Annotated in this window: 106 protein-coding genes, 1 rRNA gene, 2 pseudogenes and 1 riboswitch (1 of these 110 running past the window's edge); of the genes and pseudogenes, 63 read left to right on the top strand and 46 right to left on the bottom strand. The window is 75.7% G+C overall.

The features are described 5' to 3' along the window. The 8 genes and pseudogenes from cobM to ACGFZ2_RS00510 all read right to left on the bottom strand — a co-directional run. On the bottom strand, positions 1-678 hold the 5' portion of the coding sequence (cobM, locus tag ACGFZ2_RS00545; protein WP_393448634.1) for a precorrin-4 C(11)-methyltransferase. The gene continues 204 nt to the left of window position 1, outside the view; only the first 678 of its 882 coding nucleotides appear in the window; the start codon lies at positions 676-678; its stop codon lies beyond the left edge, outside the window. Further along, the gene (gene cobI, locus ACGFZ2_RS00540; RefSeq protein WP_393266601.1) at positions 675-1,460 is read right to left on the bottom strand and encodes a precorrin-2 C(20)-methyltransferase; all 786 of its coding nucleotides are present in this window, start codon (positions 1,458-1,460) and stop codon (positions 675-677) included. The genes cobM and cobI overlap by 4 nt, the downstream gene beginning before the upstream one ends. A gap of 50 nt (positions 1,461-1,510) precedes the next feature. Then, positions 1,511-2,869 carry a cobyrinate a,c-diamide synthase gene (locus tag ACGFZ2_RS00535; protein WP_393448631.1) on the bottom strand — a complete coding sequence of 453 codons (1,359 nt, stop codon included), beginning with the start codon at positions 2,867-2,869 and terminating at the stop codon, positions 1,511-1,513. After that, entirely contained in the window at positions 2,866-3,477 is a 612-nt protein-coding gene (gene cobO, locus ACGFZ2_RS00530; protein ID WP_091095266.1) for a cob(I)yrinic acid a,c-diamide adenosyltransferase, read from the bottom strand. Before cobO ends, ACGFZ2_RS00535 begins: the two co-directional genes overlap by 4 nt. Before the next feature lie 176 nt (positions 3,478-3,653). Then, positions 3,654-5,918 (bottom strand): annotated as a pseudogene (locus tag ACGFZ2_RS00525) (VWA domain-containing protein); the annotation flags it as partial. After that, positions 5,915-9,583, bottom strand: coding sequence for a cobaltochelatase subunit CobN (cobN, locus tag ACGFZ2_RS00520; RefSeq protein ID WP_393448628.1), 3,669 nt, complete (start codon positions 9,581-9,583; stop codon positions 5,915-5,917). The pseudogene ACGFZ2_RS00525 and the gene cobN, both read right to left, overlap by 4 nt. A 366-nt stretch (positions 9,584-9,949) precedes the next feature. Further along, positions 9,950-10,079: riboswitch (cobalamin riboswitch) on the bottom strand. A 117-nt stretch (positions 10,080-10,196) separates the two neighbouring features. Further along, positions 10,197-10,853, bottom strand: a complete 657-nt coding sequence (locus ACGFZ2_RS00515) for a response regulator (protein WP_393448626.1) — start codon at positions 10,851-10,853, stop codon at positions 10,197-10,199. Then, entirely contained in the window at positions 10,846-11,997 is a 1,152-nt protein-coding gene (locus tag ACGFZ2_RS00510; RefSeq protein WP_393448623.1) for a sensor histidine kinase, read from the bottom strand. Before ACGFZ2_RS00510 ends, ACGFZ2_RS00515 begins: the two co-directional genes overlap by 8 nt. Before the next feature lie 108 nt (positions 11,998-12,105). Between ACGFZ2_RS00510 and ACGFZ2_RS00505 the strand changes: the two genes are divergently transcribed. Continuing rightward, complete coding sequence (locus ACGFZ2_RS00505; protein ID WP_393448620.1) at positions 12,106-13,554, top strand: serine hydrolase domain-containing protein; 1,449 nt, start codon at positions 12,106-12,108, stop codon at positions 13,552-13,554. 81 nt (positions 13,555-13,635) lie between these two features. Here ACGFZ2_RS00505 and ACGFZ2_RS00500 read toward each other — a convergent pair whose 3' ends face one another. After that, entirely contained in the window at positions 13,636-14,877 is a 1,242-nt protein-coding gene (locus ACGFZ2_RS00500; protein WP_393448617.1) for an MFS transporter, read from the bottom strand. Between the two features lie 177 nt (positions 14,878-15,054). Here ACGFZ2_RS00500 and ACGFZ2_RS00495 point away from each other — a divergent pair, with 177 nt between their 5' ends. Then, positions 15,055-15,774, top strand: a complete 720-nt coding sequence (locus tag ACGFZ2_RS00495; RefSeq protein WP_393448614.1) for an MBL fold metallo-hydrolase — start codon at positions 15,055-15,057, stop codon at positions 15,772-15,774. 16 nt (positions 15,775-15,790) lie between these two features. On the opposite strand, the gene ACGFZ2_RS00490 is transcribed toward ACGFZ2_RS00495, so the two are convergent. Then, on the bottom strand, positions 15,791-16,126 hold the full coding sequence (locus ACGFZ2_RS00490; RefSeq protein ID WP_357460044.1) for a hypothetical protein: 336 nt from the start codon (positions 16,124-16,126) through the stop codon (positions 15,791-15,793). Between the two features lie 94 nt (positions 16,127-16,220). Further along, positions 16,221-17,441, bottom strand: a complete 1,221-nt coding sequence (locus ACGFZ2_RS00485) for an MFS transporter (RefSeq protein ID WP_393266386.1) — start codon at positions 17,439-17,441, stop codon at positions 16,221-16,223. Between the two features lie 157 nt (positions 17,442-17,598). Between ACGFZ2_RS00485 and ACGFZ2_RS00480 the strand changes: the two genes are divergently transcribed. The 3 genes from ACGFZ2_RS00480 to ACGFZ2_RS00470 all read left to right on the top strand — a co-directional run bounded on the left by ACGFZ2_RS00480 (position 17,599) and on the right by ACGFZ2_RS00470 (position 20,465). Continuing rightward, entirely contained in the window at positions 17,599-18,585 is a 987-nt protein-coding gene (locus ACGFZ2_RS00480; RefSeq protein ID WP_393266388.1) for a LacI family DNA-binding transcriptional regulator, read from the top strand. A gap of 167 nt (positions 18,586-18,752) precedes the next feature. Then, positions 18,753-19,457 carry an alpha/beta hydrolase gene (locus ACGFZ2_RS00475; RefSeq protein WP_393448611.1) on the top strand — a complete coding sequence of 235 codons (705 nt, stop codon included), beginning with the start codon at positions 18,753-18,755 and terminating at the stop codon, positions 19,455-19,457. Between the two features lie 75 nt (positions 19,458-19,532). Next, positions 19,533-20,465, top strand: coding sequence for an AraC family transcriptional regulator (locus ACGFZ2_RS00470; RefSeq protein ID WP_393448608.1), 933 nt, complete (start codon positions 19,533-19,535; stop codon positions 20,463-20,465). 150 nt (positions 20,466-20,615) lie between these two features. On the opposite strand, the gene ACGFZ2_RS00465 is transcribed toward ACGFZ2_RS00470, so the two are convergent. Beyond that, on the bottom strand, positions 20,616-21,245 hold the full coding sequence (locus tag ACGFZ2_RS00465; RefSeq protein WP_393448605.1) for a TetR/AcrR family transcriptional regulator: 630 nt from the start codon (positions 21,243-21,245) through the stop codon (positions 20,616-20,618). Positions 21,246-21,314: 69 nt separating this feature from the next. Between ACGFZ2_RS00465 and ACGFZ2_RS00460 the strand changes: the two genes are divergently transcribed. From ACGFZ2_RS00460 to ACGFZ2_RS00370, 19 genes are all read left to right on the top strand, one after another. Beyond that, complete coding sequence (locus tag ACGFZ2_RS00460; RefSeq protein WP_393448602.1) at positions 21,315-22,277, top strand: FAD-dependent monooxygenase; 963 nt, start codon at positions 21,315-21,317, stop codon at positions 22,275-22,277. Next, positions 22,238-22,474, top strand: coding sequence for a hypothetical protein (locus ACGFZ2_RS00455; protein WP_393448599.1), 237 nt, complete (start codon positions 22,238-22,240; stop codon positions 22,472-22,474). The genes ACGFZ2_RS00460 and ACGFZ2_RS00455 overlap by 40 nt, the downstream gene beginning before the upstream one ends. A 311-nt stretch (positions 22,475-22,785) precedes the next feature. Further along, complete coding sequence (locus ACGFZ2_RS00450; protein WP_393448596.1) at positions 22,786-23,529, top strand: LppM family (lipo)protein; 744 nt, start codon at positions 22,786-22,788, stop codon at positions 23,527-23,529. A 128-nt stretch (positions 23,530-23,657) separates the two neighbouring features. Next, on the top strand, positions 23,658-24,002 hold the full coding sequence (locus ACGFZ2_RS00445) for a hypothetical protein (protein ID WP_393266402.1): 345 nt from the start codon (positions 23,658-23,660) through the stop codon (positions 24,000-24,002). Between the two features lie 11 nt (positions 24,003-24,013). Next, positions 24,014-24,622, top strand: coding sequence for a glycine zipper family protein (locus ACGFZ2_RS00440; RefSeq protein WP_393448593.1), 609 nt, complete (start codon positions 24,014-24,016; stop codon positions 24,620-24,622). Next, positions 24,619-25,314 (top strand): carboxypeptidase-like regulatory domain-containing protein, encoded by a 696-nt coding sequence (locus ACGFZ2_RS00435; RefSeq protein ID WP_393448590.1) that lies wholly within the window; start codon positions 24,619-24,621, stop codon positions 25,312-25,314. Before ACGFZ2_RS00440 ends, ACGFZ2_RS00435 begins: the two co-directional genes overlap by 4 nt. Before the next feature lie 55 nt (positions 25,315-25,369). Next, entirely contained in the window at positions 25,370-26,647 is a 1,278-nt protein-coding gene (locus ACGFZ2_RS00430; RefSeq protein ID WP_393266409.1) for a phage tail sheath family protein, read from the top strand. A 1-nt stretch (position 26,648) separates the two neighbouring features. Then, positions 26,649-27,131, top strand: a complete 483-nt coding sequence (locus ACGFZ2_RS00425; RefSeq protein ID WP_393448587.1) for a phage tail protein — start codon at positions 26,649-26,651, stop codon at positions 27,129-27,131. Between the two features lie 985 nt (positions 27,132-28,116). Beyond that, positions 28,117-28,761, top strand: a complete 645-nt coding sequence (locus ACGFZ2_RS00420) for a hypothetical protein (protein WP_393448584.1) — start codon at positions 28,117-28,119, stop codon at positions 28,759-28,761. Beyond that, complete coding sequence (locus ACGFZ2_RS00415) at positions 28,761-29,507, top strand: hypothetical protein (protein ID WP_393448581.1); 747 nt, start codon at positions 28,761-28,763, stop codon at positions 29,505-29,507. Before ACGFZ2_RS00420 ends, ACGFZ2_RS00415 begins: the two co-directional genes overlap by 1 nt. Next, on the top strand, positions 29,504-31,093 hold the full coding sequence (locus tag ACGFZ2_RS00410) for a contractile injection system protein, VgrG/Pvc8 family (RefSeq protein WP_393448578.1): 1,590 nt from the start codon (positions 29,504-29,506) through the stop codon (positions 31,091-31,093). The genes ACGFZ2_RS00415 and ACGFZ2_RS00410 overlap by 4 nt, the downstream gene beginning before the upstream one ends. Continuing rightward, on the top strand, positions 31,093-31,431 hold the full coding sequence (locus tag ACGFZ2_RS00405) for a hypothetical protein (protein ID WP_393448575.1): 339 nt from the start codon (positions 31,093-31,095) through the stop codon (positions 31,429-31,431). Before ACGFZ2_RS00410 ends, ACGFZ2_RS00405 begins: the two co-directional genes overlap by 1 nt. Beyond that, positions 31,428-31,928 (top strand): GPW/gp25 family protein, encoded by a 501-nt coding sequence (locus tag ACGFZ2_RS00400; protein ID WP_393448572.1) that lies wholly within the window; start codon positions 31,428-31,430, stop codon positions 31,926-31,928. Before ACGFZ2_RS00405 ends, ACGFZ2_RS00400 begins: the two co-directional genes overlap by 4 nt. Beyond that, a complete protein-coding gene (locus ACGFZ2_RS00395; protein ID WP_393448569.1) occupies positions 31,925-34,567 on the top strand; it encodes a putative baseplate assembly protein in 2,643 nt (880 codons plus the stop codon). Before ACGFZ2_RS00400 ends, ACGFZ2_RS00395 begins: the two co-directional genes overlap by 4 nt. Further along, positions 34,548-35,063, top strand: coding sequence for a phage tail protein (locus tag ACGFZ2_RS00390; protein WP_393448566.1), 516 nt, complete (start codon positions 34,548-34,550; stop codon positions 35,061-35,063). The genes ACGFZ2_RS00395 and ACGFZ2_RS00390 overlap by 20 nt, the downstream gene beginning before the upstream one ends. Continuing rightward, complete coding sequence (locus ACGFZ2_RS00385; RefSeq protein ID WP_393448564.1) at positions 35,060-35,989, top strand: hypothetical protein; 930 nt, start codon at positions 35,060-35,062, stop codon at positions 35,987-35,989. The genes ACGFZ2_RS00390 and ACGFZ2_RS00385 overlap by 4 nt, the downstream gene beginning before the upstream one ends. Then, positions 35,986-36,444: a hypothetical protein gene (locus tag ACGFZ2_RS00380; protein ID WP_393448561.1), complete on the top strand. Its 459-nt coding sequence runs from the start codon at positions 35,986-35,988 to the stop codon at positions 36,442-36,444. The genes ACGFZ2_RS00385 and ACGFZ2_RS00380 overlap by 4 nt, the downstream gene beginning before the upstream one ends. Before the next feature lie 16 nt (positions 36,445-36,460). After that, positions 36,461-37,231, top strand: a complete 771-nt coding sequence (locus ACGFZ2_RS00375) for a hypothetical protein (protein ID WP_393448558.1) — start codon at positions 36,461-36,463, stop codon at positions 37,229-37,231. Between the two features lie 90 nt (positions 37,232-37,321). Further along, a complete protein-coding gene (locus ACGFZ2_RS00370; RefSeq protein WP_393266435.1) occupies positions 37,322-38,050 on the top strand; it encodes an HD domain-containing protein in 729 nt (242 codons plus the stop codon). Positions 38,051-38,178: 128 nt separating this feature from the next. Here the strand turns inward: ACGFZ2_RS00370 and ACGFZ2_RS00365 are convergent, their stop codons facing one another. Continuing rightward, positions 38,179-39,186, bottom strand: coding sequence for a DUF559 domain-containing protein (locus tag ACGFZ2_RS00365; protein WP_393448555.1), 1,008 nt, complete (start codon positions 39,184-39,186; stop codon positions 38,179-38,181). A 578-nt stretch (positions 39,187-39,764) separates the two neighbouring features. On the opposite strand from ACGFZ2_RS00365, the gene ACGFZ2_RS00360 reads away from it, so the two are divergent. Next, the gene (locus tag ACGFZ2_RS00360; RefSeq protein ID WP_393266441.1) at positions 39,765-40,673 is read left to right on the top strand and encodes a hypothetical protein; all 909 of its coding nucleotides are present in this window, start codon (positions 39,765-39,767) and stop codon (positions 40,671-40,673) included. On the opposite strand, the gene ACGFZ2_RS00355 is transcribed toward ACGFZ2_RS00360, so the two are convergent. Further along, on the bottom strand, positions 40,639-40,878 hold the full coding sequence (locus ACGFZ2_RS00355; RefSeq protein WP_393448552.1) for a winged helix-turn-helix domain-containing protein: 240 nt from the start codon (positions 40,876-40,878) through the stop codon (positions 40,639-40,641). The genes ACGFZ2_RS00360 and ACGFZ2_RS00355 overlap by 35 nt on opposite strands. Positions 40,879-41,249: 371 nt before the next feature. Here ACGFZ2_RS00355 and ACGFZ2_RS00350 point away from each other — a divergent pair, with 371 nt between their 5' ends. Then, positions 41,250-41,486 carry a DivIVA domain-containing protein gene (locus tag ACGFZ2_RS00350; RefSeq protein WP_393266604.1) on the top strand — a complete coding sequence of 79 codons (237 nt, stop codon included), beginning with the start codon at positions 41,250-41,252 and terminating at the stop codon, positions 41,484-41,486. Continuing rightward, complete coding sequence (locus ACGFZ2_RS00345) at positions 41,483-41,800, top strand: hypothetical protein (RefSeq protein WP_393266447.1); 318 nt, start codon at positions 41,483-41,485, stop codon at positions 41,798-41,800. The genes ACGFZ2_RS00350 and ACGFZ2_RS00345 overlap by 4 nt, the downstream gene beginning before the upstream one ends. Positions 41,801-41,874: 74 nt before the next feature. On the opposite strand, the gene ACGFZ2_RS00340 is transcribed toward ACGFZ2_RS00345, so the two are convergent. Continuing rightward, on the bottom strand, positions 41,875-44,253 hold the full coding sequence (locus tag ACGFZ2_RS00340; protein WP_393266450.1) for a hypothetical protein: 2,379 nt from the start codon (positions 44,251-44,253) through the stop codon (positions 41,875-41,877). Positions 44,254-44,417: 164 nt separating this feature from the next. Between ACGFZ2_RS00340 and ACGFZ2_RS00335 the strand changes: the two genes are divergently transcribed. The 5 genes from ACGFZ2_RS00335 (at position 44,418) to ACGFZ2_RS00315 (ending at position 49,448) form a co-directional block, all read left to right on the top strand. Beyond that, on the top strand, positions 44,418-45,152 hold the full coding sequence (locus ACGFZ2_RS00335; protein WP_393266452.1) for a FadR/GntR family transcriptional regulator: 735 nt from the start codon (positions 44,418-44,420) through the stop codon (positions 45,150-45,152). Between the two features lie 77 nt (positions 45,153-45,229). Further along, positions 45,230-46,204: an NAD(P)-dependent oxidoreductase gene (locus ACGFZ2_RS00330; protein ID WP_393266454.1), complete on the top strand. Its 975-nt coding sequence runs from the start codon at positions 45,230-45,232 to the stop codon at positions 46,202-46,204. Positions 46,205-46,221: 17 nt separating this feature from the next. Beyond that, positions 46,222-47,544, top strand: a complete 1,323-nt coding sequence (locus tag ACGFZ2_RS00325) for an MFS transporter (RefSeq protein ID WP_393266456.1) — start codon at positions 46,222-46,224, stop codon at positions 47,542-47,544. A 9-nt stretch (positions 47,545-47,553) separates the two neighbouring features. Next, complete coding sequence (locus ACGFZ2_RS00320) at positions 47,554-48,456, top strand: transketolase (RefSeq protein ID WP_393448549.1); 903 nt, start codon at positions 47,554-47,556, stop codon at positions 48,454-48,456. Continuing rightward, on the top strand, positions 48,453-49,448 hold the full coding sequence (locus ACGFZ2_RS00315) for a transketolase family protein (protein ID WP_393448546.1): 996 nt from the start codon (positions 48,453-48,455) through the stop codon (positions 49,446-49,448). The genes ACGFZ2_RS00320 and ACGFZ2_RS00315 overlap by 4 nt, the downstream gene beginning before the upstream one ends. Positions 49,449-49,535: 87 nt before the next feature. On the opposite strand, the gene ACGFZ2_RS00310 is transcribed toward ACGFZ2_RS00315, so the two are convergent. Continuing rightward, positions 49,536-51,161: an ABC transporter permease gene (locus ACGFZ2_RS00310; RefSeq protein ID WP_393266463.1), complete on the bottom strand. Its 1,626-nt coding sequence runs from the start codon at positions 51,159-51,161 to the stop codon at positions 49,536-49,538. Further along, on the bottom strand, positions 51,158-52,099 hold the full coding sequence (locus ACGFZ2_RS00305; RefSeq protein WP_393448543.1) for an ATP-binding cassette domain-containing protein: 942 nt from the start codon (positions 52,097-52,099) through the stop codon (positions 51,158-51,160). Before ACGFZ2_RS00305 ends, ACGFZ2_RS00310 begins: the two co-directional genes overlap by 4 nt. 108 nt (positions 52,100-52,207) lie before the next feature. On the opposite strand from ACGFZ2_RS00305, the gene ACGFZ2_RS00300 reads away from it, so the two are divergent. Beyond that, entirely contained in the window at positions 52,208-52,963 is a 756-nt protein-coding gene (locus ACGFZ2_RS00300; protein ID WP_393448540.1) for a TetR family transcriptional regulator, read from the top strand. Between the two features lie 51 nt (positions 52,964-53,014). Here ACGFZ2_RS00300 and ACGFZ2_RS00295 read toward each other — a convergent pair whose 3' ends face one another. Next, entirely contained in the window at positions 53,015-56,107 is a 3,093-nt protein-coding gene (locus ACGFZ2_RS00295; RefSeq protein ID WP_393448537.1) for an NACHT domain-containing protein, read from the bottom strand. Between the two features lie 82 nt (positions 56,108-56,189). Continuing rightward, on the bottom strand, positions 56,190-57,983 hold the full coding sequence (locus ACGFZ2_RS00290) for an ABC transporter ATP-binding protein (RefSeq protein ID WP_393450173.1): 1,794 nt from the start codon (positions 57,981-57,983) through the stop codon (positions 56,190-56,192). Positions 57,984-58,061: 78 nt separating this feature from the next. Between ACGFZ2_RS00290 and ACGFZ2_RS00285 the strand changes: the two genes are divergently transcribed. Beyond that, positions 58,062-58,487 (top strand): MarR family winged helix-turn-helix transcriptional regulator, encoded by a 426-nt coding sequence (locus tag ACGFZ2_RS00285; RefSeq protein WP_393448534.1) that lies wholly within the window; start codon positions 58,062-58,064, stop codon positions 58,485-58,487. 202 nt (positions 58,488-58,689) lie between these two features. After that, positions 58,690-60,474 (top strand): N-acetylglutaminylglutamine amidotransferase, encoded by a 1,785-nt coding sequence (locus tag ACGFZ2_RS00280; RefSeq protein ID WP_393266476.1) that lies wholly within the window; start codon positions 58,690-58,692, stop codon positions 60,472-60,474. Positions 60,475-60,557: 83 nt separating this feature from the next. Here the strand turns inward: ACGFZ2_RS00280 and ACGFZ2_RS00275 are convergent, their stop codons facing one another. The 8 genes from ACGFZ2_RS00275 to ACGFZ2_RS00240 all read right to left on the bottom strand — a co-directional run bounded on the left by ACGFZ2_RS00275 (position 60,558) and on the right by ACGFZ2_RS00240 (position 71,279). Then, positions 60,558-61,694, bottom strand: coding sequence for a glutamate--cysteine ligase (locus tag ACGFZ2_RS00275; protein ID WP_393266479.1), 1,137 nt, complete (start codon positions 61,692-61,694; stop codon positions 60,558-60,560). 324 nt (positions 61,695-62,018) lie between these two features. Next, complete coding sequence (locus ACGFZ2_RS00270; protein ID WP_393266481.1) at positions 62,019-63,230, bottom strand: RNA polymerase sigma factor; 1,212 nt, start codon at positions 63,228-63,230, stop codon at positions 62,019-62,021. Between the two features lie 2 nt (positions 63,231-63,232). Further along, positions 63,233-63,583 carry a YciI family protein gene (locus tag ACGFZ2_RS00265; protein WP_393266484.1) on the bottom strand — a complete coding sequence of 117 codons (351 nt, stop codon included), beginning with the start codon at positions 63,581-63,583 and terminating at the stop codon, positions 63,233-63,235. Positions 63,584-63,773: 190 nt separating this feature from the next. After that, positions 63,774-66,605, bottom strand: a complete 2,832-nt coding sequence (locus ACGFZ2_RS00260) for a hypothetical protein (RefSeq protein ID WP_393266485.1) — start codon at positions 66,603-66,605, stop codon at positions 63,774-63,776. Beyond that, positions 66,602-67,714, bottom strand: a complete 1,113-nt coding sequence (locus tag ACGFZ2_RS00255; RefSeq protein WP_393266487.1) for an AAA family ATPase — start codon at positions 67,712-67,714, stop codon at positions 66,602-66,604. Before ACGFZ2_RS00255 ends, ACGFZ2_RS00260 begins: the two co-directional genes overlap by 4 nt. Before the next feature lie 15 nt (positions 67,715-67,729). Next, positions 67,730-69,370 carry a VWA domain-containing protein gene (locus ACGFZ2_RS00250; protein WP_393448531.1) on the bottom strand — a complete coding sequence of 547 codons (1,641 nt, stop codon included), beginning with the start codon at positions 69,368-69,370 and terminating at the stop codon, positions 67,730-67,732. Further along, complete coding sequence (locus ACGFZ2_RS00245; protein ID WP_393448528.1) at positions 69,367-70,773, bottom strand: hypothetical protein; 1,407 nt, start codon at positions 70,771-70,773, stop codon at positions 69,367-69,369. The genes ACGFZ2_RS00250 and ACGFZ2_RS00245 overlap by 4 nt, the downstream gene beginning before the upstream one ends. Beyond that, positions 70,773-71,279 (bottom strand): hypothetical protein, encoded by a 507-nt coding sequence (locus ACGFZ2_RS00240; protein ID WP_393448525.1) that lies wholly within the window; start codon positions 71,277-71,279, stop codon positions 70,773-70,775. Before ACGFZ2_RS00240 ends, ACGFZ2_RS00245 begins: the two co-directional genes overlap by 1 nt. 273 nt (positions 71,280-71,552) lie before the next feature. Here ACGFZ2_RS00240 and ACGFZ2_RS00235 point away from each other — a divergent pair, with 273 nt between their 5' ends. Genes ACGFZ2_RS00235 through ACGFZ2_RS00225 form a run of 3 tightly spaced genes read left to right on the top strand, consistent with a single transcriptional unit; the run spans position 71,553 to position 73,107 of the window. Beyond that, complete coding sequence (locus tag ACGFZ2_RS00235; protein WP_357461723.1) at positions 71,553-71,924, top strand: metalloregulator ArsR/SmtB family transcription factor; 372 nt, start codon at positions 71,553-71,555, stop codon at positions 71,922-71,924. A 56-nt stretch (positions 71,925-71,980) separates the two neighbouring features. Further along, positions 71,981-72,541: an NADAR family protein gene (locus tag ACGFZ2_RS00230; RefSeq protein ID WP_393448522.1), complete on the top strand. Its 561-nt coding sequence runs from the start codon at positions 71,981-71,983 to the stop codon at positions 72,539-72,541. A 53-nt stretch (positions 72,542-72,594) separates the two neighbouring features. After that, positions 72,595-73,107: an NUDIX domain-containing protein gene (locus ACGFZ2_RS00225; protein WP_393266500.1), complete on the top strand. Its 513-nt coding sequence runs from the start codon at positions 72,595-72,597 to the stop codon at positions 73,105-73,107. A 130-nt stretch (positions 73,108-73,237) separates the two neighbouring features. On the opposite strand, the gene ACGFZ2_RS00220 is transcribed toward ACGFZ2_RS00225, so the two are convergent. The 5 genes from ACGFZ2_RS00220 to ACGFZ2_RS00200 form a co-directional block, all read right to left on the bottom strand. Further along, a complete protein-coding gene (locus tag ACGFZ2_RS00220; protein ID WP_393266502.1) occupies positions 73,238-73,777 on the bottom strand; it encodes an RNA 2'-phosphotransferase in 540 nt (179 codons plus the stop codon). 61 nt (positions 73,778-73,838) lie between these two features. Next, positions 73,839-74,888, bottom strand: a complete 1,050-nt coding sequence (locus ACGFZ2_RS00215; protein WP_393266505.1) for an aldo/keto reductase — start codon at positions 74,886-74,888, stop codon at positions 73,839-73,841. Between the two features lie 184 nt (positions 74,889-75,072). Continuing rightward, positions 75,073-77,025 carry an ABC transporter ATP-binding protein gene (locus ACGFZ2_RS00210; protein WP_393450170.1) on the bottom strand — a complete coding sequence of 651 codons (1,953 nt, stop codon included), beginning with the start codon at positions 77,023-77,025 and terminating at the stop codon, positions 75,073-75,075. 287 nt (positions 77,026-77,312) lie between these two features. Beyond that, the gene (locus ACGFZ2_RS00205; protein ID WP_393448519.1) at positions 77,313-77,735 is read right to left on the bottom strand and encodes a RidA family protein; all 423 of its coding nucleotides are present in this window, start codon (positions 77,733-77,735) and stop codon (positions 77,313-77,315) included. After that, entirely contained in the window at positions 77,732-78,553 is an 822-nt protein-coding gene (locus tag ACGFZ2_RS00200) for an NAD(P)-dependent oxidoreductase (RefSeq protein WP_393266510.1), read from the bottom strand. Before ACGFZ2_RS00200 ends, ACGFZ2_RS00205 begins: the two co-directional genes overlap by 4 nt. Positions 78,554-78,647: 94 nt before the next feature. Between ACGFZ2_RS00200 and ACGFZ2_RS00195 the strand changes: the two genes are divergently transcribed. The 3 genes from ACGFZ2_RS00195 to ACGFZ2_RS00185 all read left to right on the top strand — a co-directional run bounded on the left by ACGFZ2_RS00195 (position 78,648) and on the right by ACGFZ2_RS00185 (position 80,647). Further along, positions 78,648-79,541 (top strand): LysR family transcriptional regulator, encoded by an 894-nt coding sequence (locus ACGFZ2_RS00195; protein ID WP_393448516.1) that lies wholly within the window; start codon positions 78,648-78,650, stop codon positions 79,539-79,541. A gap of 51 nt (positions 79,542-79,592) precedes the next feature. After that, entirely contained in the window at positions 79,593-80,087 is a 495-nt protein-coding gene (gene smpB / locus ACGFZ2_RS00190; protein WP_393448513.1) for an SsrA-binding protein SmpB, read from the top strand. A 167-nt stretch (positions 80,088-80,254) separates the two neighbouring features. Further along, the gene (locus tag ACGFZ2_RS00185; RefSeq protein WP_393266516.1) at positions 80,255-80,647 is read left to right on the top strand and encodes an SCO5389 family protein; all 393 of its coding nucleotides are present in this window, start codon (positions 80,255-80,257) and stop codon (positions 80,645-80,647) included. Positions 80,648-80,736: 89 nt separating this feature from the next. Here ACGFZ2_RS00185 and ACGFZ2_RS00180 read toward each other — a convergent pair whose 3' ends face one another. Together ACGFZ2_RS00180 and ACGFZ2_RS00175 are read right to left on the bottom strand one after the other, a co-directional pair. Further along, positions 80,737-81,843, bottom strand: coding sequence for a hypothetical protein (locus ACGFZ2_RS00180; RefSeq protein ID WP_393448510.1), 1,107 nt, complete (start codon positions 81,841-81,843; stop codon positions 80,737-80,739). Further along, positions 81,735-82,868: a transporter substrate-binding domain-containing protein gene (locus tag ACGFZ2_RS00175; protein WP_393448507.1), complete on the bottom strand. Its 1,134-nt coding sequence runs from the start codon at positions 82,866-82,868 to the stop codon at positions 81,735-81,737. The genes ACGFZ2_RS00180 and ACGFZ2_RS00175 overlap by 109 nt, the downstream gene beginning before the upstream one ends. A gap of 214 nt (positions 82,869-83,082) precedes the next feature. Here ACGFZ2_RS00175 and ACGFZ2_RS00170 point away from each other — a divergent pair, with 214 nt between their 5' ends. The 4 genes from ACGFZ2_RS00170 to ACGFZ2_RS00155 are packed head-to-tail and all read left to right on the top strand — an operon-like array spanning position 83,083 to position 86,193. Continuing rightward, positions 83,083-83,508: a molybdopterin-binding protein gene (locus tag ACGFZ2_RS00170; protein ID WP_393266523.1), complete on the top strand. Its 426-nt coding sequence runs from the start codon at positions 83,083-83,085 to the stop codon at positions 83,506-83,508. A gap of 44 nt (positions 83,509-83,552) precedes the next feature. Beyond that, positions 83,553-84,323 (top strand): molybdate ABC transporter substrate-binding protein, encoded by a 771-nt coding sequence (gene modA, locus ACGFZ2_RS00165; RefSeq protein WP_393450167.1) that lies wholly within the window; start codon positions 83,553-83,555, stop codon positions 84,321-84,323. Then, complete coding sequence (locus ACGFZ2_RS00160) at positions 84,320-85,132, top strand: ABC transporter permease (RefSeq protein ID WP_393266526.1); 813 nt, start codon at positions 84,320-84,322, stop codon at positions 85,130-85,132. Before modA ends, ACGFZ2_RS00160 begins: the two co-directional genes overlap by 4 nt. Further along, complete coding sequence (locus ACGFZ2_RS00155; RefSeq protein ID WP_393266527.1) at positions 85,129-86,193, top strand: ABC transporter ATP-binding protein; 1,065 nt, start codon at positions 85,129-85,131, stop codon at positions 86,191-86,193. Before ACGFZ2_RS00160 ends, ACGFZ2_RS00155 begins: the two co-directional genes overlap by 4 nt. A 115-nt stretch (positions 86,194-86,308) precedes the next feature. On the opposite strand, the gene ACGFZ2_RS00150 is transcribed toward ACGFZ2_RS00155, so the two are convergent. After that, entirely contained in the window at positions 86,309-86,734 is a 426-nt protein-coding gene (locus tag ACGFZ2_RS00150) for a type II toxin-antitoxin system Phd/YefM family antitoxin (RefSeq protein ID WP_357701938.1), read from the bottom strand. Between the two features lie 165 nt (positions 86,735-86,899). On the opposite strand from ACGFZ2_RS00150, the gene ACGFZ2_RS00145 reads away from it, so the two are divergent. Together ACGFZ2_RS00145 and ACGFZ2_RS00140 are read left to right on the top strand one after the other, a co-directional pair. Further along, positions 86,900-87,685 (top strand): RNA ligase family protein, encoded by a 786-nt coding sequence (locus ACGFZ2_RS00145; protein WP_393266530.1) that lies wholly within the window; start codon positions 86,900-86,902, stop codon positions 87,683-87,685. A gap of 310 nt (positions 87,686-87,995) precedes the next feature. Then, a complete protein-coding gene (locus ACGFZ2_RS00140) occupies positions 87,996-88,208 on the top strand; it encodes a hypothetical protein (RefSeq protein ID WP_393448504.1) in 213 nt (70 codons plus the stop codon). Here the strand turns inward: ACGFZ2_RS00140 and ACGFZ2_RS00135 are convergent. Beyond that, positions 88,179-88,754 (bottom strand): GNAT family N-acetyltransferase, encoded by a 576-nt coding sequence (locus tag ACGFZ2_RS00135; RefSeq protein WP_393448501.1) that lies wholly within the window; start codon positions 88,752-88,754, stop codon positions 88,179-88,181. The genes ACGFZ2_RS00140 and ACGFZ2_RS00135 overlap by 30 nt on opposite strands. Before the next feature lie 78 nt (positions 88,755-88,832). Between ACGFZ2_RS00135 and ACGFZ2_RS00130 the strand changes: the two genes are divergently transcribed. From ACGFZ2_RS00130 to ACGFZ2_RS00120, 3 genes are read left to right on the top strand one after another with little or no spacing between them, the layout of a single operon-like run. Next, positions 88,833-89,357, top strand: coding sequence for a PadR family transcriptional regulator (locus tag ACGFZ2_RS00130; protein WP_393266538.1), 525 nt, complete (start codon positions 88,833-88,835; stop codon positions 89,355-89,357). Continuing rightward, positions 89,354-90,034, top strand: coding sequence for an ABC transporter ATP-binding protein (locus ACGFZ2_RS00125; protein WP_393448498.1), 681 nt, complete (start codon positions 89,354-89,356; stop codon positions 90,032-90,034). The genes ACGFZ2_RS00130 and ACGFZ2_RS00125 overlap by 4 nt, the downstream gene beginning before the upstream one ends. Beyond that, positions 90,031-92,313, top strand: a complete 2,283-nt coding sequence (locus tag ACGFZ2_RS00120; protein ID WP_393448495.1) for an ABC transporter permease — start codon at positions 90,031-90,033, stop codon at positions 92,311-92,313. The genes ACGFZ2_RS00125 and ACGFZ2_RS00120 overlap by 4 nt, the downstream gene beginning before the upstream one ends. 26 nt (positions 92,314-92,339) lie before the next feature. On the opposite strand, the gene ACGFZ2_RS00115 is transcribed toward ACGFZ2_RS00120, so the two are convergent. The 3 genes from ACGFZ2_RS00115 to ACGFZ2_RS00105 form a co-directional block, all read right to left on the bottom strand. Continuing rightward, entirely contained in the window at positions 92,340-93,467 is a 1,128-nt protein-coding gene (locus tag ACGFZ2_RS00115; protein ID WP_393448492.1) for a (Fe-S)-binding protein, read from the bottom strand. Continuing rightward, on the bottom strand, positions 93,464-94,849 hold the full coding sequence (locus ACGFZ2_RS00110; protein WP_393266547.1) for an FAD-binding oxidoreductase: 1,386 nt from the start codon (positions 94,847-94,849) through the stop codon (positions 93,464-93,466). Before ACGFZ2_RS00110 ends, ACGFZ2_RS00115 begins: the two co-directional genes overlap by 4 nt. Before the next feature lie 126 nt (positions 94,850-94,975). Further along, entirely contained in the window at positions 94,976-96,235 is a 1,260-nt protein-coding gene (locus ACGFZ2_RS00105) for a hypothetical protein (protein ID WP_393266550.1), read from the bottom strand. A 230-nt stretch (positions 96,236-96,465) separates the two neighbouring features. Between ACGFZ2_RS00105 and ACGFZ2_RS00100 the strand changes: the two genes are divergently transcribed. From ACGFZ2_RS00100 to ACGFZ2_RS00075, 6 genes are all read left to right on the top strand, one after another. After that, on the top strand, positions 96,466-98,019 hold the full coding sequence (locus ACGFZ2_RS00100; protein WP_393448489.1) for an NAD(P)/FAD-dependent oxidoreductase: 1,554 nt from the start codon (positions 96,466-96,468) through the stop codon (positions 98,017-98,019). 109 nt (positions 98,020-98,128) lie between these two features. Continuing rightward, positions 98,129-98,323: a hypothetical protein gene (locus ACGFZ2_RS00095; RefSeq protein ID WP_393448486.1), complete on the top strand. Its 195-nt coding sequence runs from the start codon at positions 98,129-98,131 to the stop codon at positions 98,321-98,323. A 228-nt stretch (positions 98,324-98,551) separates the two neighbouring features. Further along, positions 98,552-98,887, top strand: a complete 336-nt coding sequence (locus ACGFZ2_RS00090; protein WP_393448483.1) for an ArsR/SmtB family transcription factor — start codon at positions 98,552-98,554, stop codon at positions 98,885-98,887. Next, positions 98,884-99,204 carry a hypothetical protein gene (locus ACGFZ2_RS00085; protein WP_357461682.1) on the top strand — a complete coding sequence of 107 codons (321 nt, stop codon included), beginning with the start codon at positions 98,884-98,886 and terminating at the stop codon, positions 99,202-99,204. The genes ACGFZ2_RS00090 and ACGFZ2_RS00085 overlap by 4 nt, the downstream gene beginning before the upstream one ends. Positions 99,205-99,233: 29 nt before the next feature. Further along, on the top strand, positions 99,234-101,090 hold the full coding sequence (locus ACGFZ2_RS00080; protein WP_393448480.1) for a serine hydrolase domain-containing protein: 1,857 nt from the start codon (positions 99,234-99,236) through the stop codon (positions 101,088-101,090). Between the two features lie 9 nt (positions 101,091-101,099). Continuing rightward, positions 101,100-101,585, top strand: coding sequence for a GNAT family N-acetyltransferase (locus tag ACGFZ2_RS00075; RefSeq protein ID WP_393266561.1), 486 nt, complete (start codon positions 101,100-101,102; stop codon positions 101,583-101,585). A 59-nt stretch (positions 101,586-101,644) separates the two neighbouring features. Here the strand turns inward: ACGFZ2_RS00075 and ACGFZ2_RS00070 are convergent, their stop codons facing one another. Both ACGFZ2_RS00070 and ACGFZ2_RS00065 read right to left on the bottom strand, forming a co-directional pair. Continuing rightward, positions 101,645-102,490: a siderophore-interacting protein gene (locus ACGFZ2_RS00070; protein ID WP_393448477.1), complete on the bottom strand. Its 846-nt coding sequence runs from the start codon at positions 102,488-102,490 to the stop codon at positions 101,645-101,647. Beyond that, positions 102,487-103,521 carry an ABC transporter substrate-binding protein gene (locus ACGFZ2_RS00065; RefSeq protein ID WP_393448474.1) on the bottom strand — a complete coding sequence of 345 codons (1,035 nt, stop codon included), beginning with the start codon at positions 103,519-103,521 and terminating at the stop codon, positions 102,487-102,489. The genes ACGFZ2_RS00070 and ACGFZ2_RS00065 overlap by 4 nt, the downstream gene beginning before the upstream one ends. 67 nt (positions 103,522-103,588) lie before the next feature. On the opposite strand from ACGFZ2_RS00065, the gene ACGFZ2_RS00060 reads away from it, so the two are divergent. From ACGFZ2_RS00060 to ACGFZ2_RS00045, 4 genes are read left to right on the top strand one after another with little or no spacing between them, the layout of a single operon-like run. Then, positions 103,589-104,689 carry a FecCD family ABC transporter permease gene (locus ACGFZ2_RS00060; protein WP_393450164.1) on the top strand — a complete coding sequence of 367 codons (1,101 nt, stop codon included), beginning with the start codon at positions 103,589-103,591 and terminating at the stop codon, positions 104,687-104,689. Beyond that, complete coding sequence (locus tag ACGFZ2_RS00055) at positions 104,686-105,714, top strand: FecCD family ABC transporter permease (protein WP_393266568.1); 1,029 nt, start codon at positions 104,686-104,688, stop codon at positions 105,712-105,714. Before ACGFZ2_RS00060 ends, ACGFZ2_RS00055 begins: the two co-directional genes overlap by 4 nt. A gap of 47 nt (positions 105,715-105,761) precedes the next feature. Beyond that, a complete protein-coding gene (locus tag ACGFZ2_RS00050) occupies positions 105,762-106,673 on the top strand; it encodes an ABC transporter ATP-binding protein (RefSeq protein WP_393266570.1) in 912 nt (303 codons plus the stop codon). After that, positions 106,666-107,229, top strand: a complete 564-nt coding sequence (locus ACGFZ2_RS00045) for a GNAT family N-acetyltransferase (protein WP_393266573.1) — start codon at positions 106,666-106,668, stop codon at positions 107,227-107,229. The genes ACGFZ2_RS00050 and ACGFZ2_RS00045 overlap by 8 nt, the downstream gene beginning before the upstream one ends. Positions 107,230-107,328: 99 nt before the next feature. Here the strand turns inward: ACGFZ2_RS00045 and ACGFZ2_RS00040 are convergent. The 4 genes and pseudogenes from ACGFZ2_RS00040 to ACGFZ2_RS00025 all read right to left on the bottom strand — a co-directional run. Next, positions 107,329-107,463: pseudogene (locus ACGFZ2_RS00040) on the bottom strand (dihydrofolate reductase family protein); the annotation flags it as partial. A gap of 52 nt (positions 107,464-107,515) precedes the next feature. Then, positions 107,516-108,118 carry a GerMN domain-containing protein gene (locus ACGFZ2_RS00035; RefSeq protein ID WP_393266576.1) on the bottom strand — a complete coding sequence of 201 codons (603 nt, stop codon included), beginning with the start codon at positions 108,116-108,118 and terminating at the stop codon, positions 107,516-107,518. After that, on the bottom strand, positions 108,115-109,470 hold the full coding sequence (locus ACGFZ2_RS00030) for a sensor histidine kinase (RefSeq protein WP_393448471.1): 1,356 nt from the start codon (positions 109,468-109,470) through the stop codon (positions 108,115-108,117). The genes ACGFZ2_RS00035 and ACGFZ2_RS00030 overlap by 4 nt, the downstream gene beginning before the upstream one ends. Then, positions 109,467-110,141, bottom strand: a complete 675-nt coding sequence (locus ACGFZ2_RS00025; protein WP_350686351.1) for a response regulator transcription factor — start codon at positions 110,139-110,141, stop codon at positions 109,467-109,469. Before ACGFZ2_RS00025 ends, ACGFZ2_RS00030 begins: the two co-directional genes overlap by 4 nt. 212 nt (positions 110,142-110,353) lie before the next feature. Between ACGFZ2_RS00025 and ACGFZ2_RS00020 the strand changes: the two genes are divergently transcribed. From ACGFZ2_RS00020 to ACGFZ2_RS00010, 3 genes are read left to right on the top strand one after another with little or no spacing between them, the layout of a single operon-like run. Continuing rightward, positions 110,354-110,725 carry a GlsB/YeaQ/YmgE family stress response membrane protein gene (locus ACGFZ2_RS00020; protein ID WP_393448469.1) on the top strand — a complete coding sequence of 124 codons (372 nt, stop codon included), beginning with the start codon at positions 110,354-110,356 and terminating at the stop codon, positions 110,723-110,725. Further along, positions 110,722-111,378 carry an STAS domain-containing protein gene (locus tag ACGFZ2_RS00015; protein ID WP_393448466.1) on the top strand — a complete coding sequence of 219 codons (657 nt, stop codon included), beginning with the start codon at positions 110,722-110,724 and terminating at the stop codon, positions 111,376-111,378. The genes ACGFZ2_RS00020 and ACGFZ2_RS00015 overlap by 4 nt, the downstream gene beginning before the upstream one ends. A 47-nt stretch (positions 111,379-111,425) precedes the next feature. Beyond that, the gene (locus ACGFZ2_RS00010; protein WP_393448463.1) at positions 111,426-111,725 is read left to right on the top strand and encodes a BON domain-containing protein; all 300 of its coding nucleotides are present in this window, start codon (positions 111,426-111,428) and stop codon (positions 111,723-111,725) included. 65 nt (positions 111,726-111,790) lie between these two features. On the opposite strand, the gene rrf is transcribed toward ACGFZ2_RS00010, so the two are convergent. Continuing rightward, a 5S ribosomal RNA gene (gene rrf / locus ACGFZ2_RS00005) occupies positions 111,791-111,907 on the bottom strand. Between the last annotated feature and the right edge of the window lie 127 nt (positions 111,908-112,034).

The following is a 112,034-nucleotide window of genomic DNA, read 5'->3' as shown; positions in this document are numbered from 1 at the left end:
GTCGCCGAGGGCGCACCGCACCACCAGTTCGTCCGGCCAGGTCGCCTGGTACGCCACCACGACCGGGGTGTCGGGCGGGTAGCCGCCGGCCAGCAGCTCGGCCTGCGCCTGCCCGGAGCGGGCGGCGGAGAGGAACAGTGCCATGGTGGTGCCGTGCCGGGCGAACTCGCGGACCCGCTCGCCCGGCGGCATCGGGGTCTTGCCGCCCTCCAGCCGGGTCAGGATCACCGACTGGGCGACCTCGGGGATGGTGAGTTCCCGGCCGACGATCGCCGCGACGGCGGTGAACGACGAGACGCCCGGGACGATCTCGACGGCCAGCCCGAGCGCCCGGCACAGGTCGAGCTGCTCCTGCACCGCGCCCCACAGCGCCGGGTCGCCGGAGTGGATCCGCGCCACGGTCAGCCCCTCGGCGGCGGCCCGCCGGTAGAGCGGCAGCACCCCCTCGATCGGCAGCCGCGACGAGTCGACGATCTCCGCGTCGGGGCGGGCGTGGGCGAGCACGTCGGCGTGCACCAGGCTGGCCGCCCAGACCACCACGTCGGCCGCGCCGATCACCCGGGCGGCGCGCAGGGTCAGCAGGTCGGCCGCGCCGGGGCCGGCCCCGACGAACCACACCTTGCCCGTGCTGGTCGGCCCGCCGTCGTCGGCGCGGGCCGCGGTCGGCGCGGTGGTCACAGCTTTCCTCCTCTACGGTCCCGGCGGGCCGGGACCAGCAGCGTCGACAGGTACGGCAGGTCGTCGGCGGCGTCGGCGACGGGGCCGATCCGCTCGTCGGGCAGCCCGAGGCCCCGGCCCAGCACCGCGTCGCCGAGGCGGCCCTGCCGGCGCAGCTCGGCGACCAGATCGGCGTGCCGCCGCCAGCCCTTGTAGGCCACGACGGTGCCGGGGCCGGCGAGCGCGTCGGCGAAGAGCGCCAGCCCGGCGGTGGCCGGCAACAGGGTCAGCGGCTCCCGGCCCTCGCAGAGCGGGACGCCGCTGCGCGCCGCCAGGTCCTGCATGGCGGTGATCCCGGGGACCGTGCGCACCTCGACCGCCGGGCGGCGGGCGCGGACGGTCTGCGCCAGGTAGCCGAAGGTGGAGTAGACGTTCGGGTCGCCGATGGTGGCGAAGGCGACGGCGCGGGCGCCGCCGTCGACCGCGTCCACCACGGCCCGCGCGGCGTCGTCCCAAGCCCGTTCCCGGCGCGCGGTCACCCCGCCCCGGTCGTCCAGGGCGAACGGCAGCCGGCGCAGCCGGTCCGGCGCGACGTGCGCGGCCACGGTGGTCTCGGCCCGCCCGGGCGGCGCGTCGCCGTCCGCGGCGAGGCGGTCCAGCACCGGTACGAACACGAGGTCGGCCTCGGCCAGCACCCGGACCGCCCGGAGGGTGAGCAGTTCCGGGTCGCCGGGACCGACCCCCACCCCGGTCAGCGTGGCGGTGGGGGCGTCCCCGCCCGGCGTCCCGCCGCGCGCGCTCACCGGCTCGCCGCCGTCGTGCCCGGCCACCCGCTCGCCGTGCTCCTGCGCGCTCACCGGCTCGCCGCCTCGACCAGGCGGCGGGCGGCGTGCGGGTGCCCGGCCCAGTGGGTGTGCAGGTAGGAGGCGTGCACCCGGCCGGCGACGAAGCCGTGGTCGGCGCCGTCCCAGCGCCACGCCGGCCGGTCACCGTGCCCCGGGTCGGTGGCGGTGCGGTGGAACTCGTGGCCGCGTACCGGGTCGCCGGGGCGGTGCAGCGGGGAGCCGGTGACGGCGACGGCGTCCCGGTAGCCGAGGGTGAGCCGGTCGGTCATCCGGGCGGTGAGGTCGAGCCGGCCGCACATGGGTACGCCGTCGAGGGACCGGCCGAGGTAGAGCAGCCCGGCGCACTCGGCGACGACCGGGCCGTCGAAGCCGGCCAGCTCGGCGCGGAGCGTGGCGTTGTCGGCGAGCTGCGGCGCGTACGCCTCGGGGAAGCCGCCGCCGACGACCACCGCGCGGGTGCCGGCGGGCAGGCCGGCGTCGCGCAGCGGGTCGAAGGGGACGACGGTGGAGCCGGCGGCGGCGAGCAGTTCGGCGGTCTCGGCGTAGGAGAAGGTGAAGGCGGGCCCGCCGGCGACCGCGACCACCGGGCGCTCGCCGCCGGCGGGGCCGCCGACGGCGGCGGCCGGGTCCCAGGCGGGCGCGGTCAGCGGCCCGGCGGTGCGGGCCAGATCGAGCACCGCGTCGAGGTCCACGGTGGACGCCACGAGGTCGGCGAGGGCGGCCACGATGGCCAGCGACTCCGGCGCCCGCTCGGCGACGGGCACCAGCCCGAGGTGACGAGCCGGGGCGGCGACCTCGGCGGCGCGGCTGACCGCCCCGAGCACCGGCACGTCCACCTCGGCGAGGGCGTCGCGCAGCAGGGACTCGTGCCGGGGCGAGCCGACCCGGTTGAGGATCACCCCGCCGATCCGCACGCCGGGGTCGAACGCGGCCATGCCCAGGGCGAGCGCGGCGGCGGAACGGCCCTGCGCGGTGGTGTCCAGCACCAGCAGCACCGGCGCGTCGACGAGCCGGGCGACGTGCGCGGTGGAGGCGTACCCGCGGCGGCCGACCGCGCCGTCGTGCAGCCCCATCACCCCCTCGACCACGGCGATGTCGGCCGGCGTCGGGGTGGCGGCGCCGTGCCGCAGCAGCGGCGCGATCCGCTCCTCGCCGACCAGCCACGGGTCGAGGTTGCGGCCGGGGCGACCGGCGGCGAGCGCGTGGTAGCCGGGGTCGATGTAGTCCGGGCCGACCTTGTGCGGGCTGACGGCCAGGCCACGGCGGCGCAGCGCGGCGAGCAGCCCGGTGGCGACGGTGGTCTTGCCGTGCCCGCTGGCGGGTGCGGCGACCACCACCCGGGGCAGCGCCCACGGCTCGACCGTCACCACTCGATGCCCTTCTGGCCCTTCTGGCCGGCGTCCATCGGGTGCTTGACCTTCGTCAGCTCGGCGACCAGGTCGGCGGCGTCGACCAGGCGCGGGTCGGCGTCGCGGCCGGTGATCACGACATGCTGGAACCCGGGGCGGTTCGCGAGGGTGTCGACCACCTCGTCGACGTCCACCCAGCCCCACTTCATCGGATAGGTGAACTCGTCGAGCACGTACAGGCCGTAGCGCTCGGCGGCCAGGTCGCGCTGGATCTGCCGCCAGCCCTCCAGCGCGTCGGCGGCGTGGTCGGCCTCGCCGCCGCGCTGGATCCAGGACCAGCCCTCGCCCATCTTGTGCCAGGCCACCGGGGCGCCCTGCCCGGTGCGCTCGTGCACCTCGCCGAGGGCGCGGAAGGCGTTCTCCTCGCCCACCCGCCACTTGGCGCTCTTGACGAACTGGAACACCCCGATCGGCAGCCCGGCGGTCCAGGCGCGCAGCGCCAGCCCGAACGCGGCGGTCGACTTCCCCTTCATCTGCCCGGTGTGAACGACGAGCAGCGGCCGGTTGCGCCGCTGCCGCGTCGTCAACCCGTCGGCGGGCACGTGGGACGGCTTCCCCTGCGGCATCAGGCAACACTCCTGTTCTGCGCCACGGCGACGGCGATGGTGGCGGCGTTGACGGCGGTGGAGGCGGCGGCAGTGACGATCTTGGAAGGGGAGGGCCCCTCGGGGGGCCGCTTCCTGCCAAGATCTGCGGCGGACCGCCCGCGAGGGGACTCCGGCGCGGGTGTCGGTCGGCCGGCCGCGAGGGTGGTGAGGGGGGCGGTGGCGACCTCGTCGAGCCGGTGGTGGTCGGCGCCGAGTTGGGCGGCGAGGCGGCGGGCCAGGCCGAGGCGGACGGGGCCGCTCTCGCAGTCCACGACGACGCAGGGGGCGCCGGTGGCGGCGAGCACGGCCGCCGCGCGGGCCGACCGGTCGAGCGGGCGCCCCCCGGCGGTGGCCCGGCCGTCGGTGACGACCAGCACCAGGGGGCGGCGCTTCGGGTCGCGCAGCCGCTCCACCCGCAGCAGGTCGGCGGCGGCGAGCAGCCCCTCGGCCAGCGGCGTGCGCCCGCCGGTGGGCAGCTCGGCCAGCCGCGTCGAGGCCGCGAGCACCGAGGAGGTGGCCGGCAGCAGGGTCTGCGCGGCGGCTCCCCGGAAGGCGACCACCGCGACCTTGTCCCGGCGCTGGTAGGCGTCGGTGAGCAGGGCGAGCACGGCACCCTTGACGGCGGCCATCCGCGCCTGGGCACCCATCGAGCCGCTGGCGTCGACCACGAAGAGCACCAGGTTGCCCTCGCGTCCCTCACGGACGGCCTCGCGGACGTCGTCGGGACGCAACCGCAGCGGCCCGGCGACGCGCCCCCGGGCGCCCTGGTGCGGGGCGGCGGCCCGCAGGGTCGCCGGCAGGTGCAGCACCCCGGCCCGGCCGGCCGGCACCCGCGCCCCGGTGGTGCGGCCCCGCCCGGTGCGGGCACGGGAGCGTCGGCCGGGCACCCCGTCGCCGATCCCGGGCGCGGTGAGCAGCCGCGCCCTGAGCCCCTGCCGGGGTACGGCCACCGGCTGTTCGCCCGGGCCGGGCCGGCTGGGCGCCGGTGCGGGCCGGCCGGTCCCGCCGTCGACACCGGCGTCACCGGCCTCGGCCGGGCCGGCCGCCACGTCGTCGGCCCGGCCGGGTGCCTGGCCACCGTCGGACCGGTCGGGCCAGCTGCCGTCCCGCCGGTCGGGCCAGCTGCCGTCGGGCCCGTTCCCGTCAACCCGGTCCCGGTCGGCGTCGCCGTCGCGCCGGGAACCCGGCCCGTTCGTGTCGCCCGCCGCGGCCGGTCCGGGGCCGCCGTCGTCCCGGGAGCCGCCGCCGTCGGGAGCGTTGCCGGCACCACCGGGACCGCCGTGCGGGCCGGGGCCGCGCGGGCCGTCGCCGGGACCGCCGGGACCACCCGGGTCGTCGTCGGGGTCGTCGTCGCCGGCCCGGTCCAGGGCCTCGTCGAGGCGCTTCTCGTCCAGTCCGGGCGTGTCGAACGGATCCCGGCGGCGGCGGTGCGGCAGCGCCAGCCGGGCGGCGACGCGGACGTCCTCCACCGTGACCACGTCCCGGCCGTGCCAGGCGGCGTGCGCCAGCGCGGTGCGGGCGGTGACGATGTCGGCGCGCATGCCGTCCACGTCGAACGCCGCGCACACCTCGGCGATCCGGCGCAGCGCGGCGTCGGGCAGCAGCACCCGCTCCAGCCGCTGCCGGGCGGCCGCGACCCGGCGGGCGACCTGCGCGTCGGCGTCGGCCCAGCGGGCGGCGAAGCCGGCCGGGTCGGCGTCGGCGGCGAGCCGCCGGCGGACCACCTCGACGCGTACGGCGGGGTCGCGGCTGGCCCCGACCTCCACGGTCAGCCCGAACCGGTCCAGCAGCTGTGGGCGCAGCTCCCCCTCCTCCGGGTTCATCGTGCCGACCAGCAGGAACCGGGACGCGTGGCTGACCGAGACGCCCTCCCGCTCCACGTGGCAACGGCCCATCGCCGCGGCGTCGAGGAGCAGGTCGACCAGGTGGTCGTGGAGCAGGTTGACCTCGTCGACGTAGAGCACGCCGCGGTGGGCGGCGGCGAGCAGGCCCGGCTCGAAGGCGCGGACGCCCTCGCCGAGCGCCTTCTCCAAGTCGAGCGAGCCGACCACCCGGTCCTCGGCCGCGCCGACCGGCAGCTCCACCAGCCGGGCGGGACGCCGCTCGGCCGCCGGCGCGTCGGGGTGCGGGCCGTCCGGGCAGGACGGGTCGGGGGCGGCCGGGTCGCAGGCGAAGCGGCAGCCGGCCACCCGCTCCACGGGCGGCAGCAGCGCGGCCAGGGCCCGCACGGCCGTCGACTTGGCGGTGCCCTTCTCGCCGCGGACGAGCACCCCGCCGATCGCCGGGGAAACCGCGTTGAGCAGCAGGGCGAGCCGCATGTCGTCCATGCCCAGCACCGCGCTGAACGGGTAGGTGGTCACTGTGTCGTTTTCCGTTCGCGACTGCGGGGCTCGCAGGACCGGCTCACTCCTCGCGCTCACTGCCGGTCCTCCAGGTCGCCCTCGCTGGCCAGGTACGTCTCGCGGAGCCGGTCCAGGGTGGTCGGCTCGGGCTCGGCCCACAGGCCCCGGTCGGCCGCCTCGAGCAGCCGCTCGGTGATGCCGCGCAGCGCCCACGGGTTCGACTGCTCCAGGAACTCCCGGGTGGTCTCGTCGAAGACGTACGCGGCGGCCAGGTGCTCGTACATCCAGTCGTCGACGACGCCGGCGGTGGCGTCGTAGCCGAACAGGTAGTCCACGGTGGCGGCCAGCTCGAACGCGCCCTTGTAGCCGTGCCGGCGCATCGCGGCGATCCACTTCGGGTTGACCACCCGGGCCCGGAACACCCGCCGGGTCTCCTCGCCGAGGGTGCGGGTACGCACGTCGTGCGGCATCGCCGAGTCGCCCACGTACGCGGCCGGGGCGGCGCCGGTGAGGTGACGGACCATCGCCACCATCCCGCCGTGGTACTGGAAGTAGTCGTCGGAGTCGACGATGTCGTGCTCGCGGGTGTCCTGGTTCTTCACCGCCACCGCGATCCGGGCGAAGGAGCGTTCCATGTCGGCGCGCGCCTCCCGCCCGTCCAGCCCCCGGCCGTAGGCGTAGCCGCCCCAGACGGCGTACACCTCGGCGAGGTCGGCGTCGCTGCGCCAGTTGCGGGAGTCGATCAGCGGCAGCAGCCCGGCCCCGTACGCGCCCGGCTTGGAGCCGAAGACGCGGGCGGTGGCCCGCCGCTCGTCGCCGTGCTCGGCGAGGTCGGCGGCGACGTGCGCGCGGACGAAGTTCTGCTCGGCGGGCTCCTCCAGGGCGGCGACCAACCGCACCGCGTCGTCGATGAGCGCGACCACGTGCGGGAAGGCGTCCCGGAAGAAGCCGGAGATCCGCACGGTGACGTCGACGCGGGGGCGGCCCAGCTCGGCCGGCGGCACCACCTCCACGCCGGTGACCCGGCGGGAGCGGTCGTCCCAGGTGGGACGGCAGCCGAGCAGCGCGAGCACCTCGGCGACGTCGTCGCCCTGGGTGCGCATGGCGCTGGTGCCCCAGACGGTCAGGCCGACGGAGCGCGGGTACTCGCCGGTGTCGGCGAGGTGCCGGGCGAGCAGCGAGTCGGCCAGGGCCACCCCGACATCCCAGGCGTTGCGGCTGGGGATCGCCTTGGGGTCGACGGAGTAGAAGTTCCGGCCGGTGGGGAGCACGTTGACCAGGCCCCGGGTGGGCGAGCCGGACGGGCCGGGCGGCACGAACCGCCCGTCGAGCGCACCCACCACCCGGTCGATCTCGTCGGTCGTACGGTCCAGCCGGGGCACCAGCTCGGTGGCGGCGAAGCGGAGCACGGCGGCGGCGTCCGGGACGGCCCGGCCGGTGACCTCCTCGACCACGGCGTCGACCTTGTCGGCGTCCCAGCCGAGGGTCTCCATGCCGACGACCAGCCGGCGCGCGAGGGCCTCGATCAGGTCGACGGCGTCGGCGGCGGTGCCGGCCGGCCCGTCGACGGTGTCGGTCAGCGCCTCGGGCACGGCCAGCCGCTCCCCCGGCGCGGCGAGCAGCGCCTGCTCGTCGAGCCCGTACGCGGCGGCGAGGGCCTGGCGCAGGCCGGGCAGGGCGCGGGCGCCGCCCCAGACCTGCGGGGCGCGCAGCACGGCGAGGACGAGGTTGACCCGGGGCTCGCCGGTGGGCGCGGCGGCGAGGATGTGCAGGCCGTCGCGGATCTGCACGTCCTTGACCTCGCAGAGGTACCCATCGAGGTGCAGCACGAAGTCGTCGAAGTCCTCGGCGGCCGGCATGTCCTCGGCGTGCAGGTCGTGGTGCAGCTCCGCGGCGCGCACCAGGGCCCAGATCTGCGCCTGCACGGTGGGCACCTTGGCGGGGTCGAGCGCCTGCACGGTGGCGTACTCGTCGAGGAGTTGCTCCAGCTTCGCCAGGTCGCCGTACGTCTCGGCGCGGGCCATCGGCGGCACCAGGTGGTCGACGACGACGGCGTGCGCGCGGCGCTTGGCCTGGGTGCCCTCGCCGGGGTCGTTGACGATGAACGGGTAGACCAGCGGCAGGTCGCCGAGGACGGCGTCGGGGGCGCAGTCGGCGGCCAGCCCGAGGCCCTTGCCGGGCAGCCACTCCAGGGTGCCGTGCTTGCCCAGGTGCACCACCGCGTCCGCGCCGAAGCCGCCGTCGGTGGCGGGCGCGGCCAGCCAGCGGTACGCGGCCAGGTAGTGGTGGCTCGGCGGCAGGTCCGGGTCGTGGTAGATGGCGATCGGGTTCTCGCCGAAGCCGCGCGGCGGCTGGATCAGCAGCACCACGTTGCCGAAGCGCAGCCCGGCCAGCACGATGTCCCCGCCGTCGGTGTAGAGCCCGCCGGGCGGCTCCCCCCAGTGGGCGAGCATCCGCTCCCGCAGCTCCGCCGGCGCCTGGTCGAACCAGCGCCGGTACGTCGCCCCGGGCACCCGCGCCTCGGCGGCGGCGAGCTGTTCCGGGGTGAGCCACTCGACGTCGTGCCCCCCGGCGGCGATGAGGGCGTGGATGAGCGCGTCCCCGTCGTCGGGCACGGGGGCGTCGCCGAGGTGGTAGCCGGCCTCGGCGAGGGCGGCGAGCAGCCGGACCGCCGAGGCCGGGGTGTCCAGGCCGACGGCGTTGCCGACCCGGGAGTGCTTCGTCGGGTAGGAGCTGAGCACGACCGCGAGCCGCTTGTCGGCGTTGGGCACGTGCCGCAGCCGGGCGTGCCGCACGGCGATGCCGGCCACCCGGGCGGCCCGCTCCGGATCGGCGACGTAGCTGGAGAGCCCGTCGGCGTCGATCCGCTTGAACGAGAACGGCACGGTGACGATCCGGCCGTCGAACTCGGGGACGGCCACCTGCATCGCGGCGTCCAGCGGGGACAGTCCGGCGTCGCTGCCGGCCCACTGCTCGCGGGTGCTGGTGAGGCAGAGCGCCTGGATCACCGGCACGTCGAGGGCGGCGAGCGCGCCCACGTCCCAGGCGTCCTCGTCGCCGCCGCCGGAGGCGTCGGCGGCGACCGTGCCGCCGGCGGCCAGCACGGTGACCAGCAGGGCGTCGCAGCCGGCGAAGAGGCCCAGCGGGCCCGCGCCGGCGGTGAGGCCGCGCAGCGAGCCGCAGAAGATCGGCAGCGGGTTGCCGCCGGCCGCGTCGACGGCGTCGGCGAGGGTGTCGACGAAGCCGGTGTTGCCGGCGAGGGAGTGCGCCCGGTAGAAGACGATCCCCACGGTCGGCCGGTCGGGCCGCGCGGGACGGTCGCCGTGGACGCCGTACGTCGGGGTCGACGCGGGCGGGGCGAACCCCTCGCCGGTGAGCAGCACCGTGTCGGAGAGGAAGCGGGCGAGCTGGGCGAGGTTCTCCGGGCCGCCCTCGACCAGGTAGGCCAGCGCCTGGGTGGCCACGCCGGCGGGGACGGTGGAGGCCGCCATCAGGTCCGCGTCCGGCGCGGCCTCGCCGCTGAGCACGACCGTGGGCACGCCGGAGGCCAGCACCGTGGCGAGCCCGTCCGGCCACGCCTGCCGGCCGCCGAGCAGGCGTACGACCGCGAGGTCCACGCCGTCGAGCAGCGCGGGCACGGCGTCGGCGGCGACCCGGGCGGGGTTGGCGAGTCGGTAGTCGGCGCCGCTGGCGCGGGCGGCGAGCAGGTCGGTGTCGGCGGTGGACAGCAGCAGGATGCGCACGGACGGCTCCGGAGAGTGACGCCCGGATCGACGCGAGGACGATCGGGCGGTACGAGGGGTGGGCGCGGTTCAGCGGGTACGGCGGGCCGGGAAGCGGCTCACCGGCGGGCCGACGGGGTCGGGCGGCGCGGTGCGGGCGTCAGGGACGGGCGACGCGCCCGACCGCTGCGGGACGACCGGGGGCGGGCACACCACGGTCGGCCGGACGCGCGCCGCGGCGGCCGGACGGGGCTGCGGAAATACGGCTGCTCGCCGGCGCGCTGTGGCGGCCGGGCACGATGCGACGATGATCGTCGATGGCGGAGACGCGGTGCGTCATCGGGTCCTCCTCGGGTGTCCACGCCCTGGGGTCACTCCCGACGGCCGAAGTATCCTGGCTCCCGGATCGACGCTCACCCCCGGTCTTCCAACCGCGCACGCACGGCCGTGACTCACGAGGGGGGATCGCTCCCCGGTGACAGTGGCGGGACCGCGCCGGAATCACACCGGCTTCCTTCACTGCCGTCAGGCCGCGAATGCTGCCACACCCCCGGTCCCCAGGTCAACGCGACGGGATCGGACGCCGGCCCCGCCGGGCCGGCGCGGCGCGGCGCTCACGACGGTCGACCGAACCTCACCGGTCGGCGAGCCCCGACTCGTAGCCCGCGATCACCAGTTGCGCCCGGTCGCGGACGCCCAGCTTCGTCAGCAACCGGCCGATGTGCGTCTTGACGGTGCCCCGGCTGAGGTGCAGGTGCTGCTCGATCTCGGTGTTGGACATCCCACGGGTGATCAACGTCAACACCTCCCGCTCCCGTGGGGTCACCCCGTCGAGCCGTCCCGGCACCCGTCGGGCCGCCGGCATCCGGGTGAACTCGGCGATGAGCCGACGGGTGACGCTGGGGGCCAGCAGCGCCTCGCCCGCGGCGACCACCCTGATCGCGTCGAGCAGCCGTACGGGGGACGTGTCCTTGAGCAGGAAGCCGCTCGCCCCGGCCCGCAGCGCCCGGTACACGTAGTCGTCGAGGCCGAAGGTGGTGAGGACGAGCACCCGGGGCGCGTCCCGGCCGGCGGTGACCTGCTCGGTGGCGGTGATGCCGTCCATCTCGGGCATCCGGACGTCCATCAGCACCACCTCGGGCGAGTGCGTCCTCGCGAGTTCGACGGCCGCCCGCCCGGTGCCCGCCTCGGCCACCACGGTCATTCCCGGGGTGGCATCGACCAGCAGCCGGAGGGTGCCGCGCAGCAGCACGTCGTCGTCGGCCAGGAGCACGCGTACGGGCTCACCCATCGTCCGGCACCGCCGGGGTGAACGGCAGCCGGGCGCGCACGGCGAAGCCGCCGCCGGGCTCGACGCCGGCCGCCAGGGTGCCGCCGTGCATCACGGCCCGCTCGCGCATGCCCCGCAGCCCATGGCCGGGCGGCCCGACGGCGCGCCCCGACCCCCCGTCGTCGACGACGGCGACGGCCAGCGCCCCGGGCTCGACCGCCACGGCGAGCCGACAGCGGGTCGGGCCGGCGTGGCGCAGCACGTTGGTGAGTGCCTCCTGCACGATGCGGTACGCCGAGGCCTGCACGGCCGCGGGCACCCGGGTCAGGTCGGTCGCCCGGTCGACGTCGACGGTGACACCGGCGGACCGGACGGCCTCGACCAGCCGGTCGAGTTCGGCGAAGCTCGGCGCGGTGTCGGCCGGGTCGCGCAGCGCGCCGAGCACGACCCGGATGTCGTCGAGCGCGCTCCGGCTGACCCGCTCGATCGTGCCCAGGGCGGCCCGGCCCTGCTCGGGATGGCTGTCCGCCAGGTGGTTGGCGACGGCCGCCTTCATGGCGATCAGGCTGAGGCTGTGCCCGACCACGTCGTGGATGTCCCGGGCGATGCGCAACCGTTCCTCGGCCACCGCCTGGTCGGCACGCGACGCGGCGAGTTGGGCGACGTGACGTCGACGGGCGCGCACCGCGCGGGCGAGCGCCCACGAAGCGGCGACGACGGTCGCGGCGTAGAGCAGGACCGGGACCGGCGTGGCGGCGAACGACTCCTCCCCCGCCCGGGTCGGGACGATCGGCAGCCCGGGGACCGTGCCGCCCGCCAGCCCCGCGCCCGTGAGGGCGGCCAGCACCACGACGAGCGCCGACACGCCCTCCCGGGTGGAGGTGACCAGCGCGACCGGGTAGAGCGCGAACGCGACCGCGAACACCACCGCGTCGCCGGCCGCCCCGACGGCGACCGCCACCGCCCCCGCCGGCACCACGACGGCGAGCACCGGCGCCGGCCAGCGCCGGCGGACGGCGAGCGGAGCCCCGAACAGCACCGCCAGGCCACCGGCGAGCGCCGGGGCGCCGGGCGTCCGGAACACCGTGAGGAGCACGAGGGCGACGCCCACCAGCGCGTCGAACGCCATCAACTGCCGCAGCCCGAGCCGCCCCGAGGTGACCACCGGATCACCGTATCCACCGGCCGGCCGCCGGGCGTCGGACCACGGTCCGATCCCGGGTTCGGACCACGATCCGATGTGCGGGGTCCGCGACCGGCCGAGACTCCGACCATGATCACGCGACTCCTCGTCCTGGCCGGTACGGTGGCGCTCGCCGGGTCGCCCGCCCCGGCAGCCCCGGCCGCGCCCCCGGTCGGGATCGACGCCGCCGCCGTCGACGCCGCCGTCCGCCAGTACCGCGACGCCACCGGGCTGCCCGGCGTCGCGGTGGCCGTCACCCGGGGGACCGCGGTGGTGCACGCCGCCGGGTACGGCCACACCCCCGCCGGCGACCCGATCACGGCGCGCACCCCGATGGCCGTGGCGTCGGTGAGCAAGTCGTTCACCGCCCTCGCCGTGATGCAGCTGATCGAGGCGGGCCGGGTGGAACTCGACGGCCCGGTCCACCGGCACCTGCCGGAGTTCACGATGGACGACCCCCGGGCGGCCCGGATCACCGTGCGGCAGCTGCTCGACCAGACCTCCGGGATGTCGGACACGACGTTCCCCGCGTTCAGCAGGCGGCAGCCGGGTTCGCTGCGGGAGGCCGTCGCGGGGATGCGTACGGCCCGGTTGGCCGCCGCCCCCGGCACGAGGTGGGAGTACCACAACCCGAACTTCCAGGTGGCCGCGCGACTGGTCGAGGTGGTCAGCGGGCTGCCGTTCGACGAGTACCTGCGGACGCGGGTCTTCGCCCCGCTCGGCATGACCGACAGTCGCACCCTCGACGTGGCCGCCGACCTGCCGTCGAGCGCGCGCGGCCACCTCATGGTCCTCGGCAGACCGGTCGCCCTGCCCGAGCCGCCGGCCTTCGGCAACGGCTCCGGCGGGGTGCTCAGCTCGGCGCACGACATGGCGGCGTGGCTGATCGCGCAGGGCAACCAGGGCCGCGGTCCGGAGGGCACGGCGGTCGTCTCCCCGGCGGGCCTCGCCACGCTGCACCACCCGTCCGCGGTCTCCACCTCCTACGCCCTCGGCTGGTTCGTGGAGAAGACCGGGTCGGGGGCGCCGATGATCGCGCACAGCGGTGACCTGTTCACCTCGACGGCGTACCAGGCGCTGCTGCCCGCGTCCGGCTACGGGGTCGCGGTCATGGCGAACACCGGACTGGCGTACGGCCACGCGTCGGCCCTCGCCGAGCGGCTCATCGCGCTGGTCGAGGGAACGTCGGCGCCCTCGGCGGGCACGCCGCTCGTGGTCGTCGACGCCGTGCTGCTGGTGCTGGCGGTCGCCTCCGCCGCACTCGCCGGCCGGGGCGTGCTCCGGTCACGCCGCTGGGCCGCCGGCCGGACGGTACGCCCCTGGGCGCTGGTGCGGTTGCTTCCGCTGCTCGCGCCGCTGCCGCTGCTCGCCTCGATCCACCGGGTGGTCGGTTGGCTCTACCGGGGTCGCGACGTCGCCTGGATCCAGGTGGCGTACATCTATCCGACGTTCATGGTGCTGCTGGTCACCGCGACGCTCGGCTGCGCCGCCGTCCTCGTGGCCCGGCTCGTCGGACTCGGACGTCGCGGGCGCGGCTGACGACAGGCACGGCCCTGCTGGTGAGCCGACCGTTCGCGCCCGCCGGCCGGGTCGCCGGGGCGGTGGGGGACAACGCCTCCGTCAGGCCGGGTCGGCCGGCGCGGAGGGCCGGGACGCGACGCTCCAGGCGACGGTCGCTGCCACCGCGACGGCGCCGCTGAGCAGGAACGGCGCGTCCAGGCCCAGGCCGGCGGCCAGCGCGCCGCCGGCGAGTGCCCCCAGCGCGGTGCAACCGTAGGTGAGGACCCGGGAGGCGGCGACCACCCGGCCGAGCAGGTCGCCGGGCACGAGGCGCTGCCGGAGCGACAGCGCGGCCACGTTGAGGACGGCGAACGCCGCGCTGGTGCTGACGACGACGGCCACGGCGGCGACCCGGTGCGGCGCGACGACCAGGAGCGCCGGCGCGCCGGCGGTGACCGCCATCGACCACGTCAGCACGTGCCGGTGCCGGAAGCGGGCGATCAGCCGGTCGGCGACGAGGGAGCCGGCGAGGCCGCCGCCCGCGCCGGTGGCCAGCAGCAGGCCGAAGCCGAGCGCGCCGAGGCCGAGGCTGTCCCGCGCGTACAACACGAAGATCGCGAACCAGGCGCTGTCCGCGGCGGCGACGGCCGCGCCGACGAGCACGAGCGTACGGAGCACGGACTGCCGGGCCAGCCACCGCAGCCCGGCGAGCGCCCCGTCCCGCGCGGGGGCGGCCGCGCCGCCGGACGGCTCGCCGGCGGCGGCTCCCGGGGCCGGGCGGGCGAGGGTCAGCGGCAGGGACAGCACGAGCATGACGGCCAACGCGAGGGAGGCGCCGTTGACGGCGAACGGCAGTGCCGCCCCCGCGATGAACAGAAGCGCGCCGACCGGCGGGCCGACGAACTCGTTGCCCACGATCTCGCCCGCCACGAGACGACCGTTGGCCTTCTCCAGCTGCGCGTCGTCCACCAGTCGGGGAACGGCGGTCTGGGCGGCGGTGTCGCGCAGGGTCTCGCCGACGCCGAGCAGGAACGCGGCGACGACAACGAGGCCGATCGGCGCCCTGCCCACCGCGACGGCCAGGGCCAACGTCGACAGGACCAGGACCCGGCCCACGTCGGCGGCGGCGATGATCTCCCGGGCTCCCCTGCGGTCCGCGAGCGCTCCGGCGAACAGGCCGGTGACCAACCAGGGCAGGAACTGCGCCGCGGCCACGGCGGCCACCGCCACCGGGTCGTCGCTCAGCGCGGCGGCGAGGAGCGGGAACGCCGCCACGCGGATGCCGTCGCCCAGGTTGGCCAGGGCGGCGGCGGTCCAGAATGTCCAGAAGGGACGGCCCAGGGCCGACGACCGGTCAGCCATGCCGGACACCCTACCGCCCGCCCCGTCCCCGGGGCGGCCGACGCTCCGCCAACCGCCGGCGCCCGGGGCCCGGGGCCCCACCGTCGCCTGCATCCAGGCGCCGCACCGCTGCCCGAGAGCACTACGATCGGGCGGCAGTCCGACGCGTTGTCCGGAATCCGGGGGAGGGTGTGCGCCATGGCCGCCGTGACGTTCCAGCACCTCGCCGGTCGGGTCTGGCTCTGCCCGGGTGATCCGGACCCGGAGGCCGTCCAGGCCGGCGTCGCCCTGGTCGCCGACGACCGGGGCAGCGTGCTGGTCGACGCGGGGCAGAGCCCCACGCACGCCCGGGAGATCCGGTCCGCGCTGGCTGCCGCCGGGTTGCCCCCGCCCCGCTGGCTGGTCTACACGCACCACCACTGGGACCACGTGTGGGGCGCCTGCGCCTGGCCCGGCGTGGAGATCGTCGGCCACGTCGCCGGCGAGCGGCTGCTGCGTGCGGAGGCGGACCGGCCGTGGAGCCACCGATACCTGCGGGAGCAGGTGCGGGCGAACCCGCGACTCGGCCCGAGTTTCCGGGCCCGGGCGCTGGCGGTCGACTCGTGGGACGGCTTCGCGGTGCTGCCGCCGACCCGGACCTTCACCGACGAGTTGGAACTGCCGGTCGGCGTACGGGTGCGGCACGTCGGGGGCGCCCACGCGCCGGACTCGACGGTGGTGGCGGTGCCGGACTCGGGCGTGCTGCTGCTCGGCGACTGCTTCTACCCGCCGCCGGCGCACCTGCGCACCCCCGAGGACCAGCCCGACCTCGCCCTGGTACGCCGGCTGCTGGCCGACGACGTCCACTGGTACGTCGCGAGCCACCAGCCGCCGATGACGCTGGACGAGGCACGCGCGGCGGTCGCCGCCGGGCGGTGACGCCGCGGCGCCACGTTCAGCGGACGCGGCGCTCCGGGTGGGCCCGGTTCCAGGCCCGCATCCGCTCCGGGTAGCCGGTGCGGGCGGCCTCGTACAGCGGCACCGCGTGCTTGCGGGCGATCGACCCGGCGGCGCGCGGCGAGCCGGTGCGGCGGCGGATCCACTCGCCGTCGTGGGCGATCGCCACCACGGTGGTGTCGGTCGCCGTGGTCTCCGGCTCCAGGTAGAACTCCACGCCCCGGCGGCTGGTGACGAACGCCTCCAGCGCGGCCAGGTCCTCGCGGGTCGCCTCGCGGTCGAGCTTCGTGGGGGCCGCGTCGGTGCCGCGCGACCGTCGACTGAACCAGCCCATCCCCCCGCTCCTCTCCTCGGCGTCCTCCCAGTGCAGCACCGTTTCCTGGGAGGCGGCTGCGAGCCGGGTGTGAGTGCCCTGCGGATGTGCCGCGTCAGCGGGCCGGCGGGCGGGTGGCCGGCACCAGGGCCAGGGTGGGCAGCAGCAGCACCGGCACCACGAGCAGGGCGGGCAGCGTGCCGACCCGGTCGCCGAGCAGGCCGAGCAGCGGCGGGCCGGCGAGGAACGCCGTGTAGCCGATCACGGCGACCACGCTGACCCGGGCCGGCGCCTGCCGCTCGTCGTCGGCCGCCGCGCTCATCCCCACCGGGAAGCCCAGCGACGCGCCGAGCCCCCAGAGCGCGACGCCGGCGACCGCCACCGGCCCGGAGCCGGCGAGCACCGCCACGCCCGCGCCGACGGTGGCGAGCAGGATCGTGGCCGACAGGACGGGCACCCGGCCCCACCGGTCCAGCGCGACGGTGCCCGCCGTGCGGCCCAGGGTCATGCCGACGACGAAGACGCCGAAGACCGCCGCGCCGGCCGCCTCGCTGAGGCCGTGGCCGTCGATGAAGGCGACGGCGAGCCAGTCGTTGGCGCTGCCCTCGGCGAACGCCGACACCAGCACCAGCAGGCCGATGAGCAGCGTGCGCGGCTCCCGCCAGGCGGCGAGCAGGTCGCGGCGGCGCTCGGCCGGGGCGGCCGACGCGGCGGCGGTGCCGCTCTCGGCCGCCGGCAGGAACGACCGGACGGCCAGCAGCGTGCCGCAGAACACCGCCGCCGCCAGCGCGGCGAGGTGCGCGGCGACCGGCAGGCCGAGGCGGGCGGCCCCCGCGCCGAGCCCGGCGCCCGCCACGGAGCCGAGGCTCCACGCGGCGTGGAAGCGGGGCATGATCGTGCGTCCGAGCCGCCGCTCGACCGCCGCGCCCTCGACGTTCATGGCGACGTCGCAGATGCCGGAGCCGTAGCCGAACGCGCACAACCCGACCGCGACCCCGACCAGGGAACCGGCCGGGGCGGCGACCCCGGCCACGGTCAGCCCGGCCGCGACGAGCAGGCAGCCGAGGGCCACCGTGCGGGCCGCCCCGAGCCGCTGGGCCACCAGGCCGGCGGTGGGCATCGCGAGCAGCGAACCGGCGGACATCGCGAGCAGGAGCAGCCCGAGCCGGCCCGCGCTGAGCCCCAGCGCGTCCCGGACGGCGGGCACCCGGGAGAACCAGGTGGCGACGGCCAGGCCGTTGAGCGCGAACACGACCGCCACGCCGGTACGGGCGGCCAGCACCGCCCGGGGTACGGCCGGGGTCGGCGCGGCGGGCGCGGCGGTGGTGCGGCTCACGGTGGCGTCCTCTCGCCTCGGGCGGTCTGCCGCACGATCCCACACCTGAGAGCGCTGCCAGGACAACGCCTTCCCACCCTTACCGGCGCCGGCCCGCGAGGGAGATGATGCGCATCGACCGTCCGCGCCGGGGACGGCGACCACGGGGAGGACAGGTATGACGACGACTGGCCGACCGCCCACACTCGACGACGTCGCCCGGGCGGCGGGCGTCTCCCGGGCCACCGCCTCGCGGGTGATCGCCGGCACCGGCTACGCCTCGCCCACCGCCCGCGACCGGGTCACCGCCGCCGCCGACCGGCTCGGGTACGCACCGAACCTGGCCGCCCGCGCGCTGGTCCGGGGCACCGGGGTGCGGCTGGTGGTCGTGGTCTCCGGCGTCGCCCCGACCGTCCTCGACGACCCGTACGTCGACCGGGTGGTCGGGGCGACCGCCCGGGTCTGCGCGCCGTACGGGCTCGGGGTCGCGCTGCACTGGCTCCCGAGGCGGGAGCCGGCCGGGCTGCGCCGGCTGGCCGAGGACCGCGGCGTCGGCGGGATCATCCTGGTCAACACCACCGAGGCGGTGCTCCGGGCGGTCCCGGCGGCGCTGCGCGGCCGGGTGGCCTCGATCGGCATCGGCTCCGCCCTCGTACCCGCCTTCGACGTGGACAACGGCGGCGGCACGGAGGCCGTGGTCCGGCACCTGTACGCCACCGGCCGCCGCCGCATCGCGATGGTGACCGGCCCCCGCTGGCTGTCCTGCGCCGGCCGGTCGGTGGGCGCGTACCGCCGGGTGGTGCGCGACGCGGGCCTGCCGGTGCGGCTGGTGCCGGGGGATTTCAGCGCGGACCGGGGCCGGGCGGCGGCCCGGGAGGTGTTGGCGCGCTGGCCGGACACGGACGCGATCGTCGGGATCAGCGACGCGACCGCGCTGGGGCTGATCGACGGGCTGCGCGGCGACGGCGTCCAGGTGCCCGGGGACGTCGCCGTCACCGGCTTCGACGACATCCCGCTCGCCGCGATGACCACCCCCGCGCTGACCACGGCGACGCACCCGGTGGGGCAGATCGCCACGGCGGCGGCGACCGCCGTGCTGGCCGGACGGCCGGTGCCGCCGGCGACGGTGTTCCCGTCCCGGCTGGTCCGCCGGGTCAGCGGATGAGCCGGTCGCGGCCAGCGCCTCCCGTCCGGTGTCCGGCGTGCCCGGGCCGGCGCGCCCTCGGCCGGCAGGGGTCGCTGGCCGCGCCGGAGGCGGCCCGGCAGGGTTAACCCCGGGGCAGCGGGGTAACCGCTGGCGCACCCCCGCCGAGGACGAGGAGCGGTGATCCCGTGGCCGAACCCGCCGCGCCGCACCGGCAGCCGGAGGAGAACCCACGGCACGGCCGGCTCACCGCGCGTCCGGCGCCGCCCGTCACCCGGGCGGCCACCGGCATGGTGACGCTGACCGACGCCGACGGCGGGCCGCTGGCGATGGTGTACGCCCCGGAGCCGGTCGACGGCCGGCCGTACCGGCTGGTGCTGCTGCTGCACGGGGCCGGCGGCTCGGCCCGGCAGGGCGTGGACCTGCTGCTGCCGGTCGCCGACGCGCACCAACTGCTGCTGGTGGCCCCGCAGGCGGCGTCGAGCAGCTGGGACCTGATCGTGGAGGGCTTCGGGGTGGACGTCCGACGGATCGACGGGCTGCTGGCCACGGCCTTCGCCGGTTACCCCGTCGGGCAGGTGGCGTTCGGCGGGTTCTCCGACGGCGCCTCGTACGCCCTCTCGCTGGGCCTGACCAACGGCGACCTGGTCGACGCGGTGGTGGCCTTCTCCCCCGGCTTCGCCGCGCCGCTGGTCACCCACGGCCGACCCCGCGTCTACGTCTCGCACGGCGCCGACGACCCGGTCCTGCCGGTCGACGTGTGCAGCCGCCGCCTGGTGCCCCGGCTGCGTTCGCTCGGCTACGACGTCACCTACGACGAGTTCCCGGGCCCGCACGAGGTGCCCGCCGACATCCGCCACCGCGCCGCCGACTGGCTGACGATCACAGACTGACCCGGTCGGTCCACGCCTGAGACGCCGGACGACGCATGCCCGCCGGCGCCATGCGCGCTCGTCTACGCTCGCGGGATGGATCCGCTCACCGGGCTGCTCGACGGGCCGCGGGCCCGGGGCGCCTTCCTGCTCCGGTCGCTGCTGGATCCCCCGTTCGCGCTGCGCATCGAGGACCGCGCCCCGCTGACCGTGGTCGCCCTGGTCCGGGGCGCGGCCTGGGTGGCGCCCGACGACGGCGCGCCCGTCGCGCTGGGGCCGGGCGACGTGGCGGTGCTGCGCGGACCCGACGGCTATCTCGTGGCGGACGACCCGGCCACCCCGCCGCAGGTGGTCATCCATCCCGGGCAGCGGTGCACCACGCTGCGCGGGGAGCCGCTGGCCGAGACGATGTCGCTGGGCGTACGCACCTGGGGCACGGGCTCGGACGGCGCGACCGTGCTGCTGACCGGCACCTACCAGCTTCCCGGGGAGCTGAGCCGACGGCTGCTCACCGCCCTGCCGCCGCTGCTCGTGGTCGGGGGCGAGGAGTGGCGCAGCCCGCTGGTGCCCCTGCTCGCCGAGGAGGTCACCCGGGACGCGCCCGGCCAGGGGGCGGTCCTGGACCGGTTGCTCGACCTGCTGCTGATCGCCGCGCTGCGCACCTGGTTCGCCCGCCCCGGCGCCGCGCCCGCCTGGTACGTCGCCGCCGCCGATCCGGTGGTCGGCCCGGCGCTGCGGCTGCTCCAGAACGACCCGGCCCGGCCGTGGACGGTCGCCTCCCTCGCGGCCGAGGTGGGCGTCTCCCGGGCGGCGCTGGCCCGCCGGTTCACCGAGTTGGTCGGCGAGCCGCCGATGACGTTCCTGACCTGGTGGCGGCTGGCGCTCGCCGCCGACCTGCTCCGCGAGCCGGACGCCACCCTGGGCGCGGTCGCCCGCAAGGTCGGCTACGGCAGCCCGTTCGCGCTGAGCACGGCGTTCCGCCGGGTCCGCGGGGTCACCCCGCGCGACCACCGCCTCGCCGCGTCCTGACCGACCGCCCGCCTCCCCGCCCGGCCGGGACGCGCGACCACCGCCGCTGCCGGGTCGTGCGCTCCGGCACCGGCTGGCCGCCGGTCGACGCTGCCGGGGCGTCGGGCGACGCGCCGGAACCCGCCGGGCAACGCGGCCGGGGCGTCGGGGTCAGGTGGTGGTCAGGGCGCGCAGCAGGGCGCGGACGGCGGCGGCCAGGTCGGCGCGGCTGGCGGGGGTGCCGGGCGTGGGTGCGCTGAGGGCGCCGGCGCCGACGAGGCGGTCGAAGAGGAGCCCGTCGACGAACGCGACGAGCTGGTCGCCACGCCGGTCGGGGTCCGGGGCGCCGGCCCGGGCCAGCAGGTCGCGGGCCTGCACCCGGAGCAGGGTGCCGTGTTCCAGGATCCGCCGCAGCTCGGGGCGGTGCACCGACTCGAGGAGGCAGGCGTACCGGGCGAGGGTGCGGCTGCGCCCGACGGTGAGCCAGCGGTCCAGCACCTCGCCCGCCCCGTCCGCGAGCCGGTCGAGGTCCGCCCCGGTCAGCGCGGGGCCCGGCGTGGGGGGCGGCGCGTCGGCGGGCAGCTCGCGGGCCGCCAGGTCGGCCCGGTCGAGGTCGGCGAGGCGCCGCACCACCGCCTCGATGAGCGCCTGCCGGGTGCGCAGGTACGCCGACGTGCTGCCGGGTGGCAGGCCGGCGCGGGCGTCGACCGCCCGGTGGGTCAGCGCCCGCATGCCGCCCTCGGCGAGCAGTTCGATGGCCGCGTCGGCCAGCAACGCCACCCGGTTGGTCCGCCCCGCCACACGCCCTCCCCACGTCAATTTCTACGGATGTAGTATGCCTCTTCTACAGGCGTAGAAGGGCGGGATGTCATGGTCGGGTCGGACGCGGTCGTGGTCGGGGGCGGGATCGGCGGCCTCGCCGCGGCGCTCGCGCTGCATCGGGGCGGCTGGCGGGTCACCGTGCTGGAACGCGCCGCCGAGCTGCGCGAGGTCGGCGCCGGGCTGACCCTGATGGCGAACGCGGTGCGTGGCCTCGACGCGCTCGGCGTCGGGGCGGCGGTCCGGGCGCGCGGGGACGCCGGGGCGGCGGGCGGCATCCGCACCGCGCGGGGGCGCTGGCTGTCCCGGGTGGACGCCGACGAGCTGACCAGGCTGCTCGGCACCACCGCGCTGGGCGTGCACCGGGCGACCCTGCACGGCATCCTGCACGACGCGCTGCCGGCGGAGGCCGTGCACACCGGGGCCGAGGTGTCCGACGTGGACCCGGAGGCCGGCGAGGTGCGCTACCGGCGGCACGGCGAGCCGGCCAGCCTCCGGGCCGACCTGGTGGTCGGCGCCGACGGCCTGCGCAGCGCGCTGCGCGCCCGGCTCTGGCCCGACACCCCGCCCCCGGCGTACGCGGGCACGACCGCCTGGCGGGCGGTGGTCGACTTCCCCGGGCCGGTCCCGACCGCGATCAGTTGGGGCGGGGGCGCCGAGTTCGGCATGGTGCCGGTCGGCGGCGGCCGACTCTACTGGTTCGGCGCCGTCACGGCCCCGCCCGGCGGGCACGCGCCCGACGAACTGGCGGCGGTCCGGGAGCGCTTCGGCTCCTGGCACGACCCGATCCCGGCGCTGCTCGCGGCGACCCCACCGGAGGCGGTGCTGCGCAACGACATCCACCACCTCGCCACGCCGCTGCCGTCGTACGTGCGGGGGCGGGTGGCACTGCTCGGCGACGCGGCGCACGCGATGACGCCGAACCTGGGGCAGGGCGCCTGCCAGGCGATCGAGGACGCGGTGACGCTGGGGCGGTGTGCGCCGGCGAGGCCGGGACGGTGCCCGCCGCGCTGACCGCGTACGACCGGCAGCGGCGGCGCCGCAGCCAGGCCGTCGCCCGGGCGTCGTTCCGGACCGGGCGGTTCGGTCAGCAACTGCGCCACCCAGCGGCCGTCGCGCTGCGCGACACCCTGCTGCGGCTCACCCCGGCCCGCGCGTCGCTCCGCGCGATGGCCCGGTACGCGGACTGGCAGCCGCCCACCGCGCCCTGACCCGAGGACGCGCGGCCGGCCGACCTTCTCGGCGGCGCCCACGCCCGCCCCGGGACAGGCGGCGGGACGTTTTCGCGGGAGGGAAAAACGGCGACCTCGGCCAAACCTTCAGGATATCGATTTCGGCGATTTTCGACCTCGGCCGAAGGGGACAGCGGCCAGGTAAGATCGGCGACTTCGTTGTGACTGATCGCTGACTGCTGATTGTGATCCGGATCACACACACTGTGCCCATGGATACGGGACACATCCGCGGCAGGACACTCCGCGTCGCGGCGTGTCTCGTTCTGGCGGCCACGCTGACCGGCTGCATGCAACTGAATCTCGGGCTGACCGTCAACGCCGACGACACGGTCGACGGCCAACTCCTGCTGACCGCCCAGAAGAGCGTGCTGACCTCGGGCAACCGCACCGTCGAGGCCGGCTTCGCCGAGCTGCGGAAGAACATTCCCGCCCTGCCGCCGGGCGAGGAGACCCGCTACGAGGACGCCAAGCTCTTCGGTTCCCAGATCACCTATCGGCACACCCCGCTGCGCGATTTCAACAGCGAGAGCGTGCGGCTCGTCCGAGAGGACGATCTCTACCGCTTCACCCTTCCCCTCGACCCGAAGAAATACGGCGGGAAGGTGGCGGAACAGAATCCGCAGAATCAGCAGGCGTTCATGCGGTTGATGTCGTTCGAGATATCGGTGACCTTCCCCGGCCGGGTCCTCGACACCAACGGCACGGTCAACGGCCGGTCGGTCAGCTGGAAGGTCGGCAGCAACCAGGAGAAGCCGACCGAGCTGCGGGCGGTCGCGGAGGCCCCCCCGAGGCCGTCGGCCTCCCCGGCGGCGGGCGACGACGGCGGCGGGTTCCCCTGGCTGCTGGTCGCCGGCGCGGCGGCGCTCCTGCTGCTCGTCGCCGTCGTGGTCGTCCTGCTGCTGCGGCGTTCGCGCCGGCCGGCGCCGGCGGCCGGCGGACCGGTCGTCCCGAGCCAGGCGACCGGCCCGACGGCCGCGCCGGGCCAGACGACCGGCGACCCGACGGCGGCCGGCCCACCGGGGCCCGCCTGAGGCCCCCACCCCCTCCCGCCCGCCGCCCGCCGGCGGCGGACCGGGCCCGTCGGAGACTCCCCGGAGCCGCCGGCCTCACCACCACCACACCCCGGTCGCACCACCGCACAACCGAAGGGAGATCGGCGATGAACGATCTCTTCACCTGGGCCGCCCTGGGCAGCCTCACCGGCGCGAGCGCCGCGACGCTGCTCGCCACCAACGTCGTCGGCGGGCTGATCGGCCCGAGCGGCGACAAGGCCCGCAAGTGGATCGCACTGGGCATCGCGCTCGCGCTGTCCTACCTCACCGCGGCGTTCGCCACGGACGCCGGCGCCGAGAAGTGGATCATCGCGTTCTTCAACGGGCTGGTCATCTTCTCCGCCGCGCTGGGCATCAACCAGCTCCCGCCCGGCAACCGGCAGGCGACCCAGGCGTCGCCGACCCGGATGGCGCAGGGACGCGAGCCCCGCATCCTCCGCTCCTGGGTTTGAGGTGAGCCGTCATGATCTACGGAATCCTCAGCGCCGTCGCACACGTGGCCACCGGCGCGGTCCTCGGGCAACTGGCCGGCGGCACCGTCGGGCTGCTGATCGGCGCGATCGCCGGCCTGCTCGTCGGCGGGATCTTCGGCTGGGCGGTCGCCTCGGCCCGGGTCTACGGGCCGGACGCGAAGGGCGTCCTCCTCTTCGTCGTCGACCACACCTGGAGCCTGCTCAACACCGTCGTCGGCGCGGTCTACCTGGCCGCCCACGTGCTCGTCGGGCACTCGCTGGACCGGCCCACCTCGCAGCACAGCTGCCGGGTCAACGTGGTCGAGGGCGTCTCCCCCCGGTACGCCACCACCATCGGCACGGTCTGCGCCGGCTCCGGGCCGGGCATCCAGCGGCACGAGGACGTGCACATCCTCCAGGCGCGCATCCTCGGCCCGCTCTACATCCCGCTGGTGCTCGCCAACTACGTGCTGTTCACCATCGCCCCGGTCTGGCTGCTCTACCACGACCACACCAACGCACCCATCAACCGATTCACCCGGTACTTCGAGATCGGCGTCTACCCACACGTGTGGAACGAGGCCATCGCGTACCGCGTGCAGGGGACGCCGCCGCGATGACCACGCCGGGGCGCGGCCCGATCGAGACGGCCACCGCCGAGCTGGCCGGCTGGCTGGCCGGGGCGGCGGGGGAACCCGTCCCGGTCGGTCCGCCGCGCCCCGACGACGACCCCGCCCGGCTCACGCTCTGGCCGATGGAGCTGCGCCCGGCCCGGCAGACCCGGGGCAGCGGCGGCCGGGAGCCGTACCGCTTCACCATCCGCTACCTGCTCTGCGCCGGCGGGCCGGCGGCGCTGCCCGGGTTGGACCGGGTGCTCGCCGCCGCGACCGCCGGCGGGGAGCGCGCCGTCGTGCTGGAGGCCGGCGACCCGCGGCTCTGGGCGGCGTTCGGCACCGGACCCCGCCCGGCCCTGCTCATCGACGTGCCGGCCCAGGTCACCCACCCGACGCCGCCGGCGCCGCCGGTGCTGCGGCCGCTGCGGCTGCGGCAGTTGGAGATGCTGGCCTTCGACGGCCGGGTGGTCGGGCCCGAGCAGCAGCCCCTCGCGGCCGTGCGGATCGAGGTCGTCGGCACGGCGTGCGCCACCACGACCGACCCCGCCGGCCGGTTCCGCGTCGTCGGGGTGCCACACGACCCCGACCACCCCGGTCCGGTACGGCTGCGGCTCACCGGCCGGGGGCGGGTCCTCACCGCCGAGGTCGACCCGACCGAGCCCGACATCGTCATCGTCTGCACACCCCCGCCCCGCTGACCCCGTTCCGGCGGACGTCCCACGCCGCCGACCGCGAACCGCACCGGGAGGACCGATGCCCACCTACTTCTCGCCCGGCATCTACGTCGAGGAGGTCCCCGGCGGCGCCCGCCCGATCGGACCGGCCAGCACCAGCACGGCCGCCTTCGTCGGGGTCGCCCCGGACCCCACCGCGCAGCTCGGCAGAGCCGTCGCGGTCAACAACTGGACGGAGTTCCTGCGGCTCTACGCCAACGGGGACCGCCTGGAGAGCACCCCGCTGGCCCGGGCCGTCTTCGGCTTCCTCGACAACGGCGGCAGCCGCTGCTGGGTCGTCAACGTCGGCGCGGGAGGCGAGATCACCGGCACCGGGAAGCGGCGCGGCGGCCTGCAACTGCTGGAGGCCGTCGACGAGGTCTCCATCGTGGCCGCGCCCGGCTTCCACGACCCGGTCTCGCACGAGGCGCTGCTCAGCATGGCGGAGCGGACCCGCACGATGGTGGCCATCTGCGACCCGCCCCCGGACGTCACGGACATCTCGGCGCTGACCAGGGTGGCGACGCCGTCCACCGGCAGGCCGCCCAAGGCGGCCGAGGGCTCCGGCGGGTCCGGTGGGTCCGGCTCGGCGGGCTCCGGCGGCCCGGGGTCCGGCTCCGGCGGGTCCGTGTCGGGGGACGAGGCGCCGACGGCGTGCCGACCCCGGCAGTCCGACTTCGGCGCGCTTTACCATCCCTGGCTGCGGGTACGCGACCCGCTCAGCGGCGAGCTGGTGCTCACCCCGCCGAGCGGGCACATGGCCGGCATCTGGGCCCGCACGGACGCCCTGCGCGGGGTGCACAAGGCGCCGGCCAACGAGCCCGTACGCGGCGCCGTCGACCTCGCCCACCTGGTCACCCGGCCCGAGCACGACGTGCTCAACCCCAAGGGCGTCAACGTGATCCGCTACTTCCCGGGCGAGGGCATCCGGGTCTGGGGCGCCCGCACCCTCGCCGCCGAGGCCAGCGAGTGGCGCTACCTCAACGTCCGCCGGCTCTGCATCGCCATCGAGCAGGCGATCGCCAACGGCACCCGGTGGATGGTCTTCGAGCCGAACGACTTCACCCTCTGGCGGTCCATCCGCCGTGACATCGGCGCCTTCCTCACCCGCGTCTGGCGCGACGGCGCGCTGCTGGGGCGTACGCCCGAGGAGGCGTTCTTCGTCAAGTGCGACGAGGAGACCAATCCGGCGGACGTCCGCGACGCGGGCATGGTCGTCGCCCACATCGGCATCGCGGTGGTCAAGCCGGCGGAGTTCGTGGTGTTCAGGCTGAGCCAGTGGGCCGGCGGCGCCGAGACCGAGACGATCGGAGGCTGACATGCCGACCACCGCCACCCCGCAGCCGGGCGCCCCGGTCGACCCGTACCGGGCCTACAACTTCAAGCTCCTCGTCAACGGCGTGACCAACGGCCACTTCACCGAGGTCAGCGGCCTGGAGATGACCATTCCCGGCGTGCCGTACCGGGAACAGGGCAACGACCGCATCCGGATGGTCCCCGGCCAGGTGGAGTACGCGCCGGTGACCCTGCACTTCGGGCTCACCGCCTCCCGGGAGCTGTGGGACTGGATTTACGCGGTGGCCCGGGGCACGGTGAGCCGGCGCAACGTCTCGATCGTGCTGCTGGACGCGGCCGGCACGGCGGAGGTGCTGCGCTGGAACCTGATCAACGCCTGGCCGACGAGGTGGCGTGGCGCCCACCTGAACACCCTCGGCCAGGAGCTGGCGATCGCGGCGCTCACCCTGCGGTACGAGAGCCTGGAACTGGAGACCGGCGGTGCCGCCGCGCCGACCACCGCGTAGCTGGCTGGCCGCCCGGCTGCGCGCGACTGCCACGGCGGTCGACGAACTGGCCCGGCTGGTCGACTCCGCCGGACCGGCCGCAACCGGCCCGCCGTCCCCACCCGACGACTGGTATCCACCTGACGACAGGTACCCGCCCGAGGGCTGGTCTCCGCCCAGCCGATCGCCGGCCGCCGCGACGGGGACCGAGGTGCCGGCACGCCGGCCCGGCCAGCCCCCGGCGCACTGGCTGCGGGTGGTGTCCGCGCACGCCCCCGGACTGCTGCGCGACCTCGACCTCGACCTCGGCCCGGCCGACCCCGCTCCCCCGCCGCCCGTCGGCGCGGACCACGGCGAAACCCGTCCCGTTGGTGCGGACCAGGCCATCCGCCCTGCTGACTGTCCGCCAGGCGACCCGCCGCCCCGGACGGCCGACCCGCGACCGCCCGCCGTGCCACCCGGGTGGGGACCGACGCGGGCCGGCGTTGCCGGCTCGTACCCCTACGAATCGGGCGGGCGTGACGAGGACACCCCGCCGGCGGCAGGCGTCTGGCGGAGCGGCGACCGACGGTCGATCGGCGACCTCTGGTCGGCAGGAGACGTGCCGCCGAGCGGGCGGGACTGGCCGACCGGAGACGGCTGGCCGGCCGGCACCGACTCGCCGGGCGACGACGGCCCGGGAAGGCGGTGCGGCCGGCCGGGCGACGTTGGGCGGACAAGTGGCGACGGACGGCCAGGCGCCCAGACGACAGCCGAGGGCCGGGCCGGCCGGTGGGATCTCTGCCTGAGAAATGGAGGGGGTGGCTCGGTCGGTCGACCGTCGGCGGCGGCCGGCTGGCCCGTGCTCCGGCCGGCGGTTCCCCCGCCGGAAGCGGTGACCCGCCGGGGCACGCCGGCCACCAGCCGCCCGGCCGGCGGCAGCACGGGCCCATGGTCGGCCGGCGACCGACGCACCCACGGCCCGACGGGCGGGGCACCCGACGCCAACGGGCCGTCGCCCGAGATCTTGGTACGAACTGGCCCCTGGAGCGGCCGTTCCGTACCAAGATCTGCGGCGTCCCGAGGCGCGACCGGGGCCACCGCGTACGTCGGGGCGGCCAGGGCGCGGGAGGCGTCGTCAGGCACCCCGGGCAGAGAAGCGGCGACAGGAGCCGGGGCGGGGGCCCGGGTTCCGCTGTCGTACGACGGGACGGGACACCCAGGGGCCGACCGGCTGCGACCCGCGTCCGGGCATCGACACCAGCCGGCGGCTACCGGAGGAGGCCCCGATCCTGTCGGTGGCGCCGGGCTGAGAGCCGCGCCGTGGGAAGGCCGGGCAGGCCGGTGGGACGGCACCCGAGGCCGGTGGGACGGCGGCGGCGAGGCCGGCGTACCCCCGTCGGGGCGGCCGGACGCGACCGCGCCCTGGCCGGCGCTGCCCGACGCCGACGGTGCGGGACCGGCGCGCGCCGGCGGGCCGGAGCGGGCCGACGGGCCGGAGCGGGCCGACGGGCCGGAGCGGGCCGACGGGCCGGAGCGGGCCGACGGGCCGGAGCGGGCCGACGGGCCGTGGCCGGCGCTGCCGGACGACCGGCCGCTGTGGACGGTGCCCGCGCCCGCCCTCGACGACGAGCGCGTCCGCCGGCTGGACCGGGAACAGGCGGGTGGCTGATGGAACGGGTCGCCTTCCTCATCGACGCCACCGGCGAGCGGGTGGACTGCCTGCTCAACCCGGAGACGGTGCAGGTGACCCGGCTGGCCGGCGTGCGCCACCGGGGCACCGCGGGTGGGCAGCTCACCGGGGCCGGGCTCGCCGACGACCCGCTGGTCTTCACCGGCGGGGGCCGCACCGAGCTGGTGCTGGACCTGCTGTTCGACGTGGACTTCGCCGAGGGCCAGGTTCGACCGACCGACGTGCGGGCGCTCACCCGCCCGCTGTGGATGCTCGCCGAGAACTCCGCCACCGAGCACGGCTGGCTCCGGCCGCCGCTGGTGCGGCTGGTCTGGGGCAAGACCTGGAACGTGCCGGGTGTCGTCGTCGCGGTGGCCGAGCGCTTCGACGCGTTCACCGCGACCGGCTCGCCGCACCGGTCCTGGCTGCGGCTGAAGCTGGTCCGGGTCGCGGAGGACGCCGACCGGGCGCGGGAGGGCTTCGCGGCGGAACTCGCCGCGGCGAGCACCCCGACCGCCGCGCCGGGCGGCGCCGTGGTGGCCGCCGGCGACGGCGCGACCGGGCCCGACCACTCGGGCGTACGCTTCGACCTGCTCGCCCACGACGCGCTCGGCTCGCCGCTGCGGTGGCGGCTGCTGGCCGAGCACAACCGGATCACCGACCCGCTCGCCGTGCCACCCGGTACGCCGCTGGCGGTCCCGCCGCAGCCGGCCCCGGCCGCCCAACCCCCGGCGGGTGCGCCGTGACCGCCGCGCGCGCGCTCGCCGTGCTGCTCGACGGGGCTCCGCTGCCGGACGGGGCGGCCCGCCGGCTGGTGTCGGCCCGGGTGGCGGCCCGGCTCGACCGGCCGACCCAGTGCGAGGTGGCGCTGACCACCGCGCCCGGCGCCGCCGCGCTCACCCCGCCGGTGCGCACCGGGGCGAGCCTGGAGCTGCGCCTGGACGGTCATTCCGACGCCCTCTTCGCCGGCGAGGTCACCTGCGTCGAGGTCGAGTACGCGGCCGACGGCGCGGCGCTGCTGCGGGTGCGGGCGTACGACGCGCTGCACCGGCTGCGCCGGCGGCAGCGGCTGCGGGTGTTCGAGGCGGTGACCGCCGCCGACCTGGCCCGCGAGCTGTGCGGGGACGTCGGGCTGACCGTGCACGCCGAGGCCGACGGCCCCCGGCTGGAGCGGCTGTCCCAGCACCGGCACAGCGACCTGGAGTTGCTGCGGGAGGTGACCGGGCGGGCCGGCCTGCACGTGGTCGCCGACGGCGACCGGCTGCGTCTGCTGACCCTGGAGGGCCACGGCGAGCCGGTCGGTCTGGAGCTGGGCCGGGGGCTGCACTCGCTGCGGCTGTCGACCAACCTCGACACGGCCGGCGGGGAGAGCAGCGCGCTGGGCTGGCACCCGCAGCGGGCCGAGCCGATCAGCCAGCAGGTGGGCACGGCCCGCAGCGGCCGGCGGATCGTCGCCGACCCCGACCCGGCAGACGTGGGCGCGGACGGCGTACGGACCGCCGTGGACCAGCCCGGGCGGGGCGACGACGAGTTGGCCGCGCTCGCCCAGGCGCGGCTGGACGCGCGGGTCGCCGCCCTGGTCACCGCCGAGGGGGTGGCCGACGCCGACCCCGCGCTGCGGCCCGGCCGGCGGATCGCGCTCACCGGCGTGCCCGCCGCCGTCGAGGGGACGTACGTGCTGACCGAGGTGGTGCACACCGTCGACGCGGCCGGCCCGCTGAGCCGGTTCTCCACCGCCCCTCCCCCGGTCCCGCCGGCCGGGCCGCCCGCCCCGGCCGTGGTCACCCTCGGCCGGGTCACCGACGTGGCCGACCCCGAGGGGCTGGGCCGGGCCCGGGTCGAGCTGCCCGCGTACGGGGGGCTCGACGCCGGGTGGCTGGCCGTGCTCTGCCCGGGGGCCGGCCCCGGCAAGGGCCTCGTGGCGCTGCCCGACCCCGAGGACGCCGTGCTGGTGGTGCTGCCCGGGGGCGAGCCGGCGTCCGGGATCGTGCTCGGCGCGCTGTTCGGCGCCGCCGGCGCGTACGACGCGGGGGTCGACGACGGGCGGGCGCGACGCTGGTCGCTGCGGACGGCGCGCGGCCAGTCGATCGTGGTCGACGACGCCGCGCGGAGCCTGCGGCTGGCCACCGAGGGCGGCAGCTGGCTGGAGCTGACCCCCGAACTGGCCACCCTGCACGCCGCGACCGACCTGGTGCTCTCCGCGCCCGGCCGGGCCATGGTCGTGCGCGCCCGCAGCGTGGACTTCCTGCACGCGGAGGCGGCCGAGGACCCGGCGACCGCCGCGCAGCGGGCCCGGACGCTGGCCCGCGCCCACCACGAAGGAGGCGGCTGATGCGCTGGATCCACCGCGACTCGCTGATCAGGTGCGACCACGACGGGCGGGTCGGCAACCGGGCCTCGCAGGACTGGGTGACCGTCGCCGGCGTGCCGGTGCTGGTGGACGACGACCCGGAGGGCCGGGAGATCACCGCCTGCCCGAACTACGGACCGACGATCAAGCCGTGCGGGAAGACCCTGCGGGTGCGGGTCGGCTACAGCGCCTGGGTGCGCGTCGGCGGCCGGCGGGTGGTCCTGTCCCACCTCGACGGGTTCACCGACGGTACCCCGCCCGGCCTGGTGCACCACCGGGTACGCGACCCCCGGCAGGGCTTCCTGGGGGCGGACCGGTGAGGGCCTTCCGGTTCGTCGGCGCCGGCTTCGACCCCGGGCGGGGCGGCGGGCTCGCGCTGACCGCCGCCGGCGGCCTCGCCATGACCGAGGGCGACGAGACCGTACGCCAGGCGTTGTTCCTGCTGCTCGCCACGACCCCGGGCGAGCGGCTGATGCGTCCCGGGTACGGCTCCCGGCTGCACCGCCTCGTCTTCGCGCCGAACGACGACACCACCGCCGGGCTGGCCATCCACTACGTCCGGGCGGCCGTCGCCCGGTGGGAGCCCCGGGTGGAGGTCCTCGACGTCGACGCCGGCCCCGACCCCGACGAGGAGTGGCGGCTGGTGATCCGGCTCGACTACCGGATCCGGGCCAGCCTCGCGCCGGGGCAGTTGGTGTTCTCCGTCGACCTGCTGCCCGCCGACGACCCGGAGCGGGAGGTCCCCGACGCCGGTCACCTCCCGGCCGGCGGCCCGCCACCGCCCGGCCGGGTGCCGCCGGAGGGAGGAACGTCATGACGCTGCCCGTGCCGCACCTGGACGACCGCGCCTTCCTGGACCTCGTCACCGAGGCCCGGGAGCGGATCCGGCAGTCCTGCCCGGGCTGGACCGACCTGTCCGCGCACGACCCGGGCATCGCGCTGCTGGAGGCGTTCGCGCACCTCACCGAGGTGATGATCTACCGGCTCAACCAGTTGCCCGAGAAGGCGTACGTGGCGTTCCTGAACCTGCTCGGGGTGGCCCGGCACGCCCCGACGGTGGCCTGGGCGGACGTCCGGTTCGCCCGGTCCGGCGGCGACCGCGGGCCGGTCCGGATCCCGGCCGGTACCCGGGTCGCCGCCGCGCGCGGGGCCGACCCCCGGCCGGTCGTCTTCGTCACCACCGAGCCGGCGCTGCTGCCGGCCGGGCAGGACGAGGTCACCGTCCGGATGCACCACTGCGAGCCGGTGGAGGCGGAACTGCTCGGGGTCGGCACCGGCCAGCCCGGTCAGGTGCTGCGCGCCGCCCGGGCGCCGCTGGCGCGCACCGCCGAGCCGCTGGACCTGCTGCTCGGCGTCGAGGTGCCGGCCGGGACGGTGGAGCTGGGCGCCGCCGCCCGCGAGCACGACGGCCGCACGTTCGAGATCTGGCGGCCGGTGGACAGCTTCGCCGGGCTCGGCCCGCAGGACAGGGTCTACCTGGTCGACCGCTGCTCCGGCACGGTCACCTTCGCCCCCGCCCTGGACCTGCGTGACCCCGCCGACCCGGGAGGCCCGGCAGCCGCGGCCGGCCCGCCGGGCAGCCGCGCCACGCCGGCGGACGGCCCCGTGACCGTCGCCGCCGTTCCGCCGGCCGGGCGGCAGGTGCGGCTGTGGTACCGGGCCGGCGGCGGGCCGGCGGGCAACGTGGCGGCCGGCACGCTGACGAGCCTGCGCGACCCGCTGCCCGGGGTCCGCGTCGACAACCCCGCGCCGGCGGCCGGCGGGCGGGAGATGGAGTCCATGGAGTCGGCGCTGCTGCGCGGCCCGTACGAGTTCTTCGCCCAGCAGCGGGCGGTCACCGCGCGGGACTTCGAGGTGCTCGCCACCGGCTCCGGGGCCGTGGCCCGGGCGCGCGCCTTCACCCGCGCCGCCGTCTACAGCTTCGCCCGGCCCGGCGAGGTGGAGGTGGTGCTGGTGCCGTACGTGCCGGAGACGGCGCGGCCCGGCGGGCGGCTACCGGTGGCGGTGCTGCGGGAGCACGAGGTCGACCAGGCCCGCGCCCGGGTCGAGGCGGACCTGGAGCGCCGCCGCGCCCTGGGCACCTCCTGCCGGGCGACCTGGGCCCGCTACAAGGCGGTGTCGGTGCGGGCCCGCGTGGTGGTGCGCCGGGAGGAGGACGTCGAGGCGGTCCGCCGCCGCGTCCACGACCGGCTGCACTCCACGCTCAGCCCGCTGCCGACCCCGCTCAACCCGGCCGGCTGGGCGTTCGGCGAGCCGCTGCGCGCGTCGAACGTGTACCGGCTGCTGGAGCACGCCGAGCCGGGGGTGCGCTACGTCGAGTCGGTCCGCTTCGTCGTCGACGAGGCGCCCGACGCGCAGGTGCGTACCCTCGCCGTGGACCAGTACCAGCCGCGGACCTGGTACGCCGGGCGCGGACCGGTGCTGTTCCGCTCCACCAACGCGGGCGCCGGCTGGGAGCCGGCCGGCCGGTTCGCCGACGGCGAGACGGTGCTGCGGGTGACGCCCGCCCCCGCCCCGGTGCGCCCCGGCATCGTGCCCCGGCCCGGCTCGGTGGCGGTCGCCACCGTCCGCGCCGACGGCGGTTCCCGGGTGCACCTGAGCACCGACCTCGGCGAGACGTGGTCGCTGCTGACCGACCTGGACTCGCGGGTCTCCGACCTGGCCTGGATCGACCGGGACGGCGCGGGCGCGCTGCTGGTCGCCACCGACACCGGCCTGTACGAGGTCTCCCTGCTGCCCGGCGCGGTGCCGTTGCAGATCCTGGTCGACCCCGGCGACGCCGACCGCGGCTTCTACGCCGTCCGCGCGTTCGTCTCCGAGCGGGGCGCGCCGGGCGTGGCGGTGGCCGCGCAGGCCGGGTTCGGGGTCTACCTGTCCACCCAGGCCGGCCGCCCGGGCAGCTTCGCCCACGTCGGGCTGGCCAACGTCGACAACCGCGTGCTCGCCGTCCAGTACGACGGCCCGGCCACCCTGTTGTGGAGCGGCGCGGGCGAGCCGGACCCGAAGAAGCCCGGCCAGGGCTGCCGGCGGGCCCGGCTGTTCGAGTCCGACGTGCAGTGGCAGGCGGTGCAGTCCGGCTGGATCGGCGGCACCTGCCGGGACCTCGCGTTCTCCGGGCCGCTCGCGGTCGCGGCGACGCAGAGCGGCGGGGTGCTGCGGCTGGACACCCTCGCCGCCGCGCCACAGTGGGCGCCGGTGTCGGTCAACTGCGGGCTGCCGCTGCGGGACCGCACCCGGTTCGTGCCGGTGGACGCCGTCGCCGCGACCGGCGGCCCGGACCGGCTGATCCTGGCCGGCGGCGAGCGCGGGGTGCACCGCAGCACCGACGCGGTCGACTGGGCGGCCAGCGCCAACCAGGCCACCGCCGACGTGGTGACCGTTCCCGACACGTGGCTGCTCTGCTCCGGCGAGCACGACATCGAGGTGGTGCGGCAGGATGCGACGCGCGGGGATTGAGCGGCTGCTGCCCGCGGCGTACCAGCGGGCCTGCGTGCCGGGCAGCGTGCTGTGGGCGCTGCTGGACGTCATGGAGGCGCTGCACGCCCCGGACGAGGCGGTCCTCGCCGACGTCGACGCGCTGTTCGACCCGTACCGGTCCCCGGACGGGATGGTCGCCTACCTGGCCCGCTGGGTGGCGATGGACCACGTGGTCGCCTCGCCCCGGCCGGACGCCCCGCCGCCGCTGCCGCTGGGCCGGCTGCGGGACCTGGTGTCCCACGGCGCGCTGCTGGCCCGCTGGCGCGGCACCCCGTACGGCATGCGCAGGGCCCTGGAGGTGGCCACCGGGACGGGCGGCTTCGCCATCGACGAGCCCCGGGACCGGCCGTTCCACGTCGTGGTCACCGTGCCGCCGGCCGCGGCCGGGCAGCTCGCCGTGATCACCCGCATCGTCGAGGCGGAGAAGCCCGCGTCGACCACCGCCGAGATCGTCGTCGCAGAGGAGCCACCATGACCACCGAGTGGGCGGTCGTCGCCGCCGCCGAGCAGTTCACCCTGGACGCCCGCAACACCGGCGAGCTGACGTTCACCGTCTCCAACCCGGGCGCGGCCCCGGACACCGTCGTCTTCGACGTGGCGCCCGGCGACGGCTCGCAGCGGTCCTGGTTCACCGTCACCGAACCGCAGCGGGTGGTGCCCGGGCAGGGCTCCGTCTCCTTCCTGGTCCGGCTGACCGTGCCGCCGGGCACCGCGCCCCGGCGCTACGACATGACCGGGTTCGCGTACTCGGCGAACACCGCGCCGGAGGAGAGTTCCCGCTCCAGCGGGCGGGTCACCTACGAGGTCCGGGCGGTCGCCCCGCCCCGGCGTACGCCGTGGCCGTGGATCGCCGCCGCGGCGGCACTGGTCCTCGTCGTCGGCGCAGCGGTGGTCTGGCTGCTGGCCCGCGACGGAGAACCGGCGCCGGGCGAGCCGCGGGTGGTCACCGTCGAGGCGGAGAGCCTGGTGGCCGGCGCGGTGCTGGGGCCGCCGATGGGCTCGTCGGTGGCGGTGGAGGTCCAGCCCAACTGCTGCGGGGTGACCTGGTCGGAGGACGCCCAGCTGTTCTTCCAGGGCCGCGCGATCGGCGACCAGGTGAGCGTGACGGTGGAGATCCCCGCCGACGGCACCTGGCGGTTCGCCGCCGTCCGCACCACCTCGTTCGACTACGCCAACACGGTCTTCACCATCGACGGCACCCAGGTCGGCGGCGCGTTCCTCGGCTTCACCCCCGAGGTGCGGAAGACGGACTGGGTCGACGTCGGCACGGTAGCGCTGACCCGGGGGCCGCACCGGGTCACGCTCGTCGTGGTCGGCAAGACCCAGGGCACGGACCGCTACTTCGCCGGCGTCGACGCGATCCGGTTCACCGAGGTCCCCTCGCCGGCCGACGCCCGATGAGCGGCGGGCAGAAGGCGCTGCTCGCGGCACTGGGCGTGCTGCTCGCGGCGCTGTTCGCGGTCGCCGTCGGGGCCGGCCGGGACGACACCGGCGACCCCGGCGCCCCCTCCGGGCTGGTGGAGCGGCTCGGCCGGCTCGGCGGCGGGCGCGCCGCGGTGGACCCTGCGACGGTACGGGCCGACTGCGCCGAGGCCGGCCGGCTGGTCTTCACCGGCACCTGCGTGCTGCGCGTGGCCGACCCGGGCGGGCTGCGGACGCTGGTCCTGCGCAGCCCAGCCCCGTTCACGGTGGAGGCGCCGGCACCCGGGGACGCCGAGTTCACCGTCCGCGACGAGGTCACGCCGGCCGCCGACGGCACCGGGGCGGTCGCCCGGATCGCCGTCGACCGCGCCACCGACGTGCTGCTGAGCTGCCCCGGCGTCGGCGGCTGCGCCGTCACGGTCACCACGTCCTGACCCATCGGAGGCCGACATGGGTGAGCTGCGCAAGCCGTTCCTGCTGCTGGCGATGCTCGCCGTCGGCCTGGCGCTCGGCGTCGAGGTCGGCGCCGGGCTGCTCGTCGGCGGCGGCGACGCCGGCGCGGCGCTGCGGGACAGCGCCGGGGCGCTCGACGTGGCGATCGCCGACGTGTCCGGGGTCAGCGAGCCGTCCGGCCGGGGCACCGGCTACCTGGCCCTGGTCGACGCGGTCGCGGTCTGGAGCACCGGGCTGTTCTGCCTGAGCCTGGTGCTGCCGGACCGGGTCCAGGGCCGGGTGCAGGGTGTCGCGACGCTGGTCTTCTCGATCGTGCTGATCGTCGTGGCGTTCGTCGCGCTGCTGGTCGCCTTCGTCGAGCTGACCGTCATGGTGTCGCTGTTCCTGGCCCCACCGTTCGGCACGCTGGCCTACCTGGCCCTGTGGGGGTTCTTCCCGGTCGGCGACGCCTCGGTGCTGCTCGGGCTGGTGCTGCTGCTCAAGCTCGCCTGGGCCGGGCTGCTCGTGGCGGCCCAACCCCGATTCTTGCAGAACAAGGGCCTGGTGCTGCTCGCCCTCACCACGCTGCTGTGCACCGTCGTGCTGGAGTTCCTGCACCGGCTGGTGCCGGTGATCCTGGTCAGCGTCGTCGACGACCTCGGGGCGCTGGTCTTCGCCGTCGTCGCCGTCGTCTGGGGGCTGGTGCTGCTGATCGGCTCGATCCCGGCCATCGTCAAGGCGGTCCGGGTCAGCGGCGCCGCCGAACGCTCCGGCGACGGCCGGGCCTGAGCCCCGCGCCGGCCCTCGTACGCGGGGCGGTGCGTCGGGCACCCGACGCCAGGGGCCCGCGGCATGGTGAAGATCGGCTATAAGTGGCGCATGGAATTTCCCGCCTACCTGGCCACCATGCCGATGCACGCGATCACCGAGATCCACGGCGAGCCCGGCCTGTTGGCCCGGTTCCGGCTGGAGCTGCGCGCGTTCGACGAGGCCGCCCGGGAGCGGCTCACCGAGGCCCTCGACCTGGCCGCCGAGCTGCACCGCGACGACCGGCGGGTACGCGAGCCCTACCTGAACCACCTGCTGCGGGTGGCGATCCGGATGATGCACCACTACCAGGTCCGCGACGTCGACGTGATCGTCGCGGGCCTGCTGCACGACGCGGTGGAGGACCACCCCGACGAGCTGGCCGGCGAGCACGCCGGCGACGATCCGACCGCCGCCGCGCTGGCCGTCCTGGCCGAGCGGTTCGGCCCGCGCGTGGCCCGCCTGGTCGGCGCGGTCACCAACCCGGCGTACGACCCGGGGCGCGACAAGCACGTCCAGTACCGGGAGCACGTGGCGGCCAGCCTGGCCCGGGAGCCGTGGGCGCGGGTCATCAAGATCTCCGACTTCACCGACAACGGGGTGGGCGTCATCCACACCGTCGGGCCGAAGGTGGCCTCGTCGGCGGCGAAGTACCGGCCGCTGGTGCCGGTCTACCGGGACCTCGTCACCCGGCCGGACACTCCCCTGTCGGCGCCGGTGAAGCGGCACATCCTCGACCAGCTCGACCTGGCCGAGGAGCGCTTCAGCGCCATCCTCGACCAACCGGTCCACCCGAACTGACGATGCTCCGGGGTGGGGCGCGCGTCCCGCTGCGGCGGCGCCTCGCGCCGCCGCACCGATCAGCCCCATGATCAGTTGATGGAGAACCGTCGCCGAGGCGGGCATTCGGACGGGTTCCGATCAACTGATCATGGGAGCCGGCGCCGGGTGGCGAGGATGGCGAGGGTTTCGCGGCGTACGTCGTCAGGGTGGTGCAGCAGGCGGCGGTGGGTGAAGCGGACCACGAGGATGCCACGGGTGGCGAGCAGGGCGTCCCGGCGCAGGTCGATTTCGCGCTCGCGCGGGTCGCCGTGGGTCGTCGCGCCGTCCAGCTCGATGTTCACCTGCTCCGCCTCGGCGTACAGGTCGAGGTAGACGACGCGGCCTCCCACCTGCACCCGCGCCTGCCGAAGGAACGCCGGCATGCCGGGGCCCGTGAAGACCCGGTCGTGGCCCCAGATCTCCAGCGGGCTGCGGCAGCCTGCGGCGAGCCGGTCCAGCAGCCCGCGCAGCGTGGCCCGGTCCGCCAGTCTCGGCACGCCCTCCAGCGCCGTACCGATCCGTTCCGGCGTGGTCAGTCGGTCGTTGACGGCGCGGATGACCGGGCCGGCGCGCTCGACCACGGGCAGCAGCGGCCAGGCGACGACCAGCGACCGGTCCAGCCGGGTGACCGGCGCGCCGTTTCGGACCAGCGCGTGCGGGGGATGCGGGGCGAACCGGCGCCGGTGATGCACGAGCAGGTGCGGGCGGTTGCGCAGCCCGGACGTGATCGGCACGTCGATGTGCAGCGGCTCGCCCGCGGGTTGCCGCCGCAGGCCCCACACGTCGAGCGCGGTGAGGTGGCTCAGTGCGCCCCGCCCGTCGGCGTACGTTAGCGCCGCCCGTCGGGCCAGGGCCGGCGCGATCCGGGCGAGCGGCGGCACGATCGCCCGGGTGAGCGGTGCGGTGTCGACAGCGCTGCCGGCTCTTGCGGCCGGTGAGGTGCGCTGCGGATTGTCGACCAGGGCGGCGTCGACGTAGACGCCGGGCAGCAGCCGGAGCAGGCGGCCGGAGCGGCAGGCGCTCTCCAGCGTCGAGCGTGGTCGGCACCGGAGCACGTCGTCCCGGGTCACCAGCCCACCACCGCGCTCGACCAGCGCCTGGATGACGGAGTCCATGCCCCGACGGTGCCGCGCCGTCCGCTTTCCCACCAGCGCGATCGGCACCGGTGTGGACGACGCGACCGCCTGTGGACAGGCTCCGCAGGGGCGGCTGACTGTGCTATGGACCAGGCCGAGCGCCACCTCGTGCTCGTGCGCTCGCGACGAGCCCGACGAGCCCGACGAGCCCGGCCAGCCCGGCCAGCCCGACGAGCCCGGCCAGCCCGGCGAGCCGCCAGGGCCGCCAGGGCCGCATGTCGATGGGCTCTCGGAGCAGCGGGCAGGGCTGGCTGTGACATGTCGATCGCCGTGACGGGCACCGCCGCGGGGCACCGGATGGCATGCAAGATGCCCGGATAGCCGCATTTGTCAAAATATCTTGATTGGACGCTCTCACCTCCGCGCGGCGGGAGCCAGTCTGGCCGCCGCCTTGTTAACTTCAGGACGGATCATCACGTCACGGACGACGAGTCGATGCTGCTCATCGCCCTGGCGTTCGTCGGTCAGGAGCCCATCCCCGCCCGGACCCGCACCAGAGGGAGCCGCCCAGCCTGGCCGCTCACGCAGAGGAAGACCGCGACGAGGGGAGGGCTGACGTGACCGACACCCCCAGCCCCGAGTCGACACCCTCGGAAGGCTGGAAGAAGCGCGGCAGCCGCGCGCTCGGGGCCGCGCGGGACGTGGGCAAAGACGTCGGCGAGTGGTCGAAGAAGCGCTGGAAGAGCCTGCACGCCACACTCCAGCGGCTGGAACTCGCCCCGGCGCCGGACCCGCCCGCGCCCGGCCGGGTCGTCGAGCAGCGAAGGGCGGAGCCGATCGTGGTGCCGGCCCGAGGTTACGTCTTCACCTTCACCGTGCAGGCCACGTTCACCTGGTCGTCCGTTGGGCTGCATCCCGAGTTGTTGAGCTGGCACGCCCAGTCCTTCATGCCGCACGCGACGCAGAGGTTGGCGCGTTTCGCGGCCGAGCGTTCCCGCAGCTTCCCACCGCACGCCGCCAGGGAACTCGAAGAGGAGTTGCAACAGAGGCTGCGCGCGATGGAACCGTGGCCCTACACCCGGAACGGCAGGAAGCTCACGTGTGAGCCCGACGCCTGGGTGCAACTCGACGACCGCGTCAAGGCCGCTCTCCTACCGTACGCGGAGGCGCGACTGAAACTGGAGCACGAGCTCGACGTACACCTCAGACAGGCCCGCAGCGCCGAGCAACTCAGCCGCAGGTGGATGACGATCCTGCAGAGGCACGTCGACGGCCTCGCCGCCGACCAGGCGGCGCAGGGGCTGGAGGACGAGCTGACCAGGGCGCTTCAGGAGATGACGGCGAGGCGGAAGGCCGCCGCCCAGTGGATCGAGGAGCTGCTCGGCCACCGGTTGCGCCACGACGGCACCCCACACGAAGGAGGCGGGTCGGACGGCACCATGGACCGTCCGGGCCAGGAGCTTCCGGAGCCGCCGAGCGACCCGCCGACCGCTACGGCTCCCGCATCCAGGTCTTCGGGTCGGTGACGAAGATGCCCTTGCCCTGATGTCGCCGGATGACGCGCAACGCTTCGAGCCGGACGTAGACCATCTGGATGGTGGAGGTGCCCACCTTGTAGTCCGCCGCGATCTGGGCGATCGACGGCAGCTTGTCTTCGGGCTTGAGCCTCTTCGCCCGGACAGCGGCGATGATGTCGTCGGCGATGCGGATGTAGTCGGGTGTTGTAGGCATGGCGCTCCTTGCGTGGCTCGCCAATTCGATCACGAACCGCCCACGAACGACAACAACCAGTGGTTGACTTAAACGGCTAAGCCGTTAGTGTGGAAACCGGGCCGCTCCTCGCGTGGCAACGAGTTCGGCTCATCCCCCGGTCGGGGCGGGCGTGGGTGCCCGCCCCGACCCGACGGGCTGCTCTGCTGTCGTACCGCTGACCCGAGAGCTGCGACGGCGGAGCGGGCGGGTCGTCCGCGGCCCCCGCGCGGACGACCCGCCCTTCCATGCCCACGGCAGGGAGCCTTCGCTCCCGCCTTCCCGGAGAGAGGATCGTCGTGGCTCAGGTGTATCGAGGTGGCCGGCTCTCCGGAGGCGGCTACCCGGGCCGGATGACGCCCCACGAGGTGCGGACCCGGGAGTTCGCCGCCCGCCGACGGGGCGTCGACCCGGTGGAGGTACGCGAGTTCCAGGCCCGGGTGGCCGACGAACTCGCCATGCTCAACGAGACGGTACGGCTGCTCACCCTGGAGAACGACCGGGTGAGGCGGGCGCTGCGCGACTGGCAGACCCTGCACGCGCGCGAGTGTCGGCCGCCGCAGGAACACCCCGACCACGGCCGCTGGTGACCGCGCGCCCCTCCCCCGGCGACCTGCTCGTCATCGACGGCCGGGCCTCGGTGCAGTTCGCCGGGGAGCGCGCCCTGACCTTCCGCGTCGTCTCGGTGTCCGAACAACCGACGTATGACGGCTGGATCTGGCTGACCGGTTACGTCCTCGACCGTCGCGGCGAGGCGACCGCCAAGCGCGAGGTCTACGTCCGACTCGCCGGCCTCCGTCCGTCACCGGTCCCTACGCGCAGGAGTCGCAGACACCGCTCTTCGCCGGCACGCCGCCACCTGCCGGCAGAGGCGGTGCCGGCCGCCCAGCAGATGAGAGCGTAGGGGCCGCCGCACGGCGGGAAGGCCCGGCGGCGCGGGTCCGCAGCCACGACGACCCACCGGCGAGTGCGTCCGGGTCAGGGGGCGGGTGGCGGGTTCCCGGGCAGCGGCAACTCCTCGGCGTAGCGGTCGACCAGGTCCCAGACGCGGGGGTCGGTCCAGTAGCCGGAGTGACGGCCGAGGACGGGTGGCTGCTGGCCGTGCACGTACCAGGCGGTCGGCGGGTCGGTGAGCAGTTGGTCGATCTCGTTCGCCGGGTCGTCCGGGAAGATCGGGCCGCCGATGAAGTCGGTCTCGTAGTAGAAGTTCCGCCACCGCCACACCGTGGGCCGGTCCGCACCCAGCGCGCCGTCGGCGAAGTAGGCGGGGAAGCCCCACGCGTACAGCTTGGTCAGCGGGCTGCCGAAGGTGACCAGCGCGACGTGACCGGCGGGCCGGCCCTCGCGCTGCGGCCGGCTGGTCTCCTGCAGGAGCGCGGCGACCGCCATGACGGTGCCCTGGCTGTGCGCGGCCAGCACCACCGCGCCGCCGTGGTCGTGGACGCGCCACAGCCGGCGCTGCAGGTCCGGCACGGCGCGCTCGGTGTACGACGGCGGGGCGAGCGGATGGTAGGCGCGGGGCCAGAAGGTGCCGATGTCCCACAGCACGCCGAGATGGCGGCGGTCCGCCAGCCCGCGCCAGCCTCGCAGCATCAGGGTCAGCACCGCCACCGGCGCCCCGGCGGCGAGCCAGGTCGACACGGTGAGCGCGCCGCGCGGCGCCCACGGCAGCGAGTGGTGGACCCCGGCGGTGACCAGCACGTACCCGAAGACGGCGAGGGCGGCGACGGTCAGGAGGCTGAACAGCAGGTCGACGTCCCGGGCCAACACGGCCAACTGCCGGCCCCGGGCGATCCGGGCGGTCCAGCCGCCGGGCCACGCTCGGTTGTGGCGCGCCGGTTCGTTCAGGGCGGACGCGTCCCAGGCGCTCGGCGGCTCCGGTGTCGACAGGGCGGCGTACTCGTCGTGGATGCGCTGGCGGCGGTCGGGGCCGGCTGCCCGCCACAGCACCACCGCCTGCACCAGCGCGAAGCCCACCACGATCGCGATCGGCAGCAGCGTCAGGTAGGGCGTGAGGGCGTAGACCATGTCGTAGACGTAAAGCCGGTCGGGGCGGCCGTCGCCGGTGCCGGGGTTGGAGACCGTGCCGAGCAGGTCGGCGACGCGGATCATCGTGCCGACCCCGACCGCGTTGAGCACCACCGCCGCCAGCACGGTCAGCGCGAACGGGCCGGCGTAGCGGAACGCCCCGCGCCGGTGCCCGTTGACGGCGGCCGACGCGAGCACGGCCGCCGTCGCGCCGAGGCAGAGGGCGTACGTCCAGTCCACCGCCGTCTGCATGCCCGGCAGCGGCGCCCACCGGCCGGCCCCGGGCGGGGCGACCGCCGGCTGTGCCAGCGCGACGACCACCGCCCCGGTCACCGCCAGCAGGCCGAGACCGGTGACGGAGAGCGCCGCCGCCCGCCCGATCCGGGCCGGCGTCAGCAGGAGCACCGCGCCCAGGCCGGCCGCCGCCGCGAGCCAGGTCACCAGGGTCGCCAGTCCGTCGTACGCCGGCACCACACCCGCCGCCAGGGGGATCGACCGGGCGGTGTACGCGGTGATCCAGCCGACGAAGCCGCAGGCCGCGCCCAGGTGCAGCAGCGCGAGCCGGGCGACGCTGCCGCCGCCGTTCCAGAAGTCGGGGTCGGCCAGGCCCACCCCGGGCCGGGCCGGCGTCACGTCGCTCATCGCCCGCAGCGACTCGCCCCGTTGCGGCGGCGGCACCTGCTCGTAGCGGGACAGCGACCGGCCGCTGAGGGCCAGCAGCCCGATCGCGACCAGCAACGGCACCAGGGCGCCGACGAGGATCCGGCGCGCCGGATGGTCGACGAATCCGTCCGTGTGCAGCCACCGCAGCCACCACCGGTCGGCGCAGGCGACCCGGACGCCGCACTGGTAGGCGACGACGTCCATCGTGGTCATCGCGACGAGCAGCAGCAGGTTGACCGTCAGGCCCAGCGCCGCCCAGCGGACCACCGCGCGGTGCACCCGGAACCGGAGCGCGCCGCGCCACGCCGTCGGCGTGCACATCCAGCCCGCGACGTTGACCAGCGTGAACGGCAGCAGCAGCAACCACAGCGCGCGGGTGGCGCTGCGCGAGGTCAGCCCGCCCCAGGAGTACGCCTCGACGTGGCGCCCCTTGGCGTCGGCGGTGCGGAAGAAGCCGGCCACCCCGTCGCCGGAGACGAGCTGCGGTGCCACGTCGGCGAGCAGGTTCTCCGGTGTCGTGCCCCCGACCCCGTGCAGCCGCAGTTCCGTCACGCCGTCGAGCGCGACGGCCGGTGGCACCAGACCCGAGGGCCGCGCCACCGGACGGGCATCGTGCTTCTGCACCGGCATCTCGAACCGACCCCAACGGCGACTACCCCAAGTCACGGACACCTTACTCTACGCATCCGACTCACCCTCGGGCGGTGGCGCCGCCGGGGCGCACCCGCCACCCGCCTACCCAGAAAGGTTGGACCAATTTGTTGACGAGCACGTAACGTCGACATAACCTCGGGGCATTGGTACGACCAATCTCACCCGGAGGTGGGCGGATGGGCACCGACCTGGCGCTGCTGGTGCAGAGCCTCGCCGAGCGGGCGAACCCCGAGCCGCAGACCGGCCGCCTCCGGCTGCCCACCGAGCGCGAGCTGGTCGCGTCGCTGGACGTCAGCCGGGGCGCGCTGCGGGAGCAACTGTCGATGCTGGAGATCCTCGGTTTCCTCGACCGTACGCAGGGCCGGGGTTCCTACCTCGACGTGCCCGACGCCAGCTTCATCCAGCTCTACTTCGACCTCTGCCGGCAGCTCGGTCACCTGAGCGACGACCAGTTCACCTCCGCGCGGGAGATGCTGGAGGTGTCGGTCGCGGAGGCCGCCGCCCGGATGGCCACGGCCGACGACGTCGACGCCCTGCGGGGCCTGGTCGACGAGATGGTCCAGGCCAGCGCCGCCGGTGAGGACGACCGCGCCCTGGAGGCGGACCTGGAGTTCCACCGCCGGCTCTACCGGATCGTCGACAACCCGATCTTCACACTGCTGCACGACGGCCTGAGCCACGCGCTGCGCAGCGAGGTGGTCGAGCGCCGCCGGCGCGCCGTCGAGCGGGAACCCCTCCAGACGGGCAAGACCCGGGTGATCGACACCGTGCACTACGGAATCGTGGAGGCGATCGGCGAGCGCGACGGCGAGGGCGCCCGGATCGCGATGCGCCGGCACTTCACGGTCTGGTCCTCCCTCACCGCCGCCTCCCCTGACGCCGGTACGCCGGACGGGAAGCCCCGCCGGTAGGCCCGGCCGGGAAGCCCGGACGGGAAGCCCGGACGGGAAGGCCGCCACCTACCGCCCACAGCACTGCACACCCACCCGTGACGCGGCGATCCCGGCCGCGCACCGGGTGGCTGCTACCCGAAAACAGCCTGACCGCACAGGGCGCCACCCGGCGCCGGACCGGAGGGACAGCGATGAGCAACCCCAGCGTCGTCTTCGTCGGCATCGGCGCCATCGGGCTGCCGATGGCGAGCCGACTGGTCGCCGCCGGCCACCCCGTGACCGGCGTGGACCCGGTGCCGGCCGCCCGGGAACGGGCCGCAACCGCCGGACTGACCGCCGTCGACCGGTTCGCCGCCGCGCCCCGGGCGGACTTCGTGGTGGTCATGGTCGCCACCCCCGCCCAGCTCGCGGACCTGGTCACCGAGGCGGTCGCCACGGACCTGACCGGGCAGCGGTGGATCGTGATGAGCACCGTGGGCCCGGACGCCGTACGCCAGGAAGCCGACCGGCTCGCGGCGGCCGGTGCGCGGGTCGTCGACGTGCCCGTGACCGGCGGGGTGGCGCGGGCCCGCACCGGCGAGCTGACCCTGTTCGCCTCGGGCGCGGCGGCCGACGTCGACGCCGCCCGGGTGGTGCTCGACCGGTTCGGCACCGTCCGGCCGGTCGGCGCGGCGGTCGGCGACGGCCAGGCCATCAAGGTGGTCAACCAGCACCTCTGCGCGGTGCACATCGTGGCGGCGGCCGAGGCGCTCGCCCTGGCCGGCCGGCTCGGGCTCGACCGGGAGCAGGTGCTGTTCCTCGTCGAGCAGGGCGCGGCCGGCTCGTGGATGCTCTCCGACCGCGGGCCCCGGATGCTGCGGGGCACCGACGTCGAGGTCACCAGCACCATCAACATCTTCGTCAAGGACAGCGGCCTCGTGGCCGCCGCCGCCCGCGCCGCCGATGCGGACACCCCGCTGCTGGACATCGCCCGGGCGCGCTACCAACAGGCCGCCGACGCCGGCCTGGCGACGCGCGACGACTCGCGCGTCATCGAGACATACCCGTCCCCCACCGACCCCCATCGGTAACAGCAAGGAGCAGGACAATGAGTGCTGCCACCGGCGTGGCCACACGCCCGGACAACCCCGGCAAGGTTTCCTTCGCCTCGATGATCGGCACGGCCGTCGAGAGCTACGACTTCTTCATCTACGGCACCGCCTCGGCGGCGTACTTCGGCACGGTCTTCTTCCACACCGAGGAGAAGCTCGTCGGTGTGCTCGCGTCGTTCGCGACGCTGGCCATCGGCTTCCTCTTCCGCCCGCTCGGCGGCTACCTCGCCGGGCACTACGGTGACCGGCTGGGCCGCAAGACCATCCTGATGTGGTCGCTGGTCGTCATGGGCGTGGCGACCGTCCTGGTCGGCGTGCTGCCGACGTACGCCCAGGCGGGCGTGATCGCGCCGATCCTGCTGATCCTGCTGCGGATCGTCCAGGGCATCGGCTTCGGCGCCGAGTGGGGCGGCGCGGTCCTGATGGCCGTCGAGCACGCCCCCGCCCGGCGCCGCGGCTTCTTCGGCGCGGTGCCGCAGATCGGCATCCCCGCCGGGCTGCTGCTGGCCAACGGCGCCTTCCTGCTCAGCGAGGCGCTGTTCGAGGGCAGCTGGGTGTGGCGCGCGCCGTTCCTCTTCTCCATCGTGATGGTCGCCGTCGGCCTGTTCATCCGGATGCGGGTCGCCGAGTCCCCCGACTTCACCGAGATGAAGGCGAACAACGAGATCCGCAAGGCCCCGGCGCTGGAGGTCATCCGGCGGGACTGGCGGGTCATCCTCAAGATCGTCACGCTGCGCCTGGCGGAGACCGGCGGCTACTACGTCACCACCAGCTTCATGCTCTCGTACGTGGTGCTGGCCGAGCTGACCGACAAGCAGAACGTGCTGATCGGCACCATGGTGGGCTCCGCCCTCGGCCTCGGCAGCCACCTGCTCTTCGGCGCGCTCTCCGACCGCGTCGGGCGCAAGCCGGTCTTCCTGATCGGGTCGGTCTTCACCATCGCCTTCGGCATCCCGATGTTCCTGCTGATCAACACCGGGGCGGTCATCATGGTGATCGTCGCGGTGGCCCTGGGGCTGCTGCTGAGCCACGACCCGATCTTCGCGGTCGAGTCGTCCTGGTTCTCCGAGCAGTTCCCCCGCGACGTCCGGTCCTCGGGCATCTCGCTCGGCTACAACGGTGCCTCCCTGGTCGCCGGGCTGCTGCCCTTCGGGGCGACCGCCCTCTACGGCTGGATCGGCTGGATCGGGCCGGCGGTGCTGTTCACGCTGCTCGGCGTCGTCTCCACGGCCGCCGCCGCCTTCACGCCCGAGACCGCACCGGCCAAGGTCGGCGACCCTCAGGCCACACCGGCCAAGTCCCAGCCCGCCCTCGTCTGACCGAAGGACATGAACGACGTGACCACCATCAGCGAACCGCGATCCGACGCCCGGCTCGCCCTGCCGGCGCGGGCCGAGCGGGTGCGCGACGCGGCGTACCGGATGCGACACCACATCCTCGACATGGGCGAGGCACAGGGGCAGGGCTACGTCGGGCAGGCGCTCGGCGCCGCCGACGTGCTGGCCGCCGTCTACGTCGACCAGCTCCGGCACCGGCCGGACGACGTGCACTGGCCGGACCGGGACCGGTTCCTGCTCTCCACCGGCCACTACGCCATCGCCCTCTACGCCGCCCTCGCCGAGGCAGGCATCGTGCCGGTCGAGGAGTTGCAGACGTACGGCTCGGACGGCTCGCGCCTGCCGATGTCCGGCATGGCCTCGTACACCCCGGGGATGGAGATCTCCGGCGGCTCGCTGGGGCACGGGCTGACCGTCGCCGTGGGCATGGCGCTCGGCCTGCGCCACCAGGGCCGGGCGGCCCGGGTCGTCAACTTCCTCTCCGACGGCGAGCTGAACGAGGGCTCGACGTGGGAGGCCGCCATGGGCGCGGCGCACCACCGGCTGGGCCACCTGACCGCGCTGGTCGACATGAACGCCCTCCAGGCCGACGGCCGGACGGAGTCCGTGCTCCAGATCGAGCCGGCCGAGCAGAAGTGGGCGGCGTCGGGCTGGTTCACGCAGCGGGTCGACGGCAACGACGTCGAGGCGCTGCTGGCGGCCTTCGACGCGGTCGCCGCGCAGGCCGAGTCGCACGGACGCCCCTCGGTGATTCTCTGCGACACCCGGATCGGGCGCGGCGTGCCGCTGCTGGAGACCCGCGAGAAGGCCCACTTCATGCGGATCGACGCGGACGAGTGGGAGCTGTGCCGCCAGCAGTTGACGGCAGGACACCAGGCAGGAGAGGCACGATGACCAGCGCGACGGCACCGAAGCGACTCACCACGTCGGCGATGATCGCGTCCTTCGCCGAACCCGGGCAGAAGACCGCGGACGCGCCCTTCGGCCACGCCCTGGCCGCCCTCGCCGAGCAGGACCAGCGGATCGTCGGGCTCACCGCCGACCTGGGCAAGTACACCGACATGCACATCTTCGCCAAGGCCCACCCGGAGCGGTTCTTCCAGATGGGCATGGCCGAGCAGCTGCTGCTGGGGGCGGCGGCGGGCATGGCCGAGGTCGGCCTGGTGCCGTTCGCCTCGACGTACGCGGTGTTCGCCGCGCGGCGGGCGTACGACTTCCTCTGCCTGGACATCGCCGAGCCGAACCTGAACGTCAACATCGTCGGGGGCCTACCCGGCCTCACCACCGGGTACGGCCCCAGCCACCAGGCGACCGAGGACATCGCGATCTTCCGGGGCATGCCGAACCTGACCATCGTCGACCCGTGCGACTCGGTCGACATCGCCCAGGCGGTGCCCCAGCTCGCCGCCAGCGACGGGCCGACCTACCTGCGCCTGCTGCGCGGCAAGGTGCCGACGGTCCTCGACGAGTACGACTACACGTTCCGGCTCGGCAAGGCGGCCGTGCTGCGCGGCGGCGCCGACGTGGTGCTCGTCTCCAGCGGCCTGATGACGATGCGGGCGTTGCAGGCCGCGGAGCGGCTGGCCCGGCACCGGGTCGACGTGGCGGTCGTCCACACGCCGACGATCAAGCCGTTCGACAGCGAGACCGTCCTGGCCGAGGTCGACAGCGACCGGCTGGTGCTCACGCTGGAGAACCACACGGTGGTCGGCGGGCTCTTCGAGACGGTCGCCTCGGCCGTGGTCCGGGCCGGGCTCGGCAAGCGGGTCGTGCCGGTCGCGCTGCCGGACGAGTTCCTGGCCGCCGGCGCCCTGCCGACGCTGCACGACCGGTACGGCCTGGCCACCGACGCCGTGGTCGAGAAGGTCCTCGCCGAGCTGGGCTGACCGTGAGCACGGCGGCCCGCCCGAGATGTTAGGAAGGGACCCTTGTACTACCGGATGCGTTAACAGGGGTCCCTTCCTTTCACACGGTCAGCTCGGGACGTCGCGGCGGCGGAAGCCGGCCAGGCCGGCCGCGAGCAGCACCACCGCCACCCCTGTCAGCACGACCAGCGGCAGCGCCGCCAGGTCGACCGCCGGCACCGACGGCACGTGCGTGTACGGGGACAGGTTCAGCGCCGCCTGCGGCAGGTCGAGCACCGCGCCGAGCTGCCCGAGCAGCAGGAACCCGATCAGCGCCGCCCAGGACAGCGCCACCGACCAGCGGGGCAGCAGCCCGAACAGCGCCGTCACCACCCCGGCCACCACCAGCAGGGCCGGCAGCCGCACCAGCGCCGCCCCGCCCAGCTCGGCGGTCTGCCCGAGCGGGTCGCCGGTGACCAGGCCGTAGCCGAGCCCGGTGGTGAGGCCGCCCAGCAGCACCAGGGCGAGCGCGCCGAGCGTGGCGGCGACCACCTGGGTGGTCAGCCAGCGGGTACGGCTGACGGCGGTGGCCAGGATCGCCTCCAGCCGGCCGTCGGTCTCGTCGCCGCGTGTGCGCAGCAGCGCCTGCACGACGTACGCCCCGATCGTCAGCGCGAACAGCCCCAGCATCGCCGCCAGGTACGCGTCGATCAGTTTCGCGCCGCCGCCCATCGCGCTGATCGCCTCGGCGGCGGCCGGGTTCTCCTCGATCATGGCGTTGAACTCGTCCCCGGCGATGCCCATCGAGAGTCCGAGCACCGCCACCCCGATCGCCCAGCCGAGCAGCGCGCCGCGCTGCAACCGCCAGGCCAGCCCGGCGGGGCTGAGCAGCCGGGGCGCGGCCGTCGCCGGCCCCCGTCGGGGCGCGACGAGCCCCGCGCCGACGTCCCGCCGGTCGGCGAGGGCGTAGGCGAGCGCCACGCCGGCGACCAGCAGCGCGACGGGCAGCGCGAGCACCCACCACCGTTCGCCGACGTACGCGCGGACCTGGTTGCCCCAGCCGAGCGGGGAGAGCCAGGACGGCCAGGCGCTGACCACGCGCAGGCCGCCGTCGGTCTGCTCGCCGAGCACGTCGCCGGCGGCCCGGAGCAGGAAGGCGACCCCGACGGTCGCGGCGGCGAGTGCGTTCGCGCCCCGCGAGGTGACCGACACCTGGGCGGTGACCGCGGCGATACCGGTGAAGGCCACCCCGACGCCGCCGACGGCGGCCGCCGCCGCGACGGACCCGGCAGGCGGCAGGCCGGCGCCGGCCAGGGCGACGGCGAGCAGGGCCGCGGCCAGCACGTTCGCTGCGACGACGACCAGCAGGGCGGCGGTGAGCAGCGCGTACCGGCCGACGACGGAGGCGCCCAGCAGCTCCGCCCGGCCGGTCTCCTCGTTCTGTCGGGTGTGCCGGACCACCGCGAACGTGCTCAGCAGCGCGGCGAGCAGGGCCAGCGTCACGTACGTCTCGGCGACCACCACCGCGCCGAGTTCCGTGCCGGCGATGGGGCCGTTGAACGCGCGGGCGACCAGGCTGGACGCCGACGTGGTGGCGTACCCGACCCGGGACGCCTCGTCCGGGTAGAACTCCTTGACGCTCCCGGCGAGGGCGTAGCCGAGCAGGGGCGTGCCGAGCACCCAGACGGCGAGCCGGACCCGGTCGCGGCGCAGCACGAGCCGGGCGAGCCGCCCGGTGCCGGTGAACGCGCTCATCGGGTGCCCGCCTGCCGCTCGGTGCCGGCCCGGTGACCGTTGGCGGCGATGGCCGCGCGCTCGTCGCCGTAGTGGCGCAGGAACAGTTCCTCCAGGGTGGGCGGGGCGCTGGTCAGGGCCCGGACGCCGAAGCGGACGAGGTGCCCGAGCAGCTCGTCGAGGTGGGCGGGCTCGATCTCCAGGTGGATGCGCCCGTCGACCTCGCGCACCTCGTGGACGCCCGGCAGGGCCGCCAGGCCGGTCGCCGGCCGCGCGGTCTCGACCGTGACCGCCGTACGCGTCAGGTGGCGCAGCTCGGCGAGGGTGCCGGACTCGACGGACCGACCCTCGCGGATGATGCTGACCCGGTCGCAGAGCGCCTCGACCTCGGCCAGCACGTGGCTGGAGAGCAGCACGGTGGCGCCGTCGCGCTTGAGCTGGCGAACCTCGTCCTGGAACACGGCCTCCATCAGCGGGTCCAGCCCGGACGTCGGCTCGTCGAGCACGTAGAGCTCGACGTCGGACGCGAAGGCCGCGACGATCGCGACCTTCTGCCGGTTGCCCTTGGAGTAGGTGCGGCACTTGCGCGTCGGGTCGAGGTCGAAGCGCTCCAGCAGGGCGTCGCGGCGGCGCCGGTCGAGCCCGCCGCGCAGCTTGCCGAACAGGTCGATCGCCTCGCCCCCGGAGAGGTTCGGCCACAGGTTCACGTCGCCCGGCACGTACGCCAGCCGGCGGTGCAGGGCGACCGCCTCCCGCCACGGGTCGGCGTCGAACACCCGCACGTCGCCCGCGTCGCGGCGCAGCAGGCCGAGCAGGATCCGGATGGTGGTGGACTTGCCGGAGCCGTTGGGGCCGAGGAAGCCGTGCACCTCCCCCGCCTCGACCCGCAGGTCCAGTTCGTCGAGCGCCCGGACGCTGCCGAACGTCTTGACGAGGTTGTCGATGGAGATGACGGGCATGACCCCTCCTGCCGCTGGCGGTGCCGACCGTCCCCACTGTACTGACCGATGGTCAGCCGAATCAACGGTGGTGTCACCCACCGGTCAGACGCGGCTACGCTTGCCGGCATGACCGTCGAGGCACCCGACGACACGCGCACCCGGATCCTGCGCGCGGCGCTCGACCTGTTCGCCGAGCACGGCTACCAGCGCACCCCGCTGCGCCAGATCGGCGAGCGGCTGCGGCTGACCAAGGCCGCGATCCTCTACCACTTTCCCACCAAGGAGCACCTGCTCACGGCCCTGGTCGAGCCGCTGGTCGCCGACCTGGAGGCACTGCTGGACGCGGCCGAGGCGGGGCCGCCCGAGCGGGCGCGTCGGGCGGTACTGGAGGGCTGGGTGGACACCATGCTGACCCACCGCCGCCCGCTCGGCATGCTCTTCCACGACATCGCCCTGATCACGCGCGGCGACACGTTCAACCGGCTGATGCGGATCGCGATGCGGGCCAACGACCTCATCGCCGGGCCCGACGCCGGGCGGCGGGAGCGGGTCCGGGCGGTGCAGGCGGTCGCCATGTGCAGCGACCCGGTCGTCTTCTTCGCCGACGTGCCCGACGAGGTGCTGCGGGCGGACATGCTCGACGGCGTGCACCGCCTGCTGGACGGCGCGCCGCCCGGGGACCAACCGGGCGCGGCCGGGGACGGCGGCGGCGCGGCGAGCGGCCGACGCCGGCCCGGCCGGCCGCGGGCGATGAGCCCGGAGCAGGTCGAGGCGGCGCGGCGGATGCACGCCGCCGGCAGCCACTCGGCGGACGAGATCGCCGCCGCGCTGGGGGTCTCGCGGGCCACCGTCTACCGCCACCTGGACCCGGTCGTCGAATAATGAGACACATTACGAGACGGTTCTGAGACGCGGCAGGAGTCTGCCGACCGGTCAGCCGTCGTGCCACATCGGGGCGCCGCGGCGCAGGGTCCGCGCCGCGATGTCGGGGGCGGACAACACGTCGACCAGCCTGCGGGCCGCGGCCGCCGCAGGTGCCCCCAGCGTCGGGTGGCCGACCACCGCGTGGCACGCCTGCAAGCCGATCTCGGCCAGCTCCCGTCGGCCCAGCTCCATCCGCCGCCCGCGGGCCCGCCGCTCGGCGAGCACGGCCCGGAGCCGGTCGCGCACCTCCGCCCGCTCGTCGACGACGCGCCGCAGCACCGCCACCGACCAGCACCACGCCTGCACGAGCAGCAGCGGATCGGTGCGGTCGTCGGAGTCGTCGGGGCAGTCGGCCAGGAGCAACTGCTCGTGGCAGAGGGCGAGGGCCGCGCCGGGGTCCCCGTCCCCGTCGAGCATGATCCGGGCCAGCATTCCCGCGCCGAGGGGCGTCGACCGGCCCGCGCCGTCGTCGTCGCTCTCCACCGCGACCAGCCGCTCCAGGTGCTCCCGAGCCGCGTCGACGTCGCCCTCCGCGTAGCGGACGGCCGCCAGGAACTCCCGGGTGGCGGACAGGGGCTCGCCCGCCTGCTCCTCCCCACGCAGCAGCTCGTGGCCGGCGGCCCGCAGCTCGGCCAGCGGCGCGGCGGCGGCAACCAGCTCGGACACCCGTCGACGCTGCGCCGCCGCCGGCGTCGCACCCGTGCGCGCGAGCGGTGCCGGCATGGGCGCCAACAGCTCCCCCAGCCGGCTCCACTCCCCGGCGGCGGCGCCCACCAGCAGCGCCTTGCGCAGCGCGGCCAGGGTGAGGTCGTCGGCCGGCCCGACGTTCGCCGCGCGGGCCCGCGTGACGGCGGCGAACACGCCGAGCGCCTCCGGCCAGAACCCCGCCCGGGCCAGCTCGACACCGAACTCCTCGCGCGGCCGGCCGCCCCGCCGCCCCGCCAGCGAGCCCGCCGCCAGCCGGCTCTGCAGGCGGCCGTGCCGGAACCGGTACGCCCCGGCGCCGTGCCGCAACAGGCCGACCGTCTCGGCGTGGCCGAGGAACGCCAGCAGCCGGTGCGGCAGGCGACCGCCTGCCGCCAGCACCATCCGGGCCAGGCAGAACCGGACCCACGCGCCGTCCCCGCGCGTGTGCACCCACCAGCCCAGCCCCGCGCCGAGCCCGGCGTAGCCGAGGGCCTGCGGCGAGGGCAGCCGGGGCAGCAGGCCGGTCACCCACAGCAGCGCGGAGCCGGCCAGCACACCGACGAACCCGGCGGCGACGCTCGGCACCACCGACGCGATCGTCGCCGCGCGGTCGGCCCGGACGGTCTCGACCACGCCGGTGGCCCCGAGTTCCGCGGCCGGGGCGGCGACGTCTATCCGCAGCGCGGACCGGACCGCGACGAGGGCGAACCAGGCGGCGCCCAGCACGACCGCGGCGCGCAGCTCGACCGGCCATCCGGTCAGCCCGGGCAGCCGGCCCGTCGCGGCGGCCAGCTCGGGCGGCGGGGTGAAAAGCCACAGCACGAACCAGGTCAGGAACCCCCAGAACACTCCCCGGAGCAGCCCGTCGAGCACCCCCTCGCGGAGCGCGCCCCGGCCGCCGACGAACACCACCCGGGTGGGCCGGCTGCCCGGATCGCGGGCGCCACCGCCCAGCGCGGCGGCCGGCACGGCCACCGCGGCGGCCGCCACCCCCAGGTCGGCGGGATGGTCGGCGAGGGCGGTGAGCAGCTCGCGGGTGCCCGGGTCGGCGACCATCCCGGCCACCGACCGGAGTGCCTCCCCGGCGAGGGCGAGGGCCAGCCACACCGCCAGCCCGGTACGCAGGCCGCCGACGACGGCCCAGAACAACCGGGGCAGCGCGGCCGGCAGCTGCCACCAGCGGAACTCGCGGACGCCGAGCGATTCCAGGTGCGCGGCCACGAAGGTCAGGTAGCGCCGGGCCCGCTCCGGTTCCCACCGGCGCAGCCCCTGGGCGCCCCGGCGCGACCGCAGCGCGGCGTCGACCGCCCGGGACAGCAGCTCGTCCTCCACGGCGCCCCGCCCCCGGCTGGCCGCCAGCGGCACGAGGTCGCGGGGGTCGGTGCCGGGCTGGTCGAACGCACTGCGGGCCATCGCCACCATCAACGGCGTGGCCAGCGCCCCGCTCAGCTCCGCGTCGCCGTCGATGCGCGCCGCGACGGTCGACCAGTTGCCGGCCTGGTGCAGGGGCGCGGCGTCGACCAGGTACTCCGCCACCTCGTCCGGCACCAGCGGCTCGATCACCACCACCGCGGCGCCGCGCACCTTCTCGCCCTGGTCGAGGTACCTCTCGTACACCGACGTCCGGCAGGTCAGGACGAAGCGCTGCGTGGGCAACTCGTTGAGTTTCTCGAGGCAGGCGGTCACCCGCTCCTCGGGCACCTCGTCCAGGCCGTCGAGCACGGGCACGACGAGGTCCGTCTCGACCAGGTCCCGCAGCACCGCCACGCGACGGGGATGGCGGGGTGCGAGCTGCGTGTACCGCCGGGCGAGGCGGTCCACCAGCCAGTCACGGAACGTCTCCACGGTCGGGTCCCACGACGCGACGGGCAGCAGCACCGGCACGGGCGCCTCGGGGTCCCGGTGCGGCGGCAGCTCACGCGCCATCCGCAGGGCGATGACCGACTTACCGGATCCGGCCGGTCCCAGCACCAGCAACCGCCCGGACGGGATGCTCCGGTAGCGGCTCCACAGTGTCCCGTGGCGGCCGGACAGGTCCATCGGACCGGCCTCGCTGGACCGGCCGATGGCCCGCCAGGACGGCAGGAGCCGCTCGGCGGCGGTACGCCAGGTCACCGGGAGCGGGTACGGCTCGTCGACCGCCCGCAGCAGCGCCTCGTCACCCGGCTCGCGCCGGACCAGTTCGAAGAGTTCGTCCGCGGCCGCCCGGCGGTGGACCGCCGCCGCTGCCGAGCCGGCCTGCCGGTTGGTGAGGACCTGGTCCAGCACGACGTAGACGGCGATGACACCGGCGATCACGCCCCAGGCCCAGTTGACCTTCTCGAAGTCGTACCGCAACCAGACCCAGGCGGTCCCGGCCGCCGCGACGACGGCCACGAGGACGAGCAGGGCCCATGTCCACCCCCGACGCTGCACCGCCTGATTGTGATCGTCCACCGGCCGCGCGGGCGGCCCGGGGTCGGGTGTCGACGCACACCGCCGACGGCGGCCCCGGCCGTCAGGCGGCCAGCGTCGCGTAGCGGCCGGCGCGCTCCAGCAGGTCGTCGTGGGTGCCGGACTCGACGATACGGCCGTGGTCGAGCACGGCGATCCGGTCCGCGTCCCGCACGGTGGAGAGCCGGTGGGCGATGGTGATGGTGGTGCGGCCCCGGGCCACCTCGTCGAACGCCCGCTGCACCGCGCGTTCGGTCTCGGTGTCCAGCGCGCTGGTGGCCTCGTCGAGGATCAGGATGCGCGGGTCGCGCAGCAGCGTGCGGGCGATGGCGAGGCGCTGCTTCTCGCCGCCGGAAAAGCGGTGCCCCCGCGAGCCGACGACCGTGTCGTACCCGTCGGGCAGGCCGGCGATCAGGTCGTGGATCCGGGCGGCGCGGGCGGCGCCCTCGATCTCGGCGTCGGTGGCGTCCGGGCGGGCGTAGCGCAGGTTCTCCCGCACGGTGGTGTGCAGCAGGTAGGTCTCCTGGCTGACCACGCCGACGATCGCCGCCAGGTCCGCCAGGCGCAGGTCGCGCAGGTCGACGCCGTCGACGCTGATCCGGCCGCTCGTCGGGTCGTGCAGCCGGCTGACCAGCGCGGCCAGGGTGCTCTTGCCGGAGCCGGTCTCGCCGACCAGGGCGAGGCCGGTGCCGGCCGGCACGTCGAGGGTGATCCCGGCGACCGCGGCGGTGTCGCTGCCCGGGTAGCTGAAGGTGACGTCGGTGAACCGCAGGTCGCCCCGGACCCGGCGCGGGTCGACGTCGACCGGCTCGGCGGGGTCGTCGACCTCGACCGGCAGGTCCAGGTACTCGAAGATCCGGGCGAACAGCGCCAGCGAGGCGGTCACCGAGACGCCCACGTTGAGCAGGCCCATCAGCGGCCGGAACAGCCCGCCCTGCAACGCGGTGAAGGCGACCAGGGTGCCGATGCTGAGCGTGCCGGCGGCGCCGGGCAGGCCGGCGCTGAGGTAGATGACCGCCGGGATGGCGGCGAAGACGACGCTCATCGAGGCCATCCGCCAGCGGCCGGCGAGTTCGGAGCGCAGCTCAAGGTCGACCAGGCGGGCCGACGAGGCGGTGAAGCGCGCGGCCAGCGCCGGGCCGGTGCCGAGGGTCTTCGCCAGGTGTACGCCGCTGACCGACAGCCCCTCCTCGACGGTGACGTTGAGGTCGGCGAGTTCGCGCTGGCGTCGCGCGGTGATCTCGCGGCGCAGGTGGGCGACCCGGCGGGTCAGCCAGACGGCCGGCGGCAGCACGACGAGGGAGACCAGCGAGAGCCGCCAGGAGAGCGCGACCATCGCCGCCGCGGTGGCCACCACGGTGGTCAGGTTGGACGCGATCGAGGTGGCGGTGGAGGTGACCACGCTCTGCATGCCGCCGATGTCGTTGGTGATCCGCGACTGCACCTCGCCGGTGCGGGTGCGGGTGAAGAACGCCAGCGACTGCCGTTGCAGGTGGGTGAAGACGTCGGTGCGCAGCCGGTGCATGACCTGCTGCCCGACCCGGGTGGAGATCCAGGTCTGGAGGACGCCGAGCACCGAGGTCACCGCGGCGACCGCGACCATGCCGGCCACCAGCCAGCCGAGCAGCGCCAGGTCGCGCTCCGGCAGGGCCCGGTCGATCACGGCGCGGAGCAGGAAGGGGGAGGCCATGGCGAGCACCGAGGACACCACGATGATCGCGGTGACCGTGGCGAGCGCGCCCCGGTGCCGGGCGAACAGCCGGCCGATGCGCCGCAGCGACACCTGGCGGGCCTGTGCCTTCTCGGCGGCGCTGACCTTGCGGGGGCCGCGGTCGCGGCCGGAGGGGTGGGGTTCCAAGGGGTACTTCCTCACGTCGGGGATGCTGAGGTTACCTCAACATGAGGGAACAACAGCTCCTCCTGCTACCGTATTCCCGTGACCGGAGACACCGACGATGCCGGGGACGGCCTCGCCGAGGCGTTCTGGGCGGTGACCCGGCGGCTTCGGCACCGCACCCGGGAGGCGCTCGCGCCCTGGGACGTCACGCCCGGCCAGTCCCGGGCGCTCGGCGTGCTCATCCGGCACGGCGCGCTGCGGCCCGGCGCGCTCGCCGAGCACCTCCGCATCGCCCCGCGCTCGGCCACCGAGGTCGTCGACAACCTGGAGGCGCGCGGCCTCGTGCGACGCCGACCCGACCCCGCGGACCGGCGCGCCACCCTGGTCGCCCCGACCGAGGAGGGCACGCGGGCCGGCAAGGCCATCCACGCCGCCCGCCGGGCCGCCGCCGAGTACCTCTTCGGTGGCCTCACGCCGGCCGACCGGGCACAGCTCGCCCGCATCCTGCGTACGCTGCGCGACTGACCGGCCGCCGACGGGGCCGGCACCGCCCCGCGGGCCGGCCCGGGCCACGTGCCGGGGGTTTGGCCCGCCCGGGGTCGGGTAGCCCAGCCGCCCGTCCTGGCGACGGGACCGGGCCCCTGCGAGCGGGTGGTCCGCCACCTGCGACGCCGACGGGAGTGGTGACGGTGGGTCCGGTTCCCCCGAAAGCCGGTGACCGCTGACGATGTGCGGCATCAGTGGCGAGGCGAGGTTCGACGGGTCGACGCCCGACGCCGACGCGGTGACCCGGATGACCGAGGCGATGCGGTCCCGGGGCCCCGACGGCGAGGGCCTGTGGAACGACGGCTGGGTGACCCTCGGGCACCGCCGCCTCACCATCATCGACCTCTCCGAGGCGGGCGGCCAGCCGATGGTGCGCGAGGACCTCGGGTTGGGGCTGGTCTTCAACGGCTGCGTCTACAACTACCCGCAACTGCGCGACGAACTTCGGGAGGCCGGGCACACCTTCCACTCCACCAGCGACACCGAGGTGATCCTGGCGGCGTACGCGCAGTGGGGCGAACGCTTCGTCGACCACCTGGTCGGCATGTTCGCCGTGGTCCTCGTGGACCGGCAGCGGCGGCGGCTGGTGCTGGCCCGCGACCGGCTCGGCATCAAGCCGCTGTACCTGGCCGAGTCCCCCGGCCGGCTGCGGTTCGCCTCCACCCTGCCCGCGCTGCTGCGCGCCGGCGACGTGGACACCACGATCGACCCGGTGGCGCTGCACCACTACCTGTCCTGGCACTCGATCGTGCCGGCGCCCCGCACCGTGCTACGCGGCGTGCGCAAGCTCCCCCCGGCCACCGTACGGGTCGTGGAGGCCGACGGGCGCAGCCGCGAGCACGTCTACTGGCGGCCCGACTACGCCCGGGACCCCGCCCACGGCGGGATGGACGCGCGGGACTGGCGGGCCGCGATCGGCGGCGCGCTGCGCACGGCGGTTCGACGGCGGCTCGTCGCCGACGTCCCGGTCGGCGTGCTGCTCTCCGGCGGCCTGGACTCCAGCATGATCGTGGCGCTGCTGGCCGAGGCCGGGCAGCACCACCTCCAGACGTTCAGCATCGGCTTCGACAGCCGCGGCGGCGAGGTCGGCGACGAGTTCCACTACTCCGACCTCGTCGCCCGCGCCTTCGACACCGACCACCACCGCATCCGGCTCGCCGACGACGACCTGGTCCCGGCGGTACGCCGGACCGTCCACGCGATGACCGAGCCGATGGGCAGCCACGACGTGGTCGCCTTCCACCTGCTGTCCGAGCAGGTCGCGCGGCACGTCAAGGTGGCCCAGTCCGGGCAGGGCGCCGACGAGGTCTTCGCCGGCTACGGCTACCACCAGCCCCTCGCCCGGGTGCCCCGCGACGGCGCGGCAGACGCCTTCGCCGACGCGTTCTTCGACCGGGACCACGCCGAACTGTGCCGGGTGGTCAGCCCCGCGTACGCCTGCGACCGCGACGCCAGCCGCGAACTGCTCGCCGCCGACCTGGCGGCGAGCGGGGCGGACACCGCGCTGGACGCCGTGCTGCGCCTGGACACCCACCTGATGCTCCCCGACGACCCGGTGAAGCGGGTGGACAGCATGAGCATGGCGTGGGGGCTGGAGGTGCGCACGCCCTTCCTCGACCAGGATCTGGTCGCCCTCGCGGCGGCCTGCCCGCCCGAGCACAAGGTGGCCGGCGGCGGCAAGGGCGTGCTGAAGGAGATCGCCCGGGAGGTGCTGCCGGCCGAGGTGGTCGACCGGCCGAAGGGCTACTTCCCCGTGCCGGCGCTGCGCAACGTCGACGGCCCCGTGCGGCAGCTCGTCACCGAGGCCCTCGCCGCCCCCGCCGCCAGGGAGCGCGGCCTGTTCCGCCGTGAGTACCTCGACGAGCTGCTCGCGGTGCCGGACCGGGCGCAGGCCGCCGCCGGCAGCAACAAGCTGTGGCAGCTCGGCCTGCTGGAGCTGTGGCTCCAGTCCCACGACATCCGCTGACCGGCACGGCCCCGGCCCGCCTCGGCCCACACCCTGCGCCGCCGGTGCCGCGTGGCGGGGGCGGCACCCGGGGTCGGGCGGCTTCAGCAGGCGAGGGTCTCGGCGGCCAGGTGGTCCAGGACGGCCCGTACGTCGTTGCCGGTGCGGGCCATCACCCGGCGCTGCCGAGTGGCGCCGTTGCCGTCCCGGCGCACCCGGGCCACCTGGTCGCGTACGTGGTCGAGGTCGCCGTGGCGCGCCAGGGCGGGCGCGACGGTGGCGACGAGTTCGTCGACCAGGTCCCAGGCGGGGCGGGCGTCGCCGGAGCGCAGGTCGATCAGGTCGCCCTCCAGTCCGTCGTGGGCGGCCCGCCAGTGCGCGGCGGAGACCAGGCAGTCCCGGATCCGGGGGGCGGGAACACCGGCGCGGACGTCGTCGGCCAGCGTCGCGACGAGCGCCCGGACCAGGCCGGCGACGAGCACCGTGTCGTCCACGCCCGGGCAGACGTCGCCCACCCGGATCTCGACCGTGGGGTACGCGGTGGAGGGGCGGGCGTACCAGTAGACCATCGCGGCGTCGAGCATGATCCCGGCGCGGATCAGGTCGTCCACGGTCGCGTCGTAGTCGGCGGCCGACTCGAAGTGCGGGGTCGGCCCGATGCTGGGCCAGCGTTCCAGCTGCATCGAGCGCCAGCTGGCGTGCCCGGTGTCGCGGCCGTCGTGCAGCGGCGAGTTGGCGGTGACCGCCTGCACCACCGGCAGCCACGGGCGCAGGTGGTTGCACACCTGGACGGCCAGTTCGCGGTCGGGCAGCCCGACGTGGACGTGGCAACCGCAGACCGCCGGATCGTGCGCGACCGGGCCGAAGCGGCGGGACATGGCGTGGTAGCGAGGTTTGTCCGGTACCGTCCGGTGCGGCTCGTGCACGGGGGTGGCACCGACCGCGACGAGCCGGGCCCCGGCGGCACGGGCCGCGTCGGCGGCCGAACGGCGCAGCGCCACCAGGTGGGCGCGCAGCTCGGTCAGGTCGGCGGTGACCGGCGTGACCATCTCCACCATGCTGTGCCGGAACTCCTGGCGGCTCTGGTCCCGGGCCGTCCCGGACAGGGCGGCGAGCACCCGGTCGGCGACCGGAAGACTCTCCCCCGTCCGGGGATCGAGCAGCAGGTACTCCTCCTCGACCCCGAGGGTGAGGGCGGCCAGGTCGGGCACCGCGGTGGTGACTGCCGGGCGGTACGTCATGGGCCGTCGAGCGTCCGTTCGTCGGGCGGCGCGCCGGGGCGCCGCGCTGCCGGGAGACCCGCGTTCCCGGCCCCGGGAGCGAGCAAACGCCGGGCACCGCCGCCCGGCCGTCCGGCGGTGCCCGGGGACCGCCGGCGGCCCGCTGCACGCTCCGGCGGCCCCGCAGCGCTGTCCCGGCGGCCCGCAGCACGGCCCGGCGGCCGGGCGGCCCCGCAGCGCTGTCCCGGCGGCCCGCAGCACGGCCCGGCGGCCCGGCGGCCCCGCAGCGCAGCCCCGGCCGCCCGCAGCGCGCTGGCGAGCCGGGGCGACCGCCGTCGGGCGGCGCTATACGCCGGATCGTGCCGCGACCGCCCGCGCGGCCAGGAAGGCGCGTTCGGCCGCGTTGTCCGTCCGCTCCGCAGCCGTCCGGTACGCCTCGGCCGCCTCCCCCGCCCGGCCCAGCCGGCGCAACAGGTCGGCCCGGACGGCGTGGAACGCGTGGTAGCCGGCCAGGTCGAGGCGGTCGACGGCGGCCAGCGCCACCGCCGGCCCGGCCACCTCGGCCAGCGCGACGGCCCGGTTCAGCGCCACCACCGGCCCGGGGGCACACGCGGTGAGCTGGTCGTACAGCATGAGGATCTGGGCCCAGTCGGTGCCGGCGGCGCTGGGCGCGTCGCTGTGCACGGCGGCGATCGCGGCCTGGATCTGGTACGGACCGGGCCGGTCGCGGCGCAGGCACCGGCGGACCAGGGCCTGCCCCTCCGCGACGAGCCCGGCGTCCCACCGGCGGCGGTCCTGCTCGCCCAGCGGGACCAGCACGCCGTCGGCGGTGGTGCGGGCGGGGCGGCGCGCCTCGGTGAGCAGCATCAGCGCCAGCAGCCCCAGCGCCTCCGGCTCGTCCGGCATCAACTCCACCAGCAGCCGGCCCAGCCGGATCGCCTCGGCGCACAGGTCGTCGCGGACCAGCCGGTCGCCGGAGCTGGCGGTGTGCCCCTCGGTGAAGATCAGGTAGAGCACGGCCAGCACGGCGGAGAGCCGGTCCGGCAGGTCGGCGTCCCCCGGCACCCGGTACGGGATGCGGGCGTCGCGGATCTTGGCCTTGGCCCGGACGATCCGCTGGGCCATCGTCGCCTCCGGAACCAGGAAGGCCCGGGCGATCTCGGCGGTGCCCATCCCGCCGAGCAGCCGCAGGGTCAGCGCGACCCGGGCCGCCTGGCCCAACGCCGGGTGGCAGCAGGTGAAGATCAGGCGGAGCCGGTCGTCGCGCACGGGTCCCTCCCCGGCCGGCACGTCGCGGGTGTGCAGCAGGACGGCCTGGGCGTGCCGGTCGGCCCGCGACGCCTCCCGCCGCAGCCGGTCGATCGCCCGGTTCCGGGCGGTCGTGATGATCCAGCCGGCCGGGCTGGGCGGCGGCCCCGTCTCGGGCCACCGCGCCACCGCCACCGTGAATGCCTCCTGCACCGCCTCCTCGGCGAGGTCGAGGTCGCCGAGGAGGCGGACCAGGACGGCGACCGCACGGCCGTACTCCGCGCGGAACGCCGCCTCCACGTCCGACACGCTCAGTCCTCGCCCTGGAAGGGGCGCACCTCGATCGGCAGGGTGGTGGCCAGCGCGTACCGGCGGCCCCACGCCAGCGCGGCGTCCAGGTCGGGCGCCCGGATGACGGTGAAGCCGCCGAGGTACTCCTTGCCCTCGGCGAACGGCCCGTCGGTGACCAGCACGTCGCCGTCGGACGGCCGCAGCACGGTCGCCGTGTCCGGCGCGTGCAGCCCCTGGCCGAAGACCCAGCACCCGGACGCCTCCAGCTCCTCGCGGATCGCGCCCAGCTCGCGCATCACCCCGGCCAGGAACTCCGGGGCCACCAGTTCCTCGCCGCCGGGCTGGTAGATGCTGAGCAGGTACTGCTTCATGGCTTCTCCTCGTGTCGACGGCCGGCGCCACCGCCGGCCTCTCATCCTCCACACGAACGAGGCGAGCCCGGATCGACAACCCGCGCGCGAGATCCGGCGACCGGACCAGCTCGCCGACGCTGGTCCGCGCCCGCGGGCCGACGAGCGCCATCGGCCCGCCGTGCGGGTCGGACGTCCCGCCGGCCCGCCGTCAGCCCGGCTCGCCCGTCAGCAACGCGGCCACGGCGTCGGCGGCCGCCGGATGCGTGGCCAGCAGGGCGGTCAGCCCCGGCGGGGTGGCGGGCGTGGCGGCAGCCTCCTCGCGCCACCCGCCGTCGCAGCCGAGCAGGGCGGCGACGGCGTCGACGGCCTGCGGGTGGCCGGACAGCAGGGTGGCCACCGGGCCGGACGCGACGGCGGGGACCGCCGGCGCCGGCGGGGACGCCGACGCCGACCACGGCGGCACCCAGGCGTCCAGCGCAGGCAGCGACGCGGGGAAGGTACGGCCCGCCTCCCGCACCAGCAGCGGCACCAGTTCCGGGCCGTGGTCGCGCAGGGTGGTGATCAGCGTGGGCAGCCAGGGCAGCAGGACCGGATCGGGCAGCCGGGCAAACGCGGACGACATCACCTCCACGACGAACGGGGCGAGCCCCGGCACCGACTCCAGGGCCTGCACGAAGCCGCTGAGGTACTGCGGGAAGGCGGGCACCACCAGCGGGTTGCCGAGCAGGTCGGCGCACCGCCGGCGCAGCTCGGCCAGGGACAGCAGGCCGAGCTGGTGCCGGGCGACCCAGAGCAGCGCGACCTTGGCCGGCGCCTCCGGGTGGGACTGCGCGACGGCGAGTTCGAGCTGGGACCGGTCGCAGCCCAGGGAAAGCGCCAGGCTCTCCATGCCGAACAGGAAGCCGAGCATGGCGCCGACCTGCCGGACCCCGCTCCCCTCGTCGACGAACGCCGTGGGCAGCAGCGTGCAGTAGTGGGCGTACCCGGTGGTCACGAACGCCTCGCACCAGGCCGGCAGCGGCCCGGTGGCGCGATGGTGGGCCAGCAGCCGCCGGATCCGGCGCAGCACCTCGGGGGCGTCGTCGACGGTGCGTTCGGCGGCGAGCAGTTCCACCGCCCGGTTGCCCAGCTCGTCGACCAGGCGCGGGCTGTCGAGCAGTCGTACGGCGTCCTCGACGGCCTCCAGCGCGACCGAGGCCGTGGCGTCCGGGCCCCGGACGGCGCGCCGCAGCCGCTGCTCCAGCACCTGCTCGACGGTGACGCCCTCGTAGCCCAGCTCGATCAGCGCCCGCTGGTGGCGGCCGAGGGCCAGGTCCCAGCTCTCCTGGATCGAGCGGTGCCCCAACCGGCGCTCGCCCATGATGGGTCGTACCGCGTCGGGGGGCAGCAGGTGTCGCAGCCGCCAGAGCAGGTCGGAGCAGGGCGCCAGCCCGGGGTCGGCGTGCAGGTCCAGCAGCGCCCGCTGGACCGGGCGCTTCTCCAGGTCCAGCCCGAGCGGGGCGAGCCGGTCGTGGACGTCGCGGGCGAGCGGCGGAAGGGCCTCGTAGCCCACCTGGCCGATCCGGTCGCCGCCGAACAGGATCTCGCAGAGCCGGCGGACGTCCCGGCGCCCCGGGACGACGTCCTTCTCGATGCAGGTGACCGCCGCGTCGGCGAAGTCGTACGGCGTGGGGCGGGCCCGGTTGCGCAGGCCGGCGAGGAGGATCGAGGTCTCGAAGACGGCGATGGCGTCGGCGGTGCTGGCCAGGTAGCCGTTGCGCCGGGCCAGCCGGACGATGTCGACGCACCAGCCCCGCAGCTCCGCCTCGTCGAGGCCCTGCACCGCCGGTGGCCGCCCGAGGTAGCCGGAGAGCCGGTCGGCGACCGGGGCGGCGGGCACCGGGACCGGTGCGGCGCGGCGGCGCCCGGCGCGGGTGCGGGTGCCGCGCTGCCCCTCCAGTTGGAACGGCGACAGCCCGGACCGGGCGACCGCCTTCGTCCAGGTCGCCGCGGCGATCGACACCGACCCGGCCGCGAGCCCGAACTGCGCCTCGATGGCGGAGTGGCTGGAGGGGATCAAGCCGTAGTGCCACCGGGTGCCGGTACGTGGGCTGATCTCGAACGGGACGTCGGAACGCAGGCCGAACTGCTCGACCCGGCTGGCGGCGTGGAACGCCCCGCAGACGTGCAGGCACTCCGCCGGATCCGCACCCGAACTGGCCAGGTGCTCCCGGATCCGGGTCCACATGTGGCGTTCCCGGTCCTCGTCGCGGTCGCGCCGGTCCGCCCCGGCCGGGCGCAGCCGCCGGAACAGGCTGCCGATCAGCAGCATCACCTGCCGGTAGGTGTCGTGGTCGGCGTCGGCGAGCGGCTGCTCGACGTACTGGTCCCACCACTCCGACCAGTGCCGCACCTTGCCGTGGTGCAGCAGGTACGCCTCGAGTTCCGCGAAGCGGGGCCGCAGGTCCCCGATCTCGACCCCGACGGCGTCCCCGTGCAGGGCCGCCTCCTCCTCCGCCGGCGCGGTCGGCTCGACGTCCCCGCCCGCCGGGGCATCGTCGGCGGTGCCGGGTGGGCGGGGCAGCCACTGGAAGACGTGGTCGGTGGAGCGGTCCACCAGGACCAGCTCGACCCCGGGCGTCTCCAGCGCGTACGCGATGGCCTGGTATTCGGCGCTGGCCTCGGTGATCGGCGCGACCACGCTGAGCGGCCCCCAGTCGGCCGGGAAGCCCTCCAGCTCGGAGGCGAACGCCTGCACCGCCACCGGGAGGCGGCAGTTGCGCAGCTCGCCCAGCAGCGGCTGGAGGTCCTCGCAGAGCTCCAGGTAGATCACCTTCGGCTGCTTGGCGCGCAGCCGCCGGACCATGGCCAGCGCGGACGCCGGCGAGTGGTGGCAGACCGGGAAGATCTCCAGTTCCTCGCCGAGGGCACGGTCGACGTCGTCGACCATGCCGGCGAGGATGTCGGCGACGGCGCCCGGACTGTCGGCGAAGGCGGTGGCGGCGGCGGTGAGCTGCTGGCGCAGCTCACCGAACGGCCCGGCCTCGGTGGGCGCGGTCACGACAGGGAGGCGATGGCCTGGCGGCCGCCGTCGAGGAAGCCCTCCCAGGGGCCGCCGTCCTGCTTGGCGCGCGGTTCCACCACCCCGTGCAGGTACTTGTTGAGGATCGCCAGGTCCTCCGGGCTGCGCCGGGCCAGGGAGCCGACCAGCGACCCGGCCAGCGTCGCGGCGCGCAGGGTGCGGTCGCCGAAGAACTGGCTGTGCAGGATGGCGTCCTCCAGGACGCCGATCTGCTCGGCGGTGGACAGCGCCGACTCCAGCTTCTCGTCGTCGCTGGTCGCCGAGGAGGCCGCGGCACGCAGGTCGGCGAAGCTCTGCAACAGGATGTCCAGCAGGGTGGGCGGCACGTCGAGCGTGATCTGGTGCCGGCGCAGCAGCTCCTCGGTGCGGAAGCGGACGATCTCCGCCTCGCTGCGCTTGTTGGTCACCACGGGGATCCGGACGAAGTTGAACCGCCGCTTGAGCGCGGACGAGAGGTCGTTCACGCCCCGGTCCCGGCTGTTCGCGGTGGCGATGATCGAGAAGCCGGGCTTGGCGAAGACGATGTTGTCGCGGTCCAGCTCCGGAATGGAGACGTACTTCTCCGACAGGATCGAGATCAGCGCGTCCTGCACGTCGCTGGTGGAGCGGGTCAACTCCTCGAACCGGCCGACCACGCCCTGCTCCATCGCCGTCATGATCGGCGACGGGATCATCGACTCCCGGGACTGCCCCCTGGCGATCACCATCGACACGTTCCACGAGTACTTGATGTGGTCCTCGGTGGTGCCGGCGGTGCCCTGCACCACCAGGGTCGAGTTGCGGCAGACCGCGGCGGCCAGCAGCTCGGCGAGCCAGCTCTTGCCGGTGCCCGGGTCGCCGATCAGCAGCAGGCCCCGGTCCGACGCCAGGGTCACGATGCTCCGTTCGACGAACGTACGGTCGCCGAACCACTTCTGCGGGATCTCCCGGTCGAGCCCGTCGGCCCGCTCCGAGCCGAGGACGAACAGTCGGACCATCCGCGGGCTCAGCCGCCACGAGAACGGCTTCGGGTCGGTGTCGACCGACTCCAGGTAGTCGAGTTCCTCGGCGTACTTGACCTCGGCGGGGGCACGCAGCATCTCGGACATGAGGGGTTCGTTCTCCTAGGTGAGGAAGCTCTTGAGCTCGAAGACGAGTTTGCGGATGTGGCCGGAGATCACCGGCGTGCCCAGGTCCTTGAAGCGTTGCCGGAACCAGGGGTTGACGCTCTGCTGGCCCGAGCTGTTGACCGAGCCGACCGGGATGAACCGCACCCCGGAGCGGTGCACCGCCTCGATGCCGTCGAACAGCGGCTGGGAGCGGTTGAACTCGTAGAAGTCCGAGATCCACACCATGACCGTGTTCCTCGGCTCGACGATCTTGGGGCGGGCCAGCGCCATCGCGACCGGGCCGTCGTTGCCGCCGCCCAGGTTGGTGCGCAGCAGCACCTCGAACGGGTCGTGCACCCACGGCGTCAGGTCCAGCGCCCGCGTGTCGTACGCGATCAGGTGCACGTCCACCTTGGGCAGCCCGGCGAAGATCGAGGCGAGGATGGTGCAGTTGACCATCGAGTCGACCATAGAGCCCGACTGGTCCACCACCACGATCAGCCGGGCTGGCGTGACCCGGCGGGCCGTCTGCCGGTAGTAGAGCTTGTCGACGTAGAGGCGCTCGTCCTCCGGGCTCCAGTTGGTCAGGTTCTGCCAGATGGTGCGGTCGAGGTCGAGGTTGCGGTACACCCGCTTCGGCGGCACGGACCGGTCGACGACGCCGACGCTGGTCTGCGCGACCTGGGTACGCAGCACCTCCGCGACCTCGTCGACGAAGCGGCGGATGAGCGCCTTGGCGTTGGCCAAAGCCACGCCGGAGAGGTTGGCCTTGTCCCGCAGGAGCTGCTCGATCAGCGACATGCTCGGCGTCAGCCGGCTGGCCAGCGCCGGGTCGGCCAGCACCTCCCGCAGGTGCATCCGGCGGACCAGGTCGCCCTCCAGGCCGGCGAGCACCCCGCCGAGGCCGTCGGTGCCGCCCTGCCGGCGCAGCCCCCCGGGCTCCAGGCCGAGCGCCTGCTCGAACCAGCCCGCGTCGGACTGCCACCGGGCCAGTTGACCGGCGTCGACCGCCCCGTGGCCGGTGGCGAACACGTTGAGCAGCAGCTTCGACACCAGCGCGGCGCGGCGCACCTCCGCGGCGCCCGGCCCGGTCGCCGGCCCGTCACCGCCCGATCCCGCACCGCCCGACCCGGCGTCGGCGCCGGACCCGAGGTCGACACCCGATCCGCTGTCGACGCCCGACCCGGTATCGGCGCCGGACCCGAGGTCGACACCCGATCCGCTGTCGACGCCCGACCCGGTATCGGCGCCGGACCCGAGGTCGACGCCCGACCCGGTGCCCGTCGTGGCGCTCGATCCGGTGCCCGTTGTGGCGCTCGATCCGGTGTCGGCGCCGGCCCCGGCGTCCGTGGTGGCGGCGGGGTCGGGCGGGGTGGGCCCACCGCCCGGCGGCGCGCCCGCGCCCGCGTCCTGCTCCGGTTGGAGCAGGCCGCGCAGCTCGGCGGCGAGGGCCGGGAAGCGCTGGACGACGGTGTCCACCGACACCGCCGGGTCCAGCAGGGCGGCCGGCAGGCCGAGGTCGTCGACGACCGCCATGCTGGCCGACTCCAGGGCGGGCTGCTCGTCGGGGTCGAAGAGCCGGGCGAGCAGGCGCCAGTAGAGCACCTGGCGCCGGTTGGCGTCGGCGTGGTCCGCGGGGGCGAGGGAGTCGGTCATCGGCGCAGCAACCGTCCCGCGCGCTCGCGCAGCACCGCCACGGCGTCGCCCGCCTTGGCGTCGGCCTTGGCGGCCTTCGGGTCGGTGACTCCGCATGCCCAGTCGCCGGCGTGCGCGCCGACCGGCTTGCGCTTGACGGTGGCCTGCACCGCCAGCGGCTGGAGCAGCCACCGGCCGTCGTCCCACCGGACCAGGCCGAGGCACGCCGACGAGGCCGCGACCAGGTCGGGCGTGAGCGGGCCGCAGGAGGGCAGCCGGTCGACCGCGGCGGCGAGCGGGTGGCCGTCGAGCTCGACGGTGAGCGCGCCGTCGTCGTCGCGCACGGTGTAGCCCTCCAGCAGGACGGGCTCGGCGATCCCGACCGGGTGCCGGTCCAGCGGCGCCGGCGCCGCCGCGACCGCCGCCGGCAGCAGGACCCGCGCGGTGGCGAACGGGTCGGCTGCCTCGCCGGGTCGCGCCCGGTCGTCACGCCAGATCAGATCGGCGCCGCGCAGCGGAAGGCCGCTGACCGTCAGGCCCCGTCGTTCGGCCAGCGCGGCCAACAGCACGGGGTGGGCGTCCAGCAGGCGCCACAGCGCCGGCCCGACGATCGTCTCCACCTTGACCGCCCCGACGGCGGCGCGGACCAGGCGGGGCGTCCCACCATCGGCCGGCTCGAGGATGCCGTGCACCTGTGCCTGCACGGCGGTGTCGTGCTCGTGCACGTCGACACCGAGCACGAGGAGCCGCCCGGACACCTCCTCGACGGCCGGCGGGGCGGCCACGGCCGCCGCGTCCTGGGCGAGCAGCAGGCCCCGCGCCCACAGGTCGGCCCAGCGCCGGACCGGCGGATGCGCCATCGTGGCGACCGGCGCGCAGGCCCGCAGCTCGGCGGCCAGGCCGTCGAGCAGCACCGCCAGCCGACGCAGGCCCGGCTCGGCGAGCGCGGCCTCGATCGGCGTCGCGGCCGCGGCGACGAGCTCGTGGTCGACGCCGCCCCACCCCACGAGCGCCAGCTCGTGCAGCCACGCGCGGACGCCGGCGAGCGGCGGCGGCGCGTCCGCAGCGGGCCCGGGCGGGCCCGGCGCCCAGGGGGCGCGCGCCCGGCCCAGGGCGGTGTCGAGCTGCCCGAGCAGCGCGTCGTGGGCCGCGCCGAGCAGCGCGCACCGGGCACCGGCGAGGGCGACGAGATGGTCCTCGGTCACCGAACCGGCGGTCACCTTGCCGACCGCCTCGGCCACCAGGTCGCCGAGCGGGGTGGGGGCGAGCGCTCCGGCCAGCGCGGCCAGCGCCGCCGCGTCCTCCTCGTCGACCCGGGCGAACCCGCGAACCAGGGCGCCGTCGAGACCGGCGACGAGGTCGAGGGCGTCGGTCAGACCGGTCGGTGCGCCGTCGCGCAGGACGGCGAGCTGCGTGCCGAGCATCAGCGGCCCGCCCCGGTGGCCGGGAACCAGTGCAGCTCGGGCAGGGATGCCGTGCTGCCGGGGAGTTCCAGATAGGACAGGTGGCGCAGGAAGCGGCTGAACACGACCGCGGCGGGCGTCGGCTCGTGCCGCGCGTCCAGGGCGGCGATCAGGTCCGCTCCGCTGCTCGCCCCGTCGCCGACCTCGACCCGCAGGTAGCGGGCGACCCGGTCGACGCCGTACTGGAGGACGGCCTCGTCCACGAGGGCGTGCAGGTGCTTGCACAGGGCACCGCGCAGCCCGCCACAGGGGCGGTTGTTGTTGGTGCTGCAGTGGTAGGCGTGGGTGCCGGCCCCGATCGAGGACACGTAGACCCGCTCGACGTCCGACCCGGAGGACACCACGCCCTGCAACCGCCCGTCGGCCAGCTCCACGAAGGGCACCTTGGCCAGCTTGCGGGGCCGTGCGGGCGGCACCACCCGCACGGTGCTGCGCCGTCTCCACGCGGCCAGTTCCGCGTCCGCCACTGTCCGAACCTCCCGTCCGCCGCCGCGCGGCGCCGCCGTGACCACGCCGACACCGGATGGACCCGGCGCCGCCGTCACGACGAGGATCATGGACCACGGGTGCGACATCGTCGCCGGGGGCCGGCGGCCCCAGGGGCGACGACCGCCGGCGCGGGGTGGCGCGGTTGGTCGCGGTCAGGGCAGCCCGGGCGTACGACCTGGCGTCGCGTCTCCGACACCGACCCGCGTTCATCAGGTCTCGCCTAATTAAGTTGAAGTTGATATAAATGACGGGTGCACGCCTTCGATGTGCTCGGCGACCCGGTGCGGCGCCGCATCCTCGAACTGCTCACCGACGGTGAGATGACCGCCGGTGGGCTGTGCGACGTGATCCGGCGCGAGTTCGGGATCTCCCAGCCCGCCGTCTCGCAGCACCTCAAGGTGTTGCGGGACAACGGCTTCGCCACCGTGCGCGCGGAGGGGACCCGACGGCTCTACGCCGTCGACCCCCGGCCCCTGCGGGAGGTCGACCAGTGGCTCGACCACTTCCGTCGGTTCTGGACGCCGCCCCTGCAGGCCCTCGCGACCGAGCTCGCCCGGGGCATGCGCGAACGGCGGCTACGCGGGCGGCCCGGCGACGCGCCCGACGACGACGGCGACCGCTGAGGGCGCCCCGGAGAACGTGCGGCGTTCTGTCGGAGCCGTCGGGCAGACTCTCCGGCATGTCGCCGCGATCCGTCGCCGCCCTCGTCGCCGCCACGCAGGCCGGCGAGAGGGTCCGCTACCTGCACTTCTGGGGCCACCGGCCGCGCCGCGACGGCGGCGTCGGGTCCGGCTGCCTGAGCCAGTGGTGGCCGGCCCCGTTCCGCGACGGCGGCCGGACGTATGCCACCGCCGAGCACTGGATGATGTGGCACAAGGCGATGCTGTTCGGCGACGCGGACGTCGCCGCCCAGGTCCTGGCGGCCGGGCACCCGCACCGCGCCAAGTCGCTCGGCCGCCGCGTGCGCGGATTCGACGAGGCGACCTGGGCGGCCCGGCGCTACGACATCGTGGTGGCGGGCAGCGTCGCCAAGTTCGGCCAGCACGACGACCTGCGGGCGTTCCTGCTGGCCACCGGCGAGCGGGTGCTCGTGGAGGCCAGCCCGGTGGACCGCGTCTGGGGCATCGGGCTGGCCGCCGACGATCCGCGCGCGGAGGATCCGCAGGCGTGGCAGGGCGCGAACCTGCTCGGCTTCGCCCTGATGGACGCCCGCGACGCCCTCCGCGCGGGCGGTTCGTGACCGCGGGACCGCTGCCGGGCGGCTCCGGAGCGGGGCGGGTAACGTCCTGCGGCATGACGGCCGCCGCATACTCCCACTGCTCCTTCTGCGGCATGGCCTACCCGGCGGCGGCCGGATGGCCGCGGGTCTGCGCGGCCTGCGGCGAGACCGTCTGGCGCAACCCGCTGCCCGTCGCGGTGGCGGTGCTGCCGGTCCGCACGGACGCGGGCCTCGGCGTGGTCGTCGTCCGCCGGGACATCGAGCCGGCACGCGGCCTGCTCGCGCTGCCGGGGGGCTTCATCGAGTACGGCGAGGAGTGGCAGGAGGCCCTGGTCCGGGAGCTGTGGGAGGAGACCGGCCTGCGCGCCGACGCCGCCGACGCCCGCCTCTTCGCGGTGCACAGCGCCCCGGCCGGCGGCACGATGATGGTCTTCGGGGAGCTGCCCGAGCAGCGGGCCGAGGCGCTGCCGCCCTCGGCACCCACCGAGGAGGCCACCGAGTGGCTGGTGCTCACCGAGCCGACGGAGTTGGCCTTCTCCACCCACACCCGGGTGCTCGCCGACTTCCTCGCGCAGCGGGCGGCCTGACCCGGGCCGGCACCGCGTTGCCTGCCCCGGTCGGCACCGCACTGCCTGACCCAGGCCCGGCACCGACGCGCGGCCTGACCGGGCCCCGTACCGTCCGGCGCCGGTTCGGTCGGGCTCGGGGCGTGGCCGGTCAGACCGCGAGGTAGCGGGCGGGCACCGCGTCGGTGAGCCAGACCCCGTTGGCGCTGCGGTAGAAGGCGTGCCCGTCGCGGGCCATCCCCGCCGCGTCCACCGTCAGGATCACCACGTCTCCCCGCCGGCGGGCGCCCACCTGCCGGGCGGTCGCCACGTCCGGTGACAGGTGGACGTGGTGCCGGCCGCCCCGGTGCAGACCGGTCGCCCGGATGGAGTCGAGGGCGACGCTGCTGGTGCCGTGGTAGAGCCGCGCCGGCGGCGGACACGGCGTGAGCCCCAGGTCGACCGGGATGGAGTGCCCCTGGTTGGCCCGGATCCGCTCGACGCCGTCGGGGCCGCGTTCGACGGCGAAACGCTGCTTGTCGTTGCCGGCGACGACGGCGTCGAGGTCGACGCGGCCGACCCGCAGCGCGGTGAGCAGGTCGTCGACCGGCACCCAGCCGGCCCCGTCGGGCACGAGGCCGAACCGGGCGGGCTGGTGCCGCAACGCCAGGGACATCCGCTTGCTCAGCCCCACCATCGCCCGATGATCCACCCCCGAAGTCTGCCTCCCCGAGCATGATCCGCGCCAGGCGATTGGGCGGGCAGGCCGGCGGTCAGGCGGCGGGCCGGTCGGCGGTCGGGCGGCGACGGCGGGCCGGGTCGGTGAGCGCCGGCGGGCGCCAGACGCCGTCCGGGGCGTACAGGTCGGTGCCGGGTGGGACGATCTCGTCGATCCGGTCGAGCGTGGCGTCGTCGAGGGTCAGCGCGGCGCTGGCGAGCAGCCCGTCGAGCTGCTCCATCGTCCGCGGCCCGAGGATCGCCGAGGTGACCCCGGGGTGGGCCACGGTGAACGCCACGGCCAGCTCGGGCAGCGAGCAGCCGACGTCCCCGGCCAGCTCGACCAGCCGCTCGACCGCCTGGTACTTGGCGGCGTTGCCGGGGATCGACGGGTCGAACCGGGCCGGAGTGAGCGCGGGTCGGCCGGCGGCCAGGTCGACGGGGCGGCCGTGGCGGTAGCGGCCGGACAGGAAGCCCGAGGCGAGCGGGCTCCAGACGAGCACCCCCATGCCGTACCGCTGGCAGACCGGGAGCACGTCGGCCTCGATGCCCCGGGCCAGGATCGAGTACGGCGGCTGCTCGGTGCGGAACCGGCCGAGGCCGCGCCGCTCGGCGACGTGCTGCGCCTCGACGATCTCCTCGGCCGGGAACGTGGAGCAGCCGAACGCCCGGATCGTGCCGGCCCGGACGAGGTCGCTCAGGACGCCGAGGGTCTCCTCGATGTCCGTGGTGTGGTCGGGGCGGTGCACCTGGTAGAGGTCGATCCAGTCGGTGTCGAGCCGGCGGAGGCTGTCCTCGACGGCCCGCAGGATCCAGCGTCGCGAGTTGCCGCCCCGGTTGCGCCCCTCCCCCATCGGGAAGTGCACCTTGGTGGCGAGCACGACGTCGTCCCGGCGGCCTCGCAGCGCCCGGCCGACGATGCGTTCGCTCTCGCCGGCCGAGTACATGTCGGCGGTGTCGACCAGGTTGACGCCGCGGTCGAGGGCGGCGTGGATGATCCGGACGCAGTCGTCGTGGTCGGGATTGCCGACCGCGCCGAACATCATCGTGCCGAGGGCGTGGACGCTCACCTCGATGCCGGTGCCGCCCAGGACGCGGTAACGCATGCTCGTGCTCCTCGTGTCGCCGCGCCCGGCGTGGGTCCGCCGGGCGTCCGGGCCACGCTAGGAATTCGAGTGCGCTGGAAGTCAACACGGGAGCCACCCGGACCGCCGGTCGGTCTCCGGTGCGCCGCGCCGCCGACGTCGGGCCGCCGGCCGGCGGACCGTACGGCCACGGCGGGGCGGCCGGTCAGCGGGGCAGGCCGTCGTCGGCCGCCGGGGAACGGGCGAGGTAGCCGCTGGCCTGCAGGTCGAACAGCTCCCGGTAGAGGCCGTCGGCCGACATCAACTCGTCGTGGGTGCCCTGCTGGACGAGCCGGCCCCGCTCCATCACGAAGATCTGGTCGGCGTGCCGGACGTTGGCCAGCCGGTGGGTGATCAGCACGACGGCCCGGTCGGGACGGCGACGCAGGTGTTGGAAGAGCGCGTGCTCGGCCCGCGCGTCCAGGGCGGCCGACGGCTCGTCGCAGATCAACAGGGCGGCGTGCCGGTAGAGGCCCCGCGCGGCGACGAGCCGCTGCCACTGCCCGCCGGAGAGGTCCTGTCCGTCCTTGAACTCGCGGTCGAGCAGGGTGTCGTACCCGAAGGGCAGGCCCGCGATCATGTCGTGCGCGGCCGCCGCCCGCGCGGCGTCGTGCACGCTGGGCCCCGGCCGCTCGGGCGCCCGGTCGTGCCGCCCGATGCGGATGTTCTGCCGGGCGGTGAACGGGAACTTCCACCAGTCCTGCGTCATCACCGCCACGTGTCCGCCCGTGGCCCGCGGATCCAGCTCGCGGGCGTCGACCCCGTCCCAGCGGACCGCGCCGCCGGTCGGCCGGTAGAGCCCGGCGATGAGCTTGGCCAGGGTCGTCTTGCCGGAGCCGTTCTCGCCAACCAGGGCGACCACCTGGCCGCGCCGCACGGTGAGGCTGACCTCGTCGACGGCCGGCCGCTCGGTGTCCGGGTAGCGCAGGCTGACGCGGTCCAACTCGACCGCGTCGAACCCGTCCACCGCCCGCCCGCCGCTGGCCGGGACCCGCGCCCCGGCCCGGTCGAGGAAGTCGCGGTAGTCCTGGTAGTAGAGGGCGTCCTCGTAGAGCGAGTTCGTGGCGAGGACCGCGACGTTGAGGCTCGTGCGGGCGGACTGGAGGGCGAACAGTGCGGTCGCGGCGGCGGCGAGCGCGACCATGCCGTTCAGCAGCAGCGCGGCGAGGACCGCGTAGACGCCGAAGGTGGCGAGGCCCGCGGCGGTCGCGCCGGCCACCCGGGTGGTGGTCTGCGCCCGGACGAGCCGCAGGTGGGCGCGGGTCTCGACGGTCATCATGGCGCGGTACTCGGCGAGCAGGAAGTCGCGCATCTGGTAGGACCGGACCTCGGCGGCCGTGTGCCGGTTGGCCATCAGCTGGGCCAGCATCCGCATCCGCCGCTGCCGGGTGATCCTGGCCAGCATGGCCAGATACTGCCGGCGGGCGATCCGGACGGCGGTGGCCGCCTGCGGCACCGCCGCGAGGAGCAGGCAGGGCAGCAGCACCGGCTGGATCACCGTCACCGCCACCGCGGTGGCGAGCATCCCCACCACCCCGGTGACCAGGTTGACGGTGTGGTCGACGATGTAGGCCGCCTCGCCCATGCCCCGGTCCCGGGCCCGGTCCATCTCCTCGGCGAACCCGGCGTCGTCGAACGCGGCCAGGTCGACCGCCGTGGTGGCCTCGAAGAGCCGCAGCTCGACCTCGTAGTTGATCTGGGGCGTCAGCCGGGCCTGCGCCCAGCCGGCCGCGATCGTCAGCCCGCCCCGCGCCGCCACGGCCGCCGCCGCCAGGGTCAGCGCCGGCAGCGCGGCGCGGACGCGGTCCGGGGTGGGCCCGGCGGTGAACAGCTCGCGCAGGACGCTGGTCGTGGCGAGCAGCCCGAAGGTGGTCATCACCCCGGCGGCGACGTTCAGGCCGATCGAGGCGACGGTGTCCCGGCGGCTGGTGGACCAGGCCAGCGCGACCGCCTCCCGGACCAGCCGGGGCAGTCGGCGGGCGACCGCCCAGAAGCTGGTGTGGGCGAACTCCCGCGCGTGGTGCATCCAGTCCGCGTCCTCCAGCTCCGGCAGCAGCGCGGTGGCGGAGGCGTCGTCGGGGTGGTCGTCCTCCCCGGACGGCTGGCGCTGGCGGGTCATCGACTCCACGGACGCTCCTCGGGCGGCGGGGCTGACCGGATGCCCCGCCGGGCGGGGTGGCCGTGACGCGTCCGACCGGCGAGGACCGCCCGAGACTACTGGCTGCGATCGCACGATGTCTCCACGTGTTCGGCGTGTCGAACGAGCGTGCTAACGGCGTGTCGCGGGGCCGGCCCGCGCCACCGCCCGGCTGGTCCGGCGACGCCCGGCCCCTACGGTCGGCCCCGGGTGCCCGCGACCACGCACGCCGGCCCGGCCACCGCCGGAGGTGACCGGGCCGGCATGGATCAGGCCGCGGCGCCCGGGCCGGTGACGGCGGCCGTGATCTCCACCTCGATCAACGCGCCCGGCAGGAAGAGGCGGTTCACCTCCACCGTCGTGCTGGCGGGCGGGGGCGTGGCGGTGAAGAGCCGACGCCGGACCGAGGCGTACCCGGGCAGGTCGCCGAGGTCGGTCAGGAACGTCCGGATGTGCAGCACGTCCGCCAGTCCCGCGCCGTGGGCCGACAGCACGCCGCCGACGATCTCGAAGATCCGTTCGGACTGCGCGACGATGTCGCCCGGCCCGACCAGGTGGCCGGCGTCGTCGACGGCGACCTGGCCGGCGAGCACCAGCAGGGCGCCGCCGGGCAGGTCGAGGCGGGCCACGTGGGCGAACCGGTCGCCGAACGGCGCCGCGACGGCGGGCGGGTTGTCGAGGGTGAGGTTCACGAGCGCTCCAGGCTGACGAGGGTGGCGATGTCGGTGGTCGGGTCGGGGGCGGCGTCGAGCACGGTGCGGGTCGCCCGGACCAGCGGGGCCGCGGTGGCGCCGAGCGCGGCACGGGCCAGGTCGAGGTCCTTGCGGGCGAGGGCGACCGGGAAGTCGGCGTCGCGGGCGGCGGCCCGCCCGAGCACGCCGCCGAGCGGACCGCCGGCCAGCGCGTCGAGGGCCGCGGCCGGGTCGACGCCGACGGCGCGGGCGACCGCGAGGGTGTCGGCCAGCCCGCCGAGGGCCACGAGCAGCGCCGTGTTGAGCACGAGCTTCAGCGCGGCCCCGCTGCCGGTGCCGCCGCAGTGGCGTACGGCGCCGAGCGCCGCCAGGACGGGGGCGACCCGGGCGACGGCGGCGTCGGTGCCGCCGGCGAGCACCCGCAGCCGGCCGGCGCGGGCGGCGGCCACGCTCCCGCCCACCGGGGCGTCGACGAGGTCGACGATGGCGGGCAGCCGCGTCGCCAGGTCGTGCACGGCGGCCGGGCCGATGGTGGACATCTCGACCAGGCAGGCGCCCGGTGGCAGGGCCGGGACGGCCCCGTCCGGCCCGAACAGCACCGCCTCGACGGCGGCGGCGTCGGTGAGCATCGTGATGGCGACCTCGGCGTCGTGGGCGGCCCCGGCCGGCGTCCGGGCCACGTCCGCGCCGGCCTGCCCGAGCGGGGCGGCGCGGGCGGCGGTGCGGTTCCACACCGTCACCTGGTGGCCGGCGTCGAGCAGGCGCAGGGCGATCGACGCCCCCATCCGCCCGGTGCCGAGTACGGCGATCTTCGTCATGCGGGAAACCGTAGGCAGCGCGCTGCCATGCGACCAACGAATCTTTCCGATGGCCGCCATGCGGGTGGTGCATGGGTTCGCGTACGCTCGCGGGATGCAGCCGCTGGCCCTGGAGGTGTTCCGGACGGTGGCCCGGCACAGCTCGATCACGGCCGCCGCCCGCGAGCTGCGCTACACGCAGTCGGCGGTCTCCCGGCAGGTCGCCGCGCTGGAGGCCGACCTCGGCGTGGCGCTGTTCGACCGCCTTCCGCGCGGCGTCGCGCTGACCGAGCCGGGGCGGTGCCTGCTGCCGCACGCCGACGCGGTGCTGGAGCGGCTGGCCACCGCGCACCGGGACCTCAACGCGCTGCGCGGGCTGGGTGGCGGCCGGCTGCGGGTGGGCGCGTTCCCGACCGCGATGGCGGCCCTCGTGCCGCGCGCGCTGGCCGGATTCCGGGAGGCACACCCGCGGGTGGCCCTGTCGGTGGTGGAGGGGCGGACGCCGGACCTGCTGGAGCTGCTGCTCGCCGGCGACGCCGACGTCGCCGTGGTGAGCGCGCCGCCCGACCGCCCGCTGGACCCCGGGCGCTTCGACCTGCACCACCTGCTCGACGAGCGCCTGCTGGTCGCGGTCGCCCGGCAGCACCGGCTGGCCCGGCGCCGCACGGTGCGCCTGGCGGAGCTGGCCGACGACCCGTTCGTCGCCGGGTCGCCCGGCGGCGAGGACCCGTTGATGCGCGCCACCATGCCGCCCGACTTCCGGCCCCGGGTGGACATCGTCGCCGCCGACTGGACCGGCAAGCTGGGCTGCGTGGCGGCCGGTCTCGGGGTCGCGCTGGTGCCGGCGCTGGCGGTCCGGGCCGCCCCTGCCGACCTGGCCCTGCTGCGCCTGCACGCCGACGACGCGCCGGCCCGCCGGGTGTACGCGGCCACCGCCGCCGGGCGGCACCACCCGCCCGCGGTCGCCCGCCTGCTCGCCGGCCTGGCCGGGGAGGCCCGCCGGCTTTGAACGAAACACCGGGCCCGTCGCCCGGGGCGCCGGGCGGATATCCTCCACCGGGTGAACGCGGGCCGGCAGACCGAGCGCACGCTGATCGCCTCGAACAAGAAGGCGCGGCACGACTACACGATCCTGAAGACCTACGAGGCGGGCATCGTGCTGGCCGGCACGGAGGTCAAGTCGCTGCGCGAGGGCCGGGCGTCGCTGGTCGACGCGTTCGCCCAGGAACACGACGGCGAGCTCATGCTGCACGGCCTGCACATCGCCGAGTACGGCTTCGGCAGCTGGACCAACCACGCGCCCCGACGGACCCGCAAGCTGCTGCTGCGCCGGATGGAGATCGCCCGGATCCTGGAGAAGACCCGCGAGGGCGGGCTGACCCTGGTGCCGCTGTCGATGTACTTCGCGGGCGGCTGGGCGAAGGTCGAACTCGCCCTGGCCAAGGGCCGGAAGTCGTACGACAAGCGGCAGGCGCTGGCCGCGCGGGACGCCGACCGGGAGATCGCCCGCGAGCTGGGCCGCCGCCTCAAGGGCCGCACCACCCGGCGGGGCTGACCGCCGCCACCACCTCTTCCCTGGTTCGCCGCCTGCGGTGCCCTCACGTCACGCTGCGTCGCCGCGGCGCGCCTGTCGGTGCTTGACGGGGCGTCGCCGCCCGTGGTCTGCTCGACGCGAGTCGGTAATGGCAATCGTAGTCATTATCAGTGAGCCCGAGGAGAAGCATGTCTCTCACCGTCTCCCCCGCCCTGCTCGACGCCGCCGAGCGCGGCCCCGTCGACGACACCGAGTTCATCGCCTGCGTCCGCGACTCGCTGCCGTACGCCTGGCAGACCGTCAGCCGGGTGGTCGCCGAGCTGGAGTCCACCGGCACGGACCACGCCGACAACGTGATCCCGCCGCCCGGCGACGCCGAGCGCGGCCAACTGCTGCGGGCGCTCGCCAGCGACGCCATCCGGGCCGGGCTGGAGCGGCACTTCCAGGTGAAGCTCGCGTTCCAGAACTGCCACCGGGTCGCCGCGTTCCGCCCGGCCGCCGTCGACTCCGACGCCTACCGGCGGTTCGTCTCCGCCCGGGGCCAGCTGCTCAACCAGTCCCCCGAGCTGCGCAACTGCTGACCCGCCCGGTCGCGCGACCGCGGGCGGGACGGGACGCCGTTCCGCCCGCCGGTCGACGGACCGGCCCCGGACACGCGGCCCGCGTCGGGTCAGCGGGGGCCCGGGGAGGGCGGCGCGGGCGGGGCGGCGGGACCGGGGGCCGGCAGGCGGCCGAGGCAGCGCGGGTCCGGCCGGCCCACCGGCTGCCGGGGGATCATCCAGTCCAGCGCCGTCTCCTCCACCGGCCAGCCGTACACGTCGACCCGGCTGACCGGGATCCGCCCGGGATCGGGGCAGAGCCGCTGGCCGCGTACCAGGTCGTTGGGCAGGAATCGCACCTCGCCCCGAGCGTCGAGCACGATCGTCATCCGGTCGGTGACGGTGACCGCCTGGCCGCGTACCACCTCCCGGGCCGGGCCCGACTCAGCGCCGACCTCCACGGCGACGGCGGGCAGCAGCGGGACCCGCAGGAAGACCACCCCCATCACCAGCGGCACCACCGCCGCCACCGCGTACGCCAGGGTGCGGGTCAGCGCCGGGGCGACCGGGCGCGGCACCGGGCCGGTGAGCACCGCCGCCCCCAGCGGCGGCACGACCAGCAGCAGGGCCGTGGCCAGCTCCCCGTGCCGGGCGGCGGCCAGGACGGCCGGCGCCAGGCACGCGTAGCTCGCGGCCCCCGCGACGACGGGCAGCAGCAGGCCGGTGACCAGGAGCCGGCGGGGCCGGTCCGGGTGGCGCAGCCGGGTCCGCAGCGCCAGCAGCCAGAGGGCGAGCATCAACAGCAGCGGCAGGAACCGCAACTGCCAGGTGAGGGCCGCCAGCGCGATCGCCGCCACCAGGACCCAGCCGGGGGTACGCACGGTGCCGTAGGCGAGCAGCGAGCGTTCGGGGTCGAACCGGTCAGGCGCGCTGACCTGGAGCAGCCGGCCGAGGACGGCCAGCACCAGCACGACGAGCGGAAACGCCCACACCAGCGCGATCAGCAGGGCGCTGAGCAGCCCGAGCGGGCTGACGTACTGCACCAGCAGCAGCATCGTCGGCATGTCCTGCCGGCTGAGCCGCCACAGCCGCAGCACGAGCAGCAGCACCGGGAACGCGGGCAGCAGCGTCAGCAGCCACTGCTGCGCCTGTTGCGCCTGCTTCGTGCCCGGGCGGCGGTCCGGACGCCCGACGGCGGCCGGCTCGGAGACGGCAGCGCCCATCTCTCCCACGGCCACTGCCGCACCTCCACCTTCTCCTCGGGCTCCGGCTGCCGGCCGACCGCCACCTGCTGCGGGTTGCTGTACTGCTGCTCCGAGGCCAGATAGCGGTCGAACGCCGCCTTCCACCGGTCGCCGTCCGGGCCCTTCGCCGACTGGTAGAGGGAGAGGTTGACGAGGTCCCGCATCGCCGGGTTGGGCCCCGTGTTCACCCCCCACTTCTCCGCCGCGTCCGCGCCGATGTCCCAGTGCCGCAACTCCGTACGCCGCAGCAGCTTCGTCGCCGGCGGCAGCTCGCCGGGCGGACGCGGGCCCACGAAGCCGGCCAGGATCGCCGCGTCGGTGGTGACGGCGTCGACCTCGCCGTCGTAGAGCGCCTGGACGCACTGGCTGATCCGGTTGCGACCGATCGGGTTCGCGCCCGCCTCGCGCAGGCGCTGCTCCGAGGTGGACGTCCCCAGCGTGCAGACCTTCGCCTTGTCGAGGTCCCGCAGGCTGGCGACCTGCCGGCGGTCGGACGCCCGCGTCAGCACCGACTGCTCGGTCTCCAGGTAGGGGAAGGAGAAGACCACGCCCTGGTCCCGGCGCTCCTCGGTGATGCTGTAGGAGGCGATGACCAGGTCGACCGTGACAAAGCTGCCGTCGGTGTCGCGGGCCTGCCGTCGGGCCCGGTCCTCGCTCTCGATCGGCAGCAGCGTCACCTCCGGCGCGTCGAAGCCCAGGTCCTCGGCGATCATGTAGGCGATGTCGATGTCGAAGCCCTCGAACGCGCCGTTCTCCAGTTTCTGCGCCACCCCGGGCTGGTCGTCCTTCACCCCGATGAGCAGCCTGTCGCGGTTGGTCAGCCCGGCCCGCTCGCGCAGCTCGTCCCAGGTGGGCGGGCCGCTGGCGACGATCACCCGCACCGCGGCGACCGCGACCACCACCAGCAGGAGCAGCAGCGCCGCCAGGCGCACCTGCCGGGACCGCGACATGCCACCGGACGCCGCCGCCACGGCCGGCAGCCCCGGCGAGTCGCCGCCGGTCTCCTTGTCCTGACCCAACTCGGCCTCCCGGTCGCCGCCCGCGCGAGCCCTCCATTGTGGTCCACGCCGCACCGCCGCGACAGTACGGAAAGCGACCGACACCGCCCGTGTCGACGCCCCGGGTGATGCGTGCCGCCTCTCGCGAACGCCAGGGCCAGCTGCCCAGGAGGCGGCAATCGCGAGGGCAGAGGGGGCCAACTCATCGCATCTGCCGGATGGTTAGGATGGGCCGGTGACGACGTTCCGCATCGGCGAGGCGGCCGAGCTGCTCGGGGTCAGCGCCGACACCGTGCGCCGGTGGGTGGACGCCGGCCGGCTCACCGCCGGCCGCGACGAGCACGGGCACCGGGTGATCGACGGGGTCGACCTCGCCGCGTTCGCGCGTGGGCAGGCCGCCGACCCCGACGAGCGGTCGGACTCCTCCTCGGCCCGCAACCGGCTGCGCGGCATCGTGGTCAACGTCGTCAAGGACACCGTCATGGCGCAGGTCGACATCCAGGCCGGGCCGTTCCGGATCGTCTCGCTGATGAGCCGGGAGGCCGTCGACGAGCTGGACCTGCGGGTCGGCTCGCTGGCCGTCGCGGTGATCAAGTCGACCACGGTGGTGGTGGAACGGGCCACCACCCCGGCCAGCAGCAAGGGAAGGCAGACATCGTGACGGCGACACCTCGGCCACGGCCCGGACGCCCGGGCCGGCGCTGGCTGCGTACGGTGGCGGCGGTGCTCGCCCTCGCGGGCCTGGCGGGCTGCGGCGGCGAGGGCTCGGCCGCCGGGGGCCCGGCCGGCGGCACGGGCGTCGGCGGCACGGTGACGGTGTTCGCCGCGGCCTCGCTGACCGAGTCGTTCACCCGGCTCGGCCGGGACTTCGAGGCGGCCCACCCGGGCACCACCGTGGTCTTCAACTTCGCCGGCAGCTCGGCGCTGGCCGCCCAGATCAACCAGGGCGCGCCGGCCGACGTGTTCGCCGCGGCGGCGACGCGGAACATGGCCACGGTCACCGAGGCCGGCAACGCCGACGGCGACCCCGCCGTCTTCGCCCGCAACCAGCTCGTCGTCGCCGTGCCGAAGGGCAACCCGCGCGGCGTGACCGGGCTGGCCGACCTGACCCGCCCCGGGCTGACCGTCGCGCTCTGCGCCGAGCAGGTGCCCTGCGGCGCGGCGGCGCGCACGGCGCTCGACGCCGCCTCGGTCAGCCTCACCCCGGTCACCCTTGAGCAGGACGTCCGGGGCGCGCTGTCGAAGGTGCGCCTCGGCGAGGTCGACGCGGCCCTCGTCTACCGCACGGACGCGCTGGCCGCCGCGGCCGACGTGACCGCCGTCGAGTTCCCCGAGTCCGCCCGCGCCGTCAACGACTACCCGATCGTGGCGCTGCGGGACGCGCCCAACCGGGACGGCGGGCGGGCCTTCGTCGCGTACGTCCGCTCGGAGCGAGGGCGGACGGTGCTCACCGAGGCCGGCTTCCAGGCACCGTGAGGCGGACCGACGGCGTGCGGCGACGGCGGGGCACCGGGGTGCCGGTCGCGTTGCTGCTGCCGGCCGTGCTCGGCCTGGCGTTCCTCGTCCTGCCCCTGGTCGGGCTGCTGGCCCGTACGCCGTGGGCCACCCTGCCGCAGCGGCTCACCGAGCCGGGCGTGCTCACCGCGCTGCGGCTGTCCCTGCTGACCGCCACCCTCGCCACCCTGCTCTGCCTGCTGCTCGGGGTGCCGCTGGCGTGGCTGCTGGCCCGCGTCGAGTTTCCCGGCCGCCGCCTGGTACGCGCCCTCGTCACCGTGCCGCTGGTGCTGCCGCCCGTGGTCGGCGGGGTGGCGCTGCTGCTGGTCTTCGGCCGGCGGGGGCTGCTCGGCGGCTGGCTCGACGCGACCTTCGGGATCACCCTGCCGTTCACCACCGCCGGCGTCGTGCTGGCCGAGGCGTTCGTCGCGATGCCGTTCCTCGTCATCGCCGTCGAGGGCGCGCTGCGCGGCGCGGACCGCCGGTACGAGGAGGCGGCGGCGACCCTCGGCGCGGGCCGGTGGACGACGTTCACCCACGTCACCCTGCCCCTGGTGGCCCCCGGCCTGGCGGCCGGGGCGGTGCTGTGCTGGGCCCGGGCGCTCGGCGAGTTCGGCGCCACCATCACCTTCGCGGGCAACTATCCCGGCCGGACGCAGACCATGCCGCTGGCGGTCTACCTGGCGCTGGAGACGGACGTGCAGGCCGCCGTGGTGCTCAGCCTCGTCCTGCTCACCGTCTCGGTGGCCATCCTGGCCGGGCTGCGCGACCGCTGGATCACCAGCCCGTGAGCGCGCCCCTGCTCGACGCCCACCTCGTCGTGGACCGGGGCGGATTCCGCCTCGACGTGCCGTTGCGGGTCGCCGCCGGCGAGGTCGTCGCGCTGCTCGGCCCCAACGGCGCGGGCAAGACCACCGCGCTGCGGGCCCTCGCGGGCCTGCTCCCCCTGACCGCCGGCCACCTCACCCTCGACGGCGTCGACCTGGACCGGCCGGCACGGCGCGCCTGGACGCCGACGGAGCGCCGACCCGTCGGCGTGGTGTTCCAGGACTACCTGCTCTTCCCGCACCTCACGGCCCTGGACAACGTGGCGTTCGGGCCGCGGCGGCACGGCGCCGACCGGCGCACCGCCCGGGAGACCGCCCGCGCCTGGCTGGACCGGGTCGGCCTGGCCGAGCACGCCCACCGCCGGCCCCGGCAGCTCTCCGGCGGGCAGGCGCAGCGGGTGGCGCTGGCCCGCGCGCTCGCCGTCGCGCCGGCGCTGCTGCTGCTGGACGAGCCGCTCGCCGCCCTCGACGCACGCACCAGGCTGGACACCCGGGCCGAGCTGCACCGGCACCTCGCCGCGCACCCGGGGGCCACCCTGCTGGTGACCCACGATCCGCTGGACGCCCTGGTGCTGGCCGACCGGCTGGTGATCGTCGAGGAGGGACGGGTGGTGCAGGAGGGGGACGCCGCGACGGTCACCGCGCGGCCCCGCACCGACTACGTGGCCCGGCTGGTCGGGCTGAACCTGCACCGGGGCCGCGCCGACGGGCACCGCGTCCGGGTCGCCGACGGGCTGACCCTCACCGTCGCCGACCGGATCGTCGGGGACGCGTTCGTCGCCTTCCGGCCGTCGGCGGTGGCCCTGCACCCGTCCCGGCCGGAGGGCAGCCCGCGCAACACCTGGGCGGCGACGGTGGCCGGGGTGCAGCGGCACGGAGACAACCTGCGGGTGCGGCTCGACGGGCCGGTCGAGGTGGCAGCGGACGTCACTCCGGCCGCCGCCGCCCAGCTCCGGCTGGCTCCGGGGCAGCCGGTCTGGGCCGCCGTCAAGGCGGCGGAGACCCACGCGTACCCGGCCGTCTGACGACGCCAGCGGGACACGGCGCCGCCGCGCGTCACGGCGGCGCTGGCGTCACGGTACGGTGCCGCCAGTTGTCACGGCGCGGGGCCGCCGGCGACACGGCGCGGGGCCGCCGGCGTCAGGGCGCGGGGTCGGCGGCCAGCAGGTCGGCGTGGGCGGCGCGCAGCCGGGCGAGGTCGGGGTCGCTGCCCGGCCGGACGCGGCGGTCGAGCTCGGCCCACGCCTCGGCGAGGGCGGCGGTGACCGCGCGCAGCTCGGCGGAGTGCCGCCGGCTGCTGCGCCGGTGCGCCTCGTCGAGCCGGCGGGCCCAGCCGGCGGTCACGGCGGCGAGGCGGTCCGCGTCGGCGCGGGCCTGGGCGGCCGTGCGGGCGGCGGCGGCCGGCACGATCGCGGCGACCGGTCGGGGATCGCCGTCGCGGGTGACGACGGTGACGGCGTCGGTCAGCTCGGCCAGCGCGACGAGCTGGGTGAACCGGGTGCGCGCCTCGCGCAGCGGCACCGAACGCGGCTGGTCGGTGTGCGGGGTGAGAGCGGGGACAGCCATGGATGGATGGTCGCCGCCGGGTACGACATTTCCGCCCGCCGACGGTCCAAGGTGGACGCGACGGATCGGAAAATGCCGCGAGGCGCCCCGTCGCGGGCGGTTACGCTGCCCGCCCGGCGCCGCGCCGCAGCCCGGTGCGGCGGACCTGCCACCCAGGAGGATGCCGTGTCCAGCCTCGACGTCCGGACGGTCGACCTGCGGGCCATCAACTCGCTGACCAAGTACCCGTCGATCCCGACCTACCACGCCCTCGACCCCCGCGACGGCGGGCTGTTGGCGGAGTGCGTCGAGTTCACCGGGCCGGTCACCCTCACCGAGAAGATCGACGGGACGAACGCCCGGATCGTCGTGCTGCCCGACGGCGCGTACCTGATCGGCAGCCGGGAGGAGCTGCTGTACGCGCGCGGCGACCTGATCGGCAACCCGGCGCTCGGCATCGTCGACGCGCTGCGCGACGTGGCCGAGCGGCTGACCGGCGCGGCGGCCGACGACCGGGTCACCGTCTTCTACCTCGAGGTGTACGGCGGCAAGGTGACTGCCGCCTCCCGGCACTACACGGCCAGCCGCCAGGTCGGGCACCGGCTGTTCGACGTGGCGGTGCTGGACGACCCCGCGCCGATGCTCTCCTGGCCGGCCCAGCGGATCTCGGCCTGGCGCGACGGCGGCGGCCAGCGCTTCCTCGGCGAGACCGACCTCGTCGCGCGGGCCGACGCGCTGGGCCTGGCGACCGTGCCCCGCCTCGCCACCGTCGCCGCCGGGGAACTGCCGCGCGAGATCGACAAGACCCACACGTTCCTCGTCGACCACCTGCCGCGGACCACGGTGGCCCTGGACGGGCCGGCCGGCCGGTCCGAGGGGCTCGTGCTCCGCGCCGCGGACCGCTCGGTCATCGCCAAGGCGCGGTTCCAGGACTACGAGCGCACGCTGAGGCGCCGCGAAGGCCGGCGCTGACCCCGGCTCGGCGGCGCGCCCCGTACGCGCCGCCGACCCGGCCCCGCCGCAACTCGCTTGCACCGCCGGGCACGCCGGGCCACGATCCCCTGACTGATCCGGGCGCCGGGCGCACGCCGCAACGTGCGACCCGGCGGGGCGACGTACCAGGAGACGGGGTGGCCAACGTGCGGAGCGTCCACGAGCTGACGGTCGGGATCGACGCGCGGGCCGTGGTGCTCGTCGAGGGCAGGAGCGACCGGGTCGCGCTGGAGACCCTCGCCGCCAGGCGGGGCCGGGACCTCGACGCCGCGCGGTCGGCGTGGCCGGGGTGCGGAAGGTCATCGCCGCCGAGGGTGAGCTGCGCACGTTCCAGCTGTTCCAGCGGCAGCCGGCCCAGCAGGGGCGCGCCGTCGAGGCGCAGCTGCGCCGGTTCCTCGGCACCCGGTCCGGCCGCAAGAGCGCGTACGCCAAGCTGCTGGTGCGCGCGCTGGAGCCGGACCGGGTGCCCCGCTCACTCGACGCGGTGCTCGCCCACGTCTGACCGGCGGGCCCGCCACTCGGGCGCCAGCACCGACCACACCTGAAGGTCGATCCGCCCGTCCGGGCCGGGGTAGACCTCGCGCAGCGTCCCGTCGTGGCGCATGCCCAGCCGCTTGGCGGTGGCGATGCTGCGGGCGTTGCGGGCGTTGGTGCGCCACTCGACCCGGTGGATGCCCCGCTCCTCGACGGCCCAGTCGACGATCCGCTCCGCCGCCCGGCTGACCAGCCCGTGGCCCTCGGCGGCGGGCTCCAACCAGCAGCCCGCCTCGCAGACGCCCGTCGTCGTGTCGAGCGAGACGAACAGGACCCCGCCGACCAGGGTGCCCTGCCGCCAGAGGCCCCAGATGCCGCCGGCGCCGCGCGCCCACCGGTCGGCGTGGCGCTGGAGCACGGCCCGGGCGGAGTCGAGGTCGGTGGCCACGAACGCCGGCGACACCCAGGGCGCGATGTGCTCGCGGGCCCGGTCCAGGTGGGCGAGGAACTCCTCGGCCCGCCAGGGTTCGAGGGGACGCATCTCGACGTCCTCGGTCAGGGACAGGGCGAACACGTGACCTCCCATGCGACGGATACCGCCACACCCTACCGGTATACACACCGCGTATACGTGATGTGTATAGTGCCCGACATGTCGATCGGACAGACCTTCCTCGGCCTGCTGGAGGCCACCCCCCGCCACGGCTACGACATCAAACGCCTCTACGACGAGCGCTTCGGCCACGCCCGCCCGCTCGCGTACGGGCAGGTCTACGCCACCCTCTCCCGCCTGCTGCGCAGCGGCCTGGTGGAGGTGGAGGCGGTCGAGCCCGGCGAGGGCCCGGAGCGCAAGCGGTACGCGATCACCGAAGCCGGCGTCACCGATGTCGGGCAGTGGCTGGCCCGGGCGGAGAAGCCCGAGCCGTACCTGCAGAGCATCCTCTACACCAAGGTGGTGCTGGCCCTGCTGACCGGCCGTTCCGCCGCCGACCTGCTCGACGTGCAGCGCGGCGAGCACCTGCGGCTGATGCGCGAGCTGACCCGCCGCAAGCGCGACGGCGACCTCGCCGAGCAGCTGATCTGCGACCATGCTCTGTTCCACCTGGAGGCCGACCTGCGCTGGCTGGAGCTGACCGCCGCCCGTCTCGACGACCTCGCCGCGGCGGTCCGGTCGTGACCGCGCCGCTGCTGGTCGCCGAGGACCTGCACCGCTCCTTCGGCCCCACCCGGGCGCTCGACGGCGCCAGCCTGCGCGTCCACGAGGGGGAGGTGCTCGCCGTGATGGGCTCCTCGGGCTCCGGCAAGTCCACCCTGCTGCACTGCCTCGCCGGCATCGTCCGACCCGACTCCGGCCGCGTGCTCTTCGCCGGCCGTGACCTCGCGACCCTCACCGACGCCGAGCGCAGCGCGCTGCGCCGGGAGTCGTTCGGCTTCGTCTTCCAGTTCGGTCAGCTCGTGCCGGAACTGACCTGCCTGGAGAACGTGGCGCTGCCGCTGCGGCTGGACCGGGTCGGCCGCCGCGAGGCGGAGCGCCGGGCCGCCGGGTGGCTGGACCGCCTGGAGGTCGCCGAGGTGGCCGGCAAACGGCCCGGCGAGGTCTCGGGCGGGCAGGGGCAGCGGGTGGCGGTCGCCCGGGCGCTGGTCACCCGCCCCCGGGTGGTCTTCGCCGACGAGCCGACCGGCGCACTGGACTCGCTCAACGGCGAGCGGGTGATGCGGCTGCTCACCGCTGCCGCCCGAGAGACCGGCGCGGCGGTGGTGCTGGTGACGCACGAGGCGCGGGTCGCCGCGTACTCCGACCGGGAGGTGGTGGTGCGCGACGGCCGCACCCGCGACCTGGAGGTCGTGGCGTGACGCGGCTGCGCCACGGCGCGGCCGACCTGGCCATGGGCGCCCGCATGGTGCTGACCGGCGGCCGCGACGGCTGGCTGCGGGCGGTGCTGACGGCGGTCGGCGTGGGGGTCGGGGTGGCGATGCTGCTGCTCGCCGCCGCGGTGCCCGGCGCGCTGAACGCCCGCGAGGCGCGCGGCGACGCCCGCGACGACCTGCGGATGGGCGCGCCGATCCCGGCCGCCGCGAACACGCTGCTGCTCCGGCAGGTCGACACCGCGTTCCGGGGGCAGCCCGTGCGGGGCCGGATGCTGCAGGCCGAGGGGGCGGCCGCACCGGCGCCGCCGGGCGTGGCGACGCTGCCCCGCGCGGGCGAGGTCGTGGTCTCCCCCGCGCTGCGCGACCTGCTCGACTCCGCCGACGGCGCGCTGTTCGCACCCCGGCTGGGCGGGGCCCGGGTCACCGGGGTCATCGGCGACGAGGGCCTGGCCGGCCCCCGGGAGCTGGCCTTCTACCTGGGCAGCGACCGGTTGAGCGCGGACGACGACGCGATCCGGCTGGACGCGTTCGGCGGCGGGATGCCCGGCGAGGGCTTCGGCCCGGTGCTGATGGTGCTGGTGGTCGTCATCTTCGTCGTCCTGCTGCTGCCCATCGCCGTCTTCCTCGGCGCGGCGGTGCGGTTCGGCGGCGAACGCCGCGACCGGCGGCTGGCCGCGCTGCGGCTGGTGGGCGCGGACGCCGCGATGGTCCGGCGGATCGCCGCCGGGGAGGCCGCGACCGCCGCGCTGCTCGGCGTCGCGGTCGGCGGCGCGCTCTTCGCGCTCGGCCGCCAGGTGGTGCCGCTGGTCACCCTGATGGACCTCAGCGTGTACGCCGCGGACGTGCGCCCGCCGCTGCCGCTGGTCGCCGCCGTGGTGGTGGCGGTGCCGGCGCTCGCCGTCGTGGTGACCCTGGTGTCCATGCGCACCGTGCTCGTCGAGCCGCTCGGGGTGACCCGGCGCGCGACGCCGGTGCGACGCCGGCTGGCGTGGCGGCTGCTGCTGCCGGCCGCCGGGCTCGGGCTGCTGCTGGCCGGCACCGCCGGTGTCGCCCCGCTGGGCGCCGAGCAGCAGACGGCGGCCGGTGCGGTGCTGCTGCTGATCGGCGTGGTCACCCTGCTGCCCTGGTTGACGGACCTGCTGGTACGCCGGCTGCGCGGCGGTCCCGTGCCGTGGCAGCTCGCGGTGCGGCGCATCCAGCTCGACAGCGCCACCTCGGCGCGCCTGGTCAACGGCATCGCGGTCGCGGTGGCGGGCACCATCGGGCTGCAGATGCTCTTCGCCGGCGTCTCCGACCGGTTCACCGTCGCCACCGGGCAGGACACCTCCCGGGCCCAGGTGCAGGTGGAGTTCCCCGCCCGCCCCGACGCCGCCGCGGCGCTGGGCCGGCTGGCCGCCGCGCCCGGCGTGACCGGCAGCAACGCCACCCTGCGGACCGTCGTCGGGGCCGCCGGGGGCGGCACGTTGGTCGACCTGCGGGTCGGCGACTGCGCCGCGCTGGCCGAGTTCGCCCGGCTCGACGGGTGCGCCGACGGCGACGTCTTTCTGGTCCGCGACGCCACGGCGCCGCAGGCGGAGATCCGGCCGGGCGCCACCGTCACGGTGCCGGACGTCGACGGGTCGGCCTGGCAGATCCCCCGGGACACCCGGGAGGCGCCGATCCGTCCCGGCCCCGCCGGCCACGCGCAGACCAGCGTGCTGGCCACCCCCGGTGCGGTCGACGCCGCCCGGCTGGGCCCGTTGCGCGCGGACGCGTACCTGCGGCTCGCGCCCGACCGGCCGGACACGCTGGAGCACGTCCGCAACGTCGCCGCCGGCGTCGACCCGTTCGCCTCGGTGCTCACCCTGACCGGGACCACGCAGGCCACCCAGTTCGTCAACATCCGGCGCGGCCTCTACGTCGGCGCGGCGGTCACCCTGCTGCTGATCGGGGCCAGCATGCTGGTCGGCGTGCTGGAGCAGCTACGGGAGCGCCGCCGGCTGCTGGCGATGCTGGTCGCGGTCGGCACCCGGCGCGGCACGCTGAGCTGGTCGGTGCTGTGGCAGACCGCCGTGCCGGTGGTGATCGGGCTCGTCCTGGCGGTGGTCTTCGGGCTGGGTCTCGGCGCGGTGCTGCTGCGCATGGTGCGGGAGCCGGTCACGGTCGCCTGGCCGGCGCTGGGCATCTCCACCGGGCTGGGCGCGGCGGTGGTGCTGCTGGTCACCGGGCTCAGCCTGCCGGCGCTGTGGCGGCTGACCCGGCCGGACGGCATCCGCACCGAGTGAGGCCGCGAGCCGGCGTCCCGACCCGCTCAGACCGGTCGGGACGCCGGCTCGACGCGGGTGAGCAGCTCGGCCAGGTGCACGGCCCGGACGGGGGACCGGCGCCGGCGCAGCCCGGTGCGCAGCTGCCGCAGGCAGCCCGGGTTGACCGCCACCACCAGATCCACGCCGGCGGCCTCGATCTCGTCGAGCTTCGCGTCCAGGATCCGCCGCGACTCCTTCGGCCGCAGCAGCGAGTACGTGCCGGCGGCGCCGCAGCAGGTGGCCGCCGAGGGCAGCTCCACGTAGTCGGCGACCTGGCGCAGCAGCGCCCGCGGCTCGGCGAAGACGCCGAGGCCGTTGCGCAGGTGGCAGGAGTCCTGCAGGGCGACCCGGGCGCGCCGGCCGGCCACCCGCAGCTCCGCGCCGGCGGGCCGGTCGGCGAGCCAGGTGGACAGCTCGCGCACCCGGTCCCGGCCGAGCACGGAGGCGAGGTGCGCCGCGCAGCCGCCGGAGGTGGTGACGATCGTGCCCGGCAGGTCCTCGCCGAGGCGCTCGGCCAGCCGCTCGCCGCCGGCCAGGTCGCCGTTGTGCGCGTGCAGCGCGCCGCAGCAGCCCTGCGCGGTGGGGACGGCCAGCCCCGGGTCGAGCGCCCGGGCGGCCCGGCTGACCGCCGGGAACAGGCCCCGCTCGACGCAGCCCAGCATGAGCTGCGCGTCGGGCCCGCCGGCAGCACCGGGCTCGGACGGCGGGGCGGCGGCCGGGCCGGGCTCGGGCGACGGGGCGGCGGCCGGGCCGTGGGCGGCGCGGCGGACCAGGCCGAGCAGCCGCAGCACCCACCGCTGCTCGACCAGCAGCATCAGCGCGCGGGCCACCAGCGGCCGGCGCGGGCCGCGCCACTGGTGGACCCGCCACTGCTCCAGCAGGCTGCCGTACTCCACGCCGGCGGGGCAGACCGGTTCGCAGGCGCGGCAGCCCAGGCAGAACGAGGACTGCTCGGCGAGCGTGTCGTCGTCCGGGGGCAGGGTGCCGTCCTGCAGCGCCCGCATCAGCGTGATCCGCCCGCGCGGCGACGACGCCTCGTCGCCGGTCATCGCGTACGTGGGGCAGGCCGGCAGGCAGAACCCGCAGGAGATGCAGCGGGACAGCTGCTCCGGGTTGAACACGTCGCCGGTCACGAGCCCAGCTTTCCGGGGTTGAGGACGCCCGCCGGGTCGAAGGCGCTCTTGATCCGGCGCAGCAGGGCGAGCTGGTCGTCGCCGAGCCGGGCGGCGAGGAACGGCAGCTTCGCCGCCCCCACCCCGTGCTCGCCGGTGATGGTGCCGCCCAGGTCGAGGGCGGCGGCGAAGACGTCGGCGAAGGCCGCCTCGGCCCGGCGTACCGCGTCGTGGTCCTCGGCGGAGTCGAGGACGCAGGTGGGGTGCAGGTTGCCGTCCCCGGCGTGGCCGAAGGTGGCGATGGCGACGTCGTGCCGGACGGCGATCGCGTCGATCCGGTCGACCATCTCGGCGATGCGCGGCCGGGGCACGGTGGCGTCCTCCAGGATCGTCACCCCGCCCCGGCGGGACAGCGCCGGCAGCGCGCAGCGGCGGGCGGCCAGCAGCGCCTCGGCCTGGGCGACCTCGCGGGCGGTGGTGACCTCCACCGCGCCGGCGTCGACGCAGGCCGCGCCGATCCGGTCGAGGTGGGTGGCGACCAGGTCCGGCGGGCCGTCGTCGCCGAAGAGGAGCAACGCCCCCGCGTCGGCGCGCAGCCCCAAGTGGGCGAAGTCCTCCACCGCCGTGATGCAGGCCCGGTCGAGGAACTCCAGCGTCGCCGGCACCACGCCGGCCCGGATCACCCGGGCGACGGCCTCCCCCGCCTCGGCGAGCGTCGGGAAGTAGGCGACCCCGGTGTTACTCGACGCGGGCGCGGGCAGCAGCGCCACCGTCGCCTCGGTGATCACCGCGAGGGTGCCCTCGGAGCCGGTGAGCAGCCGGGTCAGGTCGTACCCGGCGACGTCCTTCCACAGCCGGCCGCCGGTGCGGATGACCTCGCCGGTGGGCAGCACCGCCTCCAGGCCCAGCACGTAGTTGCGGGTCACCCCGTACTTCAGCCCGCGCAGCCCGCCGGCACAGGTGGCGATGGTGCCGCCGACGGTCGCGACGGTGCGGCTGCCCGGGTCGGGTGCCCAGAGCAGGCCGCGCGCCGCGGCGGCGTCGGCCAGCGCGGCGCTGGTCACGCCGGGCTGCACCCGGGCCAGCAGCTCGTCGGCGCTGACCTCCAGGATCGCGTTCAGCCGGGTCAGCACCAGCACGATCCCGCCGTGCAGCGGCACGGTCGCGGCGCACAGGTTGGAGCCCGCGCCGCGCGGCACCACCGGCACCCCGTGCCGGGTGGCCAGGGCCAGCACGGCGGCGACCTCGGCGGTGTCGGCGGGGAACACCACCGCGTCGGGCCGGTGCGAGAAGAGCGGGGTCGCGTCCCGGGCGTACGCCACGAGGTCGCCGGCCGCGTCGTGCACGTGGGCCGGGCCGACGATGCCGCGCAGCTCGGCGAGGACGGTCGCGGAGAGCGCCATGCCAACCCTTCCCGGCGCACCGGTCGCGCCCGTAGATTTTCGCCAACCACGATTGGGTGGTCGGCGACAGTTTTCAACGGGATCATAGAGAGCCGGGCCCGTCAGGTGAAGACGGCACCGGGCCCCTCAGATGATGAAGTGGGTCCAGTAGGCGAGCCAGGTGACGAAGAGAGCGCCCTGGAGGAGGGCGAGGGCGGCGGTCAGCCAGGCGTCGGCGCTGGCGTGCCGGGCCCAGCGGGCCAGCACCAGGCCCACCGGGAACGCGGCGAGCAGGTAGCGCAGCAGGCTCTTGTAGACCGGCGGCCCCATCGACAGCGGCACCAGGACCATGATCAACCCGTACGTGAGGTAGGGCAGCCCGAGGTGGCGGACGCCCGCGACCAGGACCACCAGCACCACGACGGCGAGCCACACCCGCAGGGCGTCCCGCGGCGGCGAGTCGGTCAGGCCGTGCCACAGCACCCCCAGCGGGTTCTGCACGGAGATGCCCCAGCCCCTCTCCTGGGCGTGCTTGTAGGCGAACCAGTCGCCGCTCTGCCACCGGCAGAACGCCATGTAGCTCAGCCAGCCGGCGGGCACCAGCACCAGCGGCCAACCGGCGCGGAGGTACGCCCCCAGCGCGCGCGGGCCCAGCCGGTAGCCGTGCTGCCGCAGCAGCACCAGGGCCAGCGGGAGCACCACGAAGAACCCGACCGAGCGGCTCAGCGACAGGAAGAACCCCACGACGCCCACGAGCAGCCAGCGCCGCCGCTCGGCGTAGTGGAAGGCGGCGAGCGCGAGGCAGAGGAAGAGCGACTCGGTCAGCGCCGCCTGGAACAGGAACGCGGCCGGCAGCAGCACCAGGTAGCGGACGAACCGGCGGGCCGCCGCGTCGTCGCCGAGCAGCCGCTCGCCCAGCCGGTGGGCGTAGTAGAGCATCAGCAGGAACGCGACGTTGGCGACGAGCAGCAGCGCCAGCGCGGTGTTGCCGCCCAGCAGCGGGGCCAGCGGCCGGGCCAGGAACGGATAGAGCAGCGGGAAGCCGAAGTCCCGCCACGGCTCGTCGAGCGGGAGCCGGGCCAGGTGGTCGTAGAGGAACGAGTCCCAGGCGAACCAGAGCGAGACCCCGCGGTGCCCGGAGACCGCCCGCTGCTGCTCGCGCATCGTCGTCTCGTCCGGCGGCGGCGCCCACGGCACGTCGTCGAAGGCGCTCAACGCGAGCACCCCGACGAGGCTGAGCACGATCTTGGTGCCGAGGAAGACGCCGACGACGAACAGCCACGGCGCCGGCACCCGGTCGGCGGCCCGCGCGGCGGCGCGCCGCAGGTCGTGGCCACGCCGGGCGAGCCGGGCGGGCAGGCGCCCGCCCCGCCGCCGCGCGTCCGTGACGGCCCGCCACCTGTCCATCACCGCTTCTCCCGATCCGGCCGCCAGAACGGTGCCACATCCCCGTTCCGGGGCGCTTGACACGTGTACGCGGCGCGCCGGCCCGGCCGCCCGGCGGTGCGCTCGGGGCCGGGATGGCCGCCCGGCCAGGTCGCCGGGCCGCGGAACCGGCATCCGGATCCGGGGTGAGTTCGGGCCGATGCCGGGTAAGCGGGCCGCCTCCGGCAGGCGGAAGCAGGGAGCGGCACGGCATGGACGAACAGCGCGGCACGGTGGTCATCGGCGCGGGACCGGCGGGCCTGACCGCGGCGTACGAGCTGCTCCGGCGGGGCGCCCCGGTCCGGGTGTTCGAGTCCGACGACGTGGTGGGCGGGATCAGCCGCACCGTCGAACGGGACGGGTGGCGCTTCGACATCGGCGGGCACCGGTTCTTCACCAAGGTCGCCCGGGTCGAGGAGTTCTGGCACGAGATCCTGCCCGACGAGGACTTCCTGCTGCGGCCCAGGATGAGCCGGATCTACTACCGGGGCGCGCTGTTCGACTACCCCCTGAGTGCCGCGAACGCCCTGCGCAACCTGGGCGTCCGGGAGGCGGCGCTGTGCATGGGCTCGTACGCCTGGGCCCGGCTGCGCCCGCCGAAGGACCAGTCGCACTTCGAGGGCTGGGTCTCGGCCCGGTTCGGTTGGCGGCTGTACTCGATGTTCTTCAAGACGTACACCGAGAAGGTCTGGGGGATGCCGGCCGACCGGTTGCAGGCCGACTGGGCCGCGCAGCGGATCAAGAACCTGTCGCTGGCCAAGGCGGTGCGCAACGCCGTGCTGCCCCGGCGCAACCGCAAGGACGTGACCAGCCTGATCGAGGAGTTCCAGTATCCGAGGCTCGGCCCGGGGATGATGTGGGAACGCTGCGCCGAGGAGGTGCGCCGGCGCGGCGGCCGGGTGGAGACCGGCAGCTGGGTGACCGCCGTGCACCGCGACCCGACGCGCCGCCGGGCGGTGGCGGTCACCGTCAACGGCGTGGGCGGGCAACGGACCGAGCCCGCCGAGCACGTCGTCTCCTCGATGCCGATCTCGGAACTGGTGGCCGCGCTGCGCCCGGCCGCCCCGCCGGAGGTGCTGGCCGCCGCGGCCGACCTGCGGTACCGGGACTTCCTGACCGTCGCGCTCGTGGTGCCCGAGGAGTTCTCGTTCCCGGACAACTGGATCTACGTGCACGACCCGGCGGTCAAGGTCGGCCGGATCCAGAACTTCGGGTCGTGGTCGCCGCACCTGGTCAAGGACGGCCGCACCTGCCTGGGGCTGGAGTACTTCGTCTTCGAGGACGACGAGACCTGGCGTACGCCAGACGCCGAGCTGGTCGCCGCCGCGACGGCCGAGCTGGAGCGGCTCGGCCTGGTCCGGCCGGGCGTCGTCGAGGCCGGGTACGTGGTGCGGATGCCGAAGGCCTACCCGGTCTACGACGAGCGCTACCAGCGCAACGTGGGCGTGATCCGGGACTGGCTGGCGCGGGAGGTGCCGAACGTGCACCCGGTCGGCCGCAACGGCATGCACCGCTACAACAACCAGGACCACTCGATGCTCACGGCGATGCTGACCGCCGAGAACATCGCCTGCGGGACCCGCCACGACGTCTGGTCGGTCAACGTGGAGCAGGACTACCACGAGGAGTCGAGCCACGACGGAAACGGCCACCGGGGCACCGGCCGGGACGCCCCGATCGTGCCGGCCCGGCCCGTCGCCCCGGCCGTCACCACGCTCGACGGTGCCCCCCGGCCCGAACGGCCGGCGCAGGTACGCCTCGGCTGAGCCGCCCGCCGCACGGCCGAGGGCGGGCGCGCCCGGGCCGGGACGGCGGCGGGTCGACGGGACGGCCGGGCGGCGACCGCCGTACCGGCCTGGTCCGGCGGCGCTGCCGGTGAGCAGGCCCGGCCCCACGCAGCGGACGCCCACCGCCGACGACGTGGCCGGCTGCCTCCGGGCGTCCCTCGGCCCCGGCCGGCGCACGGTGGCGATGCCGAGCCGGGGCATCAGGGCGCGCACCGACCCGCGGCGGCACGCCCTCCCGGCCGACCTGCTCCGCCGCGACCTCGCCGGACTCGCCGGGAGCTGACGCGGTCGCGGCGTGACGCTCCGCTCGCCCGACGGCGGCAGGGGTTCGGCCTGCCCCGGAAGATCGCGATGTCCTCGGTCGCCGAGCCGGGAGCCGACCGGATCACGGGGCCTGGGCGCGGACGACGGTGGCGTCGAACACTGTTCGCTGGCGCTTTCGCCCCTCCCGTGTCAGTATCTTCTGACAGGGGGGTGTCATTGATTTCTGACACCCGGAAAGGTGCAGGTGATGAACGAGACGCAGCCGAACGGGGAGGAACTGCTCGCCGCGCTCGCCGCGCTCGCGAGTCCGCACCGACTGCGGATCATCGCCACGCTCGCCGAGGGCCGCAGCTACGTCAGCGCACTGGCGCGGCGCCTGGAGATGAACCGGCCCCTGCTCTACATGCATCTGCAGCGGCTGGAGGCCGCCGGGCTCGTCACCGGCTCGTTGGAGACGGCGCCCGACGGCAACTCGGTGAAGTGGTTCGAGGTGGTTCCGTTCGCGCTGACGCTGACGCCCGCGACGGTCGCGGCCGCCGTACCGACGTTGGAAGCCGGTGGCTTCGGAAAGGACAAGAAGTGATCACAGCAGCAGCCGAGGACGACATCGCCCAAGTCGCGATCGTCACATGGACGGTTCTGTTGATCGCCCTGGTGGCGATCGTGGCGTTCGTGGCGCTGGGCATCTACCGGGCCCGGCACGCCGCCGCTCGGGAGGCGCAGTACCGCGCCCTCGCCGAGCAGGCCGGCGACGCGCAGGCCCGGCTGGCCGAGAACGCGCGGCAGACGACCGCGGAGCTGACCGGCCTGCGGTCGGACGTCCAGGCGACCCACACGGAGTTGGCGCAGGTCAGGGCGCGTCTGACCGAGCTGGAGCGCCTGCTCAGCCAGATCGGCTGAACCGGAATCCCACAGACAGGAAGAGCACAGTGAGACATCAGCTACGACGTACCGTCGCCGTCCTGGCAGCGGTCGTCTGCCTGGCGACCGCCGGCGGAATCCCGGCACACGCCGCCGAGGACGAGACCGCCCGGGTGCAGGCGTACCTGGACCGCTACCGGGACGCCAACCGCGTACCCGGGCTCGCGGCGGCCGTCGTACGCGGGGACCGGGTCGTGCAGGAACACGCCGCCGGAGTCACCGGCGACGGCGCGCCGGTGACCGCGCAGACACCCTTCCTGCTCGGCTCGGTGAGCAAACCGTTCACCGCGCTGGCGGTGCTGCAGCTCGCCGAGGCAGGCCGGATCGACCTCGACGCGCCGGCGCGTGCGTACGTGCCCTGGTTGCGGCTGGGCGACGCGACGGCGACCGCACGGATCACCGTCCGGCACCTGCTCACCCAGACCAGCGGGCTGCCCGAGGTCGCCACCAGGGGCCTGACCGACCGCTACGACAACACCCCCGGCGGGCTGGCCCGGTCGGTACGGGACCTCGCCGACGTGCCGCTCGTCGGGCCGCCGGGTGCGAAACACCGGTACAGCGACGGCAACTACATGGTGCTCGGTGCGCTCGTCGAGGAGGTCACCGGTCGCACCTTCGCCGACCACCTGCGTCGCACCGTCCTCGATCCGTTGCGGATGCGGCAGACGGCGGCCACCGCCGACGAGGCGGAGCGGGTTGGCCTGCCCGCCGGCCACCGCCGCTACCTCGGTCGACCGCAGGGCTTCGACCCGCCGTACGACACCTCCGGCGCCCCGTACGGCTACCTGACCGCCAGCCTCGCCGACCTCGGCCACTTCGCTATCGCCCAGCTCAACGGCGGCCGGCACGGGGAGTCCCAACTGCTGTCGGCCGCCGGCGTCGCGCAGTCGCACCTCGGCCAGGCCGCCAGCGGCAGCGGCGGCCGGTACGCCCTGGGCTGGCGCGACACGACGCTGGCGGGCAACGGCGCACGGCTGGTCTGGCACGCCGGCGCGACCCCGGGCTACTTCGCCCACGTCGTGCTGGTGCCCGACTCCGAGCTGGCCGTGATCGTGCTGGCCAACCTCTACCACCCGGCCGCCGACCCGGCGCTCGCCTCGGCCGGTTTCGACATCGCGCGAATTCTGCTCGGCGCTCCGACCGCACCAGCGGCGAACGACACCCTCCTGCTCTCGGTCGCCCCCGCGCTGTTCGGCGTCGCCGGCCTACTCGTGGTCGTCCTGGTCGGTACGGTGCTCGGCGGAGTGCGTCGGCGCCGCACCGGTCCTCCGCCGGGCAGAAAGGCGCTGGTCGCGGCCGCCGCCTGGGCGGTCGGCTGGGCGGCGCTGGCCGTTGCCGTGCTCTGGGTGCTGCCCTCGTCCGTGGGCGGCGGCCTGGGCACGCTGATGCTCTGGACACCGGACATCGGTCACGCCGCCGTGGCCGTCGCCGTGGTGGCCGGGGCCCTCGCGCTGACCCGTAGCGTGTTCGCCCTGGCCGGGGCGCGGAACGCCGTGGGCCGCCCCCGGCCCGCGCGCCGCCTCCGAGGAGGACCCCCTGCCCGCACCGCTGTAGCGGCCTGGCACCGGGTGCCGAGTCCGGCGGCGGGGTTGGGGGGGGGGGCCCCCCCCCCCCCCCGGGGTGGGCGGGCGCCCCCCCCCCCCCGCCCCCCCCCCCCCCCCCGCGCCCGCCCCCCCCCCGGCCGGGGGCCCGGGCCCCGGGGGCCCGGGGCGGGGGGGGTCCAGGGCGGGGCCCCAACCACCCCCTTGGCTTTTGTCCGGCACCCCTCCTTACACGTCAGCCCTCCGCGAGGCGGCGGCGACACGCTGTCGTGCGCGGTCCGGTCCCGCCGGAAACGCCTTGCCGACCCGGTGGCGGCCCCCTAGGGTGCCGGCGTGCTGATCCGCGAGTTCGACGAGGCCGACTGGGCCCAGGTGTGGCCGATCGTCCGGGAGGTGGTGCGGGCGCGGGAGACCTTCCCCTACGACCCGGAGATGACCGCCGAGCAGGCGTACGACATGTGGGTGGAGGCCGCGCCGGGCCGCACCGTGGTGGCGGTCGACGGCGACCGGGTGCTCGGCACCGCCAAGATGGGCACCAACCGCCCCGGGCCGGGGTCGCACGTCTCCACCGCGAGCTTCATGGTCGACCGCGCGGCGCGCGGCCGGGGCGTGGGCACCGCGCTGTGCCGGCACGCGCTCGACTGGGCCCGCGACCGGGGGTACGCGGGCATGCAGTTCAACGCGGTGGTCGAGACGAACACCTCGGCCGTCGAGCTGTACCGGCGCGAGGGCTTCACCGTGGTCGGCACCGTGCCCGGCGCGTTCGCGCACCCCACCCTCGGCCGGGTCGGCCTGCACGTGATGTACCAGGAGTTCTGACCCGGCGCCGCCCGGTCCACCGGGCGGCGCCGGAACCGCAGCTGTGCCGCCGCCGACCGTCAGGCGACGGCCGCGGCGGTCGCCTCGGCGCGCAGGTCCTCCTCGGAGGCGCCGCGACGCCAGTAGCCGGAGAACGTGACGTGCCGCCGGTCGAGGCCGCGTTCGCCGACGAGGTGCCGCCGCACCGCGCGCACCATCGACGACTCGCCGGCGACCCAGGCGTACGGGGTGCCGGCCGGCAGCCGCGCGGCGCGGACCGCGTCCGCCAGCAGGGTGCTGCCGGGGGCGGTGCCACCCCGGACGACCCAGCTCACCTCGGCGCGCGCGGCGGTGGGCAGCTCCTGGATGTCCGCCACGTCGGGGACCTCGATCCAGGCCCGGACCCGGGCGTCGGCGGGCAGCCAGGCCAGGATGCCGGCGGCGGCGGGCAGGGCGGTCTCGTCGGCGACGAGCAGCACGGAGTCGGTGCCGGCCGGGGGGCGGAAGCAGACGCTGCGGTTGTCGCGCACGGCCGGGCCGAGCAGCACCACCCGGTCGCCCGGCAGGGCGCGCCCCGCCCAGCGGGAGGCGGGGCCGGTGTCGCCGTGGCCGACGAAGTCGATGTCCACCTCGGCGAGCTCGGGCCGCTGCTCCCGGATGGTGTAGGAGCGCATCACCGCGCGCACGTCGGGGTCCATCGCCCGGTACGCGCCGAACCAGTCCTCCCCCGCCTCGACCGGGAGCACCGGCGCGGGCTGGCCGGGGTGCGGCAGGAACAGGGAGACGCTCTGGTCCCGGCCGCCGCCGGCGAAGTCGGCCAGGTCCGGCCCGCCGAGGGTGACCCGGATCAGGGAGGCGCCGATCCGCCGTGCGCCGACGACCTGCGCGGCATAGAAGCGGTACTGGAGGGCGACCGCCGTGGTCACGCGGTCACCTTCTTCGCGTTCCGGATGGCGGTGGCCAGGTTCTCCAGCAGCGGCGCGGCGCCGGCGTACGAGAAGCGGGGCACCGCGTCCCACGGGGTGATCTGGTTGGCCTTCACCGCCGGGAGTTGCTGCCAGGTCGGCTTGCTGGCCATGTCCTTGGGCTGCAGGGCGGTGCTGCGGTTGTCGAGCAGGATCAGGTCGGCCGGGAACTTGCCCGCGTTCTCCCAGCTGAGGGCCTCGAAGTAGTCGCCGGCCTCCAGCTTGGTGGGGACGACGATCTCCACGCCCAGCTCGGCGAAGTACATCAGGTCGGTGCTGACCTTCGGGTTGGAGATGTAGAACAGGTCGGGGCTGCCGGAGGAGGCCAGCACCTTGATGCCCGGGTTCGCCCTGACCGCCTGGCGGACCGCCTCGGCGGCGGCCTCGAAGCGGGCCTTCGCGTCGGTGACCTTCTTCGCGGACAGGTCGGCGCCGAGGGACTCGGCGAGCTGCGCGTACCGCTCGATCGGCTTGGTCATCGGCACCCGGGCGGTGGTGATCGCCACGCTGGGGGCGAGCGGGAGGATCTTGTCCTTGCTCTCGTCCGGCACGTACCACAGGGCGCCCGGGTCGTACATGTGGGTGACGAGCAGTTCCGGTCGCAGGGCCGCGTACTTCTCCAGGCTGAACTCGCCCCAGACGTTGCCGAGGACCTGCACGGCGTCCACGTTCAGGTCGCCGGCCTGCGGCTCGGCGGTGCCGTCGGCGCGCTTCGTCTCACCGAACACGCCGACGATCTGCTTGTCGAGTCCGAAGTCGACCAGCGCCGCGGCGACCCCGGTGAAGGCGACCACCCGGGTCGGGCGGTTGGCGGCACTCACCTTCTCGTTGCGGTCGTCGGTGAACGACCACGGTCCGCCGGAGCCGGCTGTGGCGGGGGCGGAGTCGTCGTCCCGGCCGCAGCCGGCGAGCAGGGCGGCCAGGGTGGCGGCGCCACCGGCGGCGAGCAGGCCCCGGCGGGAGAGTCGGCGGGCGGACACGGGATGCGGCATGGCGATGTCTTTCGATCAGGGTCGGGCGAAGGACCATGGACAGCGGGGTTAGGTTAACCTAACCTAAATCGCTGTCAAGCCCCGCCCGGAATCACGCACCACATCGGAGCCCACACTGTCCGCCACCCTCACCTCACGCATCGGCGCGCCACCGGCACCGCCCGTCACGCCCCGGCGTGGCCGCGCCGCGCTGCGGGCCACCGGCCTCGCGGCGTCGGTGCTGCTGCTCGTCGCCGTCGCGATGCTCAGCATCGCCGTGGGCGCCAAGCAGCTCCCGCTCACCGACGTGTGGCAGGGCCTGCTGCACCGCGACGCCGCCGAGTACGCCGTCGTGCACCGGATGCGGCTGCCGCGCACGCTGCTCGGCCTGCTCGCCGGCGCGGCGCTCGGCGTGGCCGGCGCGGTGATGCAGGCGCTGACCCGCAATCCGCTGGCCGACCCCGGGCTGCTCGGCATCAACGCCGGCGCCTCGGCGGCGGTGGCCAGCGCGGCGGCGCTGCTCGGCATCGGCGGCGTCGGCGGCCAGGTCTGGTTCGCGCTGCTCGGCGCGGCCGTCGTCACCGCCGCCGTCTACCTCGTCGGCGGCGGGCGCGGGGCCACCCCCGCCCGGCTGGCGCTGGCCGGCGCGGCGCTCAACGCCACCCTCTACTCGTACGTCAGCGCGGTGATGCTGCTCGACACGGCGTCGCTGGAACGGCTGCGGTTCTGGACGGTCGGCTCGCTGGCCGGCGCCGAGGCATCGACCGTACGCACGGTCGCGCCGTTCGTCGCGGCGGGCCTGCTGGTCGCCCTGGCCGCCACCCGCGCGCTCAACGCACTGGCGCTCGGCGACGACGCGGCGCGCGCGCTCGGCGCCCGGCCGGCCCTCGTCCGGGGCACCGTCATCGTGGCGATCACGCTGCTCTGCGGCGCCGCCACGGCGGCCTGCGGGCCGATCGTCTTCGTCGGTCTGCTCGTGCCGCACCTGGTCCGCGCGCTCACCGGGCCGGACCTGCGCTGGCTGCTGCCGTACTGCGCGGTGCTCGCCCCGGTGCTGCTGCTCGGCGCCGACGTGCTGGGCCGGGTGCTGAGCCGGCCGGGCGAGCTCCAGGTCGGCATGGTGACCGCCGTGGCGGGCGGGCCACTCTTCCTCTGGCTGGTACTGCGCGGGCGGGTGGCCCACCCGTGATCACCATCCGCACCCCCGGCGGCGTGTCCCTGCGGCTGCGCCCCCGCGCCGTCGCCGTCGGCCTCACCTGCGTGGTGCTCGCCCTGGCGCTGAGCGTGCTCGCCATCGGCAGCGGCGACTACCCGATGAGCCCCGCCGACGTGCTGCGGGCCCTCGCCGGCCGGGGCAGCCCGGCCGAGGAGTTCATCGTCACCGAGCTGCGGCTGCCCCGACTGGTGACCGCGCTCTGCGTCGGCGCCGCGCTCGCGCTGGCCGGCGCGGTCTTCCAGTCGCTGGTCCGCAACCCGCTGGGCAGCCCCGACATGCTCGGCTTCACCCAGGGCGCGTCGACCGGCGCGCTGGTCGTGGTGGTGCTCGGCGGCAGCAGCATGCTGCTGGCCTCGGCGGCGGTGGTCGGCGGCCTCGCCACCGGCATCCTGGTGTACGCGCTCGCCTGGCGGCGCGGCGTGCACGGGTTCCGGCTGATCCTGGTCGGCATCGGCACCATGGCGATCCTCACCGGCGTCAACGGCTGGCTGCTGACCCGGGCCCAGCTGATGGACGCCGCCCGCGCCGTGCTCTGGCTCACCGGCAGCCTGGACGGGCGCGGCTGGGTCAACGCGCTGCCGCTGCTGGTCGCGCTGGCGGTGCTGGTGCCCGTGCTGCTGGTCGGCTTCGGGCCGGCCCTGCGCCTGGTCGAGATGGGCGACGACAGCGCCGCCGCCCTCGGCGTACGCGTGGAGCGGGTGCGCCTGGTCGTGCTGGCGGCGGCGGTGCTGCTGGTCTCCCTCGCCGCGGCCGCCGCCGGGCCGGTGAATTTCGTGGCGCTCACCGCGCCGCACCTGGCCCGGCGGCTGACCCGGGCGCCGGGGCCGAACCTGCTGCCGTCGGCGGCCGTCGGGGCCGTGCTGCTGGTCGCCGCCGACCAGCTCGCGGTACGCGCGTTCCCCGGGCACCAACTGCCGGTGGGCGTGGTGACCGGGGTGCTGGGCGGCGCCTACCTGATCTGGCTGCTCGCCACCGAACGCCGGGCCGGCCGGCTGTGACCGCGCACGGCCGGCGGGCCACCCACGACGAGAACGGAGCACGGAGCATGCAGTCCCGGCTGAGCGGCAACGCGATGACCCTCGCCTACGAACGGCGGACCATCGCCGAGGACCTGAGCGTCGCCGTGCCCGACCGCTCCTTCACCGTCATCATCGGCCCCAACGCCTGCGGCAAGTCGACCCTGCTGCGCGCCCTGTCCCGGCTGCTGAAGCCGACGGCCGGGGCGGTGCTGCTGGACGGGGAGGACATCCACCGGCTGCCGGCCCGGGGCGTCGCGCGCACCCTCGGCCTGCTGCCGCAGACGTCCGTCGCCCCGGACGGCATCGGCGTCGCCGAACTCGTCGCGCGCGGCCGGTACCCGCACCAGGGGCTGCTGCGGCAGTGGTCGCGCGAGGACGAGCGGGTGGTCGCCGAGTCGATGGCCGCGACCGGGGTGGCCGACCTGGCCGACCGACCGGTCGACGAACTGTCCGGCGGGCAGCGGCAGCGGGTGTGGATCGCGATGGCGCTGGCCCAGCAGACGCCCCTGCTGCTGCTGGACGAGCCGACCACCTACCTGGACATCGCCCACCAGATCGAGATCCTCGACCTCTGCGCCCGGCTGCACGAGGAGCAGGGCCGCACCCTGGTGGCGGTGCTGCACGACCTCAACCACGCCGCCCGCTACGCGACGCACCTGATCGCGATGCGCGACGGGCGGGTGGTCGCCGCCGGCCCGCCCCGGGAGGTGGTCACCGCGGAGCTGGTCGAGGAGGTCTTCCGGCTGCCCTGCCGGGTCATCGACGACCCGGAGACCGGCACCCCCCTGGTCGTCCCCGCCGCCCGCCGCCGGGCCCCGGCGGTCGCGGTCGCCAGCGGGAACCCGCTTGAGCCGCCGCCTCGCGTCAGCCCGGCGCCACGCGGGGGCCACGTCCGCGCGCATCGACCGGAATCGTCGTACGGTGGGCGCGATGCGTGAGGCGACCAACACCCACGGAGAGGACGTCGACGGGTTCGGCCGGGTCACGATCCGCCCCGTCGACCCGGACACCGACATCGACCTGATCCACGGTTGGGTCAGCGAGGAACGGGCCCGGTTCTGGGGCATGCGCGACGCGGGTCGCGAGCGGGTCGCCGAGATCTACCGCTACCTGGACTCGCTGACCACCCACCACGCGTGGCTCGTGCACCGCGACGGCGTGCCGGTCGCGCTGTTCCAGACGTACGAGCCAGCGGCCGACCCGGTCGGCCAGTGCTACGACGTCCGGCCCGGCGACCACGGGGCGCACCTGCTGATCGGCCCGCCGACCACGACCGAGCGGGGCTTCACGGGCGCGCTGCTGGGCGTGTTCCTCGGCTTCGTCTTCGCCGACCCGCTGCGCCGGCGGATCGTGATGGAGCCGGACGCGCGCAACGACAAGGCGGTGGACCGGCTGCTGCGGACCGGCTTCGTCGCCGGCCCGCTGATCGACCTGCCCGACAAGCGGGCCCGGCTGATGTTCCTCGACCGGGAGTCGTTCGAGGCGCGCCGCTGACCGCCGGAGGCGCTCCCGCGCCGAGAGGGCGTAGCGGATCAGCACCACGTCGCCGATCTGGCGGGCCTCCGCCACCCGGGCGCGGCGGCCGGGGTGCCACGGGAACCGGCCGTCGCCGACGAACCGGGGCGCCCGGCGGTCGCCGACGAAGAACGGGGCCACCACCAGGTGCAACTCGTCGGCGAGGCCGGCGGTGAGGAACTGCGCGAGCACGGTCGGCCCGCCCTCCACCATCAGCCGGCGCACGCCCCGCGCGGCGAGGTCGGCCAGGCGGGGAGGCCGGCCGTCACCGGGGCGCGACGAGGTCGGCGTAGTCGGCGACGGTGAGGGGGCGCCGGGACAGCGACCCGTCGGCGCGCGGCACCCCGAGCGGCGCCCCACCCCGCAGGAACGCCACGGTGTCGACGTCGGAGCGGGCGGTCAGGGTGCAGACGATCTGGCCGAAGGCGAGGACCTCGTCGCTGCGGCCCGTCTCGTCGCCGGCCTCACCGACGTCGACCTCGACCTCGGTGCCCCGGGGCCGGGCGACGGCGGCCGCGACGGCCCCCGGCAGGGCGGTGCTGAGGCCGCTGTCGCGCTCGGCGGCGGTCGGGCCGGCGAGCAGTTGCTGGAGCTGGGCGTCGACGGTGGGCGTGGCGTCCACCCGGCGCTCGACGCGCACCAGACGGTCGTCGCGGACGAAGCAGAGCACCGCCGTCGCCCGCCCCGCCGTCAGGGTCGGGGTCGGGGTCGCCACGACCGTGCCCGAGGTGGGGAACGGCCCGGGCGGGGGCGCCACGGTGCGGGGGGCGTCCTCCGTCGGGACGCCGCAGCCGACGAGCAGCCCGAGGGCGACGAGCGCAGCACCGGCACCCCGCCACCGTCCCGGCCGGCGCGCCCGGCGGCTCACGACGACACCCCGGGCAGCTCGACCCGGAAGCGGGCGCCCCCGCCGGGACGGTCGCCCACACCGGCGCGTCCCCGGTGCGCGGCGGCGTGCTGGGCGACGATGGCGAGCCCGAGGCCGGTGCCGTCGCCGGCCGCGCGGGCGTGCGCGGCGCGGCCACGGACGAAACGGTCGAAGACGACGTCCCGGTCGGCCGGGGGCACGCCCGGTCCCTCGTCGTCGACCTCGATGATCCCCGTCCCGCCCCGCTGCGACAGCCGCACCGCCACCGGGCCACCGCCGTGGCGGACCGCGTTGTCGACCAGGTTGGCCAGGATCTGCTCGACGCGGCGCTGGTCGACCAGCCAGGTCGTGGCGGCCCCGCCGGTCGCGTGCACGAGCGCGCCCGGCAGCCCGCGCGCCTGGCACACCCGACGGGCCAGCGCCGCCACGTCGACCGGCCTCCGGTCCGCCGGCTGGTCGCTGCGGGCGAGCTGGATCAGGTCGTTGACCAGTTGCTGGAACCGGGTGATCTCGTCGGCCACCAGGCCGGCCGCGGTGGCGGTCCGGTCGTCGAGGTGCTCCCGGCGGCGGGCCAGGACGCTGGCCGCCGCCGCCAGGGTCTGCAGCGGCGAGCGCAGCTCGTGGCTGACGTCGGCGGCGAAGCGGCGATCCCGCTCGATGCGCTGGGAGAGCTGGTCGACCATGTGGTTGAACGACGTGGAGAGGCGGGTGAGGTCCGGGTCGGTGGTTGGCGCGAGCCGGGCGGAGAAGTTGCCATCGGCGATCTCCTGGGCGGCGTCGGCCACGGCGGTCAACGGGCGCAGGCTGTGCCGGGTGGCGTACCAGCCCAGGGCGGCGCCGGAGCCGGCGACCACGATGGCGACGGCGGTCAGCGCGAGCGCCAGGACCTGGAGGGTCTCGTCCAGCTCGCGCAGCGAGGTCAGCTCGTAGTAGCTGATGGACGGGGCCAGCGGCAGGCCGACGAGCAGGGTGGGCTGGCCGTTGACCCGCACCCGCTGCACGGCCGGCTCCCCCGCCCGGACGAGCTGTTGCAGGTCGCCTGGGATCGCGGCGGTCAGGCCGGCGTCGGCGTTGCGGGCGTACCAGTCGTCGCCGCGGTGCAACAGCGGTCGGCGGTTGCCGCCGGTGTCGAGGGACCGCAGCACCTCCACGACGTCGGGGTCCTCCGTGTCCAGCCCGGTACGCACCACCGCCGCGTCGAAGTACGCCGCCCGCACCGCGGTGCGCTCCCGCTCGTCGAGCAGGGACCGCCGGGTCAACTCGTACGAGACCAGCGCCATGGACGCCGACAGCAGCAGCGCGCCGACGGCGAATCCGGCGGACACCCGGGCCCGCAGCCCGAGCCGCCTCACCGGGTCAGCTTGTAGCCGAGGCCGCGCAGGGTGACCAGGTGCCGGGGGCTGCCCGGGTCGTCCTCGATCTTCTGCCGCAGCCGGCCCACGTGCACGTCGACGAGCCGCTCGTCACCCGTGTCGTAGCCCCAGACCCGCTGGAGCAGCTGCTGGCGCGACAGCACCCGGCCGGCGTGCTCGGCCAGCTCGCACAGCAACCGGAACTCGGTGCGGGTCACCGGCACCGGTCGGCCGGCCCGACGCACCTCCCCCGCGTCCGGGCTGATCTCCAAGGGGCCGAACGTGAGGACCGGCACGGGCGCGGGCACCGCCCGGGCCCGGCGGCGCAGCGCCCGCAGTCGCGCCGACAGCTCCTTGACCGCCACCGGCTTGACCACGTAGTCGTCGGCGCCGGCCTCCAACGCCGCCACGATGTCGTGGGTGTCGTCGCGGGCGCTGACCACCACGATGGGTACGTCGTCGTCGCGGCGCAGTTGCCGGATGCACTCGAAGCCGTCGAGGCCCGGCAGCATCAGGTCGACCAGCACGTTGTCGGCCGGCTCCCGGCGCTGCATCCGCAGCCCCTCCTCGGCCGTGGCCGCCCCCCGGACGGCGTAGCCCTCGTCCTCGAGCGCGAGCAGCAGCGCCAGACGGATCCGGTCGTCGTCCTCGATCACCAGCACGCCCGTCATACCCGCATCATCCCCAAGGCGGGCGCGAGCGCCCAACCGTGTCCGGCGTTCGACGGTTTTGTCACGCAACTGTCATACAACCGCGTGGCCCGCGCCACGGGCGCCAACCAGGGTGGTGTACGACACCGGGCCGGCCCGCCGGTCACGGCGGTCGGGCCGGGCCCGCCGGAGCGGCAGCCGTCGGCCGACCGGTCCTGCGCAGGAGGGAGCAGATGACCGTCGCCGGTCTCCTCACCGCACTCGCCGTGGGTCTCCTCGTCGCCGCGACGGGCTGGCTGGCGCTTCCCCGCCGGCGGGAGGTGCCGGCCTGGCTGGCCCTGGTGACCGGGATCGTCACCGCCGTCCTCGGCGTCATCCTGGCCCGCATCGTCGGCCTCGACACCGGTTGGTCCGGCCTGTGGCGCCTGGCCGTCCCGGCCGGCTCCGCCGTCCTCGGCGTCGCTCTCGTGGCCGCCACGGCGGGCCCCCGCCGCCCGCCCGTGCCGGCCTGCCGGACGCGGCCGGACCTCGATTCCAACCCGACGCCGCCGGTCGCGGACCGGCGCTTCGCCTCACCCGACCTCCCGTGGAGGAAGACCCCATGACCGTCGTACCGGACGACAACTCGATGACGCTGATCTGCGACAGCTGCGGAGACGTGACGACGGGAACCGCCTGCGTCCTGCCGGACGCCGAGGTCGTCTGGACCCTGGTCGCCGAGCACGGCTGGAGCGGCTCGCCCTTCGCGACGGGCCCGCACCGCTGCCCCCGCTGCAGCCTTCTCGGCGCGGACGCCGGGCGCGGCGGCGAGGCCGGCCGCGGCGCCCAGGTGGCCGGTGGGGTGTTGGGGGTGGACCACCTCGACGACGTCGCGGTGGCGACCGCCTCCGGTGACATCGACGTCGACATCACCGACGACCTGCGGACCGCGCTGCGGCAGGCGATCGACGTCTGCGGGCACGTCGTGGTCGACCTGACCCGGGTCCACCTGATCGACGCGAACGGGCTCGGCCTGCTCGTCCGGGCCCACCGCGACGCCCGCGAACGCGGTGCCGTGCTCTGCCTCGCCGCCCCGTCCCGCTTCATCCTCACCGTCCTGCACACCATGCGGCTGGACGGCCTGTTCCCGATCTTCGTCAGCCCGGAGGAGGCCGTCCGGCGGCTCTCCCCGGCCGGGGCGGGCGAGCCCGCCGGGCTGACGGCCACCGTGGCCGGCCGGGCCGGTCACCCGGCGCCGGCCGACACGCCGTCCCGCTGAGCCGGCACCGTCACCCCGCACCCGCACTCCGGCGAGAGGACGCCCACATGCTCATGCCCTGGCCGTACCCGGACGAGGGCGCGTTCCGTCCCGAGCCGCCCCGGCCGGCGCCCGACGACGAGGACGCCCGGTTGGCCGCGCTGGTCGCCCAGCGGTTGAGCAGCGACTGGTCCACGCGCGGCCAGCAGATCGTGGTGACCGCGCAGAACCGCGTCGTCATCCTCACGGGCGTCGTGGCGGGCCCGGACGCCCGGCAGGTGGCCGCCGAGATCGCCTGGGACGTGCGCGGCGTCGTCGACGTCTGCAACGCCCTGCGGCTCGCCGGCCCCCGGCGTCCCCGCCGCTGACGGGCCCAGCCCCGACCAAATGCGTTCAGGGCCACCCCGAAAGGGGTGGCCCTGAATGAAAGATTGTCCGGCGGTGTCCTACTCTCCCACACCCTCCCGAGTGCAGTACCATCGGCGCTGGAGGGCTTAGCTTCCGGGTTCGGAATGTAACCGGGCGTTTCCCCTCCGCCATGACCGCCGTAACTCTATCGACATATCAAACAACACCACACGGGGTCTGTTGTTCGTTCATCGAGAGTTGCACAGTGGACGCGTAGCAGCTTAGTAGTCAAGTCCTCGGCCTATTAGTACCGGTCAACTGAACCCGTT

The sequence above is a fragment of the Micromonospora sp. NPDC048063 genome, assembly GCF_043202855.1.
GTDB lineage: Bacteria > Actinomycetota > Actinomycetes > Mycobacteriales > Micromonosporaceae > Micromonospora.
Note: the sequence above shows the minus strand (reverse complement) of the source record. Positions and strands in the feature narration are given on the sequence as shown.

Excerpts from the sequence above, each read along its gene's own strand:
- cobO (WP_091095266.1), bottom strand. The coding sequence starts at position 3,477 with ATGCCGCAGGGGAAGCCGTCCCACGTGCCCGCCGACGGGTTGACGACG.
- ACGFZ2_RS00515 (WP_393448626.1), bottom strand. The coding sequence starts at position 10,853 with ATGGGTGAGCCCGTACGCGTGCTCCTGGCCGACGACGACGTGCTGCTG.
- ACGFZ2_RS00505 (WP_393448620.1), top strand. The coding sequence starts at position 12,106 with ATGATCACGCGACTCCTCGTCCTGGCCGGTACGGTGGCGCTCGCCGGG.
- ACGFZ2_RS00500 (WP_393448617.1), bottom strand. The coding sequence starts at position 14,877 with ATGGCTGACCGGTCGTCGGCCCTGGGCCGTCCCTTCTGGACATTCTGG.
- ACGFZ2_RS00495 (WP_393448614.1), top strand. The coding sequence starts at position 15,055 with ATGGCCGCCGTGACGTTCCAGCACCTCGCCGGTCGGGTCTGGCTCTGC.
- ACGFZ2_RS00490 (WP_357460044.1), bottom strand. The coding sequence starts at position 16,126 with ATGGGCTGGTTCAGTCGACGGTCGCGCGGCACCGACGCGGCCCCCACG.
- ACGFZ2_RS00480 (WP_393266388.1), top strand. The coding sequence starts at position 17,599 with ATGACGACGACTGGCCGACCGCCCACACTCGACGACGTCGCCCGGGCG.
- ACGFZ2_RS00470 (WP_393448608.1), top strand. The coding sequence starts at position 19,533 with ATGGATCCGCTCACCGGGCTGCTCGACGGGCCGCGGGCCCGGGGCGCC.
- ACGFZ2_RS00460 (WP_393448602.1), top strand. The coding sequence starts at position 21,315 with ATGGTCGGGTCGGACGCGGTCGTGGTCGGGGGCGGGATCGGCGGCCTC.
- ACGFZ2_RS00450 (WP_393448596.1), top strand. The coding sequence starts at position 22,786 with ATGCAACTGAATCTCGGGCTGACCGTCAACGCCGACGACACGGTCGAC.
- ACGFZ2_RS00445 (WP_393266402.1), top strand. The coding sequence starts at position 23,658 with ATGAACGATCTCTTCACCTGGGCCGCCCTGGGCAGCCTCACCGGCGCG.
- ACGFZ2_RS00440 (WP_393448593.1), top strand. The coding sequence starts at position 24,014 with ATGATCTACGGAATCCTCAGCGCCGTCGCACACGTGGCCACCGGCGCG.
- ACGFZ2_RS00435 (WP_393448590.1), top strand. The coding sequence starts at position 24,619 with ATGACCACGCCGGGGCGCGGCCCGATCGAGACGGCCACCGCCGAGCTG.
- ACGFZ2_RS00430 (WP_393266409.1), top strand. The coding sequence starts at position 25,370 with ATGCCCACCTACTTCTCGCCCGGCATCTACGTCGAGGAGGTCCCCGGC.
- ACGFZ2_RS00425 (WP_393448587.1), top strand. The coding sequence starts at position 26,649 with ATGCCGACCACCGCCACCCCGCAGCCGGGCGCCCCGGTCGACCCGTAC.
- ACGFZ2_RS00415 (WP_393448581.1), top strand. The coding sequence starts at position 28,761 with ATGGAACGGGTCGCCTTCCTCATCGACGCCACCGGCGAGCGGGTGGAC.
- ACGFZ2_RS00405 (WP_393448575.1), top strand. The coding sequence starts at position 31,093 with ATGCGCTGGATCCACCGCGACTCGCTGATCAGGTGCGACCACGACGGG.
- ACGFZ2_RS00395 (WP_393448569.1), top strand. The coding sequence starts at position 31,925 with ATGACGCTGCCCGTGCCGCACCTGGACGACCGCGCCTTCCTGGACCTC.
- ACGFZ2_RS00390 (WP_393448566.1), top strand. The coding sequence starts at position 34,548 with ATGCGACGCGCGGGGATTGAGCGGCTGCTGCCCGCGGCGTACCAGCGG.
- ACGFZ2_RS00385 (WP_393448564.1), top strand. The coding sequence starts at position 35,060 with ATGACCACCGAGTGGGCGGTCGTCGCCGCCGCCGAGCAGTTCACCCTG.
- ACGFZ2_RS00380 (WP_393448561.1), top strand. The coding sequence starts at position 35,986 with ATGAGCGGCGGGCAGAAGGCGCTGCTCGCGGCACTGGGCGTGCTGCTC.
- ACGFZ2_RS00375 (WP_393448558.1), top strand. The coding sequence starts at position 36,461 with ATGGGTGAGCTGCGCAAGCCGTTCCTGCTGCTGGCGATGCTCGCCGTC.
- ACGFZ2_RS00370 (WP_393266435.1), top strand. The coding sequence starts at position 37,322 with ATGGAATTTCCCGCCTACCTGGCCACCATGCCGATGCACGCGATCACC.
- ACGFZ2_RS00365 (WP_393448555.1), bottom strand. The coding sequence starts at position 39,186 with ATGGACTCCGTCATCCAGGCGCTGGTCGAGCGCGGTGGTGGGCTGGTG.
- ACGFZ2_RS00355 (WP_393448552.1), bottom strand. The coding sequence starts at position 40,878 with ATGCCTACAACACCCGACTACATCCGCATCGCCGACGACATCATCGCC.
- ACGFZ2_RS00350 (WP_393266604.1), top strand. The coding sequence starts at position 41,250 with ATGACGCCCCACGAGGTGCGGACCCGGGAGTTCGCCGCCCGCCGACGG.
- ACGFZ2_RS00335 (WP_393266452.1), top strand. The coding sequence starts at position 44,418 with ATGGGCACCGACCTGGCGCTGCTGGTGCAGAGCCTCGCCGAGCGGGCG.
- ACGFZ2_RS00325 (WP_393266456.1), top strand. The coding sequence starts at position 46,222 with ATGAGTGCTGCCACCGGCGTGGCCACACGCCCGGACAACCCCGGCAAG.
- ACGFZ2_RS00320 (WP_393448549.1), top strand. The coding sequence starts at position 47,554 with ATGAACGACGTGACCACCATCAGCGAACCGCGATCCGACGCCCGGCTC.
- ACGFZ2_RS00315 (WP_393448546.1), top strand. The coding sequence starts at position 48,453 with ATGACCAGCGCGACGGCACCGAAGCGACTCACCACGTCGGCGATGATC.
- ACGFZ2_RS00310 (WP_393266463.1), bottom strand. The coding sequence starts at position 51,161 with ATGAGCGCGTTCACCGGCACCGGGCGGCTCGCCCGGCTCGTGCTGCGC.
- ACGFZ2_RS00305 (WP_393448543.1), bottom strand. The coding sequence starts at position 52,099 with ATGCCCGTCATCTCCATCGACAACCTCGTCAAGACGTTCGGCAGCGTC.
- ACGFZ2_RS00300 (WP_393448540.1), top strand. The coding sequence starts at position 52,208 with ATGACCGTCGAGGCACCCGACGACACGCGCACCCGGATCCTGCGCGCG.
- ACGFZ2_RS00280 (WP_393266476.1), top strand. The coding sequence starts at position 58,690 with ATGTGCGGCATCAGTGGCGAGGCGAGGTTCGACGGGTCGACGCCCGAC.
- ACGFZ2_RS00275 (WP_393266479.1), bottom strand. The coding sequence starts at position 61,694 with ATGACGTACCGCCCGGCAGTCACCACCGCGGTGCCCGACCTGGCCGCC.
- ACGFZ2_RS00265 (WP_393266484.1), bottom strand. The coding sequence starts at position 63,583 with ATGAAGCAGTACCTGCTCAGCATCTACCAGCCCGGCGGCGAGGAACTG.
- ACGFZ2_RS00255 (WP_393266487.1), bottom strand. The coding sequence starts at position 67,714 with ATGTCCGAGATGCTGCGTGCCCCCGCCGAGGTCAAGTACGCCGAGGAA.
- ACGFZ2_RS00250 (WP_393448531.1), bottom strand. The coding sequence starts at position 69,370 with ATGACCGACTCCCTCGCCCCCGCGGACCACGCCGACGCCAACCGGCGC.
- ACGFZ2_RS00245 (WP_393448528.1), bottom strand. The coding sequence starts at position 70,773 with ATGCTCGGCACGCAGCTCGCCGTCCTGCGCGACGGCGCACCGACCGGT.
- ACGFZ2_RS00230 (WP_393448522.1), top strand. The coding sequence starts at position 71,981 with ATGTCGCCGCGATCCGTCGCCGCCCTCGTCGCCGCCACGCAGGCCGGC.
- ACGFZ2_RS00225 (WP_393266500.1), top strand. The coding sequence starts at position 72,595 with ATGACGGCCGCCGCATACTCCCACTGCTCCTTCTGCGGCATGGCCTAC.
- ACGFZ2_RS00215 (WP_393266505.1), bottom strand. The coding sequence starts at position 74,888 with ATGCGTTACCGCGTCCTGGGCGGCACCGGCATCGAGGTGAGCGTCCAC.
- ACGFZ2_RS00210 (WP_393450170.1), bottom strand. The coding sequence starts at position 77,025 with ATGACCCGCCAGCGCCAGCCGTCCGGGGAGGACGACCACCCCGACGAC.
- ACGFZ2_RS00200 (WP_393266510.1), bottom strand. The coding sequence starts at position 78,553 with ATGACGAAGATCGCCGTACTCGGCACCGGGCGGATGGGGGCGTCGATC.
- ACGFZ2_RS00195 (WP_393448516.1), top strand. The coding sequence starts at position 78,648 with ATGCAGCCGCTGGCCCTGGAGGTGTTCCGGACGGTGGCCCGGCACAGC.
- ACGFZ2_RS00185 (WP_393266516.1), top strand. The coding sequence starts at position 80,255 with ATGTCTCTCACCGTCTCCCCCGCCCTGCTCGACGCCGCCGAGCGCGGC.
- ACGFZ2_RS00150 (WP_357701938.1), bottom strand. The coding sequence starts at position 86,734 with ATGGCTGTCCCCGCTCTCACCCCGCACACCGACCAGCCGCGTTCGGTG.
- ACGFZ2_RS00130 (WP_393266538.1), top strand. The coding sequence starts at position 88,833 with ATGTCGATCGGACAGACCTTCCTCGGCCTGCTGGAGGCCACCCCCCGC.
- ACGFZ2_RS00110 (WP_393266547.1), bottom strand. The coding sequence starts at position 94,849 with ATGGCGCTCTCCGCGACCGTCCTCGCCGAGCTGCGCGGCATCGTCGGC.
- ACGFZ2_RS00105 (WP_393266550.1), bottom strand. The coding sequence starts at position 96,235 with ATGGACAGGTGGCGGGCCGTCACGGACGCGCGGCGGCGGGGCGGGCGC.
- ACGFZ2_RS00100 (WP_393448489.1), top strand. The coding sequence starts at position 96,466 with ATGGACGAACAGCGCGGCACGGTGGTCATCGGCGCGGGACCGGCGGGC.
- ACGFZ2_RS00090 (WP_393448483.1), top strand. The coding sequence starts at position 98,552 with ATGAACGAGACGCAGCCGAACGGGGAGGAACTGCTCGCCGCGCTCGCC.
- ACGFZ2_RS00065 (WP_393448474.1), bottom strand. The coding sequence starts at position 103,521 with ATGCCGCATCCCGTGTCCGCCCGCCGACTCTCCCGCCGGGGCCTGCTC.
- ACGFZ2_RS00050 (WP_393266570.1), top strand. The coding sequence starts at position 105,762 with ATGCAGTCCCGGCTGAGCGGCAACGCGATGACCCTCGCCTACGAACGG.
- ACGFZ2_RS00045 (WP_393266573.1), top strand. The coding sequence starts at position 106,666 with ATGCGTGAGGCGACCAACACCCACGGAGAGGACGTCGACGGGTTCGGC.
- ACGFZ2_RS00025 (WP_350686351.1), bottom strand. The coding sequence starts at position 110,141 with ATGACGGGCGTGCTGGTGATCGAGGACGACGACCGGATCCGTCTGGCG.
- ACGFZ2_RS00020 (WP_393448469.1), top strand. The coding sequence starts at position 110,354 with ATGACCGTCGCCGGTCTCCTCACCGCACTCGCCGTGGGTCTCCTCGTC.
- ACGFZ2_RS00015 (WP_393448466.1), top strand. The coding sequence starts at position 110,722 with ATGACCGTCGTACCGGACGACAACTCGATGACGCTGATCTGCGACAGC.
- ACGFZ2_RS00010 (WP_393448463.1), top strand. The coding sequence starts at position 111,426 with ATGCTCATGCCCTGGCCGTACCCGGACGAGGGCGCGTTCCGTCCCGAG.